We start from the raw sequence: 115,343 nt of genomic DNA, 5'->3' as shown, positions 1-115,343 counted from the left end.
AAAGCTGTCATAAATTCACCAAAAGACATATTTGGGTCAATATGTTCTTTAATAATTGCTTCAACTGCTTCATAGTTTCCTTTTTCATGTTGAATAATTTCCTGGAAAATCGCATTCCCTTTACCAGCTTGTATTTTTAAATACTGAAGGAATAGGAATGAAAGTGAATAATTGGCAAGGGTGTCATTTTTACTATCCCAATTCAATAAAGAACGACCATCATGAATTGCAGTAGTGTAAGGATTGTTGTAATAATTTACTCGATCTTCATTAACCTTTTGATTGTATACCAGTGTTTCTGCTGCCATGGATAAGCCCTCATTTAACCAAGTATCCATTTTCGGATTTACCGAGTTTGTATAAATATTCCCCTCAATTATATCTTGACTAAAATTCACCATATGTTGAAACTCGTGTGCTAGAGTCGAATAAGCTTTAGTGACATCTAGATTATTTTCGTCTTTTCCCATCGTAGGGTAGGTGTCGATATAGAAAATTTCCATGTAGTTATCTGTGTAAGAAGTATTCAACAAATCATTTGGATTAAAGTAGCCACCTATATAACCGCCTGATCCAGCATCAGTATAGCCATCTTGAATATCAAACGTAAGAATAGCAATTTTTCCATCATTGTTTACGTCTGACGGTGCTCCAAAATTATCGACAATTTTTTGGTAAATATTATTATCGAATTCACTACCTAGTTGTGTTGCTTGCGCTTGAGAAATCACACCATCATGAACCCAAATTTGCGCCTTTTCACCATTATATAAAAGGACAGCCGGAATTTCAGAAGTTGTATTATTTCTTCTATCTTTGACTTTAAATAGCCTGCTACTACCTACATAAAGTATCTCACTCTGTATTTCGTTCGTCATGTCAAAAGATAGATCTTGTTCGGGTTCTTTAATAGGCTCAAAAGAAATAAGAGGATTCTCTCGATAATCCGGCAAATCTACACCACCTGACATTGAAAATTGCTGCATAATAGTCGGTAATGTACCCGTAGTTTCAGCTGTTAAAATATCCGTTGACTCATTACTGATGACAACGTAATCTCCGGTATAAATCGCTCCTTGTTGGTCTAAATTTGTGACAATCGACACTTTTTCGGATGCCGGACCTTCCACTACATCCTTCAATGCTGTCACATAATAATAATACGTTTGTGTGACCTCTAAGCCCGGATCTTCATAGGTTAAAGAATCTATATTGGAAACTACTGCAAAAGTGCCATCGACAGTTGTCGATCGATACACGTTGTAGCTTGTTGCACCCTCTACTGCGTTCCAAGATAAACTTGCTTTTCGATCTCCTGATTGAACTACTAAATTTTCTAGTTTCAATAATTCGCTATTTCTAGTTCACACTAGACCTTCACGGTACAGGCGGCTTTCATCGCATACGGCGATCCATCAATGGTAAAAAGTCAGCCACTTATTACTAAGTGGCTGACTAATAAATGAGATCTTACCGATTTACATTACTTTTGGGGAAATAAGTGAAAATCGTAAGAAAAATCCTACTACCACTGACTAGGTCCCTTCGCTCCTGCTAGTTTTACCCTCTTGCCATGACAATACAAACGGCTAGCAATCGACACTACTATGAACCCGCAGCCATCTTGTGTACATCACTGGCTCTATCTGCCTCTTTACACAAGACTTCAAACGTTCCATCATGATGCTCCCTTATTTTAATGACCTTAGGCTCCCACTATACTATCGATCGTTTATCCGTTTAACAGTTCCGAATTGTTCGGATACCAGTTGAATGATCTCACATTCAATGCAAATGTATGAACTCCGAGCTTAGCTTTTTCACATACATTCGTCAGATCGACAGCTTACATGGATTCGTCTGCCTAGCCATAGCCATTTTTTAAAGAACCCCGCATCGGACTCCCACCGATTACGACTTCACCTGACTTCACCCCTTTGTGTGGATAGACACACGCACTGGATGCAGGAGGATTAGGCGGATGAGGGTTGGAACTGTTCCTCACCTGTCGGACCTACCCCGACAAATACATCATGATAGTTAGAAAAACCCCATGACGACACAAACTAATAGATTATTCATTAAGCTTTCTATAATGTCTGTTTCATCATGAGGTAATTTTCTACTTATTTCACTAGTAAATTACTAGCTTATAAAGTAACGTTTCGTTTAATTTTATTAAGGAGTTACTAAAACACCTACTGGATCTGTAGTGACTGTCCACGCAGCTCCATCCCAATTCATTGTAACATCTACTTTTATACTACCAATTGTTAGAGTATAAGTTACTTCAGTAGTATCAGCATCGACAGTAATCGTTAACTCATAACCATCAGTTGTTGCAACTGTACCACCTACTTGATTCGTGATATCTGTTCCATCAGAAGTAGCAACAGCTTTGGAGAATGTTAGAACAATTTCATCTGCACTTACTTCATTACCTACTGTGTAAGTAATTGGTTCAAGTTCTAATAGATCTAACGCATCTTGAATTTTGATTACTTCTGCGTCAAGTGCTGCTTGACCATCCGCTGCTGTTAACGTTAAATTAACCTCTGCGATTGCTGCTTCGAATAATGCCCAGCTTGCTGCTGTGTATTTTCCATCAGTATTGTTTGCTGGTACTTTTGTTACTATTGCATCGTACGCTGTTTTCGTTCCAGCTTCTTGTGCTAATGCGTAAGCATCTATTGCAGCTTGTAAATCTGTTACTGCTTGATCTACCGCACCTTGTGTTGCATTTGTATCAGCTACTACTACTTCTGCTGCTGCAATTGCTCCAGTAAAGGCATCTAATTCTGCTTGTGTTGTCCATTGTTCTGTTGTTAACACATCAGAACCGTCTAAAGATACTGCTACTGGTGTTACTGCTTTCGCATCAGTAACTTTTGTGTCTAACGCTGCTTTAGTTACTGCAACTTTCGTTCCAGCTTCTTGTGCTAATGCGTAAGCATCTATTGCAGCTTGTAAATCTGTTACTGCTTGATCTACCGCACCTTGTGTTGCATTTGTATCAGCTACTACTACTTCTGCTGCTGCAATTGCTCCAGTAAAGGCATCTAATTCTGCTTGTGTTGTCCATTGTTCTGTTGTTAACACATCAGAACCGTCTAAAGATACTGCTACTGGTGTTACTGCTTTCGCATCAGTAACTTTTGTGTCTAACGCTGCTTTAGTTACTGCAACTTTCGTTCCAGCTTCTTGTGCTAATGCGTAAGCATCTATTGCAGCTTGTAAATCTGTTACTGCTTGATCTACCGCACCTTGTGTTGCATTTGTATCAGCTACTACTACTTCTGCTGCTGCAATTGCTCCAGTAAAGGCATCTAATTCTGCTTGTGTTGTCCATTGTTCTGTTGTTAACACATCAGAACCGTCTAAAGATACTGCTACTGGTGTTACTGCTTTCGCATCAGTAACTTTTGTGTTTAACGCTGCTTTAGTTACTGCAACTTTCGTTCCAGCTTCTTGTGCTAATGCGTAAGCATCTATTGCAGCTTGTAAATCTGTTACTGCTTGATCTACCGCACCTTGTGTTGCATTTGTATCAGCTACTACTACTTCTGCTGCTGCAATTGCTCCAGTAAAGGCATCTAATTCTGCTTGTGTTGTCCATTGTTCTGTTGTTAACACATCAGAACCGTCTAAAGATACTGCTACTGGTGTTACTGCTTTCGCATCAGTAACTTTTGTGTCTAACGCTGCTTTAGTTACTGCAACTTTCGTTCCAGCTTCTTGTGCTAATGCGTAAGCATCTATTGCAGCTTGTAAATCTGTTACTGCTTGATCTACCGCACCTTGTGTTGCATTTGTATCAGCTACTACTACTTCTGCTGCTGCAATTGCTCCAGTAAAGGCATCTAATTCTGCTTGTGTTGTCCATTGTTCTGTTGTTAACACATCAGAACCGTCTAAAGATACTGCTACTGGTGTTACTGCTTTCGCATCAGTAACTTTTGTGTTTAACGCTGCTTTAGTTACCGTAGTTTGGTCACCATCCACTTTTTCAGTTGCAGTTACTGTAATCGTTGCGTCTGCTTCACCAGTTGCTTTTAGAGTGACTGTAAATGTATCCGCTGTTGTTGTTTTTGCAACTTCTATTGTTACCGCAATGTTATTTACATTCACTTTAATTTCAGCTGTTAATGCATTTAGAAGTGTAATTCCGTTTACTAATACTAGATTTTTATACTTGTTAGCTGTATTTGCAGTTTCTACTGCTGCTTTAGCTGTTGCTACATGCGTTGTTACTGGTGTTGGTGTTGGTGTTGGTGTTGGTGTTGTTCCTCCACCTGAACCTCCTGATCCTCCAGAACTAGACCCGCCACCTGTACTTGGCGTCTGTCCAGTAGCTGTCTCACCAGTGCCAGTTGTAGAGTCCCCAATCACGACTTTTGTAATTTGAGAAGCAATTGAAGAATAGTTATCAATAATACTTGCAGCTGTTGAACCTTCTGGAACTGTTAATTCATTAACCTTGACTCCCGTACCAACTGTTACAGTTGCTTCTGGGTTTTCAACTACTAATGATTCGATTTGACCAGCAATGTTTAATGCTAGTTCAGCTAAAGTTGTTAAAATTAATTCTTCGATCGTTGCATTACCTGTAATTTCTAATTTAGCAGTTGATTCAACTGTAATTTTCGTAACCGTTCCATCTACATTTACTACTTCAACTGTTGCAGCAATTGTAATTTGTGGAATTGTTGTGTTTGATTCGATTGAGGTATTGTCACGTTTTACGTTTAATGATTGTACAATCGCGTTTACTAATTTTAATTTTGGTCCTTTTAACTCGTCTTGAGCGAATTTGCTATCTATAGAGGCTAATGCGCCAACGATTGAGTTGTCTACAACGACTTCACCAGCGACCGTTACGCCGTCTAATACTACTTCTGAATTTACGTTGGAAGTAATTGTCGCATTTTCAGTTACGTGTGCATTTTTCACTGTTACGTAGTTTGCATTAATTACTAATGAACCAATTGATGCATTTGTTTCAAATACAACAGGTGACTCTTCAGTGCCTGCGTTATTTAATACAAGTCTGTTTACATATTTAATGACCCCATCTTTCACAACGGCAGTTACAGATGCACCAGCTAAAGCAACCTTGTTAGCTTCTGTGAAGATTGATTTTACTGCTGAATCGAATGAATATGTATTTCCATCCACAGTAATTGCTGTATTTGTATAATCATTAACATTGAATGTAATCGTTTGTTCTTGAGTAGCTGCTTTTTCTGCACGTACAATAAATGAAGCCATTTGACCGCGCGTTACGTTTGCAGTTCCATCAAATTTCGTAGCTGTTTTACCAGTTGTGATGTTATTTTCATATAAAGCGGCAATTGCAGATTTATACATTGGATTTACATCAGTAAATGGTAGTGAATTTACATTATTTGCTTTTAGATTTAGCGCAAGTGTTAAAATTTTTGCTACGTGGTTACGTTGGATTGGCTGATCTTGACGGAAAGTTCCATCTTCATAGCCACCAATAATTCCTGCTTGTTTTAATGCAGCAATTGACCCGTAGAATGGATGTGTTTTAGGAATGTCTTTGAAGTTAGGGTTTACAACATTTGTCGTATCTAAATTTAGTACACCTGCAATAATTTTTGCTGCTTGACCACGTGTTAAAATTTCACCTGGTTTAAATGTCCCATCTGGGAACCCACCAATAATCCCACGTGCGTTAAGATTTAATACATCCTCATAGAAATATTGTGAAGAATTAATATCCTTCAGTGTACTTGCCTCTGTAGCGGCTGGTGCAGCTACTACAACTGCAGATGCAGCCACCACTGCAGCTGAGGTTGCTTTAATAAATTTAGCTTTTTGATTATGTTTCTTACTTTTTTTACCCATTCGAACTCCTCCTAAAATGTAGTTATTTGTCATATTTTGAAATATGAATCTAATCAATTGTAATTTATTTGGAACATAATTTCCATATTTTTAGGAAATTAAGTAATAAAAAAGATATACAACGACTAAAATAGACATTTGTATGCACATTCAAATAAGTTCTTTAGAATCATTTTAGATTGAAATAAATCAGTGCCTTAGGATTATATATATATATACAACTTCAATTTTTTCCAGTGATATACAAAAAAACCTTGAATTAGCCAACAAAAAATCGCATACGTCATTAGAACTAACAAAAAATTATCATTTGAACATTTCGACAATATATCGAAAAATAATTCCTAATTATCTGATAAATATTTTTAAACACGTCCTATGGGATTTCCTAAAAAAATATAAAACGAAGCAGCTTCCCTTTATTGGTGAGAGCTGCTTCGTTTTATTTGTATTATTTTATACAAGTTACACGGTATTTAGAGCAGCCACATTCTAGCGGTTGCTCCTTCTTATTGAAAAGAATTAAAAAACTTTCAAAAACATGTCCCCTCGAGTAGTCAAATTTTCTATATGTATTATGAAGGGAGCGATTTATATGGTTTTTGATTATTTAAAGGACTATCAAACATTTAACACGGTTGCAGAAATGGACGAAGTGGTGGCAATTCATCTTGAAAGTCATGACTTAACAGAAGCAGAACGCAATGTTACTTTACGCATCTCACAATCCGCACTTGCCTACCCAGGTGCTGCACATTTAAAGGCTAAAACGATTGCGGATCATGTTGGGGTTAGCACCAAAACGGTATATCGTGCTGTGAAAAAGTTAAATGAATTAGGCATTTTACGCATTGTCGCTAGCACAAAACTAAACGGCATTAAGGGTGCGAATATTTATCAACTTTTACATGTCCCATCGGAAATGTCCGAGCGGGTCCCAACTGAAAATACGCATGACATCAAGGTTTGTGAGGATATTCCTGCCAACCAATCTATTTCTTTTAATCTTTTTAAAACAAGCTCTTTACATGAAATATATATTAATAGACTCTCACAAATTAATAATTGGCAAAATACGCTTTGTGAATTTCTGCAAGATTTTCCGATGAAGGACGAGCTAAAAGAAGGTTTACATAAAGCCATTTTAGCAACACCTATTCAAACTATGCGCGAGTTTACGATTGCAAGAGATGCCATGTTGCGTATTATTCATGATGTACAAGATGGTAAGCTGACGATTCAAACGACATTACGTGCGGTGTATAAAGGGGCTTATGAGCGAGCGGTTGTTAGGCCAAACGTGAAAGAAGTTGAAATGCAGCAAGTAAAAAGCAAGCGACCTGTGCCGTTTTATGATTGGTTGACGGTGAGGGAATGATTGTTATTTGGGCAAAAAGAAAAGCTCTATACAGCCGAAGCTATGTACTGGTCCATTAAAGATACCCATGCTGAATAAACCCCATAACATCCGCACAAATGGCGCATTTCAGCTTTCAAACGCAAAAGACGCATCCAATTACCTCATTTACTTTATTTCCCAATAGTTTATACTAAATTCATATCATAAGAATGGAGTGTACCATATGAGAAAGCCAGTTGTATTTTTCTTTACATTTTTAGCACTATTACTCTTCTCTACTACTAACGCAGAAGCCGAATCAATTAAAGCAACACCTTCTCACACAACAATTTTAGTAAACGAGCATGAGATCCAAGCAGGTGTCTATAATATTAACGGTAATAACTATTTTCAATTACGTGATTTAGCTCAAATTTTAGTTGATGAATCTAGTCGGTTCAACATCGGCTGGGATTCTAAAAGTAAAGTTATCGAAATCCTTCCAAAAGAAGAATATGAATTCGATTATCCTACATACAGTGAATCAAAGTACAAGCCATATAGCATAACTAATCAGCCAACTAAAATTAAAGTTGCAAATAAGTTGCAACGGATGAACGCCTACGTAATTGATGGTTCAACTTATTTTCAACTACGAGAGCTTACTTCTTTATTAAACATAACAATTGGCTATGATGCTAAAACACAGAAAATCACAGTTACAACACCTGGCATTCCCGGAGAATACCCACTTGGTGTAAATGTTAGCACTATCGATAACATCAAAAGTTATAATCATCCTAGATGGGCCTCTACTATTCAAGAATTTGTATTCGACATAGAAGGTCAAACTTCTGTATTAACAGTAGATGACACTATTTCAGTTACAACCTATGACGAAAACTATCAAACGACGTCTAAAAAATCAATTCCTTTCGAATTACCGATTTTCGGGACATTTTATAGCGGTGCGCAATACAACTATATTTCCTTTGGTCAACCCAACCAAGAAGAAACAAACAAGGAAGTCATTCGTATTGTCAAATACGATAAAAATTTCAATCGCATAAGCGCAGCCTCTATTTATGGGAATGCAATCATAACGACCATTCCATTTGATGCTGCTACTGGTCGAATGGCAGAGCATGGCGATTTACTAGCCTATCATACTTCACGTGAGCGTTATACAAGTAATGACGGCTTGAATCATCAATCCCAACTTACACTTATGCTCAATACGAATACAATGGAAGTCATCAATAAACTGGAGCCATTTCAATGGAATCACGTAAGCCATTCATTCGATCAATATGTGGCCTTCGATAATGGCAATACGATCTATTTAGATCATGGTGATGCCTATCCACGTTCACTTGTTCTGCAGAAAGAAAGTCCAACTGGAAATCGTGAAGAACTAAACATTTTTGACATTTCAGGAGCAACTGGAGCAAACGTAACAGGCGTATCAATCGGTGGTATGGAAATTTCAAAAAATCATATTTTAGTGGCCTTTAACTCAATTAATCAAAATAATTCGTATCTGTACACATCATACGAGCTAGAAAATGGCGATATAAATAAACGAAATATCTATGTATATGCAATCAATAAAGATTTCAATTCTTCAAGCACGGTAAGTATGAAAACTGAAATCGCACATTATGAAAACACCGATTTTTACACGACAACACCAACGATTGTAAAAATAAGCGATGAAAAGTTCGTTATACTATGGAATGAATATACAAATGAAGGAAAAATTAAGGACTTAAAATATGTTTCTGTAAACGAGCAGGGTGCAATAATTTCTGCAATCCAAACAAAGCCAGGCTTCTTACTATCAACGGCCCAACCAATCGTGAAAGATAATAAAATTATTTGGTACACAGAAACGATGAAACGCAAAGTCATTTATGAGTTGGAAGTTGAATAGCGGTTACTCCTTTCAAAGCAGTAAAGGGAAATTTAGGTAACCCAAAAGCCCTATGTAAGATTACTCTTGCATAGGGCTCTATTTATTTTATATTATTTACACGCACTGCCTGTCCCATCCTACAAACTAAGAAATCCGATAACATCCGCGCAAATGGCGTACATTTCCTTGGCGACTAAGTGATGGTTTGCTGAATCGATATTTTCAGAAGTGGATTTACTAATGATCCCCGCCTCGATTAAGCTTGTCCAATTACGTTCATCTGCTGGTTGATCTAGGAAAATTCCAGCTACAATAGCACTCGCTTTATTTAAATCAAGCGGCTCATTTTCCTTGTAGAAAATTTCATTATATACGGTTTGCAACTGCTCACTACGCTCGATAGCCTTTTCTGTCTGTATGCGATTAACAGAGCCCATTAGCATATTCATAAAATTATGCGTCGTTACGGGCTTTTCTACCATTAAATCATTGTCATAGCCACCTATCACTAAACCGTAGTTAATGAGTGTTTGTACAGATTGATCAAACCATTCGTCCTCATATGGATAACTAGCTTCTACCTGCTTCACAAATGCGCCTTGATGCTTTAAGTTCGCGCGTAGTTGTTCGATTAAGGCCTCATCCTTACTTAATTCGCGGAATGTGACGCCTTCTTTAATGGCCAATGACGCCGCAGTTCCAGCTGCATCGCCCGTTACCATGCCGGTTGGGACAATTCTTGTACTGCCTGCAGCTAACGATGAATAGCCCGCTGAACGCCCGACGACTAAAAGCCCATCAATTTTTAAAGGAACAAGCGAACGAAATGGAATCGCATATTGACTCGGCGTTGAAATGACATAGCCATAATCGTGTGGTGTTTGCGCCTGCACGTCTACCGGATAGGCACCGTAGCCGATATTATCCCAATGGTCGCTATTTTTCCAAACATCCGACATCGGTAACTGGTACTCCGCTAAAATGTGGCGGGTTTCACGTACATACAGTTCTGTTGGGTAACCTGCAATTTCTGCGTTTTCAAAGCCACCAAATTCCTTTCTTAAATAATCTACAATAGGCTTCGTCTCACGCTTTCCTTTTTCAATCGCCTCTGCCTTCGCTGTTTCACTTAAGCCATCCACATCAAAAATTTGCAACGCGTTAATATAATAGTCGTCGCCCTCTTTTACTAGATTAAGTCCTCGTAAACGGGTATTTTCCTCAACCGGCGTATATAGATCGTGCAGCTTCGTGAATCCCCAGGCGACCGATTTTTTTACCTCCGCTTGGCCAAACTTCTCGGATTTTGCTGTTTCCTTAACCTTTTTCCAATCGACATTTTTTAAATGGAGCATTAAGGTTACCGCCATTTTTTTATCTTCAATGCCAATGTCCTTCCCACCAACAAAGTATGGGACATTCGCCATAACCGCAATATCCGCATCCTGAGTAGCATCAATAAAAGCTTTCCCTTTTACTATGTATGTACCATTTGCATTTTTTACTTTGACACCAGTTAGTGTATTGCCGGTTAATAATATCTCTTCAACGGTTGTACTGACAGACAAAGTTAAGTTTTCCTCGGCAAAAACTAATTGCTTAAACGCAGCCTTTGCATCTTCAATATTAAAGGCATTGTCCTTACCAACTAACGCATGCCATTCTTTATAAATACCGCGACTAATTTGTCTAGTACTTTTACTTTTTGGGATATCTAAAAAGTTCAGCATTCCAAACGTAAAGAGCCCCCCTAGATCCTCGCGCTTTTCAATCAGTAAGGTTTTCGAGCCACTGCGCGCCGCCATGACCGCTGCTGCTACACCCTCAGGTTCTCCCCCAATGACAATGACGTCATATTGCGCTTCCAAATTTCCGATTGCAACGGGCTTTTCATAGGACTGCGCCATTATTTTTGGTTTTGTTATGTAGTTGATTATTAAAGCAATTACTACAAGGCTCGCTAAAGTTCCAATAGTAATAACTATTTTTCTTTTATTCATGCTGCAACTCCTCTCGTTTAAACTATTCTATCTTTTATTATAGGTTTTAATTGAGTTGTTTTAAAGGGTTGATGGACTTTTATGTAAAATATTGGATTTCCAATGCAAAAAGAAGTCCCCTATGAGATTGCACTCACAGAGACTTCCTTCATTGTTACACGCTCAATGCATTTTCATAAATCTCAAGTAAATTATGAGTTTACGTAACACCGACATTTTAATCAAAAAAGCTATTTTTATCTGCACCCGCAAACACTAAATTAACATCTGCAGCGGTTGTTGTGATTTGGAAATGTTGACCATCCACCTTTGTAGCTTGTGCTTGTATATTCGCATCGCGTAAACGATTATTTAATAAAGTAATTAGTTGATCTATCGTTGTGTACTTACTAGTTAAGGAAATGGCTACTGTATTTGCCCCATCAGCTATAGTAAAAGTACGATTTTTAGAAGTATCATCATTTGTGCCTTGTGCGGATGATTGATCAAAGAAGTACGACCAATCTGCACCTTCTAAAGTAAAGGCAGCTGTTGAACCCGTTTGGAATGTGCTTATTTGGAAAGTATCATCAAAGCCAAAAGCTGTTACTGTACGATTCATTATGCCATCGACGCCATTTTTTTGGAAGAAATAATCTTGAATATGACTGTCTACTACACTTCCCATAGATGCACCCTTAGTAAAATCTGTTGATAAAGCCCATGAAATATAAATTGGAATTCGTTCCCCATTAATCACAATGGTAAAGTCCTTTCGATTTCCTGTAAAATCTCCTACCGTTACAGGTTTACTAACCAGTTTAGCTTGAGCTTGTGTTGCATACACCGTTGAGAAGTCTAAACTTTGAATTGTTTTACTACTATAATTAATAGGCTCTTCCACAATGATATCAAAGGTAGCTGTTTTCCCTTCATAAGTAACTGTAATCATTTTTGTTCCTACTGTAGTAAAGTCCACAGGTAATACTTGTAAATCACCAGCATTCACTACCGCTGTTGTACTGTCAGATTTTGTTGCTGTTACAATTAAATCACTTAAATCTAACGATGTATCTGTTGTTAAATACTTTACTTTTGTTGGTGCTGTTGTAACTGTAATAGCTTGTACTGTTGGTGTGCTATTCTCGTCTTATGCATTATAACGAGCCTTCACCATGCAGGCGGCTTTCACCGCACACGGCGATCCGTCAGCTTGTCACTGACTGGGTTTCTTCGCTCCTGCTAGTTTTCTCCTCTTGCCATGTTACCATGACAATACATGTGGCTAGCGATTGACACTACTACAAACCCGCTGTCATCTAATACACCTCATCAGCTCTATCTGCCTCTTTGTATTAGACTTCAAACGTTCCATTAGATTGCTCCCTCTTTTTAATGACCTTAGGCTTCCACTATCCTACGAATGAAGCGTCTGTTTAACAGTTCCGAATTGTTCAGACTCCCTCATTATTATTGAAAATAATCGGCGTATGAATGAACTCCTAGCTTAGCTTTTACACATTCATACGTACCATTCGCAGCTTCCATGGATTCGTCTACCTAGCCATAGTCATTTTTTAAAGAACCCCGCATTGGACTTTCACCAATTACGACTTCACCTGACTTCGCCCCTTTGTGCTGATAGTGCACGCATTGGACGCAGGAGGATTAGGCACATGAGCAGATAGGAACTGTTGCTCATGCATTGGAATTTCACCAATGATTACATCCTAACAGTTAGAAATAGCTTGTGAATTTAAACTTTAATTCACTTGACCATTTTCCACACATTTCACTAGTTCCCTAGCTTATAGCGTAACGTTTCGTTTACTTTTGTTGAGGAGTTATTGTTATTGATATTGTAACATCAGTCGTTCTTGTTGTTCCGTTACCATCTTGATAAGCTACTTCAATTGTTACGGTTTCAGCAGCTGTCACTACAGTTGGTATACCAGTAATGGCCCCAGTAATAGGATTTAACGATAATCCAGCCGGCAATGAACCAGATTTAACTGCATAGCCTGTTGGTTGTGTTGAACCTATAGCTATAGTAGGTTCAACTGCTGAAAGTGTAGTATTGACTTCCTCAACAATCGCTGAATAAGTCACAATTGGCGCTGGTACAAATTCATTTATTGTTACAGTTGTACTAGTACTTGCTAATGACGTTGCAGTTGCTTTCACTCGTACTTCATACGTATCTGCTTCTAGACCCGTTACTGTGGGTCCTGTAATTGCTGTCCAAGTTGGATCACCTTGTTTACGATATTCTTGTCCTGCTAATGTACCTGAAATCATCCCATCATTCCCTGTAGCAGTGACCGCTGTTGCCACTAACCCTGTTGGTGCTGCTGGTACTGTTGGTGCTGGTACATATGAATTTACTGTTACCGTTGTACTAGCACTTGCTAATGACGTTGCTGTTGCTTTTACTCGGACTTCATAAATACCCGCTGTTAGATCTGTTACTGTCGACCCTGTAATTTCTATCCAATTTGTATCACCTTGTTTGCGATATTCTTGCCCCGCCGCTGTGCCAGAAATTATCCCATCATTGCCTGCAGCAGTTACGGCTGTTGTGCCTAACCCTGTTGGTGCTGCTGGTACTGTTGGTGCTGGTACATATGCATCCACTATTACAGCTGTAATAGCACTTTCTAATGACGTTGCTGTTGCTTTTACTCGGACTTCATAAATACCCGCTGTTAGGCCTGTTACTGTCGACCCTGTAATTTCTATCCAATTTGTATCACCTTGTTTGCGATATTCTTGCCCCGCCGCTGTGCCAGAAATTATCCCATCATTGCCTGCAGCAGTCACGGCTGTTGTGCCTAACCCTGTTGGTGCTGCTGGTACTGTTGGTGCTGGTACATATGAATTTACTGTTACCGTTGTACTAGCACTTGCTAATGACGTTGCAGTTGCTTTCACTCGTACTTCATACGTACCTGCTTCTAGACCTGTTACTGTCGGGCCTGTAATTGCTGTCCAGTTTGAATCACCTTGTTTGCGGTATTCTTGCCCTGCTACTGTGCCAGAAATTATCCCATCATTACCTGCAGCAGTGACCGCTGTTGCCACTAATCCTGTTGGTACTGTTGGTACTGCTGGTACTGCTGGTACTGTTGGTGCTGGTGGTGACGGGACATAAGAATTATTTGAATCGTCTCCATAGCTACTATCTTGCACTATTATTATAGTGCCATCCTGGAGCATAAATTTACCGAAGTTTCGCAAAAAGCTCGTTAAATTTTTAAATATTGAGGTTGGATGAATACCATCTGGAATGATAACGAGTGTCATTTTAGTATCTTTACTAATTAAAATTTGAACAAAAGTGTCTAATATTGAAAATTCATTGATTGTTCCATTCCATAGTAGCTCAAATTCCATTTTGGAACGATCCAGATTCGTTGATTGATTCGTTCTTTCAGGGATTTCAAGTCGATTAATCGTTCCTGTTCCAGCCAACTTTACATCTAATAATTGTACAAAACGAAGGATTAATTGATTCATATTGGCGTTAATCACAGTATCTTTCGCATTGTCTTGTAAAACCACCCTTAGTAATATCTGATCTGAATGAACATGTACGTTAGAACGATTGATAGTTAATACTGCAATGGAACTTCCTTTGAAGTCGATAGTTAAAGTAGTTGAAGAATTGGCAACTTTAGCAAGGGATGCCACTGGACTAACGGTAGCATCCTCTACAACGAATTCACCCTTTACCTCTACTTGATTAGTGGCAAAGCCTGTTACTGCACTACTTGTTAACGTAACATTACCTGCAATTACGACATTTTTCAGCTCAACAAAGTCGGCATTAATACTCATATCGCCTTCAAATGTTGTGTTCCCAGCGTCGAATGTTACTCGTGCTTCTTCTGCGCCAGAAGCGTTCAATTCTAATGCTGTAATACTGACAACTTCACCATTTACGACTTTGGCTTGAACCGTCGCGCCTGTTAATGCCTTGGCATTGGCTTCATTTAAGAAAGATTGAACGGTTTTACCAATTTTTAATTGTTGATCAGCTGTTTTCACTAACCCTTTTTCAATATCTTCTACAACGAACGTTACTTCTGTTGCCGTTTCTTCTATTGGTGCTTGCGTTACCAACTTTTCAGCTCTTACAATGAATGACGCAAGCTGACCGCGCGTCACAGCGGTATTACCTCCAAATGTCGTTTCTGTAACCCCTTGTGTAATACCGTATTTGTACATGGCTGCTACTGCACCTTTGTAATCGGCATGTACATCCGTAAATGGTAGCTTCATTGCTTCATCTACTTGTAATTGCAGTGCACGCGTTAAAATAATCGCCATCTCATTGCGAGAAATCGGGGCGTTTGGACGAAAAGTTCCGTCCGTATAACCACCAATAACCCCAAGCTGTTTTAGTGCCATGATTGCACCTGCAAACTCATGATTAGCCGACACATCACTAAAGCCCGTACTCGGCACAGTCCCAACATTCATCCCTAAAATGCCTGCAATCATTTTCGATGCTTGTCCACGCGTTACAGGATTACCAGGCCCAAATGTACCGTCCCCATAGCCGTTAATAATCCCGCGATTGGCCAGTTCCATAATGGCATCATAGTGAGTGTTGTTTTTGGATACGTCTGAAAATGCTGATGCAGCTGAAACCGTTCCACTTGAAGCAACGGCTACCGCTACTGCTAAAGTTGAAATAAATAATTTGTTTTTTCCCATGTTTCGCCTCCAAAAGTAAATTTTATAAATCCGAATAAACTATACTAAAAGGAGGTTAAAATTAGGTTAAAAAAAGAAAAAAACTTTTAAAAAACATAGATTCTTATTATATAAATCAGAATAAATTACAAGAATAGGTAAAAACACTATTTAACTTACAGAAGTCAAAGCAAAAAGAAATATAATAGACTGTTTTCCTAGCAATCGTTGGGCGTAAGCATGAGCATAGACGTATGACAAAAAAGCTCTACATAAACTTAGCTATGTAGAGCTTTTCCTCCATATTGCAATTGTCGTTAATTATCAGAGTTATTTGTGCAAACGGTGCATCTAAAAAGAATGCCCATAATTTCCTTCCAGCCTTTGTCGATATTTGCGCTATCGAATTTGTGGAATGGGTAGGATTGGAATGTTGGTGCAGACAAGTTTTTCTCTTTGTTATTAATGAAAATTTGATACGCTTCGTCCATTCCACTAATGACTGCGATATCTTCTAATTTTTCTTCCTTAATTTGCTCTTTTGTAGAGTCCATTAGCTGAACGGTTTGAACACGGGCCTTTTTCAAATTATCTGTTTCTTTGTCCGCTTTTTCTTCGCTAACTTCTATTACAGGTGGCTTGTCATAGACGATTTTCGCCTTGTCTTTAAAGGCGACTTCGGCGGGCTGTAAAGAAGTTCGCCCATCGTATCCTACAACATACACATACTGCTGATCCTCTATATCTTGTCCCTCATATTGAACAAGCCAATCTTCACGTACCGCAAAGTTATTATCAACTGAGTGTGTTGTAATGCGAGCTTGTGCGAATGTCCCAATTGGAATTTCAGTAAGGGTCTCCATATTTGAAGCGTCGATACTTACTTCATATACCGTTTCTTTTGGTTTTAGCTTTTGATGCTTGTTCATTTCCTCATAAGCAATAGATTCGATTGCTGGAATTTGTTGTTTTTCTAAAACTGTACCATCTAAAGTTTGATCATCTGCAATGGATTTTTCGAAAGTATATTCCACTGGTTGCCCTACTTCAATGTCTTGCCATTCCTTCTGATTGACGTAAACGACTAGCTTTTTATCGTTTGAAAGAATGTGGAATGTGATGGAATCTCCCTCTAAAATGATATCCTTCACAATCCCTTGAATAGGCGAAGTAAGTGTCCCGTTTTCATCGAGCTGATCGATGCGTTTTTGTAAAATTTCAATTTGGCGCTTCGTTTCAGCCATTGAACGCTGAATCATCGCAATGCCCTCTGCAGTTGGTGTACTTGGGTCAATGCCCAACTCCAATGTTAAATCGACTTGCCAGCTTTCATCATCACCAAATACCGTAGAATCACTTGATGTATAAGGCTCCGATTCCTGTGTTTCACTTTCTAGCTGCGATAAAATCATTTCTAATTCATCAAGCTCTTTATTGTATGCAGTTAGCTCGTTTTCTAAATTAGTCAGTTCGCGCTCTGCTTGTTCCGGCTTAAATAAAGCGAGTTCACTTAACTCATCGACACTTTGTCCTTTTGTAACAAGCACCTCACGAATTGCTTGTACAGGAGCTGCAATATAATGCTCATTTAATGCCGAAACAACTGCATCCTTTTCGAGGACCTTTTCGTATTCCTTTTCGGCGGCAGCTTGTGCATCATGTAAAGAATATTTTTTTAAAATCACATCATTACTTTTTAACAATAAATAGCCATTAACGATGACCAGTAATAGAACAATAATTACTGTGATTTTTACCTTTTTTGTTCGTTTCATTAAATATCAAACATCCTTTCAAACCAGATTGACACTGGCAGGATGCTAATACATGCAATTAGTAGAGCAAACACAATTTGAATACCGATCAGTTTTGCTAGCAGTCCCTTTTTTGTGTCCTGCCACTGTGATAAAAATGTATAGTGAATCCAAACCGTCACGATCGTCGCAACCGTTAGCTGGTTAAGAAAATACAACAGAAAATCCGCGTAATATACATACGCCATCATCGGCGCCAATGAGAAAAATGTAAAAGGCGTTGCAATACCAAATAGCATAAATATGATTAGTGTGATAAATTTCTCAATGATAATGACCGGAATTACATAAAGCTGTACTTTTTGAATCCATCGATACTCGATATTGTTCGTAAATACGTATAGGATGTACGGGACAACATAATAGTGAAAGAGGAAAAATACGATTCCCATCATAAGCGAGCCGATTAAATATACTAGTCTCGCATAACTATATTGATCATTTTGCCCACTGGCATATAAATACGTTAAATGACTCGTATTCATGCCCCATATATTACGAATAATATAGTAGAACATCGTAAAGCCAAAAATGACCCATACCCATTTTTTATATCCTGCTATTTTGCCATTTTCGCTATTTTCTAGCTGATACGTTAAGCGAGAAGGCTGCGATAATGGCTGAAAATAATTATATTTGTCCATTTCAACACTCCATTCATTTACAGCAATAATTACTATTATACCTAACTATCCTGTCCGTTTGTTATTAGGTAGAATAAGATACTTTTTGTATTATATACTTAATAAAAAATTTTCCAATAGTAGAAAGTGTGTGAAGTGAATTTTTGGAATTGTTTTTGGGAGTAGGAATTGGTTTGTGTGTTTGGTGCACGGCGCAAAAAGCCCTACACAGCGGTGGCTATGTAGAGCATTTTGCTAATTTTGGAATTGCAATGAATTGCAGGAGTTGATTATGCACTCGGTAGATGTTTATTAATTCAAAAAAACTCCCACTGTATTCTCCAACTCATGCGAATTTTTCTTATATTGATAATAACGGATGCTCTCTCGAATTAAATAATACATTGAAAAAATTAAGTTCTTCATAATTAGTAATACTATTACAAAAAGCACTCCAAAAATTGCACCTACTGTATGCGAGTTGTCATTTCTTCTTGAAAAGATATTTTCGAATAAAGCAGTAAAGGCAACAACTGTAATACCAGCTGAAGCTGCACCTAGCATTGGTTTTACAGAATTATAACGGAAGATTAATAAGGCTAATGCAATAAAAAATAAACTAAAAAATATTTCGTTTAACGGTGAGGTTCTCATAACTATTTCAATATTTAATAAACATATTGACGTAACTATTGTTCCCACAAGTGCCCAACCATAAATAATCGAAGCCCTTAATCGATCCGCTTCTGTCTGGGCTTTAAAAATGTATTTTACTACAAAGTTAAAAATCATATGTAAATTCCTCCTATAAATAAGTCGTTACTAATAGTTTAGACAAACTATCAAAATTTCCTTTCATAATTTTTAAGCAAGTTTATCTGTATCGAAGTAGTAATGTCAGATAATCATTATCCAAAACATACTAGGTTTTCAATTTTTCGTAATTGCCGAATCTATGATTTGGCAATCATATCAAAAAGAAGCCCTCTGCAAGATTGCTCTTACAAAGAACTTCCCAACTGACTACATGTATTTACTTATATATTCTGACTTTATTTAAATAACCTTTATCACCAGAGAATATAACTAATGATTTATCATCTTTACTATTAATCACTTCACCCGTGATTTCAGCATCTTTGTATTCATACCAAATATCACTAGCGATATTATTTAAAAATCTTTCAATCTTTGTATCTTGAAGATTGTACCATTCCTTATTGTAATTAACTACGCCTAAATCGATTTCGATCTCGACATCAATATAATCTTTGTTTCCTCTTAACGTGATGTCAAACGCCAAACTATTCCAATTCTTGTAGTCCTTATTTAACTGCTTCTCTAAATCTTTAAGGGAAATAGTAGATTGGGCTTTTAATTGCTTTTCCAATTCCGCAATTTTGACATCCTTTGATTTAATAGCATTTTCTAGTTCAGTAATTTTAGCATCTTTTGTTTTAGCTGCATTTTCTAATTCCGTAATTTTTGAATCTTTTGATTTAGCCGCATTTTCTAATTCCGTAATTCTTAAATCTTTTATTCTAACAAAGTTTTCCAAATTGGAAATTTCGTTCTTTAAATTAACTTCATTGGGATTTACATTATCTGTGATGTAGATAGATTTCTTTGGCCCGTCCCAAAGCACGTTCTTGTTAAGCGCTCCCGATAAGGAACGAACAGGTAAATAAGTCGTACCATCAATAAGGATAGGAGAAATATTACCAGACACAGGCACATTATTATTAAGAATGTTAATTTTCGGGTCAGTATCAACCTTTTTTGATACGACAGCAGCCTCAGAGACAGTCATTTGTGAAAATAATAAAATACTAGCAAAGATCGTTGTACCAATCCCTTTTCCGAGCCCATTAAATACTTTATTTCCCATTTTATCCACTCCTTCTATATTTCATAAATATTATACACTTAATATATTATTAATAGAAGTAATTTACAGTTAAAAGTTAGCACAAAATTATTGTCTATCGGATGGGTGCATAAACAATTATCGTCATGGCTTATTTCAAGTAATAACTGATTTTGCAGTGTTATTTCGTGTATTAAAATATGTTCACGACTGATTCTCCTTTACACTGACACCAAATTACATCGAATTGTAAAATTTTTCATGCACCCGGTGCACGATTGTGTGGAAACCAGAACAAAAAAGAAACCCTTTGCAAGATTGCTCTCACAAAGGACTTTCTCCTATCCTAACCGACTACATGCATTTACGGTAAGGTAGATTTAGAATTTTAACTAATATTGTATAAAATTACATTTTTTACTTTATGGTGAATCGATATTATACTATATTAGACCAAAACTAAGGAGGAACGATTCATGAACAAGAACAAGAAAAACAAACCCAACGCACGGTTATTCTCAGCCCTTACACTGGCAGTTGTCACACCAGCATTTGTCATTCCAATGGCAGAGCCCACCCTTGCGAATACAAACCTTGACTCTGCGCTAATCCAACCTGTTGCAGCCGTCACCGACTTCCGCGATGTGCCAGTCAATCATTGGGCGTATGAATCCATCGTGAAAGCCAGTCGGCAAGGACTTGTAGAAGGCTATAATGGGTTGTTTCGACCGAATGGAGAAGTGACACGAGCAGAACTTGCTACCTTCCTATCACGCGTATTTGACGGAACAGAACGAGGTAGTCATACCTTTATAGACGTTCCACAAGATCATTGGGCAATCGATGCCATTAACGAAGGGATTGAACTCGGTTTTATCAAACCAAACGATTACAAAAACAACAAATTTGGCCCCGACCAAGCAATGACACGCGATGAAATCGTGAAGTGGTTGGTCAATGGATTGGTGTCAAAAAATTTAGAATACGGCACCATTTTAGAGGAATTGGATTCTGATTTAACCTTGTTGCCAGTGACAGAGTTTTACAAAGGTGGACTCAAGAAAGAGGACATTCCATACTTTGGTGTTGCAATCGGTACAGGCTTAATAACGGGCTATTCCGATTTTTCAATTCGTCCAAGTGGCAAAACATCTCGTTCGGAGGTCGTGGCTATGTTATTCCGTATCCAAGACATCCTATCGAAAGAGCCAAACTTGTTTAGTGACTTGAATGAATTACGCGAAGTCGCAACAACCGGAACGAATATTTTGACACTCACAAATTATGAAAAAGCACGATTTGGTGACGATAATGGTATTTGGGATAGAGTCATGGAAGACGCTGCAAATAAAAAGAATATGAATTTAGACGAATATCTTAAAATGGAATTTGGAGAGGGTTTTAAGTACCCTGTTTCAGGGGAAGAGATAGGTGGTTTCGAGGATGTGCTAGGGAAACCGTATACGTTGAACAACAAACGTGCTGTTAACACAATTGAACGTGCCATTTTTGTGGACACGAGAGGATCACAAGCAAAAGGTGTTTATAAGGATATGTTTTTTAATGCAGATCCAAAACAGAAGGTGTTTGGTGAAAGATTAAATAAAAATTATTATTCGGTATATTACGAATACACAACAACACCAAATCAAAAAACCACTTTAAATAGTATGTATAATGGTTCTACTAAAGGGCAAGTAGGTGATTTCCTTATTAATTCAGTAAATGCAGAACAATTTGGTATCACGACACCTCGAACGATAGATGGATGGTACTATGAGAAAGGTGAAAATGGTATATTTGAAAAAATAACAGATGATTTCTTCACAAAAGGGAAAACCGTCCGCTATTGGGCTGTACAAATTGCTGGAAGTAAAGCAATTGACGATCCTTTTTCATCTGATGATAAAATAAGTGGCACGACAGACGATGGCATTCGATATTCTTATGAAATTTTAAAATAAAAAATGTCTTTGTAATAAAATAGGATCAAATATTAACAACTTTATTTTAACCCCCGTCCAAACCTAGAACGGGGGTTATGTCTGTATGGAGCTTTATTGATATTTTAATAAGATACTATCATAGGTGGCATACACAGCCATGCTATGTAGAACCTTTCGTCAATTTTGAAATTACAGTTAATCATCAGAATTGTTTGCACACTCTGTGTATGATATAGAAAGTGATTTTATTATAGATAAATACCCTTTATCTGTAAATTCTAATCTTATTTAAATAACCTTTATCACCAGAGAATATAACTAATGATTTATCATCTTTACTATTAATTACTTCACCCGTGATTTCAGCATCTTTATATTCATACCAAATATCGCCAGCGATATTATTTAAAAATTTTTCAATCTTTGTATCTTGAAGTTTGTACCATTCTTTATTGTAATTAACTACGCCTAAATCGATTTCGATTTCGACATCAATATAATCTTTGTTTCCTCTTAGTGTGATGTCAAACGCCAAACTATTCCAATTCTTGTAGTTCTTATTTAACTGCTTCTCTAAGTCTTTAAGGGAAATAGTAGATTTGGCTTTTAATTGCTTTTCCAATTCAGCTATTTTGACGTCCTTTGATTTAATAGCATTTTCTAGTTCAGTAATCTTAGCATCTTTTGATTTAGTTACATTTTCTAATTCAGTGATTTTTGCATCTTTTGATTTACCCGCATTTTCTAATTCCGTAATTCTTAGATCTTTTGTTCTAACATAATTTTCCAAATTATAAATTTCATTCTTTAAATTAACTTCATTCGGATTTACATTATCTGTGATATAGATTGATTTAGATGGTCCGTCCCAAAGAACGTTCTTGTTAAGCGCTCCCGATAAGGAACGAACAGGTAAATAAGTAGTACCATCAATAAGGATTGGAGAAACATTACCAGACACTGGCACATTATTATTAAGAATCTTAATTTTAGGGTCGGTCTCAACCTTTTTTGATATGACAGCAGCTTCTGAGACAGTCATTTGTGAAAATAATAAAATACTAGCAAAGATTGTTGTACCAATCCCCTTTCCGAGCTTTTTAAACATTTCATTCTCCATTTTTTCCACCCCTTCTATATTCCGTAAATATTATATGCTTAGTATGTTATTAATAGAAGTAACTTACATATAAAATTTGGCGCAAAATTATTGGATATATCGGGTGCGTTCACAAACAATTGTCGTCAAAACATATTTCAAGTAGTAGCTGATCTTGCAGTGTTTTTCATGTATTGCAATAGGTTCACGACCGATCCTCCTTTACACTGATTGCTTTGCCTAATGAACGATCATTATCATTTGCTTATTCAAGTAATAGCCCACTAAATAAAATTATGATCCGTATTAACCCACGTTATAGTGAGTATTATAAAAAGAAGTATAACTATAACGGGTATATAAATTTATAGTATTAACCATTTCGTACATATTTAAGTTGTAAAATCCAACATTAATCATTGATTTAAAAATAATTGCATTGTTTTTGTTCTACCCGCTTCATCTTTTTGTCTATCTCCTATCCAACTTTGAAGCAATGACTGTTTTAATATTATTAATTGCTTTTCTTGTTGTTTTCGACAAATGACATCACTGTTTTTCTGGTTTAATTTAAAATCAATTTGATATTTTCATTCTCTAAATTTTCACTTGTAAATCCAAAATATGTTCTTTTCCAGTTTATAAGATGATCCGCACATCGACTCAGCACAGTTCTAGATTCCCCCAATATATAAAATCTCTTCCTTCCCTTTGTAATATACTAAAACTTCATATTATACCATCACTAATCGCATTTGAAAAATCCTCATTAAAAAATCAATTTGTAATTTCATTTATTTGCTCCTTGAATACACTTTTTTATGGATATAAGTGATCAAATCTACTTAAGTTAATTCTACAAAAAGCACTAAATTCCTCTAAGGAAATTTAGTGCTTAATTTTTTTTGTGCAATAGGTACACGTTTACATAAAATCGTTCTCTCTTATAGGGATAGAGAGCTATTTGTGTAGTGAATGATAATTAGAAGTTATAATATATAATATCAGATTGTTGGAGTTAGATCGCTACAGCTATGTTTGAAAACAAAAATGAAGTCCTATGCAAGAATTCTCTCGCATAGGACCCTAATGAATTTTGAGCAACTATAAGAAATTATTTTTTATCGGAGAATAAATTTAAATCTGTTTTATCAATATCTTCAGCTAAAGCTTTATTTATATAGTCATTTAATTGCGATTATTGCTCTAATCATAACTTAGGCTGAAAGGCAAAAAGAAAAGCCCTACACAGCCGAAGCCATGTAGAGCCATTCGTCAATTCTGGAATTGTAGTTAATTTTCATAATTGTTTGTGTACCCGGTGCACGGAATTCCTCATACAAGACTTCAATCCTTCTAACGTACTCCATGTATTTTCATAAATTGTATTAAATTGTCGGGATTGTTTGTGCACCCGGTGCACGATATTTTTCCTGAGAACATCTGGCTCCCACTGCGTTCCAACACCACATCCACCAACTGAATTCTTTTTCCTGGTTCCTTCTTTAATTTTTCTTCCATTTGTAACTCCTCCTTCAAAATAGAAAATGCCCTTCACTCCACATTCGGAATGAAAGGCATTCATTAATTACTTCATATCTATATTAAATATTTCAAAGTCGTTGTTACGACTCAGAACATAAGCGCAGGCTGAAGGGCAAATAGAAAAGCCCTACACAGCCGTAGCCATGTAGAGCCTTTTGTCAATTCTGGAATTGTAGTGAATTGTCAGTATTGTTTGTGCACCCGGTGCACAATATTGATTGTCAGAATCATTAGTGTATATAGTACACGAAATTCACTAGGAAAAATTACTTAGTTACTGTTACTGTAACACTAACCGGTACTGTTGGTTGAGTAGTAGGAGCAGTTGGAGTAACTACACCAGTATAAATTACTGTATCACCTGCTGTTGCTGCATCATAGTCAGCTGAAGCTGTCCATGCTACGCTAGCTGTTGCTATAGTACCATCTTCTTTAGTAACTGTTACAGTTGTTCCTAATGCTGCTAATACTGCTGCATTGTCTGCATGAGTACCTGTAGTAGTTGTGATTGATGGAGCTGCTACAGAAGTAATTACATTACCTAAGCGTGTAATTTCTGTTTCTGCAGCTGTTAAAGTTGCAACGTTAGTTACTAGTGCTTTTGCATCAGCTGATAAAGCGTCATATGCTGCACGTGCTGTATCTACTGCTGTTTTATCAGCATAAGTTAAAGTACCTACAACTGGAAGTGACGCAATTTGCCCTTGTACTGCTGCCGCTGCTGCCGCTGCTGCTACATCTAAAATCCCAGCATTACCAACGGCAGTTGTACCAAATTTAACTTTATTAGCATAAGTATATCCACCAGTTAAGTTAAATGCATTGAAATCGAAGATATACATTGCTGCATCATTTGAAGAAACAGTAATTTTTTGTTTTTCAGTTGCAGTTAATGGTGTTAAGAAATCAATTTCAACAACGCTTGTATCAGTATCTTTAATATCAGCTACATAATCTGTACCAGCAATTAGAGTTTTTGATTGGTTTAAACCAACTTTAATTGTGAACATACCAGCTAGAGCTGCTTTATTTGCTGGAGCAGCATCGAATGTTGAAGATAAATTTTCATCAAAATGTAATTCGATTGTGTCAGAATCAATAGCATTGATACCTGTATTAGTAGTTGAAGCAACTAATGAAGGTGCTACTCCATCTTGTACAGTTAAGCCAGATACTGTAGGAATTTTATTTCCTAATAAATCTAATGATCTAACATTTGCTTGTGCAACTGTAGATACAGTAGCTGTTACATTAGCTGATAAGTTAGTAGGTAATGTTAAAGTAACAACTCCTTGACCATCAACAGTTTCATATGAAGCTGAAGTTGGTACAATAGTACCATTCACTAAGAAATCAGAAGCATAAACTACTTGTAATGGACGATCTAATACTACTTTAACCTTATTTTTAGCAGTTGCAATTGTTTTAGCAGGAATGATTTGTGCAGTAGTATTACCCCATAGAGGAGTGTCAGTATCTAAAATTTCTTTTGTTAATCCAGCTAGTTTATTGCCATTCTTATCTGCTACTAATGTAGTTTTGAAACCAGTAATAGCTCCAGCAGTTAATACATTAGTACCGTCATATTTAGCATCTTTTGGAATCGTGATGATTACAGCCTTGCTATCATATGTTGGTTGGAAAGTTGTACCTGCTGGTAATAGGTACCATGAAGTACCAACTTTAATCATATAACGATCTGATTTCAGAACTGAGTATTCTCCATCAAGTGCCATTGAATTGCTGAATACTACTTGAACTTTAGTTCCTTCAGCACCAGCATCTACTACTGCAACATTTGTAACTGTAGGAGCTGTAATTTCAGGTACTGCAATTGTAAATGTTTGAGGAATCATCTTATTATTTAAAGCTGTTCCATCTACAACATTTTTCACTTCTACTGAGTAAGTTTTACCTTCTTCAAGAGCATTAGAAAGTGTAACAGTTAAAGTGTTAGTGTGCTTAGCTTTTGCAACTGCACTTGAAGCAACTGCAACTACTTCACCTTTTGCATTCTTAACTACAAGATTTTCAGAATTCACACCAGTAAATTGAGAAGTGCTGATGGCTTTATTGAATTTAATATCTAATTGAGATGAAGAAGCTGCAGTAAAGTTGCCGTATTCATCTGTATAAATACCTAATGATGAAACTTCAGGACGTGTAACGTCTACTGTAGCAGTTACTTTAGTGCTTAATTTAGAAGCGACATTACCGAATAAATCACTTGCTTTTTCAATAACTAAAGTAGTTTCTCTAGCTGGTAATTTATTATCAGCAAAGATAATTTTATAAGTTGTGAATGTAGAATCAGTAGCTACTGCACTATTTGCACCGTGTTTAACTACACCGTCATTATCAGTCCAGTAGATATTAGATGCTTTAACAGTCTCTGCATCTACCGCTTCATCAAACTTAACAATTGCTGCATCTAATGTAGCAGACACGATTGAGAATGAAGCTGGAGCTGCAGTATCATCCGCTACTGTGAATTCTTTATCTAAGTAGTTGATAATTGTCATGTTTGCATAGTCTTGTACGCCTGCAACTGAAACTTTGTTTACGCCAGCTTTAAGACGGCTATAAAGAGTAATTGTTGCTGTTTTGCCATCTTCAGATAGTTCCACTTCACCATTTACTACAAAACCATTAACTTTATAGTTAATACGAGTTTGTGCACTGTCTTTTTTAACTGGTTCGCTAAAGTGTACATTAATAACTTTATTACCTAGTACTTCAACTGATTTCACTTCAGGTACTGTTACATCAAGAGCCGTAAATGTATATTCTGCTGATGCAAGTTTAGTAATACCGCTAACAGTTAATTTGTGAACTTTTTGGTTTGTTAGAGTTGGACCATCACTAGAGAAGTTAATAACTACTGATTTTTTATCTTCAGATAATGTAGCAGAAGATACAGCATTTAATGTAGCACCATCTAATTTGTAGTTAGTAATTTTTTCTGCTTCTTCAGCAGAAACAGTAGTGTTAAATTGCACAACTACTTCTTTCAGGTTAGTCGCACTTACAGATTCAACTTTAACAGTTGTTAAAGATTCTTCATAAGCAGCAACTAATTTTTCAGCAGCTTCTAATTTTGTTTTCGCAGCAGCGATACCTTCTTCAATAGCTTTAACTTCTTCGTCAGTTACAACTTTAGCTTCTTTAGCAGCTTCTAATGCTTTTTCAGTAACTTCGATTGCAGCTTTTGTATCTGCTACAGCAGTTTTTGCAGCAGTAGCGTTTTCAGCTGTTACTTTGTCAGCTAATTTACCAACAGTTTCTTTTAAGTTTTCTACTGCAGCTTTTAAATCAGCAGCTGGATTTACAGAAGCTTCTTCAGCGCGAGAGAACATTACAGCGAAGTCTTGTTTAGTGATGTTAGCGTTCGGGTTTAATTTACCGTTGTCGCCTTTGATTACGCCATTAGCTACAGCGATTTCTAAAGCTTCTTTAGCCCAAGATTTCACAGATGCAGCATCTGAGAAATCAGCTAGGTTAGCTGAACCTTCTAAACCGAAAGCATTTACAAAGATGATTGCAGCTTCAGAGCGAGTTAAGTTACCTGATGGGTTGAACTTACCAGCGCCTTGACCTTGGAAATAACCGTTGTTTACAGCAGCGTTAATAGCATCGTAATACCAAGCGCCAGCTTTCACGTCAGTGAAGTTGATAGTAGCAGTAGTATCTGCGTCTAAAGCTTTTACTAAGATAGTAGCACCTTCAGCGCGAGTTACTGAGTTTTTAGGGTTGAAGTTACCCTTTGCATCGCCTTCGATTACTCCACGATCTACTAAGTCTTGTACCGCTTCTTGGGCATATGATGAAACTGTATTTAAGTCATTAACTTGTGCAGCTGATGCCACCGGAACGATTGCAGATGCTACTAATGCAGCAGTTGCAGTTGTCGCGAATAATTTACGACCTTTGTTTGTTTTTGCCATTTAATTTTTTCCTCCTAAATTGCCTTTTTATCAAGTTATTGATAGCAAGTCGCAAAATGCTATGTAGCGATGCGTTTTAGCTTCCTCAATCACTTAGATAAAAGGTTTTTTTTCCTAAATGCACATAAATTGGTACCGCAGTATCAATTTAGCACATTTAATTACTTCAATAATATACCATCTATTAATTTAGAACACAAGGATATATTCGAATAATTGTTCATTACCTAGAATGGTAAATTACAAACATACCAATATATCCTCAAAAACCTTTTACTGGGTTTCATGTAACAATTATATAGTATGTCGAAAGGAATTGCAGTATGATTTTTCCCAATAATTAGGTTTACAATCACCTTTTTCATAGATTAAGTAGGCATAAAAACCATTTTAAGTCAAAAATTTGTTACATTTGTAAAATGCGATTTTTTTATTGAAATATGAATTTATCATTATTATTTGGAAAATACTTTAAAATAACAAACGTAAAACCCCTTCAAAACGCCACATATTTACCATTATTAGTAACTAAAGTGTAAATAATGTAACTCAATTGTAATATATTTTTCGAATCATTTTAATTTACCGACAACAGATTTTCAAAACCCTTTCCTAGTTCCATTCTCATCCCCTTCCCCTACATCGTCGAACCTTTCCTTTTTCCATACGTCAAATCGTTAGCCGCAATCGGTTTCTTTCCTATTGGGAGTAACTTCTCTAATACTTTTGTGGTATGATAAATGGCAGTGAAATGCTCTTAAATAGAAAGGTTGTCAAAAAGAATATGAGACATGTAGAGATTATGGGGATTCCCTTCTTACATATAGATCAGAACAATTTTGCGAAGCTACTTGTCGAACGTGCCATTAATAAGGAAAAGACGTTCGTCATTACAGCCAATCCAGAAATTGTGATGCGTGCGAATGAGGACCCAACGTTAATGCAGTATATTAATGAAGCAACGTATATTTGTGCAGATGGAATTGGGGTCGTAAAGGCGGCTTCCATCCTAGGCGAGGACTTACCTGGGCGTGTAACGGGCTATGATACGATGATCGAGCTATTAAAGGTCGGCAACGAAAAGCGCTTTAAAGTGTATTTACTCGGCGCACAAAAAGAAACGATTGAAAAAACAGTAGCCAACATTAAGCGAGATTATCCAAACGTCGAGATCGTCGGCTATCATGACGGATTCTTCGACTGGAATAACAATAACCTTGCAGAAGAGGCCGCTAAACTGCAGCCTGACTTAATCTTCACTGCTCTAGGTGTACCGCGCCAAGAAAAATGGATTTACGAAAATATGGACAAGTTCTCGCACGGAGTATTTATGGGGATTGGTGGTTCGTTCGACGTAATCGCTGGTACTGTCAAACGTGCACCGGTCATTTGGCAAAAGCTGAATTTAGAATGGCTTTACCGCCTACTAAAACAGCCAACTCGTTTTAAACGTATGCTCGTACTCCCACAATTTGCGTTAAAAGTCTTTTCAATGAAACGTAAAGGACAACGATAAGCCTATGATTCAGTCAACATTAGTGAAAAGCACGCTTATTTTGACCCTTGCGACGTTGTTATCGAAAATTTTAGGCAGTATCTTCCGCGTACCCCTGCAAAATATTGCGGGCGACGAGGTGCTCGGGATATTCAGCCTTGTTTACCCAGTCTATATGGTCGCATTGTATTTATCCGTAGCGGGGATTCCACTCGCGATTTCGAAACTCATCGCAGAAGCAAATACCCAAGACAAGCCGCAACGCATTAAGAAAATTTATCTAACAGCGAGTATCTTAGCTATTTGCTTCGGGATCTTCAGCTTTGCCGTTATCTTTGGCTTCTCGCATACGCTCGCAAATGCACTCGGTGGACCAGAAGCGCGCTTTGCGTTAATCATCGTGGCACTGACATTACTCGTTGCACCGTATATGGCGGTGTATCGTGGGTTCTTCCAAGGATTCGGTGATATGCGCCCGACTGCGGTGTCACAAGTTCTGGAGCAGTTAATACGTGCTGTACTCATTATCGCAGCAGCCTACATCCTTGTTAAAATGGAGTTATCTACAGAGATTATCGCAGGTGGTGTGATGATTGGTTCGGTATTAGGAGCATTTGCTTCATTAATATTCTTACGTTTAAAATACCGCCGTTCACCACTCAAGGTTGTATCCGCTGAGCCTTATACGAAAAGTGATTTCTCTAAATGGAGTAGCACGATTTTAAAAATTTCGATTCCAATTGCGATTGGTTCGGTCACGATGGCACTGTTCAACTTTGTCGATTCGTTCACTGCAACCTATTCCCTAAAAGAAGCGGGTGTAACCGCGCAAAAAGAAATCAACTATTTATACGGACTCTACGGACGTGGTGTCACACTCGTACAAATTACGACCGTATTCGCGTCTTCGATTATTTTGCCGCTTGTTCCGCTGATTACATCGAAACTTGCGCAAAAAGACGAAAAAGGTACGCGCTCGGTTATTGAGCAAACGTACCGCATGACGCATTTAATTACATGGCCCGCTGCAATGGGGTTACTTGCACTGACATTACCATTAAACTTAGCACTTTATACAAACTTAGAAGGTAGTATGATGCTAGCGATTATTAATGCGAGTGCTGTGTTCACTTCGTTAACATTAGTAAGTACCGGCGTATTGCAAGGGATGAACTTAGCACGATTAAGCGCGTACATCATTGTTGGTGGTGTACTTCTAAAAATTGTACTGAACATTATCCTTATCCAGCAATACGGATTAGAGGGTGCTGCTTGGTCGACATTGATCGTATATGCGGTTGTCTTTATCGTCAATACGCTCTTCATCTTACGTTCAATTCGCTTCTCAGCATTTAATGCTACAACTGTAAAAATCATAGTTTCTTCTATTATAATGGCGATTTTTGTCGGAGCCCCTACCCTACTGTTTGAAGTAGCAAGCTGGGGTCGACTAGTAGCTCTTGGCTATTCAATTGTGGCCATTGCGATTGGTGCGGTTGTGTACTTCGCGTTACTATGGTTCACACATGCTATTTATCCAGAAGATTTAAAACGTATCCCGGTTATCGGGAAGAAACTACAACTTAAAGAGAGAGAAAGGGAGACGAGACAATCTATGAAAAAGAACCGATCATGGCTATGGGCAGTAATTGTTGTACTACTACTCGCCTCTTCTATTGGCATCATCAATCGATGGAAGGTTGAGCAAGACAACAAAACATACGAGGTCATTATTCCGTATGAAGAAATTTTAACGACTTCACAAGAAAGTGGCTTATCTGTGGATGAGGTACTGACACAATTAGAGGATGCTGGTTTAACAACGGTCAGTCTAAGTCCAGTAACATTGACGGATTTAGAAACTCAAAATATCGTTACGATTTATGAAGAAAGTGATTTAGCCGCACTTCTACACTTTACAGAGTATCGTGATGCTATTGATGTGAAGAAAACAGGTTACTATATTTCTGTTCCTGAGGACGACTATTACCAACGCTTCATCACTGAAGCAATGGATGTTGAGGATGTTATGATTGGTGACGAGCCGTTCTACTTCCTAGCAAGTTCAGATGAATTTTATGATACTTCGACAGCGATTGGCTACGATGAACATGCATTAGCTGCTGTTGAGAGCCATAATTTATCCCATGTGTTCCGCGTGACAAATGCAATGACAGATGAAGTAAACGGGAAATTAGTTGATCAGTTAGTTACTTTAAAATCAGATACGACAGCGGGTCTTTTAGGATCTGGTATGGAAGCGCTTGGCTTTGGTCAAGTATCTCAACCGAAATTTATTCAAGAGCTTGATGATGCTGGCTACTTCTTCTACTTAATTGAAGGCAGCAAGTTAAAAGGCGAACAGGCGATTGCTCGTCAAAACAGCTATAATTTCGTTCGTTTAATAAGTATCGACATTAACAAAAATTCAAAGTATACATCAAAACAAATGATGCTTGATGCTTCCGTTCGTGCTGTAAAAGAACGCAACATCAAATCGATTTTCTATCATATTAAAACAACTGGCGATTCTGCTGAAAACTTAGAGCTAGCCGTTGATTACTTAAATGATGTACCAAATCGTATGCCAGCTTCATTTAATGCAGGTATTCCTACACCATTTGATAACATCGACGTACCTGCATGGGCGAAGTTACTGATTTTAATAGCGGGTGTCCTATTCACTTACATCATGTTCGGTTTACTAAAATGCAAGCCAATTCAATATGTGGCATCAGCAGGTATGCTTGTATTAGCAGCAGCTTACTTCTTACTTGATCGCATTTTATTCATTCAAGCGTTTGCATTAATTATCGCCGTGTTAACACCAATTTATGCGGTCATGTCTTCTGCGAAAGGGACTAAAAATATTGTGCAAATCGCGTTGCAGTACTTGAAGGCTGTAGCAATTAGCTTTATTGGGATTTTCATTGTCATTGGTTTACTAAACGGCAATGGTTTCTTAACAGGTTTTGAAACATTCCGCGGCGTTAAGCTTGTGTATGTTGTGCCGATTGCTGGTGTGATTGTCATGGTCATTATGTCTATTTATCGCATTTTCGATAATGGCTACAAAAATGCCCTGACTCGTACAGTAAAAATTTCGAATAAAGAAGTACGTTACTGGCATTTAATTCTGTTCGTGATTATCGCAGCGATTGGTTTATTTTACATTGGCCGTACTGGTAACTCCGGTACAACGACGGCAACTGAGTTAGCGCTTCGCCAATTGTTAGAGGATACACTGTATATACGCCCACGTACGAAGGAATTTTTAATCGGTTTCCCGATCTTTGTAACGGCTTTATATGCAATGGGTATTAACCGTAAATTAGGTAGCATTTTATTAATCCCTGGGGTTATCGGCTTCCTATCGATGATGAATACATTCACACACTTACACATCCCTGTAGGCGTATCGATTTTACGTTCAGCGTATAGTGTTGTGCTTGGCTTTGTCGTTGGATTAGTGTTTATCGTGATCTTTAAGATTCTTTATAAATACGTGAAGAAATTTATCGCGAGGTGGTCATAATGCATATCGTACTTTCTGGCTATTACGGCTTTGATAATGTGGGTGATGAGGCGATTTTACTGTCGATCATCACCGCGCTTCGCAAACAACAGCCTGCTGTCGAATTAACCGTACTTTCAAACAATCCTGAAAAAACGGCGAAAACGTACGATGTGAAGGCTATTGATCGCTGGCAGCTAAAAGAAATTGCGCGTGCGTTAAAAAAAGCAGATGGACTGATTAGTGGTGGCGGTAGCTTACTGCAAGACCAAACAGGCATGAAAACCATTCCGTACTACTGCATCATTATGCGTATGGCGAAGTTTGTGCATACACCGGTCTTTGTGTACGCACAAGGAATGGGGCCGATTAATCATCCGATGAGTCGTTTCATTACGAAAGGCACATTAAATAAGGTTGCGCATATTACGCTTCGAGATGAGGCATCTAAGCAGCTGCTTGAACAAATCGGCGTGAAAAAACAAATGAGCATTGTACCTGACCCTGTTATCGGGCTAGATGCTTCTTCGTTCCGTAGTGATTGGCTAACGCGTCAAGCGTTTGAAGGTAGCTATATTACAGTCAGTGTACGTGATTGGCCATCTGAAGTGAACTTCAAGCAGAAAATTGTCGATAGCTTAGATTTACTAGCAGCAGAAGGACACCAAATTGTCTTCATCCCCATGCATGATGAGCATGACGAGAAAACGTCGTTTGAGCTTGTGCATATGATGAAAGAAAAAAGCGTCGTTGCTCCTGGGAATTTATCGATTGAGGAAAAGGTAACGATTATTGGACAATCGGATTTACTTATTGGTATGCGATTGCACTCTCTTATTTTCTCAGCGATTCAAGCCACTCCGTTCATCGCGCTTTCTTATGATCCAAAAATCGATGCGTTTGCTGCTATTGCGAACCAGCCGAATATGGGGCATGTTGAAAAAGATGATTGGAACGGCGTGCAGCTATTTGAAAAGGCTGTTGATATGCTACGTGACCACGCTATCATTGAACAAGCACTCCGCGTTCAAGTCGCACAGTTACAAGTAGAAGCTCAAAATACAGCGCTACTTGCATTAGAGACATTTAAAGGACAAAAGCGCTAAAGCGCCTGTTCAGCCCTGACCGAGGGGCTGGCGCTTTAGCCTAGACGTAAAATAAAAAAAATAGCCACAACGAATTTCACTTCGTTGTAGGCTATTTTTTTGTTGTGCTGAACATCCTTCTATAATTCCACCGACTAAGTGTCATATGAGCAACAATCACGATGCGTATCCTCCCGTGAGTTTCGCCTTCGCAATCATTAAGTGTTGGAATAATTCCTCATTGCGGCTAGCTAATGCCTCATCAATGAGATGCGCCAAGTTGGTTTCCTCGAGCTCACGAACAATGCCTTCCACTTCCTCATTGAACTCATACACTTCTTTTTGCACTGCTGGCTTCACATGTGTTGAAACATTTTCGATAAGTGGCATTAAATGTTCATGTACGTTCGATACTAATAGTAATTGGTACAATGGTAAACGCACGAAACGATTGCCGCGTTGGAATACAAACACCTCAGATAAATTTTCGACCTGCATCGTATTTAAATCCACAATCATTTCCTTACCTTCAATCGGAATGAAATGGAAAATTTCTTCATCCTTCGTAATTGAAAAATATTGATACGCAAAGACTAAACGTAATTTCGTCCCTGAAATTTTTGTGTAAAAGGGTTTCATAAATTGAACTTGAATCATGTGAATTCCTCCTTTATAAGCTTTTAATTCTTTCGCTCTATTTTTACTTTATGCCAAAAGTCCCTATTATATAGCTAATCGGAAATCATTTTTCTCCAATCACGCGCGCTATTTGTGCCAATCACATCAAATTAATATTTAATAATAGTTTCCCCATACTTTCAACATTTCAAACTTCCAAATGCATCCTTTATCGATTGGAAATCCATCCTTAAAATGTGTAAGGAAATAAATAGCGTTACATAATACGTTTCATTTAACCGTTTTCATATTATAATGGAGAGAACGACTTTTTTAGGAGGGATCATGGTGAGTTTAACGTTTGCGGAAGTAAGCCGCCCCCATCAGGAATTTATACAAAATACGTTGAATGCATTTGAACAACAACTGCATCCTTCTTCAAAGGAAGATGCCGAGCTTGTAACACGTGCGATGTTTTCGGTACGCAATCAAGCGGTTAGAATGCGAAATTATTCACCGTTCAACCAGATTTTAACTTGCCAAATACAAGACGTTCGCCTTGCGGAAGTGACGATCAACTTCCCGCGCAAACAAATTAGCTGTAGCTGTCCGCAAGCAAAAATGTGCCGTCATCAACTAGCGGTCATCTTTAAGCTTTCACAGTACTTTCTTTCCCTACAGGATTGGGCAACGAAATGGCGTTCGAAAAAAACAATTCCACTTCAATCATTAGCCGCTAATCGCAGTCCCGAAAATTGGCAGCGTATGGTGGATGAAGTGATGAACTATACATTTAAAGATAATCGTCCCATCGAAGGATTTTTAATCGCTTCGTTCATGGACAATTCAAGATTAAAATTACAGCGCCAGCGACCATTTGAGCGTGAATGGCAAGATCTGTTTGATTTATTTATCGAAGTGGCGATGCTCAAGCGTTTATACACGCATTCGATTCAGACGAAAATGCCGCTTGAAGGCAACTACTTCGGCTACTATTTGGACAATACCTTCACCCGTATGTGGCAGGCAATGAATGAGTTAAGCAATACGAAACGATTATTTGCAGCGGAGCCATTTATCGATGCCTTGCAGGAAAATATACGGGCAATTGCACTTATGGAAAAAGGTTCGCCCCATCACCGTCTAACGTTTTACGTGAAATTTTGGATGGAGTTGTTGAATGATCCAAAGCGTGCGACAAAAGAGTTAGCCCTTTTAGAATCGATGAGTGATCTGCAGTCGGATATTGATTTGACGACGGTTAAAATTGTGCATTACCTGTTATTAGATGCAAAAACTGCATTTGAGCAGGCGCTTGAAGAAATGACACTTCTTAATATAGAGGCCTATATTGAAATTGCTCAGTTTGCATTGATACATGGGTACGCACTGTATGCGGAAGACATTTTGAAAAAAGCATTGCCATTACTTCCGCTATTTATACAGGAAAATCTTTCCCCTGTTCGTCGTCAAAAATTTACACGTCTGCTTCATACATTATATGCACAAGTACCGTTATCGGAAACGGACGAAATGACCTTATATGCCGCTTTTGGAAAATACGGCATTGATTCGTTTTCAGATTATTTACTAAGAAACGAACGCTACTATGATTGGGTGGCACTGCACCAGCTCTACCCTTCTTCAATTTCCTACTTAGACCAGTGTGGACTAAAGGATGTCATAGCGAGCGCTCCAGAAGCCGCTTTACCGTTATATCATTTTTATGCGGTTGATGAGATTAAGCAAAAATCTCGTCAAAATTATAAACAAGCGGTGCGCATTTGGCGTTCGATGAAATCTGCTGCAAAAAAATCTGGTAAGCTCGATTATTTCGCAGCGTATATGGAAGCCGTGCAGCAGCAATACAAACGTCTTCGCGCATTACAAGAAGAAATTAATAAAAGTAATTTACTCATATAACTAAAGCTAAAGTGCCCGTTCACGATGAATTTATAATTTCCTTAACCATAAAAAATATGAAAAAACAAAGTAGGAGGTGAATTTGCGTTTTTACGCAAAAGATGATGCAAACATTATTTCAAACGAAATCCCCTTTTCTAAAAGTAATTCGCGTTCAAATTTCAGAGCATCGAGCTGGACTTTACCGTCTAACTGCGTACAATCAGCAAGATTTAATCGTTCCCCCTGCTGCTTGGGCGCCTACGCTGTTCTTTAACTTTGAACCGAATTTTTATGGGCTAATGACCAATCTGGAAGAACGCGATTTAATCATTTCAAGTTCGGATTTACTGGATGTGCTGTCCCCTTCGTTTAAGCATCCATTTTTAGATTTCGAAGCGGTGAATGACGAAACGACACAGCGATTTGATGAGCTTCGTGAGGCATTACCTTTATGGAATGCGCCGACGTTATGGCAACGAGCAACACTTACCGAAGACAGCTTCTCATTAGGTCATCCGCTTTTACAACAAGCCGCAGAACAGAAACTCGCAAATGCAGGGCTCTCTAAAGTAGAGGCACTGTCGCTCATTCCGTTTTTCCAAAATGGCGGCTGGCCGATGCAAACGTCACGTTCCTTTGACGGCGTGAAAATGGCCCTTCGTTTAAGCGAGCCAGAAGAGAAGCAACAAAATTGGATTTTAGAAACGGTCTTAACAGGGGCAGGCTCTGTTAAACACTGGACCCCTGCTGTTGGGAAACGAAAATTCGGGATTGCAGAGGCATTACCGAAAAAATGGTTATCTGCAGCGAGTGAAATCGAGCAAGCACAACTTCAAATTGTCGATTTAATTCAATTAGATGCAAATGGCGCGCAATTTATTCGTGTGGAATTTTCAGATGATGAGGTGCGTTCATTTTTACGTCATGATTTAGTGAAGCTCCAAGCGATGGGCTTTGAAGTCATTTTACCTGCTTGGTTAAAGGAATTAAAGCAATCGAAAATGAAAGTCCGTGTGAGTGCGAATAGCCAATCAGCACGTAGTGTGGCGGGGCTTGATGACATACTGACGTTCAAATGGCAGTTTTCTATGAATGGTGAAAGTATTTCTGCAGAAGCATTTAAAAAACTCGTGGAGGAAAAGCGTGAGTTTGTCCGCATTGGCACAGAATGGTTCCGCATTGATGCTGACTGGTTACATGACATGAAGGAATTAATGGAGCAAGCCGAAGAGGAAAATTGGACGGTGAAGGATCTACTGTTCCGTGAGCTGCCTGAGACATTGACAGCACCTATAGAGGAAGATGACTTTAATGATGCCGAGCGCGACGATCCGTTATTTGCATTTGAAATGCAGCAATCACTTAAAGTATATATCGAACAGTTACAAAACAAAAAAGGCTTACCTGCTGTAACGGTACCGCCTAAATTACATGCCGAGCTTCGTCCGTATCAACAAGAGGGCTTTGAATGGCTCGTCTTTATGCGTGAGCAAAAGTTCGGTGCTTGTTTAGCCGATGATATGGGACTTGGTAAAACGGTACAGCTGATTACGTACTTACTCTATACAGCCTATGCCTTACAGGAAACGAAGCCTTCAATCATCGTTTGTCCGACTTCTGTAGTCGGCAACTGGCAAAAAGAGTTAGAGCGTTTTGCTCCTGATTTAAACGTCTATACACATTACGGTTCACGCCGTTATAAGGGTGAGGAGTTAACAAGCTATTTAGCAAATGAACAGCCTCACATCATTTTGACGACGTACGGCATGGTCACACAGGATGCGGATGAACTCCAGCAAATCAACTGGTCTACCATCGCCCTTGATGAGGCGCAAAATATAAAAAATATGCATACACAGCAATCGCGTTCCATTCGTAAGTTAAAGGGTCTCCATCATATCGCGTTAACAGGGACACCTGTAGAAAACCGTTTATCGGAGCTGTGGGCGATCTTTGATTTTATTCATAAAGGCTATTTAGGTAGCTTTGGGAAGTTCTCAGAGCAGTATATCACTCCAATTGAGCGCGATGAATCGGAGTCCCATAAGCAGGTTTTACGTGCGAAAATTCAGCCGTTCTTGCTACGTCGTTCGAAGCGTGATCCAGAGCTACAACTGAACTTACCTGATAAGCAGGAGTCACATGAGTTTTGTGCCCTTACTACCGAGCAAGCCGCGCTTTATGAAGGCTATATTCAAGATACATTAGCGCAGCTTGAAGAGCTATCAGGCTTTGAGAAAAAAGGACGCATTTTAAAAATGCTCAATAAATTAAAGCAGTTATGTAATCATCCCGCACTGTATTTAAAAGAGCCATTTGAGGATGCCTCTTCCATGGTAAATCGTTCCGTGAAATTAAAACGCATTATTGAAATTTCAAAGGAAATCATTGATAGCAAGGAGCAATGTTTAATCTTCACTCAGTACATTGGGATGGGGAATTTAATTCAGCATTGCTTATCGGAACTTTATGATATTGATGTGCCGTTTTTAACAGGTAGCATGCCTAAGCATCAACGTGACCGATTAGTTGATAGCTTCCAGGCTGGTGAATTCCCTGTATTTTTATTATCGCTTAAAGCAGGTGGTACAGGGTTAAACTTAACAGCGGCCAATCATGTGTTGCATGCCGATCGTTGGTGGAATCCTGCAGTTGAAAACCAAGCAACAGACCGTGCTTACCGTATCGGACAAACGCAATTCGTTCAAGTGCATAAGTTCGTGACCATTGGGACAGTTGAAGAAAAAATCGATAAAATGATTACGATGAAATCGGCATTATCAGAAGAACTAATCCAATCAAGTAAGTGGTTAACAGAGCTTGACGATATGGAATTAATGGACTTAATGCTACTAGATACATCGAATTTAAAATAAGAGGAAAGAGTCTACTTTTACGCCATGAAGTAGACTCTTTTGCTTACTTCACCTTTATTCAATGATTTAGGATTGTTGTTTGCTTCATGTGCTCGATTCATAAAGCAAACGGAAATTATTTTTCCTACTATGCGGTCTGCAGTAGCTAAAAAACGTCGCTCGAGTGGCTGAGAACTTTTTAAGTCATTTGTTCAGGTAATACAAAATCTGCGGGAATGGTTTGCATAGGGTTTTCTAGAGGTTCTGTGCTCGTTGTTTGATTTGGGGATTTTAATGCATAAAATCGGACAGCTTCAACAACGACTTCTGTTGTATACACTTTTTGATTTTCACGATTGATGTAGGAACCAGTTTGAATTCGACCATTTACGCCAATTAATGAGCCTTTCCCGCAATATTTCACGATATGCTCTGCTAACTTTCCATGCATTACACAATAGATAAAGTCTGTATCCACCATACCCTGGCTATTTTTAAATCCTCGGTTAATAGCAATCGTAAAGCTCGTTTGATTTCGCTCCTCAGACAGCTGTCGAAGTGCGGGATCTTTTGTGATTCTACCGACAAGTCCGACTTGATTCATTCTCATGACCTCCCTTCCTTTAAGATGCTTTTATCGTAATAGGAAGCTGGCTTTTAGTGCAAAACTAGAAAAGAGACAATTTGAACCCTTTTAGCGATTGAAAAAATGAATTTTAAGTCCATTATTTTTAAGTATTTGCGGACAGATGATGGACGTAAAGGCTGTGTCTCATGTGAATTTTCTCAGAAAGTTATTCTTACTTACTCACTAAAATCAGCTGCAATATTACCGATTTCGCTATTTTTATATGGTATACTAAAATCACTTACAATTGATGAATTGGGGGCCAAGTTACGTTGAAAACCTTTAAAATGCTTTCTTTTGACTTGTTTTACGAAGGGAAAATACAGAATTTCCCTCTAATCGATGGCATCATCATTAACCAAGAAAATAGCCATAAAATGTGGATTTTAGAACTTTATATATCCGTACAATACCGCGATTTCTTCAATAAACTGATTGTCTCTGGTGAAGTGGTCGATGCCCGGGCCGTTATTTCATTACCAGACAATGAGCCCGCGCCTTTTTCGGTCGTCGCCCATTCGATTACAGACGTCGATGGCAATATTTCGGTGCTATTAAAAGGTCGCTTAATGGCTCAGCGCAAAAAGTATGCTGAGCAATTACTTTCACAGCTACTCGAAAAAGGCTTACGTAACGACGAACTGCTCGAGGCTTTCGAACAAGGGATGCGTGAACGTCCAACGCTCGAGCAACGCAATGAAAAATTAGAAAATCACCAAATAACGAAATAATAAAAACTCAGCTGAGTAGTGCTACTCAGCTGAGTTCTTTTTTAATGATTGTCTACATTATCATTGTCTAACGATCATTGTCGTCAATGATGCCGTCCTGGTTGCTGCTTGGTGTGCCAGGTGAAGTGACGCCGTTTTCACCGTTCTGACCACTTGTACCATTTGGCGTGTTCACCCCATTATCTACAGTCCCGTCATTTACTGTACCGGGCTGACTTGGTATTTCGCCATTATTCATACCATTTGTCCCATTTGTACCATTTGTCCCATTTGTTCCATTTGTTCCATTTGGATCAACGGTATCCACTGTATCGTCAATGGCATCTCGTGTATTGTCCGCGGCATCTTTGACCCCGTTTTCTACGTCTCCCATCGGTGTATTGTCGTTGTTGGCGTTATCATCATCGTTATTACACCCAGCTAAAAACATCAGAGACATACTTGTTACGAAAAGCACTGATTTCCACATAAAAAAATCCCTCCTTTTCTTTTGTGAAATATGTTCAACCACCTAAGTGATCGTACATAGATTGCCCGAGAAAGGAAGGATCTATCCTGATTTAGAAAAACATATTTGCACCAAAAAAGTGCGAAATAATGCCTTTCTTTCATGTGGATTTCATTAAAAACCAATGATTTCTATCCACTAAAAATTTTGCTATTTTAATTTATCTTTTAAAAGCTGCTCTACATAAGCTGCTTCTGCTTTGCAATCAAAGTTGTAGTCTGTGCCAAGTTGTTTTTGTAATTGCGCAATTTCTTTAACCTGTTTTTCTGTTGGTTCTTCATTTAAAATTTTTGCAATTACTTCATCAATTTTTTTTGCAATTTCTTCATGAAATTCTGTGCTCAATAAAATCTCTTGTGGTACTTTATCGATCCAAGCAGCATTATCTTTAAAATAATTTTGCCAGAATGCCATAAAGTCTTCCATTGAAAATTTATCTTCATTCCAACCAATGCTCGCTAAATACGCTTCAAACGATGTTGAGATTGATCGTGTAATACTAATTTTTACGCCTGAAGACAGTTGCTTATACATCTATTTTAAAACCTCCTACGTTTAAAGCCAAACTTCGCTCATTGTTTCTTGATTCTATTCAACCTTTATATTTTATAATCTTTAACACTTAATTGCAAATTCCGTCATTTTGGCTGTTCTGGACCGACCGCAAATAGAATTTCACAACTACATACTAACTCGCCATCCACAGTTGCCGTGCCGCGCCCTTTACCCATTTGACCGCGCAGTTTCAAAAATTCTACTTCTAGCGTCAATTGATCCCCTGGTACAACTTGACGTTTAAATCGGCAATTATCAATGCCCGTTAAAAATACGAGACGCCCTTTATATTCTGGTGCCTTCAGTAAGGCTACCCCACCAACTTGTGCAAGTGCTTCCACAATTAAAACACCTGGCATCACTGGATATCCTGGAAAATGTCCATTGAAAAACGGCTCGTTAATCGAAACATTTTTTAAACCAACCGCTCGCTTTCCTTCATCTAGTTCTAAAATTCGATCGACTAATAGAAATGGATAACGATGTGGTAAAATCCCTTGAATTTGTTCAGCGTTTAACATAAAACTCCCCCTTTGTTACAACTGTTTGATCCGTATGTACTCGTTTAATTTACTATACTAAGTGCGTAAAAAGCGCCTTGAAAAAAGACGCTTTTACTTTTTGCCGTTCATAATATCTAGTAGATGCTGCCAAGTGCCCCATTTTAGTGCGTCTTTAGCTTGTCCATCTCCGAGAGAACTATAGCCTATTGTTAATCCCACTGCTGCGATAACAATCCATAAAATAATAACGAGAATAACACGGAGCCAAATGGGAATGATACGGAGCTGAACCCAGCGAATTGGCTGATCCGTTTTAGGTTCAGAGTCCTTGGGGTCCCTTAATCTACGTCTCGTTTTTTTAGCTGGTGTTTCTGGTACAGCTCGTTCAAACTCATTTGTCATAAACTTTTCTCCCTTATCAAAAAGCCTGTTAGCGAATGCCGTTGATTAATCCAAGCATTTGGTCAGCAATTGTAACCGCGCGTGCGTTAAATTGATAAGAACGCTGTGCTTGAATTAAGTTTGTCATTTCTTGTGATAAATCAACATTTGACATTTCTAGAGCGCCTTTTTGGATACCCACTTGACGATTTGCCCCTTGTAAATTCGTTAAAATTTCTGCCTCTGTGTAGCCTAATTCGTCAAGGTTTTGTGGTAACCCAATATATGTACCACCATTAAGACTTTCCATTACTTGCGGCTTTTGCAATGATGTAATCCCTAATTGGAAGTTTTGTTGTTGACCATTTGGATAATTAGCAACTAATGTACCATCTGAATTCATCGTAAACTCTTTTACATTGTCTGGGAATGTAATGGCTTGACCGTTTGCATCTGCTACTGGATAGCCGTCACTATTCACAAGTGAAACGATCCCTGGCTCTGTTGGCGTTACGTAGAAAGCACCGTTACGCGTATAGGCTGTCTTTGTTTGGCCAGATTCATCCGTCATTAATACATTGAAATACTGATTTTTTGTCGTTAACGCAAAGTCTAAATCACGTTCTGTCATTTGAATAGAGCCTTGTGCTTGATTCGATTGAATTTGACCAATCTGTGCACCCACGCCATAGCGAATACCGACTGGTGTTTGACGGACAGTTTTATCGTATTTATCGTTGTTGAACTGTTGATACAGCATTTCATTAAAATTTGCTTGTTGTGCTTTATACCCGTGAGTATTGCTGTTTGCGATATTCGTACTAATATTGTCTAATTGCTTTTGAACTTCCGACAGCGTATTCGTCGCCGTAATCATTGTACGTAGCATGCGCGTACCTCCTTATTATCTGGTGTAAGAAGATGAAAACTAACTAATTATGCCCCTGCTTAATAGGGAGCAAAATTAATTAGTTAACTCGGCCAATTTCGTTAACTGCTTTGTCCATGCTCTTATCATATGTTTGTAACACTTTTTGATTTGCTTCAAATGCACGGTAAGCTGTTAAAAGTTCTGTCATTGCTTTTGAAGCATCAACGTTAGAGCCTTCTAAGTATTGCTGTTGCATCGAAAATTGAACGCCTGCTTGTCCATAAGCGCTTGGTAATGCAGCGCCATCAATTGTGTTGTAAAGTCCGTTGTCTTGCTTTACAAGTACATCTGGGTTTGTAGAGAACGCAACGCCTAATGAACCAACTTGTACATTATTTTCATCAAAAATCGCACCTTCTGAACTAATGCGAATGTTGTCGTTGTTAAGTTGTAGACGTTCCCCGTTCGCACCTAATACATAGAGACCTTGTGAATTGACTAAGTTGCCTTGTCCATCCATTGTAAAGTTCCCGTTTCGTGTATAGCTTTCTGTACCGTTTTCATTTTGTAAACGGAAGAAAGTCGTGCCTGCATTGCCTGATGTTGCATCTGTTGGCATTGAATTATTAATTAATGCCACGTCTGTTGTTAAGCCTGTTGAGTAAATTGTCCCTTGCGTTTGATCTGGCATCGTTTCTTGTAAATAGACACCTGCATTTAACGCGCCGACTGGTGATAACTTCTTCAGTGCAAAGCCATTTTCAGTTGGGATTGTTGTTGAATTTACCGCTGACATTAACATATCTGGAAATGAACGAATTGTTGTTTGATCTGATTTAAAGCCTGGTGTATTGGCATTTGCCATGTTATTTGTTAAAATTTCAGTTTTACGTTGCTGAGCGACCATTCCTGTAGCAACCGTATAAAATCCTTTAAACATTTGCTTCACCTCGAATTACTTTATATTTATATAATATCGGTAGAAATGACTTAAATGTTAGAAAGTTACTAAAGTGATATTGCGAGATAAACACAAACTACTTCATACTCACAGCGCGATCGATATTATCTAACATAATCCCTGTTCCAATAGCGACACAGTCCATCGGATTTTCTGCGATGAATACCGGTACTTTTAGCTCTTCAATTAATAACTGGTCCATACCGTGTAATAGCGCACCGCCACCTGTAATAATAACCCCGCGATCAATAATGTCCGCTGATAATTCTGGTGGTGTTTTTTCTAATACTGTTTTCGCCGCTTCTACAATCATGCTAACGGATTCTCGTAAAGCCAGTTCAATTTCCTCAGAGTGAATTTCGATTGTGCGTGGCAAGCCAGTCACCATATCACGACCACGAATCTCCATTGATTCTTTACGTCCACCTGGGAATACCGTACCGATTGTTATTTTAATATTTTCAGAAGTACGCTCACCGATTAATAGCTTGTATTCTTTTTTTATGTATTGCAAGATGTCATTGTCGAATACGTCCCCTGCGACTTTAATCGATTCACTTGTTACGATATCACCCATTGATAAAACCGCTACGTCTGTTGTACCGCCACCAATATCTACAACCATGTTGCCGCTCGGTTGGAAAATGTCCATCCCAGCCCCGATTGCCGCTACTTTTGGTTCTTCTTCTAAATACACTTTTTTGCCGCCTGATTTTTCAGCCGCTTCACGAATCGCCTTTTGCTCCACGCTTGTAATATTTGTTGGACAGCAAATTAATATACGTGGCTTTGATAAAAAGCCTTTGACATCTAATTTATTAATGAAATGCTTTAGCATCGCCTCAGTCACTTCAAAGTCGGCAATTACACCATCTTTTAATGGACGAATTGCAACGATATTTCCTGGTGTACGTCCCACCATTTGACGTGCCTCTTCACCTACAGCAAGCACTCTTCCTGACTTTTTATCAATTGCCACAACAGATGGCTCATTTAAAACAATGCCTTTACCCTTTACATGAATGAGCACGTTTGCAGTACCTAAGTCAATTCCAATATCTTTCGAAAACATGTTTATATTCTCCTTCCACCGATTCCAACATGTATACGTATCCTAGTCTATCTTAATCTAATTTATTTTATCATAAAGGATAGTTAATTACATCTATATTTATGGAAAGGATTTTCCTTTATCATCGTTTTCTAATCAGAGCAATTTTTTGTGCATTTAGTCGAAAAAGCATTCAGATGCTAAGATTAGACATCTAAATGCTTTTTTTGAAATTGCTTGGTCATCCATTTTTTACGAGTGGCTTCCCCTCCTCGTAAATGACGAATTGATTTATTGTACGCTAACACTTGCTGAACTTGATTTGCGAGTGGTTCATTTACTTGTTTTAAGCGTTCTGTTAAGTCTTTGTGTACGGTACTTTTTGAAAATCCAGTTCTAACAGCAAGTGCACGCACCGTTTCTCCGGTCTCAATCAACTGTTCTCCCAATCGAACGCAGCGCTGCCGAATATGTTCGTGCACGTTCTCTCCCTCTCTACCCGATATAAAAAGAGCTTCTTGTTATGCTTCACCTTATGATTGAAGCGCTCCTTTTATTCGAATGAAATGAAGAGTCGTTAGAATGATAAATATTTCGCTGGATTCACAAGGACTCCTTGGTCAAGTAATTCAAAGTGTAAATGAACGCCTGCTGATGGATTCGATTCATTTTCCTGTGATGTGGCAATTTGCTCGCCTTGTGATACTTGATCCCCTTCTTTAATAAGGACATCTGCAACAGAGCTGTAACGCGTTTGCATGCCATTCGGGTGGTCAATCGTAATTGTATTCCCCGTGAAAACATCCATTTTCACTTTAGAAACGGTTCCACTCATGGCGGCTACTACTTCAAAGGGCTCGCTATTCATCGCGATGGTAACACCTGTAGACGTCGTAAACACTTGATTGAAAACAAGTAATGAGTTTTCGCGTGTCGCTTCATCCGCACTCACGTCATAGAAATTTTGTAACAGCGTCACTTCGCTTAAATATTCCTCTTTGAATGGATACTTTAACGATTCTTGCTTTGTCGATGTTGATATTAAATTTTGCTCTTGCACAGGTGCTTGTTCTAATACACTTTCTTCTTGCTGGTTCTTGTACAATTCATTGAAACTAAAAATAACAGCTACAATCATGACAACCATACTGCTATAAATGACCGGCCAAAACCATGGTCTTTGCATAAATGGTTTTTGAGAAGGACTTTGTTTATCTTCTCTCATCTTCATCACCTCAAAAGGAAGTCTGTACCCTTTTTAGTGAAAATAAACATCGTTAGTCAGAAATTTCTTGTCGCTCACAAAAATCTACCTCTTCCAGTACGGTTCCTGGATAATAATGCGCTAAAATTTGCTCGGCTGTTTGACCACTTTGCCCCATCGTATTCGCACCGTGCTGACTCATACCTACCCCATGTCCATAGCCATAGGTTGTAATCGTCACACCATTTGCTGACCATTGCCAGTCAAAATTTGTTGAACGCAAACTGAGTAGCTCTCGAAATTCTCTACCAGTCCACGTTTTCCCGTTTAAACGTACCTTAGCAACTCTACCTGTACTATTTCGCAGTAACTCTATTTTTTTATAACTATTTGCTTTGAAAGATTGCTTTAAAAGGTTGTTTAATTGTTGAAATGAAAAGAGTGTGGGTTGCTTTGGCTGCGCTTCTGGTGAGGAGACAGTTTGAAGATAAGGAATGCCATTTCCGCTATAATTTTCAGCAGATTCTGTCATCGTTTGTGAAGCGGAATGAAACATTGCTGTAATAAGTTGATCGTTATACGTTACTACGAGATTTGCAGATTCTTGAACGGCTTGTGCTAATTTACCTTCATTTGTTTTAAAAGCGGTTTGCCATTTTTGTTGACGTTCTTCCGTCGTTTGAAACACTTGATGTGCAGTCGTCGCTTTAATTTCTTTCGTACCATATTCCGTCTGTTTTAACGCATACGTCCTTGCAGCAATCGCCTGTGCTTTTAATGCTTCCTCATGAAAACTTACAGGCATTTCCCCTGCAAGGACCCCTATTAAATAGTCATCTAACTTAATTTGTTGTCCGTTTACCGTTATTAATAATGTACAACTTTCTTTAAGTACCTGTGGTTCTGTTTTCTCTGTTTTCCCTTTTTTCACAAAATAGAGTGGCAGCAAAAATAAGAGGATACAAACAATGCATAATAGAATTTTTTTCATAGCACATTGTATGATAGCAATTCAAAAAAATTCTAGAAAACAAAAAAACATCCGAAAAGATAAACTCTTCTCGGATGCTAGTAGACAAATCTATTAAGCTGTAACAGTACTTTCTTGAACTACTGTTTTTTCTGAATCAATACGTTCAATCGTTGCACCGAGAGAAGCTAATTTTTTATGGAAATCGACATAGCCACGATCTAAGTGATGAAGTTTCGTTACACGCGTTATTCCATTTGATACTAAACCAGTAAGAATAAGTGCTGCTGCTGCGCGTAAGTCCGTTGCAGATACTTCTGCCCCTTGTAACGCTTTACGGCCTTCAATGAAAACAGAACGTCCTTCGATTTTTGCATCGGCATTCATACGACGGAATTCTTCAACATGCATAAAACGATTTTCAAATACTGTTTCTGTGATGATACTTGTGCCTTCTGCTGTTAACATTAACGCCATCATTTGAGATTGCATATCTGTCGGGAAACCAGGGTGTGGCATCGTTTTAATATCCACCGCTTTTAATGGGTCGTTTGCACGCACACGAACGCCTTCGCCTTCTTCAATCACTTCAACGCCCATTTCACGCATTTTAGCGATTAATGCCGTCATATGTTCAGGTACTGCATTTTCGATGAATACATCCCCACGTGTAATTGCTGCAGCTACCATAAATGTACCTGCTTCAATACGGTCTGGAATAATATAATGTTCGCAACCTTTTAACTCTTTTACACCTTCAATACGAATCGTATCTGTACCAGCACCGATTACTCGGCCACCCATTGCATTGATGAAGTTTGCTAAATCCACAATTTCAGGTTCTTTTGCTGCGTTTTCAATAACTGTCGTACCTTTTGCAAGAGCGGCTGCTGTCATAATATTTTCTGTTGCGCCCACACTTGGGAAATCTAAGTAAATTTCAGCGCCTTTAAGCTCTTCTTTTACTTTTGCTTCAACATAACCATGACCAAATGAGATTTCTGCACCCATAGCTTCAAAACCTTTTAAGTGTAATTCAATTGGACGTGAACCAATTGCACAACCACCTGGTAAAGCAACACGAGCAAAACCATTTCGTGCTAACAATGAACCCATAACTAAAATTGACGCACGCATTTTACTTACGAACTCAAATTGAGCTTCACTTGAAAGTTCCATTGACGTATCAATGATCATTTCATTTTTTTCGACATTATATTCAATAATTGCATTTAAGCTTTTCAATACTTCACTAATTGTTTTTACATCTGCTAAATTGGGCACATCTTTAATAATATTTTTATCTTTTGAAGCTAATAGAGATGCAGCTAAAATAGGTAACACAGCATTTTTGGCACCTTCAACACGTACAGTACCTTTAAGCTTTTGGCCCCCAGTAACAATAATTCTCTCCACAATTCGTCCCTCCGAATTCGATTCATCTATCCTAATTAATTAGTTCAATTTATTTTAAATTTCATTTGACTTCGATTTTCACACACAAAGACCATGTTACATCGTCTAGAGCTTTAATACAAGCACCAAAAACATTATTTTAAGCTAAATTTGTTGGAATTGCTATAATTTTATATTACGCAGCACAAGTATTTAATGTGAATAAACAAAAATCCTCAAAAAGTGTCATTCCTAAATAACTACCCACATTAGGAAAAACTGTAAACGTATATAATTTCCTAGGAAATTTTCATTTCTTGTAGCGATAAACAAGACTTTGTTCTCCCCCTACAAAAAATAAATAATTTGTATATTTTCCTATCTAGTTAAAGATGTAGGGAATCGTTTGAGACCAAGTTAGGAAGTTAATAAAGAAATCAGCCACAGCTGAACCAATAACGATACTTATTAAAACAAAGAACAACTGGATTTGAAAGGTTCTCCCCTTTTTAAATAACTGCTCGATCCGAAGACCTTGTAGCGCATAGAATGAAATACCTATAAAAATAATATAAGCTAATACATTTGTAATTGCTTGTTGACCTGCTTGAACAAAAAGATCCATTAAACTTCTTCCTTTCTTTTTCTATTTAAAAAAGCGAGCAGATTGCTCTGCCCGCTTAAGATGAAACTTAGATATTACCCTCTTGAACGTTGATACGATTCAACGCACGTTTTAACGCTAGTTCAGCACGTTGGAAATCGACGTCATCTTGTTTCTTTTGAAGGCGACCTTCAGCACGAACTAAAGCTTCTTTAGCACGTGCAACATCGATTGAAGAAGCAACTTCAGAAGAAGGAGCTAAAATCGAAATTTTATCAGGACGTACTTCAATGAAACCACCGCTAATTGCTGCAACTTCAGTAGTACCATCTGCTTTTTTAAGCTTCACTGCACCAATAGCAAGTGGAGCAACCATAGGAATATGGCCAGCTAAGACACCAATTTCACCTGAAGTTGTTTTAGCGATAACCATCGTTACCTCTGAATCGTATACTGGGCCGTCGGGAGTGACAATATTGACTGTAACTGTCTTCATATGTTTTCCTCCTCGTCAGCTAATTAAACTTGTACGCCCATATCTTTAGCTTTCGCTACTACTTCATCAATAGAACCAACTAAACGGAAAGCATCTTCTGGTAAGTGATCCCATTTGCCTTCAAGGATTTCCTTGAATGAACGAATAGTTTCTTTAACAGGTACATAAGAACCTTTTTGACCAGTGAATTGTTCCGCTACGTGGAAGTTTTGAGATAAGAAGAACTGGATACGACGAGCACGTTCAACTGTTTGTTTATCTTCATCAGATAATTCATCCATACCTAAGATAGCAATGATATCTTGTAATTCACGGTAACGTTGGATTGTACGTTGCACAGTTGTTGCAATTGCATAGTGTTCTTTACCAACGATTTCAGGTGATAATGCACGAGAAGTCGAAGCTAATGGATCTACCGCTGGATAGATACCCATTTCAGAAAGTTTACGCTCAAGGTTAGTTGTTGCATCTAAGTGGGCGAAAGTTGTAGCCGGAGCCGGGTCAGTATAGTCATCGGCTGGTACGTAAATCGCTTGAATAGAAGTTACAGAACCTTTTGTTGTAGATGTAATACGTTCTTGTAAACGACCCATTTCTGTAGCAAGTGTTGGTTGGTAACCTACTGCTGATGGCATACGACCTAAAAGGGCAGAAACCTCAGAACCTGCTTGAGTGAAACGGAAGATGTTGTCGATGAATAATAGTACGTCAGCACCATCTTCATCACGGAAGTATTCTGCCATTGTTAAACCAGTTAAAGCTACACGCATACGTGCGCCTGGTGGTTCGTTCATTTGACCGAATACCATCGCTGTTTGTTTGATTACGCCTGAATCAGTCATTTCGAAGAATAGGTCATTACCCTCACGAGTACGTTCACCTACACCAGCGAATACTGAGATACCAGCGTGTTCTTGTGCGATGTTATTGATTAATTCTTGGATTAATACTGTTTTACCTACACCGGCACCACCGAATAGACCGATTTTACCACCTTTAATGTAAGGAGCTAATAAGTCTACAACTTTGATACCTGTTTCAAGGATTTCTACAGAAGTTGATAATTGATCGAATGTTGGTGCTTCACGGTGAATTGAATTACGAGTAACATCAGCTGGAATTTCTTCACCTAAGTCGATAACTTCACCAAGTACGTTAAATACGCGACCTAGTGTAGCTTTACCAACTGGTACTGAGATTGGTGCTCCTGAGTTTGTTACTTCTGCTCCACGTTGTAAACCATCAGTAGATGACATAGCAATCGTACGAACAGAATCGTCACCTAAATGTAGCGCTACTTCTAAAGCTAAAGTAGTTGGAGCTTCATTTGGACGTTCAATTGTAACTGTTAAAGCGTTATAAATTGCAGGTAATTGACCATTAGCAAACTTAACGTCTACTACTGGACCCATTACTTGAAGAACTTGTCCTTTGTTCATTACTGAGTACCCTCCTATCGTATTCTTATACGACGTCGGACAGAGCTTGCACCTATTCTAAAGCTGCAGCTCCGCCAACGATTTCTGTAATTTCTTGTGTAATCGCCGCTTGACGTGCACGGTTATATTGTAGAGAAAGATCTGCAATAAGGTCGTTCGCATTGTCTGTAGCGTTTTTCATTGCTGTCATACGCGCTGAATGTTCACTTGCTTTTCCGTCTAATATAGCGCCGTAAATTAAGCTTTCCGCATATTGTGGAAGTAATACTTCTAAAATTGCTTCGCCAGATGGCTCGAATTCATAAGAAGCATTGCTTGATGTAGGTGTAATATCAGTTAAAGGAAGAACCTTTTTCACAGTCACTTCGTTTGCGATTGCAGATACGAAGTGATTGTAATACATATGAAGTTCATCATACGTACCATCAATGAACATACCAACAGCATTACGAGCGATTTCTTTAATATCAGCAAATGATGGTTGGTCTGGTAGAGCAACTACATCTGCGATAACATTATGATCACGTTTTACAAAGTAATCACGAACCATACGACCAACAGCTAAAATCACGTATTCGTCTTTTGAGTTATGACGAGCGTTGATTGTTGCTTGAACCTCACGTAGAATGCTTGAGTTATAAGCACCTGCTAAACCACGGTCAGAACCAATTACTAAGTAAGCTGTTTTCTTAACAGGACGAGAAGTTAGCATTGGATGCCCACTGTCTTTTGTACCTGAAGCGATTGAGCCTACTACTTCTTGAATCTTTTCCATGTAAGGAACGTAAGACTTAGCGTTTTGCTCTGCACGACGTAACTTTGAAGAAGAAACCATCTGCATTGCTTTCGTAATTTGTTTTGTTGACTTTGTAGAGTTAATACGACCTTTAATTTCGCGTAAATTTACCACTGGTATTTCACCACCTTTTGATTTTTATCAAGTTCTAAAAAAAAGAGTTGTTCAGCTTTTCACGCGCCGTTTTATAAACGTGCATGAAAAGCCAATCAATTCTTACTCAGATTTAGCGAAAGATTTTTTGAACTCTTTAAGAGCTTCTACATACTCTGCATCTGGAGCAAGTTCTTTTGTTGTACGAACGTGATCTAAAACGTTTGTGTGGTTTGTATCTAACCAACTTAAGAATTCACCTTCAAAACGAACGATATCTTGTACTGGAATATCATCTAAGTGACCTTTAGTTAATGCATAAAGGATTGCTACTTGTTTTTCAACTTTAAGTGGTTTGTTTAAGTCTTGTTTTAAAACTTCAACTGTACGTTTACCACGCTCTAATTTAGCAAGTGTGATTGCGTCTAAGTCAGATCCAAATTGAGCGAATGACTCTAACTCACGGAATGCTGCTAAGTCAAGACGTAATGTACCAGCTACTTTTTTCATTGCTTTGATTTGAGCAGAACCACCTACACGTGATACTGATAAACCAGCGTTGATTGCTGGACGTACACCAGAGTTGAATAAGTCAGATTGTAAGAAGATTTGACCATCTGTAATCGAAATTACGTTTGTTGGAATGTAAGCAGCGATATCGCCAGCTTGAGTTTCAACGAATGGTAAAGCTGTGATAGAACCACAGTTATAAGTTTCATTTAACTTCGCAGCACGCTCAAGTAGACGGCTGTGTAAGTAGAATACATCACCAGGGTATGCTTCACGACCTGGAGGACGTTTTAATAGTAATGAAAGTTCACGGTAAGCTGATGCTTGTTTAGATAAGTCATCATACACGATTAAAACGTGCTTACCTTGTAACATGAATTCTTCTGCCATTGAGATACCTGCAAATGGAGCTAGGTATAATAATGGAGCTGGTTGTGATGCAGATGCAGTCACAACGATTGTGTATTCTAATGCGCCATGTTTACGTAAAGTTTCAACTACACCACGTACAGTTGATTCTTTTTGACCGATAGCAACATAGATACAGATCATGTTTTCGCCTTGTTGGTTTAAAATTGCATCGATAGCTACCGATGTTTTACCAACTTGACGGTCACCGATGATTAACTCACGTTGACCACGACCGATTGGTACTAAAGCGTCAATCGCTTTGATACCAGTTTGTAATGGTTCATGTACTGATTTACGAGCCATTACACCGAAAGCTGGGCTTTCGATTGGACGAGTTTTTGTTGTGTTGATTGGACCTAATCCATCCACTGGCATACCAAGTGGGTTTACAACACGACCAATTAGTTCTTCACCAACTGGTACTTCCATAATACGACCTGTACGACGAACTTCATCGCCTTCTTTGATGCCTAGGTAGTCTCCTAAAATTACGATACCAACGTTACCTGATTCTAGGTTTTGTGCCATACCCATAACACCGTTTGAGAACTCTAAAAGCTCTCCAGCCATGGCGTTGTCGAGGCCATGAGCACGAGCGATACCGTCACCAACAGTGATAACTGTACCTACTTCGCTTACTTGTAATTCCGATTGATAACCTTCAATCTGCTGTTTAATCAGACTGCTGATTTCTTCAGCTTTGATGCCCATGTATGTTCACCTCTCACATTTCTTAAGATTTAGCCAACTAATACTCGTTTTAAGTCCTCTAGCTTAGAAGCTACAGTGCTGTCGAAGATGTAGTTGCCGATTTGAACGCGTACGCCACCAATTAATGACGCATCGATAATGTTTGTAATGTTAAGTTGCTTTTTGCCAACTAATTTACTGAAAGCAGCAGAAATTTCTGCACGCTCTTCAGCAGTTAATTCACGCGTAGAGTATACTTTTGCATCTGCAGAACCTTGAGAAGCTGCTGCTAATGCTTGGAACTGTTCAACTACAGCCGATAATTCGTTTAAACGTTTCTTTTCAATTAAGAATTGAACCGCATTTATTAAAATCGGTTGTGCACCAGTTAAAAGTTGCGCTACAAGCTCTTTCTTACGGTCAGCAGAGATTTTTGGAGCGTTTAGTAATGCCATAAACTCATCGTTTGAAGCTAATACTTTTTTAAGCTCTTGGAAATCTGCACCTACTTCAGTAAGAACATTTTGTTTTAAAGCTAATTCGAAAATTGCTTGTGCATAGCGATTAGCTACAGTCGTTTGACTCATTTCGCTTCGCCTGCCTTCGCAATCGTTTCTTTAATTAATGCGCTATTGTCTGCTTCAGAAATTTCTTTCCCAAGAACTTTAGACGCAGCAAGTACTGATAATGAAACGACTTCTTCACGAACAGCCATAATTGCTTTTTCTTTTTCTGCTTCGATATCACGAACAGCAGACTCTTTTAAGCGGTTTGCTTCAGCGCGGGCAACAGAAACGATTTCCTCGCGAGATGCTTCGCCTTGCTTTTTAGCACCTTCGATAATCGATTGTGCTTCCGTGCGAGCTTCTTTTAGAAGACTTTTTTGTTCTTCTAATAGTGCTTGTGTTTCTTTTTTTGCTTTTTCAGCTGCATCGATACCAGTTGCTACTAATTCTTCACGTTCACGCATGATGCCCATTAATGGACCCCAAGCGAACTTTTTAAGAAGTACCATTAAAACTAAGAAGATAAATAAAGTTGCAATGATATCACCACCGTTAAGCTTTTCAGCACCTGAACCAAGTACAAGATAATCTAAAAACACGATTGTTTCACTCCCTTCAAGAACTTTGAGATCTAATGAATCTATAATGTGTATTACTTTAATTTCAAGTTGAAAAGTCGTAATAAAAGGGAGAAACCCTTGTTAATACAAAAGGAATGGCGAAGGCTTTTATTAAGAAGTCTACTCCGCCACTAAGAATAATCTTTTACAGATTATTTGTTCATTACGATGAATGCTACTACTACTGCGATGATCGGTAATGCTTCTACTAATGCAACCCCGATGAACATTGTAGTTTGTAAAACGCCACGTGCTTCTGGTTGACGAGCGATACCTTCTACTGTTTTAGAAACGATTAAACCGTTACCAATACCTGCACCTAGTGCTGCTAAACCGATTGCGATTGCTGCTGCTAATAAACCTACTGAACCTACCATTTGATAATATCCTCCTTGGATTTGTAATTTTTTTTTGTTTCAAATTGCCTCATTACGATGAATGTGGAATTTTATAATTAATGGTCTGCACTCACTTTGTGAGCCATATAAACCATCGTTAACATAGTGAAAATGAAAGCTTGGATAAACCCGATGAAAATCGAGAACCCTTGCCATGCCATCATTGGAATGATCGCACCTACGAAGCCAAAAATACTTGCTCCGGCTAAACCGCCAAGTAAGCCTAATAAAATCTCACCGGCATAAATGTTACCGTAAAGACGTAGACCAAGAGTTAACGTGTTGGCAAACTCTTCGATAATCTTTAATGGGAACATGAATGACATTGGTTTAAAGAATGTTTTCGTATATCCGCCAGTACCTTGCATTTTCACACCGTAATACTGAGTTAATACTAGAACTAATGTTGCTAATGTCATTGTAACAACTGGATCGGCTGTTGGTGATTTCCACCATAAGTCACCGTTCACAACGATACCACCTAATGGTAACCCAAGTAAGTTCGAAACTGCAATGAACATGATTAATGTGATACCTAAAACGTGGAAGCGTCCACCAGTTTTCCAGTCCATGTTGCTCTTAATAATTCCCTTCACGAAATCCATAATCCATTCCATAAAGTTTTGCATACCAGTCGGCTTTAATGCTAATTTACGCGTAGCAATAAACGCGATTAAAAATACGATGATAGCGGATACAGTAAGAGTTAACAATGTACCTCCGTTGAATGTTAGCACCATAAAGCCTAAATTCAAATCAAACTCTGGAGCTGTATGATCCATTTCTTCATTCACCTCTCTTTCAAATGCACACTAATGGCTTTTAGAATGATGTACGATTCTTTCTACTACTAAAAAGATGTACGGAATCATTAGTCCAATGACCGTGCTTATTAAGTGAAAATATTGTGGCAACGATATTGCGATTGCGACTGCGGCAACACCTGATCCAAAACGTAGTACCGTACCTATAGATGCTACTTTTTTCCCCTCACTTATGGAGCGGTCAAATTTCTCCATACGTCGAACCAATATCCAAAAGTTATACGTACCAAAGAACGCACCCAGGGCAATACCAGCAAATACGGATTCATATGGTGAAAATCCCCAGCCTAACGCACAAACAGCAAGCAAAAAAAATAACGCTTTCTTCTGCATTGCAAAAATGTGATGCAAATCTAGCATTGGCATTTAATCTCCTGAAACATTTTTTCGAGTAAAGAAAGCGTTCATCGACCATTAAGTGAATTTAAATAGTAATAAATGCACTACAAAAAATTAGAGGCCGTTACAAGTACTAAATAATTTTAACTACAATTTTTTCCATAGTTATCATTCATTCCATACCTCTAAATGACTCTAAATTCCCACGGACTTTAATCCAGACGCATAAAACGTTGCAAATTGACGAGCTGAATTTCAACTGCCAATCTAGTAGAAACTTGATATAACAAGTGTTTCAACGTCATTTGACCAGACGAAACCCCTATCATTCTTACCCTTTGTAAGCATACAATAGGGGGTTTTTGATGTCAATTGGTAATGGTGAAAAACTTAACACAGTGTAATTCCTTGTCAAATTGTTGACAAATTTATGTATAGATATACATAATATAAACTCTATTTTTTTCGTATACGTATAAATTAGCTATTTTGCACACCTTTTTCGTTTTCTATATTAATGGAAGCGTTTAGAAAAAAATTTTTATGCATTGATAGCAATTTTAGCTGTAGAAAAGAAAAAAAGAGAATAATTTCTATCAAATTTGATGTCTGAATTTTCTGTTGAAGAAATTTTTATTACTTATTCAAAAATTTTAACAATGATTCAACAATTCGTTGTGAGGCAAACCCATCACCATATGGATTCGATGCATGTGCCATCGCATCATATGCTTCTTTATTTGTTAATAATTCTTTCGCCATTGTATAAATGACTTCTTCATTTGTTCCAGCAAGTTTTAATGTTCCTGCTGCAATTCCTTCAGGACGTTCTGTTGTGTCACGCAGTACTAATACCGGTTTACCAAGTGACGGCGCTTCTTCTTGCACACCACCAGAATCCGTTAAAATCATGAACGAACGTGCTGCAAAGTTATGGAAATCAAATACTTCCAATGGTTCGATTAAATGTACGCGTGGGTTGTCACCTAGTACTTCGTTGGCTACTTCACGTACAGCTGGGTTCATATGCACAGGATACACTACTTGAATGTCATCATGTTCAGCCAGTAAACGCATAATCGCGTGGAACATATTGCGCATTGGATCACCTAAGTTTTCACGACGGTGCGCTGTTAATAGAATCATGCGATCTGTTCCCATTTTTGAAAGTACTGGATGTGAGTAGTGTTCACTAACTGTTGTTTTTAATGCATCGATTGCAGTATTTCCTGTTACAAAAATTGCTTCGTCTACTTTATTTTCTTTCAATAAATTTTGACGTGATTGTTCTGTTGGTGCGAAGTGTAAATCTGCCATCACACCTGTTAATTGACGGTTCATTTCTTCTGGATATGGTGAATATTTTTGGCCTGTACGTAACCCTGCCTCTACATGTCCAATTGCAATTTGATTGTAAAAAGCAGCTAAGCTTCCAACAAAAGTTGTCGCTGTGTCACCGTGTACTAATACGATGTCTGGCTTCGCTTCTTTCATAACACGGTCTAAACCAGTTAAGGCATTCGTTGCTACATCGACTAATGTTTGGCGATCCTTCATAATATTAAGGTCATAATCTGGTGTGATTTTGAATGTTTCTAACACTTGATCAAGCATTTGACGGTGTTGTGCAGTTACAGTCACGATGGATTCAATTTGCTCCGGATGCTTTTGTAGTTCTAATACAAGTGGCGCCATTTTAATCGCTTCAGGGCGTGTACCAAAAATCGTCATTACTTTAAATTTTTTCGTCATGTTAAAGTTCCTTCCATTTAGTCTTTTACTATGAAAAACGCCCGCAACAAACTTGTACGGACGTTTTAAATAATATTATTTTGTTCCGAATAAACGGTCTCCAGCGTCACCTAAGCCAGGTACGATATAGCCGTGGTCATTTAATTTTTCATCTAGAGATGCAATGTAAATATCTACATCTGGGTGTAAGCGTTGAATTTCAGCTACACCTTCTGGAGCTGCAATTAAGCACATGAATTTAATGCTTTTCGCGCCGCGTTTTTTCAGTGAGTTGATCGCTTCAATTGCTGAACCGCCTGTTGCAAGCATTGGGTCAACAATGATGAAGTCACGTTCTTCCACATCAGCAGGAAGTTTTGCATAATATTCTACTGGTTTTAAAGTTTCTGGATCACGGTAAAGACCGATGTGACCTACTTTAGCAGCAGGAATTAATTTTAATACGCCATCTACCATGCCGATACCAGCACGTAAGATTGGAACGATTGCAATTTTCTTACCTGATAAAACTTTTGCCTTTGCTTTTGTTACTGGTGTTTCCACTTCAATTTCTTCTAATGGTAAATCACGAGTAATTTCAAATGCCATTAATGTTGCCACTTCGTCAACTAATTCACGAAATTCTTTTGTACCTGTTTCTTTATCTCGAATATAAGTTAACTTATGTTGAATTAATGGGTGGTCAAATACGTATACTTTGCTCACTGTGACATCTCCTAACTGTTGTGGTGAAGGCTAACAATCAGTATGGGCTTCCACCCTGATTGAAGTTTCACTTTATCTAAATTAGTATAACAGAAAAGAGCGTATGCGAAAACCATCGTTATGATGTTTTCAAAATGTTCGTTTTTTCTAATACCATTAATGGTTAAACTGGATTTTTTTAGAATGTATTTGTTCGTCTAACAACTTTGAAGCATCCTCGATCGATAGTGGTCGTGAATAATAAAAGCCCTGTATGACATCACATTCTAGTTCTTTTAAAATAGTCGACTGCTCTAATGTTTCGACCCCTTCTGCAATAACGGTCATGTCGAGCATATGCGCAATTTGGATAATCGATTTGACGATTGTTTGCGTTGCGAGCTCATCAATTTTCCGCGAAAAACTTTGGTCTATTTTTAATTCGTCAAATGAAAACTTTTGTAAATAGCTAAGCGACGAATAACCGATTCCAAAATCATCTACACTTGTTGATATTCCAAGCAATCGAAGCTTTGTTAAAATGATTTTCGCCCGTTCAAAATCAAACAAACTCATCGATTCGGTAATTTCAATAATTAGAAAGTGAGGGTCCGCATAGTATTGTCCTATTAAGCTTTTTAATTTTGGGATAAACAACGGATGATAAAAATGTTCTGGTGATATATTAATCGCAATCGGAACAATGCGTTTCCCATCATATTGACGCTGCTGTTGCCACTGCAGTACTTGTTCGATAATTTGTAGCTCGATTTCACGGATTAACCCCGAACTTTCAGCCATAGGAATAAACTCCCCCGGTGAAATAAAGCCGAGCTCCGGTGAAATCCAGCGAGCTAAAGCCTCCATACTCGCAATACGCTCTCTTCGCACTTCAAATTTCGGTTGAAAGTGTGCTGTAATTTGTTTTTGTTGTATCGCTTGTTTTAAATGATTCAATAACAATAATTCACGCTTTACGTTTCGATTAGATTGTTCTATATAATAATTTATTTGCGTACCAGGAACCAATTTAGAATCAGTTAAAGCACTTTCGGCAAAGCGTATGGCATCATATTCAGTATGACCTTGTTCAAATGGGGCAATCCCTATTTTTAATGTCGTATAAATTTGTTGCCCGGCAATAATGAAGGGGCTGTTTGCCGCATCCGTAATCGGTGCATTTCTTGTTTTTTCTATCGTATGAAAATCTATTGGAGTAAACATGATGAGCGAAGAACTCGTAAATCGCGCCACTTCACTATTTTCACTAGCTGATAAGTGTTTCAGCCTCTTACCAAGCTCTTTCAACATGACATCCCCCGCTGGACGGCCAAAAAGCTCTACCACTTTTGAAAATTCCCCAGGTTCAACAATTTTAATAACACCTGTTTTATTTTTTGCCTTGTGTTGTTTAATAATTCTCAAAAACTGCTTATAACTTGGTAAATTCGTATGTGCATCAACTAATGTGAGCTGTGCAATTTGAGTTTGATAACGTTGCATCTTATGGATGAGCTGAACAATCTTTGTTATTTTATCAGTAAACTGTGCGATATTCATATGTTCGTCTTTATGTTGGTCATAATAACAAATAAAATAACCAATTGGATTATTTTTCTTTGTATATACCGGTATGTAATAATGCGCGTTAAATCCCTGATTTGTCACATAATAATGTGTATCCCGATGTAGCGCTAAATGTTCTAAATCTTGCCACCCAATTGGGATTGGATCTTGTAACAACAACTTATATAATTGTCTATCTTCTTGTATTTGAAATTCCTCATTAAATCGTAGAGAAGGTAAATGTTGAATTTCTTTTTCGTATACGACCGTAAAAGTTGTATGTGTTTGATGTATCGCATCTAGTTCTATACATAAATTTTTTAATTTACTACTAAAAGACCCTTCGTGAATAATTAACTCATTTGTAAAATCTAATAATCGGATCATTTTCTCTTCTGATATATACGATGTTAATTCTTTCACCTATTTACCTCCCCCACAAATTATTACAATAGTATCTATCATTTACAGTTATAATTATCATAATCTAATTGACAGTAGTAATACAATATGGCACATTTGAATATTTCGTTAATTCGTCCTCATAGAAACAAAAAAAGCCCTTTTATCTACCTTAAATAGATAAAAAGGCTTTAATTCATTGATTATGCATATAAAGGATATTTTGCAGTTAATGCATCTACGCGTTTACGTGCTTCAACTTTTGTTGCTGCATCTTCTGGATTTTTAAGAACTAATGCAATGATTTTACCTACTTCGATTGCATCCTCTTCATTAAATCCGCGAGTCGTAATCGCTGCTGTACCTACACGAACACCTGAAGTGACGAATGGTGATGCTGTATCGTAAGGAATTGTGTTTTTATTTGTTGTAATCGCTACTTCATCTAACACATGCTCAGCCACTTTACCCGTTAACCCTAAAGATTTTACGTTTAATAGTAATAGGTGATTATCTGTACCACCTGAAACGATTTCAACGCCTTCTTTGATTAATGAATCCGCTAATGCTGCTGCGTTTAATTTAATTTGTTTTGCGTAGTCTTTGAATTCTGGTTGTAATGCTTCACCGAACGCCACTGCCTTCGCAGCGATGACATGCATTAATGGACCGCCTTGAATTCCTGGGAATACTGATTTGTTTAATTCTTTTTCCCATTTTGCATCACGAGCTAAAATCATACCACCACGTGGGCCACGTAATGTTTTGTGTGTTGTTGTTGTAACGAAATCAGCGTATGGTACTGGGTTCATATGCTCACCAGCAGCTACTAAACCTGCGATGTGGGCCATGTCTACCATGAAGTAAGCGCCCACTTCATCCGCAATTTCACGGAATTTTTTAAAATCAATTGCACGCGGATAAGCTGAAGCACCCGCAACGATTAATTTTGGTTTAGATTCTAATGCTTTTTGGCGTACATCTTCATAATCGATGACATTTGTGTCTTCTGTTACACCGTACTCTACGAAGTTGTAAAGAATACCAGAGAAGTTAACTGGTGAACCATGTGTTAAGTGACCACCATGAGATAAGTTCATCCCTAAGACAGTGTCACCTGGTTGTAAGATGGTATGGTAAACCGCCATATTTGCTTGTGCACCCGAGTGAGGTTGTACGTTTGCATACGCGGCACCGAATAATTCTTTTGCACGGTCACGAGCGATATCTTCTACTATGTCAACGAATTCACAGCCACCGTAGTAACGTTTACCTGGGTAACCTTCTGCATATTTATTTGTAAGGTAAGAACCTTGAGCTTCCATAACCGCTTCTGATACGAAGTTCTCTGATGCGATCAACTCGATGTTTGTATTTTGACGCTTTTTCTCTAAAAGAATTGCGTCTAAGATTGCTTTGTCTTGTCCTGCTTTTTCAAATGCCATTTTATATTATCCCCCTAAATATTGTTCCGAAAAATTTTCGGAGTTTCCAATTCAAAATGATTAATTAAGTGTGCCTTTAAAGGTTTACTTTATATTGCGCACGTTCGCCACCAATTAGTTTTGGACGTGTTGTAGCTAATGTAATCACTGCGTTTCCTATTTGTTTTACAGATGTTCGAATTGGGACGGCTACAGCTTTTAACTGCATACCGATTAATGTTTGTCCAATATCGATTCCTGCATGTGCTTGAATTGTTTCAACAACTACAGGTGACTTCATCTGTGTATAGGCATACGCGGACATAGAACCTCCAGCTGTACGTACTGGCACAACGGAGACGGGTTCTAAATGGTATAGATTGGCGGCATCCTCTTCAAGCGTTAATGCTCGATTGATATGCTCGCAGCCTTGAAAAACTAAATAAAGCTTATGTTTTTGCGCAAATTTCGAGAATTCCTCATAAAGAGCTTGCGCAACATCGAGTGCTCCAGCAGTTCCAATTCTTTCACCAATGACTTCAGAAGTAGAACAGCCAACTACAAATAACTGATTTTCATTAAACTTCACTTGTTGCTCAAATTCTTGTAAAGCTTTCGCTAAACTCTTTTGCAAATCGTGTAAGTTTGTCATCTGCGTCACCTACAATTGCTCTTGTTCAATTTCAGAAATTTTTTCTACGCGGCGAGTATGACGTCCACCTTCAAATTCTGTATTTAACCAAGTAGTAACGATTTCACGTGCAAGTCCTGGGCCGATAACACGTTCACCCATTGCTAATACGTTTGAGTCGTTGTGACAACGTGTTGCTTTTGCTGAAAATACATCATGCACTAATGCACAACGGATCCCTTTAAATTTGTTCGCAGCAATCGAAATACCAATTCCTGTACCACAAATTAAAATACCGCGGTCAAACTCACCTGCTGCAACTTTCTCAGCAACTGGGCGTGCATAGTCTGGATAATCGACTGAATCATTTGATTGTGGACCAAAATCTTCATAGCTGATTGATAGTTCGTCTAATAGCGACATAATTTCTTTGCGTAAATTATTGCCACCATGATCGGAAGAAATCGCAATTTTCATGTGAAGTTCCCTCTTTCAATTATATTCAACAACAGTGTACCATTTATTGCTTTAGATTAACACGTATTTTAGTGAGAAGTTTTCTGATTTTCGCATAAAATCCGAATATTCTAGCTTACAAATACATAATCGTTAGTTTTTTGCGTATATTTGACGATTTGGTTGTCAGTAACATACGGAAATCGCATTAATTATTTTGTTTCTGGATTTAATAAGGGTGGGGGTGTTTTATGTATAGGGGGATATTAATGAAGTGGTGATTCGGGCATAGTCATTTGGCGGGTTCTTCGCACGCAAGCCGCACAGCCAAGATAATGTCACAATCTGTCTTTTTGTAAAATCGGGGAAATCATAGTGAATTCATCCTTTATTAAAGTGGTTATTCAAGCATAGTCATTTGGCAGGTTCTTCGCACGCAAGCCGCACAGCCATGTTGCACATGTCTGTACAACTCGCCTTTGTGCTTCGTGAAAGACCTGCCAATACATGGTGTTATCCATTTTCCTTTTGCTTATATTCACGTGCTGGCGCTTACAGTGGTAGGCGCCAGTCTTCTAAATTCATCGAATCTTCCTTATAAAGTTGAGAAAGATACAGTTCAGTGAATCTGCCTTTTATTAAAGTGGTTATTCAAGCATAGTCCATTTGGCAGGTTCTTCGCACGCAAGCCGCACAGTCATGTTGCACATGTCTGTACGACTCGCCTTTGTGCTTCGTGAAAGACCTGCCAATACTTGGTGTATCCATTTTCCTTTTGCTTGTATTCACGTGCTGGCGCTTACAGTGGTAGGCGCCAGTCTTCTAAATTTATCGAATCTTCCTTATAAAGTAGAGAAAGTTCAAATGGATCTGCCTTTTATTAAAGTGGTTATTCAAGCATAGTCATTTGGCGGGTTCTTCGCACGCAAGCCGCACAGCCATGTTGCACATGTCTGTACGACTCGCCTTTGTGCTTCGTGAAAGATCCGCCAATATTTAGTGTATCCATTTTCCTTTTGCTCGTATTCACGTGCTGGCGCTTACAGTGGTAGGCGCCAGTCTTTTTATTGGGTGAATCTTTTTATACAGTAGGGTTTATCATAGTGAATTCATCCTTTGTTATAGGGGTGATTCGGGTGTTTCGTTTGGGCGGGCGTAGCACACATTCACAAAGCCTCTTTCGGTCTTCTAATGAAAGGGTTATTCAGGTGTAGTCATTTTTGGCAGGTTCTTCGCACGCAAGCCGCACAGTCATGTTGCACATGTCTGTACGACTCGCCTTTGTGCTTCGTGAAAGACCTGCCAATACTTGGTGTATCCATTTTCCTTTTGCTTATATTCACGTGCTGGCGCTTACAGTGGTAGGCGCCAGTCTTCTAAATTTATCGAATCTTCCTTATAAAGTAGAGAAAGATACAGTTCAGTGAATCTGCCTTTTATTAAAGTGGTATTCGGGTGTTTCGTTTGGGCGGGCGTAGCACATTCACAAAGCCTCTTTCAGTCTTCTAATGAAAAGGTTATTCAGGTGTAGTCATTTTTGGCAGGTTCTTCGCACGCAAGCCGCACAGCCATGTTGCACATGTCTGTACGACTCGCCTTTGTGCTTCGTGAAAGACCTGCCAATATAAGGTGTATCCATTTTCCTTTTACTTATATTCACGTGCTGGCGCTTACAGTGGTAGGCGCCAGTCTTTTTATTGGGTGAATCTTTTTATAAAGTAGGTAAAATCACAATGTATTTATCCTACCATTATAGAATATGAAGGCTTCGACAACTATTGAACCTTATCTATCCATATATTCACCCCCTTACAAAAAGAGAATCTGGGACAGTCCCTTTCACACTTAATTCAAAGGACTCACTTTAAAAGAAAAACGGCGCCTTTGCTCGCCAACAGCGCCGCCCCTGAATACATGTAAAAGTAGAATGGACTATCCTTTGATTTGGCAGGCCTAGCATACCGCAACAGTATCAGTAGTAGGGACACGTACCACGTGACCCTGCTGTTGATATGCGGTCGCCTGCCAAAACCCAATACACTTTTATAACATCTTTATTAGAAAATAATTAGCTCTGACAATCCCTTTGATCTACCAAATTCAAAGGACTCGCTTCAAAGAAAAACGGCGCCTTTGCTCGTCAACAGCGCCGCCCCTGAATACATGCAAAAGTAGAATGGATTAAACTTTGATTTGGCAGGCCTAGCATACCGCAACAGTATCAGTAGTAGGGACACGTACCACGTGACCCTGCTGCTGATATGCGGTAGCCTGCCAAAAAAACGATACACTTTCATAACCTCTCTATTAGAAGATGACTAGCTCTGACAATCCCTTCAACCCACCAAATTCAACGGACTCGCCTTAAAGAAAAACGGCGCCTTTGCTCGCCAACAGCGCCGCCCCTGAATACATGTAAGAGCATAATGGACTACACTTTGATTTGGCAGGCCTAGCACAAGGCGCAAAGAAGAGTCGTACAGATATGTGCAACATATCTTTGCGACTCTGGGCGCCCAGCCTGCCAAAAAAACGATACACTTTCATAACCTCTCTATTAGAAGATGACTAGCTCTGACAATCCCTTCAACCCACCAAATTCAACGGACTCACTTTAAAAGTAAACGGCGCCTTTGCTCGTCAACAGCGCCGCCCGTGAATACATGCAAAAGCAGAATGGATTACACTTTGATTTGGCAGGCCTAGCACAAGGCGCAAAGAAGAGTCGTACAGATATGTGCAACATATCTGTACGACTCTGGGCGCCAGCCTGCCAAAACCCGATACACTTTCATAACCTCTCTATTAGAAGATGACTAGCTCTGACAATCCCTTCAACCCACCAAATTCAACGGACTCGCTTCAAAGAAAAACGGCGCCTTTGCTCGCCAACAGCGCCGCCCCTGAATACATGCAAAAATAGAATGGACAATCCTTTGATTTGGCAGGCCTAGCCCAAGGCGCAAAGAAGAGTCGTACAGATATGTGCAACATATCTTTGCGACTCTGGGCGCCCAGCCTGCCAAAACCCGATACACTTTCATAACATCTCTATTAGAATATGACTAGCTTGACAATCCCTTCAACTCACAAAATTCAACGGACTCACTTTAAAAGTAAACGGCGCCTTTGCTCGTCAACAGCGCCGCCCCTGAATACATGCAAAAGTAGAATGGATTACACTTTGATTTGGCAGGCCTAGCACAAGGCGCAAAGAAGAGTCGTACAGATATGTGCAACATATCTTTGCGACTCTGGGCGCCCAGCCTGCCATACCCGATACACTTTCATAAACTCTTAATTAGAAGAAAACTAGCTAGGACTATCCCCTTTGCCCCGATATTTAATGAATTAAAAAACCAGCACTCACTTTTAGGCGAGTACTGGTTGCGTCTTAATTCGAACGATCGAATTGTTGAATCATTTTATAGAGCTCGGCTGATTGTTGTTGAAGATTGTTAGCCAATGCTTCGACTTGTTTGATTGCATAGGCTTGTTCAGCTGATGCGGCGCTTACTTCTTGAGCACTTGCTGACGTTTCCTGTGCGATTGCCGCAACTTCTTGGGATTGGCGTGACGTACGCTCAATATTTTTCATTTGTTGATCGACTAAGTTTGAAATGTTCATTACGTTGTCTGTCATTTCATGAATTGCAACCGATACACTATCAACAGCTGCTGTCGTTTCTGAAACGCGTGATGACTCATTTACCGCGAACGCTACTTGTTCATTCATTTGTTTCACGACAATGCTCACGTTTTGCTGCATGGTTTGAATAAGTGTTGTAATACCATGTACGGCGTTGGCACTTTCATCGGCAAGGCCCCGCACTTCTTCTGCTACAACGGCAAAACCTTTCCCATGTTCGCCTGCACGTGCAGCTTCGATCGATGCATTTAATGCTAATAAATTCGTTTGTCCTGCAATATCGCCTACTAGACCAATAATACGCTCTATTTGTTCGGCATTTTTTTCGAGCTCGCGAATGCTTACTAATGCATTTTCATTATTCGTAGCGATTTTTTGAATGCTATTTACGACACCATTGATTGCTTCTGTTGTCGTTGTTAAATTTTCTAATAGATGTTTTGAACGCTCGGCTGAATGCATAGCCTTATCATTTACTCCTGATGCTAGCTCACGCACTTCCTCGATAGCCTCTGCTGTTTCTTGAATGGCGATGGCTGAAGATTCAGCACCTGATGAGATTTGTGAAATATTCATCGTAATTTGTTCAGCATTTCTTGTGACCGATGAACTTTGATCCGATAACTCCCGAATTGTTTCATCGGTCGTTTTGTAATTTCCTTCAATTCCATCCACCATTTTGCGTAAATTTTCCACCATTGCTTGAAACGCTTCTCCAACCGAACGAATTTCATCATTTGTTTTGGGCATTTCAACATCTTTGCCAATTTTACCTTCTGCCACTTCATTTGCTGAATGTTCTAATCGTTGTAACGGTCGAACAATGACCAAACTAAAAACAGCTGCTAGCGCACATGACCAAAAAATTCCTAGCACGTATGTAATAATTTGAAATAGGCTACTGCTTGTTGACTCAAAGAACGTAGGACGTAAATATTCAATAAATACGAAACTACATGTATACGTTACTAATGCTAATATCCCAACGAACAGAACCAGTTTTCTGCGTAAACTAAATAATTTTTTTTCTGATTTCATCTAGATTTCCTCCTCCATCTTTAATTTAATTTCTAGTTTGTTAATAGCTTCGTTTAACTGTTCAAATGTTTGCTTGTACACAAAGAAATCTCCGCCAAATGGATCTTGAATATCATGAGCATCCCCAGGCATCGCAAATTCCTTTAGTGTATATGTTTTTCCATGTGCTTCTTCAAATGAATATAAAATTTTTGCTTTATGTGCGGTCGTCATCGTTAATATTAAATCTGCCCACTCAGCATCTTGCTCGTTAAATAACGAAGACTTGTGATTAGTTTTTATATTTTCTTGATTCAGTACAGCATTTGCATGTTCAGATATCGGACTTCCTTCATAGGCATAGATTCCGGCCGAACGCACTTCAACCCCTTTTATAGATTTGCTTTTTAAAATTGCTTCTGCCATTGGACTTCTACAAGTATTTCCCGTGCAAACAAAGTAAATATTCATCGTGACCACTTCCCTTATCTTACCATTTTATTAGCAATATACTCATTACAATTAATATTAATCCTGCAACCCTTTTAAATATATAGCTTTTTAACAACTCAGATCTTTGTGCGATTAATAGTGAAATATAGGATAATATAAATGTAGCTACCCCTGCACTAATAATAAAAACAGATTTTTCTAAATTTAGCATACCAAAAGAAAGGCTAACTGAAAAGGTATCTAAACTTGCGAATATAGCGATTATTGGTAATGGAATTAAGGGTACGTCTACGTTTTTAGATGATAATAATAATTGCAATCCAACAAAAAATAATAATAAAGAAGAAAGTGGCATTGTCCAACTTGCTAAAAAGTTTGATGCCCACTCACCAAATCGGAATCCTAAAAATGGAAAAAGCATGTGAAGAAAGGCTGTCCACAGTGCTAGTAAAAATTTAGCACGTACTTTTGATGAGATTAAATAGAGGGCAACAACATCAAATGACATTAAAATACCTGCGATAATTTCTTGCACGCAGCTCTCCTTTCATTAAAGTTCTGCTGTAATTTATGCATTTACAGTGCCCATTATCCATCTAGAATGAAATAAGGGAGATACCGTCAACTAAACTTACGGTATCTCCCTTATTCATATCTATATTTATTTAAATTCAGTCGTTGTATACCATTTACCACCAGCAGCTTTTTCGAGACGGTTCATAATGGCGGTTCCGACACCTTTTTTAGTCGTTGCTGTTGCCAAAATAATCGTCGCTTCTGTTTTATCGCATGCACGTAAAGCATCATACAATCGTGCACTCATTTGTTGCATATCCTCTTTATCCCCTAAAGAGAAATAGTGATCCGCTTCAAATGTTTCGAAGCTTTGAGGTGCTAATAATGCCACTTGATGATTGGCCTGTTTCAATTGTTGAAGGGCTTGCTGTACGAGTTGTTCATCAGGCTCAATTAAATAAACAGGTGCATTCGGTGCATAATGTGTATATTTCATACCGGGCGCTTTTGGTGTTGATTCGATTTTTTGTTGTTCAAAGTTTGGTTCTAGTACAGGACCAATTACTTGTTCCAACATTTCCTTCGTCACGCCACCTGGACGTAAAATAACAGGTTGCTCTAAAGTGACATCCAAAACGGTCGATTCCACACCGATACCTGTCATACCTCCATCTAGAATACATGGAATTAACCCCGATAAATCTTCAAATACATGACTGGCTTTTGTAGGACTTGGTTTGCCGCTACGGTTCGCACTCGGAGCAGCCAGTGGTTTTTTAATCGTTTGTAATAGCTGTAATGCCACTGGATGATTCGGCATACGAATACCGACTGATTGTAATCCAGCCATCACACTTGGTGCTAAAACATTCGGCTTCGCTTGCAATATGAGCGTTAATGGTCCTGGCCAAAATGCAGCCATACATTTTTTCGCAACATCGGGTATTTGCTCTGTGTAAAGCTCGACTTCTTCAAATGTACCGATATGTACAATAAGTGGGTTATCAGAAGGGCGACCTTTTGCTGCAAAGATTTTCTTCACTGCCACGTCATCCGTCGCAACTGCACCTAACCCATAAACTGTTTCTGTTGGAAATGCGACTACTTCTCGATTATTTAAGAAATTCACAGCTTGTGCATAATTTTCAGAATTATCCACATTCTTATCCACATGTAATTGAATTGTCTCCATGGGATAACCCCCTTTCTAATGCGTTTTTTAAATTTCTATCCACAATTTGTTAATAATTAACAACCGATTGTGCATAAGTTTCCATTAACTGTGATTAACTTTTTGTTTCTTTTTTTGAAACCATTCATAAAAATATGATGGTGGTCTTTCTTTTTCAGATTGTTGTTGTTGTGGTATACAAAGCGTTGGAAACACTGCACAGAACCAGTTTTCTCCCCGCCCACTACCAATTTTATAAACGACTGAATGATACCTGTTTTGTGGATAAAATTGCGCATTTTGAATTTTTGCTGGAATTAAGTTATCCCCAATTAACATTTCCACATGTATATCTGGATAAGTTTTCTGAATTTCTTGATAAATTCGTTCGAAACTGTGGATATGTTCGGGATTAACCTCATTTTCGCGTATAAATGTCTGAATATTATCCACAATTAATTGTTTTTGCTGTTGATCACTTTTTGAAGAGCTATTGGCAATAACCCTTATTTTTAAGCTTTCCGACTCTTTAAGCTGAATTGCTTGCACATCCTCTACAAAGCCCGGTACAAAACTAGCAACCCCATATAATATTAATAAACTAGCAACGAATTGCAGTATTTTTCCTAATAGCGCTGTATTCTTTTTTTGAATCTCGTAATCATTTAACATATCAATTCCTCCCTTGCTAGCAATTGTTAGCAAAGAAGAAAGAATTTATTCATAAATCTCGCAAAAAACCATTCGATCTTTTTTATTAATATCTTTTACGATTGAAACTTGTGCTTGTGGAAAACTATTTTTAAATAATTCTGCTACTGCTTGTCCTTGTGTATAACCAATTTCAAGTCCGATTAATGCTGGCTTATTCATTAATGCAGGTAAATTTTCCGCTAATTTCCGGTATAAGATTAACCCGTCTTCATCTGCAAATAAGGCACTATGTGGTTCATGCTCGACAACAACATCTGACATGTCCTTCATATCATCAAATGCAATATACGGGGGATTTGACAAGACAATATCCCACTTTTCTTCTGAAATCGGGGTTGTAAGGTCGCCTAATTTAAACGTAATAGCTGCACCTAGCTGATTTGCATTTTTTTGAGCGGTAATTAGTGCTGCTTCTGAAAGATCCGTTGCTGTTACATCAAGCGTTGGCTGCTCTTTCTTCATCGTAATCGCAATCGCACCACTACCTGTTCCAATATCAGCTAGCTTGAGGTTTTTAGTTTCCCCAAAAAGCTTTTGCATACGCGCTAACGATCCGACGATTAATTCCTCTGTTTCTGGTCTCGGGATTAATACTGATTCGTCGACTGAAAATGTACGACCGTAAAATTCCTCTACACCCATAATATATTGCACAGGTTGTCCTTTAACATGAAGTTCGATATAGGACTGGAAAAGTGTGGCTTGTTCATCGGTCATCGCATCATGCATTTTCATCATAAGCCCTGAATAATTCGTCTGTAAAATATGCTGCAGTAATAGGCGTGCAGCATTTCCTTCGCGACCATTTTCCTCTAAAAAAGAAGAAGCCCCATTCAGGGCCTCAAAAATTGTTTTATACATTTTCATTTAAGTTCGCTAAGCGTTCTGCTTGTTCATCTAAAATTAGTGCATCGATGATTTCATCCAGTTTTCCTTCAACGATTTGGTCTAATTTTTGAATCGTTAAACCAATACGGTGATCTGTTACACGGTTTTGCGGATAGTTGTAAGTACGGATACGTTCAGAACGGTCGCCTGTTCCGACTGCTGACTTACGAGTAGAATCGATTTCAGCTTGTGCTTCTGCACGGTGTTTTTCTGCTACACGTGCCACTAAAATTTTCATCGCTTTTTCACGGTTCTTAATTTGAGAACGCTCATCTTGCATCGATACAACAACCCCTGTAGGTAAATGGATCATACGTACAGCAGACATCGTTGTATTTACCGACTGACCACCAGCACCAGAAGAGGCGAATGTATCAACACGGATATCTTTATCATGAATTTCAACATCTTCTACATGCATTTCTGGAAGACATGCTACTGTTGCAGTAGATGTGTGAATACGGCCTTGTGATTCAGTTGCTGGGACACGTTGTACACGGTGTGCTCCGTTTTCATATTTGAATTTAGAGTAAGCTCCTTGCCCATTAATCATAAAGATAACTTCTTTATAACCACCAGCTGGGTTTGGTGTAGCTTCCATAATATCAATTTTCCAGTTTTGTGTTTCTGCATAACGTGTATACATACGGAATAAGTCGCCTGCGAAAATATTGGCCTCATCGCCACCTGCTGCACCACGAATTTCCATAATTACGTTTTTCGAATCATTCGGGTCTTTTGGAATTAATAAAACACGTAAACGTTCCTCAAACTCAGGAAGTTGCTTATTTAATTCGTTAAACTCTTCTTTTACCATTTCGAACATTTCTGGATCTTTTTCCATCTCCAACATTTCACGTGCATCGGCAAGTTGTTCTTTAACTAATTTGTATTCACGGTAAACCGCAACCATATCTTGAATGTCTGATTGCTCCTTTGAATATTCACGTAATTTCTTTGTATCACTTACGATATCCGGGTCACTTAATAATTCATTTAGTCTTTCGTAACGGTCTTCAACCGCCTGTAAACGATCAAACATCTATTTCACCTCAAAATTTATTTTCAACGATTTGTTTATTTTGCGCTCAGTTTTCCTTAAAAAATCTACCTACATAAGTATAAAGAAATTATGCTCGTGTTGCTACCTATATGCGTAAAACTTTCGTAAAATAATGCTTATTCGCAAATTTTAAAGTGGTGGGTTGCTGTGACATTTGCGGCAAACGGGGTAATAACTATCATTACCCCCAATTTGAATTTGATCACCTGCACGTACGGGTTTTTTATTTTCATCGACGCGTATATTCATCGTCGCTTTCTTATGACAGAACCAGCAAATTGTTTTCATTTCCTCGATTTTGTCTGCATAAATCAACATGTAGCGGCTACCTTCAAATAATTCGTTTTGAAAGTCATTTTTTAACCCAAAGCCCATAACAGGTATATTCAGTTCATCCACAATTTGCGTTAGTTGAAGAACATGCTCCTTTGTTAAAAATTGCACTTCATCTACTAATACACAATATAATTGTTCATCATGGTTTTTTACGATTTCAAAAAGGTTTGTATCTTTAAAGACTGCCGTTGCATTTCGACGTAATCCAATACGACTTGAAACAACGCCCACTTCATCTCGTGTATCAATACTCGATGTAAAAATTAATACGGGTTTGTTTTGTTCTTCATAGTTATGCGCTACTTTTAAAATTTCAATTGATTTTCCACTATTCATCGCACCATGCTTAAAAAATAATTGCGCCATTCTTTCTACCCCTTTTCCAACGGTTTCTTATCGACAAGAAAAAAACCTTGAGCAATTTCCCCAAGGTTAACTATTTTATTTACTTCTTTTATCTTAGCTAGTTTTTTGTGATTCGTCTATTCTTAGTTGTCGTAAAGTTTTATATAAGAACAAAAGTGCTAAAGCGTCCGTTTAGCCCCGAACAGCTTTGGAGGACCCGACAAGAAAGTACGTTCTATCACGCATCAATAGAGGGAACGAAAAGCTCGAGGGGTTGGCGCTTTAGCCTAGACGTGAGATATGCTTTATTTAAAAGTTATCCACACTACGATGGATTTATAATTTCCTTAAAAAATAAAAAGCCCATTTCCACTAGTGTGGAAATGGGCAACGATATTACTTGATACCGTATTTTTTGTTGAATTTATCAACACGACCGTCAGCAGAAGCGAATTTTTGACGACCTGTGTAGAATGGGTGACATTCGTTACAGAACTCGACAGAAATTTTTTCTTTAACTGAACCAGTTTCGAAAGTGTTACCGCAAGAGCATACTACTGTTGCAGTTTTGTATTCTGGATGGATACCTTGTTTCATATTCGTTTTCTCCTCTCGCCCTGAACCATCTGGAACAGAGTATTTCGAACTGCACCTTACATAGCCCGAATATGGCATTGTTTACACAATGTTTCGAGGTCAGCTATATATGTGCACGTTTCATACTTCAAAAATTATAGCAGTATTTTTTTGGTGATGCAACTATTTTATTTTTATTAAACTTAATTATAATAACCCTTTTGTACCTTTAGTTGCTTTTTTCATATCTGTATCTAGCTTTTCAAAAAACTCTTCATTGGATTTTGTTGTGCGAAGCTTACGTAAAAACTTCTCTGTAAAATCAAACGAATCACTAAATGTTTTACGAATTGCCCATAGTTTATCTAACTGATCTTTTGGAATAAGTAACTCTTCTTTTCGTGTACCTGAACGACGAATGTCGATTGCTGGGAAAATACGACGTTCTGCTAAATTGCGATCTAAGTGCAATTCTAAGTTACCTGTCCCTTTGAATTCCTCGTAAATTACTTCATCCATTCGGCTACCTGTATCAACAAGTGCAGTTGCTAAAATCGTTAAGCTACCGCCATCCTCAATATTACGTGCTGAACCGAAGAAGCGTTTTGGACGGTGGAATGCAGCTGGATCAATACCACCTGAAAGTGTACGACCACTTGGAGGAATTACTAAGTTATATGCACGTGCTAGTCGAGTAATCGAGTCCATTAAAATGATAACATCGCGCTTATGTTCTACTAAACGACGCGCACGCTCTAATACCATTTCTGCCACTTTTACATGGTTTTCTGGTACTTGATCGAATGTAGATGATACAACATCTGCATTTACCGAACGTTCAATATCCGTTACCTCTTCAGGACGTTCATCGATTAATAACACGATTAATTCAGCTTCTGGGTGATTCGTTGTAATGGAATTCGCAATTTCTTTTAATAATGACGTTTTACCCGCTTTTGGTGGTGCAACGATTAAACCACGCTGACCAAAACCAACTGGCGCAACTAAATCCATAATACGTGTTGAAATGCTTGATGAAGTTGTTTCTAGTTTGATGTGACGATCTGGGTAAAGTGGCGTTAATCCAGGGAAATGCACACGTTCTTTTGCGATTTCTGGATCTTCTCCATTTACTGCATCTACTTGTAACAAACCGTAATAACGTTCGTTTTCTTTTGGCGGACGTACTTTCCCTGATACTTTATCCCCATTACGTAAATCGAATCGGCGAATTTGTGATGCCGAAATGTAAATGTCTTCTTTAGACGGAGAATAGTTGATTGGGCGTAAGAAGCCAAATCCATCAGTAGGAATAATTTCAAGTACACCTTCCATAAAGAAGAAGCCTTCTTGTTCTGAACGTGATTTTAAAATAGCAAAAATCAGTTCCTTTTTGTTTAATTTGCTGGCATTTGTTAATTTATATTGCTTCGCTAAAGCATATAGTTCTTTTAATGTCATGCTTTCTAATTGAGCAATGGTTAATGCTGACATATTTGTTCTCCAGTCTACCTTAAATTTTTCCATCGCGCTTTGGATACACGAGGTTTTGAAACTTACTTATTTATATTTTAGGAATTTATTAAATTGAGGTACTTTATTTGAAAGATGCCCGGTAGTAATAACCGGGCATTAGTTATAATGAGTTCTACTGAGGTTAAAGGGATTCCATAGCACAACACGAGCTCTCATTATAAAGAAGAATTTATCTAGCAATAACGGGTAAGTGTCACCCTTATTGATCAAAGATTCACTTTATTTTTGTTTATAGTTTGGTTTTTTTGCAATGCTGTGACGGCCTTCGATGAAACGAACTGTGCCTGTTTTTGCACGCATAACCACTGAGTGTGTTAGTGCATATGAGCCTTTGTATTTAACGCCACGTAATAATCCTGTATCTGTAACGGCTGTTGCTGCAAAAATTGCATCATCACCTTTTACTAAATCATCCATCATTAATACTTTGTCAACATCAATGCCCATTTTTTTGCATCGCTCTAATTGTTCATCATTTTCAGGTACTAATTTAGCTTGGAAATCGCCACCTAAACATTTTAACGCTACAGCTGAAATAACACCTTCAGGAGCACCACCCATACCGAACATAATATCGATACCCGTTTCATCAAATGCTGTGTCAATTGCTGCTCCAACATCACCGTCTTGGATGAATTTAATACATGCACCAGCTTCGCGAATTTCATCTACGATTGCTTGGTGACGTGGGCGGTCTAAAAGAATCGCTACGACATCTGAAATGTCTTTATTTTTTGCTTTTGCAACTTGTAATAAGTTATAAGTTACAGAGGCATTAATGTCTACTTTACCTGCTGCTTCTGGACCTACAGCAATTTTTTCCATGTACATATCTGGAGCATTTAAAAGGTTACCACGGTCTGCAATTGCAAGAACTGTCATTGCCCCATTTGTACCCTTCGCTACGATATTCGTACCTTCTAATGGATCTACAGCAATATCAACTTCTGGTCCGCCGTTACGAAGTCCTAGTTCTTCACCAATATAAAGCATCGGTGCTTCATCCATTTCACCTTCACCAATTACAACTGTTGCATGCATTGGGATTGTATCGAACATAACACGCATTGCTGTTGTTGCTGCGTCATCTGCTTCGATTTTTTGACCGCGTCCCATCCATTTTGCAGATGCAATCGCTGCCGCTTCTGTTACACGTACTACTTCCATTGATAAACTACGTTCCATTTTGTGTTTGCCTCCTGTGATCGGTTAAAGCCAAAACTTACAACATTTCACGAGACCAATGCTGTAATAAACTATATAATCAATCTAATTTATTTTAATGAATTCGTAAATCTGTTTTATTGTATCACATTCATTATGAAAAACACATTTCACTAAAGTAAGTGAAATGATGTTTTTCCTAATAATTTTTCACTAAACTTTGCTCATTATAATTTATGCCTTTTTATTGGCATTAATGACAATCGATTCTTTACGGATATCCGCACCAATTGCACATAATTTATCGATTAAATGGCTATAACCGCGCTCAATATGATAAATATCGTGAATTTCCGTCTCGCCTTTTGCAAGTAAACCTGCTAATACCAGTGCCGCACCAGCTCGTAAATCCGAAGCTGTCACCGTTGAACCTTCCAATGCAGTTGGTCCTTGAATGATGGAAGTACTACCTTCAACACGGGCTTTCGCGGTCATACGACGGAGCTCATCAATATGTTTAAAGCGGGCAGAATAAATTGTGTCCGTTATTTTTGATGTACCTTCTGCCTGTGTCATTAATACAGATAATGGCTGTTGGACATCTGTTGGGAATCCAGGATATACAAGTGTTTTTACATCTACTGCTTTAAATGGAGTCTCTTGTTTTGGAATAAAGATACTTTCTTCTTTTTCTTCTACTTTGACGCCCATTTCACGTAGCTTCGCCGTTACTGCTTCTAAATGGAGTGGAATGACATTGTCGATTTCTACACCATCTCCCATTGCTGCAGCCATAATCATAAATGTGGCTGCTTCAATACGGTCCGGAATAATCGTATGGTTCGTACCTCGTAGTTCGTCAACACCTTCAATACGAATAACATTTGTACCTGCACCTTTAATATTGGCACCCATATTCGTTAAAAGTGTTGCTACGTCAATAATTTCTGGCTCTTTTGCTGCATTTTCGATAACAGTTTTACCTGTTGCACGTACTGCAGCGAGCATAATATTAATCGTCGCTCCTACACTGGCAACGTCTAAATAAATTTTTGCACCGATTAGTTCATCTGCGCGTAAATAAATCGCACCATGCTCATTCGTAACTTTCGCCCCTAATGCTTCGAATCCTTTAATATGTTGATCAATTGGACGTGGCCCTAAAAAACAGCCGCCTGGTAATCCAATAACTGCTTGTTTAAAACGACCTAGCATCGCGCCCATCATATAGTAAGAGGCACGGAGCTTTTTCACGTTACCATTTGGTAAAGGCATGGCTACCATTTTTGTCGGATCAATTGTCATTTGACCATTTTCAAATGACACTTCTCCGCCGATTTCTTCTAGTAAAGCTTTTAATGTCCATGCATCTGAAATTTCAGGAATTCCTCCAATAGTAACGGTAGAACCCGCTAAAATTGATGCAGGAATTAAAGCTACTGCACTATTTTTTGCACCACTGACGGTTACTTGACCTTGTAGTCGGCGTTCGCCTCTAATTTTATATACATCCATTTTGCGTTCTCCTTACGATTGGACAAATTTTTAACGTGTTTATTGGTTTTTTAAAGCTGAAGTTTTATTTCTTCTTATTATTTCCCTTCACGCTTTGCCCAATCCGCTAAAAATCCTTCAATTCCTTTGTCTGTTAATGGATGTTTGAATAATTGTTGTAAAACTTTATATGGTGTTGTCGCAATATGTGCACCTGCTAAGGCTGCTTGCGTAATATGTTGTGGATGACGAATAGATGCAGCAATAATTTCTGATGGGATTTCATGAATCGCAAAGATTTCTGCAATTTCACGAATTAATTCAACGCCGTCTTGACCGATATCATCTAAGCGTCCTAAAAATGGTGATACATATGATGCACCTGCACGAGCAGCCATTAATGCTTGGTTTGCTGAGAAGATTAATGTGATATTTGTTTTAATACCTTTTTCTGAGAAGTGTTTACAAGCTTTTAAGCCTTCTGGAGTCATTGGAAGTTTCACTGTAATGTTTGGGTGAATTGCTGCTAATTCTTCCCCTTCACGAATCATTCCTTCTGCTTCTAAAGAAATTACTTCACCTGAAACTGAACCGTTTACTAGTTCTGCGATTTCACGTAAGCGGTCATGGAAGTTTACGCCTTCTTCTTTTGCTACTAATGATGGATTTGTTGTTACACCTGAAAGAATCCCCCATGAATAGGCTTCTTTAATTTCGTCAAAGTTTGCTGTATCGATAAAAAATTTCATTGTTTTTTTCCTCCGTGGGTTTGGTCAATAAAGTGTATATACTTTATTGATTTTTTTTAATAAGGTCGTTAATTTTTATTACAAATTATTCAATCACTGCTAATATTTCTACACGTATGTAGAAAAACACATCCCGCCCATTTAACGGACGAGATGTTTGGAGCTTTATCTTATTATGCTTTTTGAGAGCTACCAAATTCGCGCATTTTACCGATTACAGTTGCTTTAATCGCTTCACGAGCTGGGCCTAAATATTTACGTGGGTCATATGCTTTTGAATCGCTATTTAAAAATTCACGGATCACTTTTGTTGCCGCGATTTGGTTTTCTGTGTTGACGTTAATTTTCGCAGTACCTAATGAAACTGAACGTTGGATATCTTTTGTTGGGATACCAGTACCACCGTGTAGTACTAATGGTAAATCTGTTAACGTAGAAATTTCTTCCATTTCAGCGAAGCCTAAGTTTGGCTCACCTTTATATGGTCCGTGTACTGAACCTAATGCTGGTGCTAGGCAATCGATACCTGTTGCTTCCACTAATGCTTTACATTCCTGTGGGTTTGCATACATAATACCACCGATTACGCCATCTTCTTCGCCACCAACTGTACCAAGTTCTGCTTCTACTGATATGTTACGTGCATGTGCATAGTCTACAACGTTTTTTGTAATAGCTACGTTCTCTTCGTATGGATAGTGAGAAGCATCAATCATTACAGACGTAAATCCAGCATCGATTGCTTCTTTACATTTTTCAAAGCTTGAACCATGATCTAAATGAATGGCAACTGGCACTGAAACTTTATAGCTTTCCATTAAGCCTTCAACCATTTTTACAACTGCGATAAATCCGCCCATATATTTTCCAGCGCCTTCAGATACGCCTAAAATAACTGGAGATTTTTCTTCTTCAGCTGCTTGTAAAATTGCTTGTGTCCATTCTAAGTTGTTGATGTTAAATTGACCAACTGCATAACCTTCAGCTTTTGCTGTAATTAACATTTCTTTCATTGAAACTAATGCCATTATAAATCCTCCTCGAAGATACATTAATAATTCGCTACTAGAAAAACATAGTTTGTGTTTATGCTTTTGAAATAGTGTTATTTCTATAGTTAATTAAAAGGTTTTGTTCCTTTCAATGAACAATATACATTCAAATTTATCATAACAAAAACAGACAGCATAAGCTACTGCCTGCCAACCTGTTCTGCTATATTTTTTCATGAACAGCTAATATATTTTTCACTTCATCACGAACTTCAAATATATTAAAAGGTTTTGTGAAATACCGCGCGACACCGAGTGCCTTTGCTTCATCCATAATATCTTGTTCAACGTAAGCTGTCATCATACAAACTGGTAAATTTTCATTCTCTTTTTTTAGACGTGTTAAAATCTCAAGCCCATCCATCCCAGGAATTTTCATATCCAATAAAACACAATCAAGGTTGGTAGTTTGAGCTATTTTTAACGCATCAAGTCCATTGGCTGCAAGGTGTGTGATAAAGCCCTCTTTTTGAAATACTTCATTCAATAAGAGTCGTATCCCCTGCTGATCATCAACAATTAAAATTTCCTTTGAATTCAACTTCATCCTCCTTCAAGTTATTATCTAGTAATATACTTCTATTGTGTATTCATTGTTTCCTTCTTTTAATCTCGTAATTTGTGATTTTGCTTTTTCACATACTCCCTCTTATAATTAGCTTGAGGTGGAAATATGTCTAAAATTTTAACGACTCAATTAACAGGATTTCTTCAACGCATTGGACAATCTGAAGAAGAATCAATCGAAGAAACCGCTCGTCTTTTAGCTCAAGCTGCTATCGGTCAAGGCATGGTCTATTTTGCTTGCTTTGGCGAAATGGAAAGCATTGCTCTTAACGCTGAGCTTGGTGCTGATCCATTTATTAAATACGCACGTTACTCAGATAATATTACACTAAGTGATGCTGACCGTGTCATTATTTTTACGCGTAGTTGTGACGATCAAAATGCGCTTACGTTAGCGAAAAAATTATATGATGCGTTTATTCCATTTGCTGCTGTTGCGAGTGAAGTTGCGAGCGATGCAAATGAACTAAGCGAACTTGCCTATACGTATATTTCGTTAAGGATACGTGGCGGTATTTTACCACATCCAACAAAATTAGGCGAACGTATTGTAATGCCTCATTTAATTGGTGGTTTGTATGTATATGAAGCGATTAAAATGGAATTTGATGAGATGCTTGCCGGTGATGATGATGAAGACGAAATCATCGAAGGTCACCCTTCTCCATTTGCATAATTCATTATAAATCACAAAAAGTATGGTTCTGAAGCTAAATCAGAACCATACTTTTTTGTATTGCTATTTGAAGAGTAATTATTTACGGTTATTAAACGCCGCGCCTACAAATTCACGGAATAACGGTTGTGGGCGTTGTGGACGTGAGATTAATTCTGGGTGGAATTGACCAGCTACGAAGAATTTTTTCTCTGGTAACTCGATAATTTCCACTAATTTATTGTCAGGAGATACACCTGAGAATACTAAACCTTCTGCTTCCATTGCTTCACGGAATTCATTGTTGAACTCGTAACGGTGACGGTGACGTTCATATACAAGCTCTTCGCCGTTATAAGCCGCGCGTGCAACTGAGTCTTCTTTTAATTTACATGGATATAAACCAAGACGTAATGTACCACCTAAATCAATGTCTTCTGATTGATCTGGTAAGAAGTCGATAATTGGGTACTTCGTATCTTTGTTTAATTCAGTAGAGTGCGCGCCTTCTAATTTTAATACGTTACGTGCGAATTCAACTGTTGCTAGTTGCATACCTAAGCAAATACCGAAGAATGGTACGTCGTTTTCACGCGCATAACGGATTGCTTCGATTTTACCTTCAATACCACGGTCACCGAAGCCACCAGGTACTAAAATACCGTCCGCTTGTCCAATTAATTCTTCTACGTTATCAGCTGTAACATGCTCAGAGTTTACCCAGTTAATTTCGATATCTGAGTTGTAAACGTAACCAGCATGTTTAAGTGCTTCTGTAACTGAAATATACGCATCTTGAAGATCTACATATTTACCAACTACAGCGATTTTTGTTTTGTACTCTAAGTTTTTCACTTTATTTACAAGCTCTTTCCACTCAGACATATCTGCTTGTGGCGCTTTAATACCGAAGTGATCAAGTACGATTTGGTCAAATCCTTGTGCATGTAAGTTTAAAGGTACTTCATATAGATGTTCTACATCACGAGATTCTACGATGTCATTTGCTTGTACGTCACAGAATAACGCGATTTTTTCTTTCATATCTTGCGGTACAGGTTGCTCTGTACGTAATACGATGATGTTTGGTTGGATACCTAATGAACGTAATTCTTTTACAGAGTGTTGTGTTGGTTTTGTTTTCATTTCACCAGCAGCTGCAATGTATGGCATTAACGTACAGTGAATGTACATTACGTTGTTGTGGCCAAGGTCACGACGCATTTGACGGATGGCTTCTAGGAATGCAAGTGATTCGAAATCCCCTACTGTACCACCGATTTCTGTAATTACCACGTCTGCTGAAGTTTCACGACCCGCGCGTTGTACACGGTCTTTAATTTCATTTGTTACGTGAGGAATTACTTGTACTGTTCCACCGTTGTAATCACCACGACGTTCTTTGTTTAAAACAGATTGATACACTTTACCAGAAGTTACTGTTGAGTGTTTACCAAGGTTGATGTCGATGAAACGTTCGTAGTGACCTAAGTCTAAGTCAGCTTCCGCGCCATCATCTGTTACGAATACTTCACCGTGTTGGTATGGGCTCATTGTACCTGGGTCAATGTTAAGGTATGGGTCAAATTTTTGGATTGTTACTTCTAATCCGCGGTTTTTTAATAAACGCCCTAAAGAAGCGGCTACAATTCCTTTACCAAGTGAAGAAACTACCCCACCTGTTACGAAAATATACTTTGTCATATTAATATCCTCCTCTTTACTAAACAAATTAGAAAAACACCGTTTACTTAAGCCTCGGCCAGTCGATGTTTTTCTAAAAGTCTTGCTATATAAAAACAAAAAACGCTCCTCCTGCATATACTTGCAGGGGGAGCGTATAAGTTATACGGTCAATCTCCTCTTTAAAGGAGCCCAAGTAAAAGATTATACGGAACTGAAATAGAAGTCAAGTACTTTCAATTTTGAAATTGAAAAGTGCTTATTTTTCTAACTCGTCTTCATCTTCGTCTAAGTCTTCGTCCTCATCTTCAATGATGAAAGTTTCATCTTCTTCGATTATTTCTCCATCAAGATCAGGATCGATTACTTCTTCAACAAAATCGATGTCTTCAGTCTCTTCTTCCTCTTCTTCCTCTTCTTCAACGAATTCATCATAATCTTCTTCGAATAAAACATCTTCTTCGTCAAGATCAGTTAATTCTTCTTCATCTTCCACAACTTTAGCCTTTTTCTTACGAGCCTTAATTGTTGGAGCAGTTTCTTCTTCGATTGTCTCGATTTTGTACCACTCACGTAATCCCCAGCCATTTTCTTGGTTTAATAAGAAGCGGCCTTCTACGTTTAAGTCTGTGTAAAATTGCACTAAACGGCTTTTTAATCTTGCATCAGAAATACCATTTAAAGTTTGGATTTCCTTTAATAACTCATTTAAAGGCATTGCTTGTTTTCTATCTTCTAAAATTGCATATGCTAAGTCGATTAACGACTCTTCTGCTAATTGTTCATCTGTCATACCACGAAAGTTCAAATCGTGCACGTCCTTTCTTAATTACATGTCTAATCATAAGCATAATACCCATTATATACAAACATCCTATCACTATGCTAGTTTCATTTCTTGTTTTTTAAATTTGTTGCTTTTTTATACGCCACATAAAATAAAACAATCGATAAAATAAGTAATGGAATCGCGGCTAATTGCTTGTTGTATAAAAAGAAGGTTGCGATAAGGCAAGCTAAAATAAAAATATAATGAATATATTGTTGCATCTCGTCGTACCTTCTTTCGCGTTTTATTGGTAATAATTAGGTTTGTATTAAAGATATCCCTATTGCTAGTATATCGAAATTTTCATGCACCGTGGTATTTTCAGACACAAATTCTTCATTTTTTGCAAAAAACTTATTTTAGAAGAAATTCTTTTTATTGAAGTAGTAAGTTTTGGTATTAGGAATCCAACTCCTGTTACATATTTCGACGATATTGACCGCCTACTTCATAAAGCGCTTGTGTAATTTGGCCAAGGCTCGCAACTTTTACGGTTTCCATTAACGCTTCAAAAATATTACCACCAGTTTTTGCCACTTCTTTTAACTGTTGAATGGCTTGCTCATGACTTGTTTCATGGACTTGTTTAAATTTCTCTAAATTCTCAATTTGCAAATCCTTTTCTAATTTGGATGCACGTGCAATTTGCATATTGTCGATGGCATCATCTGATGTAGGATTTGGATTTAAGTACGTATTCACTCCGATAATTGGTAGCTCCCCAGAATGTTTTAAATGTTCATAGTACATGGATTCCTCTTGAATTTTACCGCGCTGATACTGTGTTTCCATCGCACCAAGCACCCCACCGCGATCATTAATGCGATCAAATTCCTCTAACACGGCTCGTTCGACTAATTGTGTTAACTCTTCCACGATGAATGCCCCTTGCAGTGGGTTTTCATTTTTTGATAGCCCGTGCTCTTTTGTAATAATCATTTGAATGGCCATCGCTCGGCGTACCGATTCCTCTGTTGGTGTTGTAATGGCTTCATCGTAAGCATTTGTGTGGAGCGAATTACAGTTATCTTGCAATGCCATTAATGCTTGCAATGTCGTGCGAATATCATTGAAATCGATTTCTTGTGCATGCAAGCTGCGTCCTGATGTTTGAATGTGATATTTCAGCTTTTGCGAGCGTTCATTTGCACCGTATTTGTCACGCATCGTCACTGCCCAAATGCGACGTGCCACGCGACCAATCACTGTATATTCTGGGTCTAAACCATTTGAGAAGAAGAAGCTTAAATTTGGAGCAAAATCATCAATCTGCATGCCGCGGCTCAAATAATATTCCACATATGTAAAGCCATTTGCTAATGTAAACGCTAGCTGTGAAATCGGATTGGCGCCTGCTTCTGCAATATGATAGCCAGAAATCGATACCGAATAGTAATTGCGTACTTGATGGTCGATGAAATATTGCTGAATATCCCCCATCATTCGCAGCGCAAATTCTGTAGAGAAAATACATGTATTTTGCCCTTGGTCTTCTTTTAAAATATCCGCTTGTACTGTTCCACGCACGACTTGGAGCGTCATTTCTCGCGTTTCTGTAAATTCTTCCATTGTTAACGTGCGACCTAGTTCCTGTTCACGCTTTTTCACCTGCTGATCAATCGCTGTATTCATAAACATGGCTAAAATGATCGGTGCTGGTCCGTTAATGGTCATTGACACAGATGTTGATGGTGCGCAAAGGTCAAAGCCCGCATAAAGTTTTTTCATATCCTCTAACGTACAAATACTTACCCCTGATTCACCGACCTTACCGTAAATATCTGGACGAATATGCGGGTCTTCTCCGTAAAGTGTTACCGAATCAAATGCCGTTGAAAGTCGCTTCGCATTGTCATCCTTCGATAAGTAGTGGAAGCGTTTATTCGTGCGTTCTGGTGTGCCTTCTCCAGCAAATTGACGTTTTGGATCTTCACCTTCACGTTTGAACGGGAATACGCCTGCTGTATATGGGAATTCTCCTGGTACGTTTTCAGAATAGACAAAGCGCAAAATCTCACCATAATCTTTAAAATTCGGCAAGGCCACTTTTGGAATTTTTAATCCTGACAGTGACGTTGTTTTTAAAATGGTTTTAATTTCTTTGTCGCGCACTTTCGTAATAAGTTCATCCCCTGAGTATGCTTCCTTTAACTGTATCCAATTTTTAAGTATTTGCTTAGATTGTGCAGATAATTCATTTTGAACACCTTCGATTAATGAATCAATCGATGCGATTAGCGCTTGTTCAGAAGTAGGTAGTTGCGCTTTCGTACCTTCTAATTGATAAAGCTTTGTTGCAAGTGTTGCTTGTTGTTCTGCTTGTTTATGATAATTGCGTACCGATTCCGAGATTTCTCGTAAATAATAGCGACGATCGTTTGGAATAATGACATTTTGCTTTTGTGTTTTAATAAATTGCTCATAAGAAGATTCCCAATTAAGGTCAAATTTCTCGTTAATTTTCGCAACGAGTGCCGCAAATAAAGAGTTCGTTCCTAAATCGTTAAACTGTGAAGCAATCGTTCCATATACCGGCATTGCATCAATTGGCTGATCCCATAGTTCACGTGAACGTTGGTACTGCTTTTGTACTTGGCGTAATGCATCCTCCGAACCTTTTCGTTCGAATTTATTGATGGCGATTAAATCGGCGTAATCAATCATATCGATTTTTTCAAGCTGTGTTGGCGCACCAAATTCACTTGTCATCACATACATGGAAAGATCCGTGTAATTCGTAATTTCAGCATCCCCTTGCCCGATACCACTTGTTTCCAAAAGAATTAAATCAAAGCCCACAGCGCGCACAACATCTAGCACATCACCAATTGAACTTGATAGCTCTGTTCGAGAGCCACGCGTTGCTAAACTACGCATATACACGCGATTATTAAAGATGGCATTCATGCGAATTCGGTCGCCAAGTAGCGCGCCGCCCGTTTTTTGCTTTGTCGGGTCAACCGATAAAATGGCTAGCTTTTTGTCTGGGAACTCCTGTAAGAAGCGACGAATCAGTTCATCCGTTAACGAAGACTTCCCAGCACCACCTGTACCCGTTATTCCAATTGTCGGCGTATTTTTATTTTTTTTACGTGCTTGCTCTAGCATTGCTTTAATTTGCGAGTCATCACCATTTTCAGCTGCCGTAATTAAATTCGCCAAAATTTCAGGTGTATTTGTTGTGCATTTCTCTAATAGCTCCGTATAATTCCCTTTTAATGTCGAGAAATCGGCCCCTTCTAGCTTTTTGTTCACCATGCCTTGTAAGCCTAACTGGCGACCATCCTCTGGTGAGAAAATGCCTGCAATGCCGTATTCATGCAGTTCTTTAATTTCTCGCGGTAATATAACACCTCCACCGCCTCCGAAAATTTTGATATGCGGTGCTCCTTTTTCACGAAGTAGGTCATACATATATTTAAAGTATTCCATATGTCCACCTTGATAAGACGACAACGCCACCCCTTGCGCATCCTCTTGAATCGCCGCATTGACCACTTCTTCAACCGAGCGATTATGTCCTAAATGAATGACTTCCGCGCCACTTGATTGTAAAATACGTCTCATAATATTAACCGATGCGTCATGTCCGTCAAAAAGACTTGATGCTGTAACGAAACGTACATGATTTTTCGAGCGATATGCCTCTATTTTTTCCATTTTTAAAAACCCCTTTGTTATATTGAGATAATAAAAAACACCCTGACGAGCAAGCTTTTACAGTTGCTCTCTACAGGATGTTTTCCGTTCTTATTGTTCAAACTGCAGTATGCCTTGTAAAAACATCGTTGTTTGCAATTCAATATATTGTTCTATTGTGTAACGCTTTTGCAATGCCCATTTACGAAATGCCCAGCTTTGCCCTTGAATAACGATGTGATTGGCTGCTAGGAAAATTGCCTCTTCAGATAGCGACAAATTGCCTGCTTCTATACAATCCCGTAGCATACGTTCAAAAATAGCCACCATTTCTAATTCTTTATCAAGAATATAATGCATCGCTTCTTTTGGAAGGGACTTCGTTTCTTGATACATAATCGTAAATTCCTCTGGCATCGTATCGATTAATAAGAAATAGCGACGAATCGCATCTTTTAAGCCCTCAATCGTACCTGTTCCAGTTGTAAATTCCGATAGACATATTGTTACTTCATTGAAAATATTGTCACAGACTAAAAATAAGACGTCTTCTTTCGTACGAATATATTCATATAATGTGCCAATACTAAAGCCTGCTTCTTTTGCTAATTCACGTGTCGTTGCGCGGTGAAAGCCTTTCTTTTTGAAAAGCTTCACACCCGCATCGACAATTTGCTGTCGGCGCTCTAGTATTTTATTTTCATCTTTTATGGACGATGCTACATGCAGCTTATCGACATTTGTCATACATTACTTCGTGATCATTCGCGAAATTACGAGGCGTTGAATTTCTTGAGTGCCTTCGTAAATTTGCGTAATTTTCGCATCACGCATATAGCGCTCTACTGGATAGTCTTTCGTGTAGCCATAGCCACCGAATACTTGTACAGCTTCTGTTGTTACTTTCATCGCTGTATCACCAGCCATTAATTTTGCCATTGCAGATGCTTTTCCGTATGGTAAATCATTTGATTCTAACCAAGCTGCTTGATACGTCAATAAACGAGATGCTTCAATTTCTGTTGCCATATCGGCTAATTTAAATGATACACCTTGGTTGGCTGTAATTGGTTTGCCGAATTGTACACGTTCTTTTGCATAATCTACCGCAGCATCTAATGCGCCTTGTGCGATTCCTACTGCTTGCGCGGCAATCCCGTTACGTCCACCGTCTAATGTTTTCATCGCAATAACGAAGCCTTGTCCCTCTTCACCCAGTACGTTTTCTTTTGGAACACGGCAGTTATCGAAAATGATTTCTGTCGTTGGTGATGAACGGATTCCTAGTTTTCTTTCTTTCTTTCCTACAGAGAAGCCTGGTGTACTTGCTTCCACGATGAAAGCAGTCGTGCCATTTTTTGATTCTGGATCTGTTACGGCGAATACGACATAAATATCCGCAACGCCCCCATTTGTAATAAAGATTTTTGACCCATTTAAAATGTAATCATCGCCATCTTTTACAGCGTATGTTTTCATTCCGCCTGCATCAGATCCTGAATTCGGTTCAGTTAACCCATAAGCGCCGATTTTTTTACCTTCTGCCATTGGACGTAGGTATTTTTGCTTTTGCTCTTCGTTACCAAATTTAAAAATTGGCCAACCTGCAAGCGATGTATGCGCTGATAATGTTACCCCTGTTGATGCACATACGCGTGATAATTCTTCTACTGCGATGCAATAAGCTAGGTAGTCAAAGCCTGCACCACCGTATTCTTCCGGCCATGGAATTCCTGTTAAGCCTAGTTCGGCCATTTTATCAAAAATACCGCGGTCAAATTCTTCATGCTCATCACGGTGTTCGGCTGTTGGTGCCACTTCGTTAATCGCGAAATCACGAATCATTTCACGTAATTGTTGATGTTCTTCTGATAATTGAAAGTTCATTTTCCCATATCCCCTTTTGTGTATGTTTTAGACGTTATCCAAGTACATGCTTACTAATAACGATGCGCTGGATTTCACTTGTGCCCTCATAAATTTGCGTTACCTTCGCATCGCGGAAATAGCGTTCCACTGGATAATCCTCGGTATAGCCATAGCCTCCGAAAACTTGGACAGCTTCAATTGCCGTATCCATTGCGGTTTGTGAGGCGAATAATTTCGCCATCGATGCTTCTTTTCCACATGGTATGTTTTGAGTACGCAAGTCAGCAGCACGGTAAACAAGTAGTTTTGCTGCTTCAACAGCTGTTGCCATATCTGCTAACTTAAAACCGATTGCTTGCTGCTGGGCAATCGGTTTTCCAAACTGCACGCGCTCTTTTGCGTAATTCGTTGCGGCTTCCAGTGCGGCCTCGGCAATACCTAAGCCTTGCGCGGCAATTCCTATGCGCCCTACATCTAAATTGGCCAGGGCGATTTTAAAACCTTCCCCTTCGTCACCTAGTCGATTTGTTACGGGTACGCGCATTTTTTCAAATGTTAACTGTAATGTTCTAGAACCATGCAAGCCCATTTTGCGTTCATCTTTTCCGATAATCAGACCCTGTGTATCCTTTTCAACGATAAAAGCTGAAATCCCGCGCGAACCTGCTTCTGGATTTGTTGAAGCAAAGACGATGTAGACATCTGCTTCACCACCGTTTGTAATGAAAACTTTTGCCCCATCAATAATATATTCATCACCTTCACGAATAGCACGCGTTTTTAGTGAACCTGCATCGCTTCCTGCACCTGGCTCTGTTAAACAAAAAGCACCTAAATACTCGCCGCTTGCTAGCTTTGGCACATACTTTTGCTTTTGCTCATCATTTCCAAAATATAAAATTGGGTTCGTACCGACCGAAGTATGTACCGATAAAATAACCCCCATGACTGCACTTACTTTCGACAGCTCATGAATCGCAATAATGTACGATGTAAAATCCATTTCCGAGCCACCATATTCTGCTGGTGTGGTAATGCCCATTAATCCAAGTTCGCCCATCTTTTTTAAAATATGTCTTGGGAATTGACCCTGTTCCATTTTTTCAATGAATGGTTCAATTTCTGTATTGGCGAAATCACGGACCATATTGCGCATCATCAATTGTTCATCCGTAAAGTGTAAATGCATTTTGATCCCCTCAGCTTTCGTAAATATAGAAGCCTCGACCTGATTTTTTACCTAACCAACCCGCTGCAACATATTTTCGTAGTAATGGGCAAGGACGATACTTACTATCTCCAAGTCCTTCATGTAAAATTTCCATAATCGATAAGCATGTATCTAAACCGATAAAATCAGCCAGTGTTAATGGACCCATCGGATGATTCATGCCCATCTTCATAACATCATCAATTGCTTCTTTCGTTGCTACCCCTTCATAAAGCGCATAAATGGCTTCATTAATCATCGGAAGTAAAATGCGATTTGATATAAAACCTGGGAAATCATTTACTTCAACACCTGTTTTACCTAAACACTTTGTCATCGCTGCTACCGATTCATATACTTCATCTGATGTAGCAAGCCCTCGAATAATTTCGACAAGTTTCATAACGGGCACTGGATTCATAAAATGCATCCCAATTACTTTTTCTGGACGGTTCGTTACCGCCGCAATTTCAGTAATCGGTAAGCTTGATGTATTCGTTGCTAAAATCGTATGCTCTGGTGCGATAGTGTCTAGTTGTTTGAAAATAGACTGTTTCACTTCCATATTTTCAACTGCTGCTTCTATGACAATATCTACATTTTTGGCATCTTCTAATGTTAAAGACTTTGTAATACGGGCTAAAACTTCTCCTTTTTCTTGCTCCGTTTTACGTCCCTTTTCCACATCACGTGTTAAGTTTTTCGTAATTATATTGATTCCACGTTCGAAAAACTCGTCCTTCATATCATTTAAAATGACTTGAAATCCTGCTTGTGCGCATACTTGTGCGATACCAGAACCCATTTGTCCAGCACCAATAACCATTACTGTTTTGATTGTCATTTTTGTTCATCCCCTTGGTTCGATACTTCGATTAATACTGCGTCTCCTTGACCGCCGCCCGAACAAATGGCAGCGATGCCTAATCCACCACCGCGACGCTTTAATTCATAGGCTAACGTTAAAATAATGCGTGCACCACTTGCTCCAATTGGATGCCCTAATGCAACTGCACCACCGTTAACATTTACTTTTTCTGCATCCAATCCGCTAATTTGGTTGCTTACTAAGGCAACTGCTGCGAATGCTTCGTTAATTTCGATTACATCAATCTCTGCTAATGTTTTTCCTGATTTTTCGAGTAATTTATCAATGACAAGGCCTGGTGTTTGTGGAAAATCCTCTGGTGCAACGCCTACTTCAGCATGTGCTAAAATCGTTGCGAGCACTGGTCGGTTTTCCTGCTGTGCTTTTTCCTCGCTCATTAATACGAGTGCACATGCGCCGTCATTTACTCCTGGAGCATTCCCCGCTGTAATCGTGCCATCACTACTAAATGCAGACTTTAGCTTTGCAAGCGTTTCCAAAGTAGTGCCTGCTCGTGGTGCTTCGTCCTGTTCAACGTGAAGAGATTCCCCTTTACGCTGTGGGATTTCCACTGCTACGATTTCTTCTGCAAATTTTCCTGATTTGATTGCGGCAATTGCTTTTTCATGACTACGCACAGCCCAAGCATCTTGGTCATCACGCGAAATTGAAAATTTTTGTGCTGTTTCGTTGCCATAAATGCCCATATGTACTTGCTTTGGATGAAATGCACAAGACAGGCCGTCGTAAATCATGCCATCTACTAAACTCGCATCGCCCATGCGAAGGCCAAAACGACCTTTAGGCATGTAATACGGTGCATTTGACATCGATTCCATCCCGCCTGCAATGATCACTTCTTCGTCCCCTAAACGAATCAATTGATCTGCTAGCGTCACACTTCGCATGCCAGATGCGCATACTTTATTAATCGTTTCTGTTTTTACTTCCCAAGGAATACCTGCTTTTGTTGCCGCTTGTCTTGAAGGGATTTGTCCTTGGCCAGCTTGTAAAACTGTCCCAATAATAACCTCTCCCACTTCACTTGCGTCCACATTGGCTTTTTGTAATGCCCCTTTAATGGCAATGCTTCCTAAATCACTTGCTGTTAATGAACTTAATGCGCCACCAAATTTGCCAAATGGTGTTCTTGCGCCATCTAAAATGACTGTTCTCGACAATCCATACACCCCTTTGTTTGAAGTATCGACTAACTATTTGACCCCATCTTTTGTGAAATATCACTTTCGACTGAACGCTCGCTCAATCTGATTGTAGAAAAGTGGGCGTCCGAAAATTTTTTTGGACGCCCTCTCTTAATTAATTTCATTGTACAAAAACGACTATTATTACGCAATACAATTATTCGAATATACTGAAATTAATTTATTTTCTCTATTAAACTCATTTTTCATTAGAATTAACAGAATCATCTTTTATTGCGATTTCTTCTATTAGTTCAGTAGCAGCCTGTTCTTCGATTGCTGGTTCAAGTTCATCTTGTGTAACGATTGTTTCTTCTACTTGTTCAACAACCTCTGCCTGAGCAGGTTCTGGAACTTCTTCCTGCTTTACTTCTTCCACAGCGACTTCTTGAACTGATTCTACAACTGACGCCTCTACTACTTCTGGGATTACTACAACAACGGGTTCTACTACTTCTTCCGTCTCTTCCACAACTTCCACTTTTTCAACTGGAGCCGCTACTGGTGAACCGAATACCGCACGCTCTAATAGCTCTGCGATATCATATGTGCCAACTGTATCTTCTACTTCTTTTGCCTTCGTACCATCTGAAAGCATCGTTAAGCAGTAAGGACAGCCAGAAGAAATAACTGAAGCTTCTGTTGCTAATGCTTGTTCTGTACGTGCTACGTTAATACGGTTACCAACATGCTCTTCCATCCACATTAAACCACCACCAGCACCACAGCACATACCTTCTTCGCGGTTACGCTCCATTTCCACCAGTTTCACACCTGGAATGCCTCGTAGGATTTCACGTGGTGGATCGTATACATCGTTGTAACGGCCTAAGTAACATGAATCGTGGAATACGATCGTTTCATCAACACGGTAATCCATTGTTAATCGGCCTTGCTGAATTAAATCGTATAATAATTCCGTATGGTGTAATACTTCACCTTTCCATCCGAAATCTTGGTATTCATTTTTGAAAATATTGTAGGCATGTGGGTCAATCGTTACGATTTTTGTTACGCCATTTTTCTCGAACTCATCGATATTCGCCGTTGCTAGCTCTTGGAATAAGAATTCATTCCCTAAGCGGCGTGGTGTATCTCCAGAGTTCTTTTCTTTGTTACCTAAAATAGCGAATTTCACGCCTGCTTTATTCATTAATTTCGCGAAAGCTAGTGCAATTTTTTGTGAGCGGTTGTCGAATGACCCCATTGAACCAACCCAGAATAAATATTCCATTTCTTCGCCTGATTTTTTCAGTTCTTTAACTGTTGGAACGTAAACTGTTTCGTCTAGCTCTCTCCAGTTTTCTTTTTCTTTACGGTTTAAGCCCCATGGATTTCCTTGACGCTCGATATTTGTCATCGCGCGTTGTGCATCTGGGTTTACTTTACCTTCTGTCATCGTTAAATAACGACGTAAATCGATAATTTTATCCACGTGCTCGTTCATAACTGGACATTGATCTTCACAGTTACGGCAAGTTGTACATGCCCAAATTTCTTCTTCAGTAATTACATCACCAATTAATGATGGGCTGTAAATATTTTCGATCACAGCACCTTCAGCACCAGCAGCCATTGCTAGTTGGTTTCCTTGTGTATTGTTGAAGAATGAGAATGGTACCCAAGGCTTTTTCTTCAATTCTACTGCCCCTGTAAAGGTTAAATGATCACGTAATTTTACGATTAAGTCCATCGGTGACAGCATTTTACCTGTACCGGTTGCTGGACACATATTCGTACAACGTCCACATTCTACGCAAGAATATAAATCGAGCATTTGTTTTTGTGTGAAGTCGTGAATTTTCCCAACACCAAGTGGCGGCATTGACTCTTCATCTTCTGCTTCTTCAAGTGCTGTGAAGTCGATTGGACGTAATGTCCCCATACGATCTTGACGGTTGAAGTAAACATTTAAAATCGATGTGATTAAGTGGAAGTGCTTGCCTTGTGGAATGTATACAAGGAATGCTAAAAGCGCTAGTAAATGCGCCCACCACATAACAAAGAACAATATAGCAGCAACAGTTGGGCTCATCCATTGGAATACCCAAGCAAGCCCAGATGCTACTGGCTCAGCGCCTGATAAACCATGTTCTTGCCAAATCATATAAAAGCCATTTCCGAACAGTGTCGCAAACATTAAAACACCTAAGAACATATAAACTAAACCGTTTTTAAAGCCACGTTTTAAGCGCGTAAGCTTCTCCATATAGCGGCGATAAAATGCTACAGCTACCGCAATTAAAATGACTAATACGACAATTTCCTGTGTCATTGTAAACATTGGATACAAGCCACCAAGTGGAATATGCGATCCTGGTGCAAGACCTTTCCAAATTAAATCAATCGCACCTAACTGAACCATTAAGAAACCATAGAAGAAGAATACGTGAACAAGTCCCATTTTCTTATCTTTTAATAGTTTCGATTGTCCGAATACTTTTTCGACAAGATCGCCAATTCGGTCTGTCATTTTTTGATTGAATTCTTCTTTTCTACCTAACTGAATGAATTCATAACGTGTTTTTAATAGATATGCGAATAAACCTATCCCATAAAGTAACACTAAAATAAATGCAATCCAGTTAATAATTAAAAATGTATTCATCCTTTTCCCCCCTAGAAAACTATGTTTCTAAACCCCTTTGTCATAAAAACTAATAAGACAAACTATATTTCCATATTATTGTATACGTTCATTTTAAATATGAATGAGCATTCAGTCAATACAATTCGTCATTAATTCTGAAAATTTAATCAAAAATAAAAAAATGCTAGCTAGACGTATTTTATGTCGTAGGCTAGCATTTTTCTATTATTTGAAAACATTGGCACTGCGTTCGTACTCGACATCTTGAATGTCTAGGCGGTGATTCACAACACGTGCTGCTGCAAATAAGTAATCCGATAAACGGTTTAAATACTTTTGAACAACTGGTGATACGTCTTCAATTTCCTTCATTAACGAAACGGTCTGACGTTCCGCTCTGCGTGCTATTGTTCGTGCAATATGAAGGGTCGCTGCTGCTGGTGAACCTCCTGGTAAGATGAATCGCTGAAGAGGGGGTGCTTCTTCTGACAAATGATCAATTCTTTTTTCTAAAATAGTAATTGGCTCTTCCGTTAATTTGTAATGACGCTCTTTCATAACATTGGCTAAATCGCCGCCACCATCAAATAGCTCATGTTGAATCGCTGTTAAATCTTGAAGCAAATCTTTAAATTTTTCAACGTCTAACTCTGTAACCGCTTTTCCGATAAAGGAATTTAATTCATCAATCGTTCCATACGCTTCCACTCGTAAATGGTCTTTATCGACACGGCCTCCAATAATACTTGTTTTGCCTGTGTCCCCTTGCTTTGTATATAATTTCATATTCGTCATCCTTCCTTTGTTGATTCCGTTAAAAATTTTCACAAAGCTTCTCGTAATGCTTTATATTTTTTTATTGCCTGAATTGTGACTTCAAAAACACCCCGACCAATTAACTTTCCAACTTCGGTAATTGGACCTGCATAAGGCATTTCTTTGCCTTGCTGCGTTGCGGCGATTAATAAACTATCTGTTGCCGTGCTTGTTGCAATCGTCCCTGTTAAAGCATCGATTACTTGCTGATCGGCTAAAGCTTTCGTTTTTGCTTCTGTTGCCGTAATCATCGCTTGAATAAACGCTTCATCGGTTAGCCTACCATTGATAAATACCCATGTATTAATCGTTCCAATATGTGGCTTATCTTCTCGCAAATACGTTTTCGTCACGTCAACACCATTACCAATTCCGGCTGTCACCATAATGATGATTTCTAATTCATTGGTTGAAAATTTTTGAATTTCTACACAGTTCGTCTCAACCGCGGTCATCATGACAACCGAATTAGTAGGAGAAAAACCTCGTGCCATTAAAAATTCAATCGTTTCTTCTTCAACACGTTCAATCTCATAATCTTGGGCAATCGAACGATTTAAAAAGGTCTCGTACCAGCCTATACCTGCATTATGAACCGCTGACGAAACAACTTTTAAAGGCGCTTTCGCACGGTATTCAATATAGTCTTTTGTAATATGAAAATCTTCCACGCAAACTTTCGCTACCGCTCGCTCCATCTCTTTTGTTGGAAGCATAGTAATTTGTGGCTTTGGCAATTCTGGATGCGGATACGTTGCGACACGCGCTTGATACACATCTGCAATTTGCTCTTGCAACACAACCTCGTGCGGTAAGCCAAATGCGCGTACCTCCCCATTTTCAAGGAGTAGAAGCTCATCACAATAAAGGGACGCTAAATTAATATCATGAAAAATTGAAACGACCGTTAACTCATTTTGCTCCACTTGCAAACGAATCATGTCGAGAATTTGTTTTTGATGTGCAATATCTAAATGATTGGTCGGTTCATCTAATAGTAACAACTCTGCATTTTGTGCAAGCGCTTGTGCAATAAAAACGCGTTGTTGTTCCCCACCTGATAAAAACTCTAAATATTGATCTTTGTAACGTGTAACACCTGTACTATCCATTGCTCGGTGCACAATTTCCTCGTCTTCTTTCGACCAAGTAGAGAAAAACCCACTTTGATGAGGATATCGTCCAAGCGATACGGCATCATATACCGCATTTGAAAACGTACTTGCATGAAGCTGTGGTAATACCGCCATTTTCTTCGCTAACTGCTTGACCTCATAGCTTTCAATAGGCTTTTCATCAATTATTACTTGACCACTAGTAGGTCGAATGACACCACTAATCATTTTTAATAATGTCGACTTTCCACTGCCATTCGGACCAAGAATACCGAGAATTTTACCTTTTTCCACGTGAAACGTCACATTTTTGATAATTTCGACATTAGCATATCCGCCTGCTAAATTGTTTACTTTTAACATTACGCGCCACCCTTTCTTCGTTGCTTAAAGAAAATATAAGCAAAAACTGGCGCACCGATGAATGAAGTGATGACACCAATTGGCAGCTCCACTGGCGAAATAATCGTACGAGAAACTAAGTCACAAATCACGAGTAAGCTTGCACCGTTTAATAACGATAAACTTAATAAATGCCGATGATCTGCCCCAATTAAAATACGTATCATATGCGGTACGACAAGCCCAACAAAGCCAATCGTACCCGATGCAGCCACAGCTGAACCTGTTAAAATCGAGCCTCCTGCTAAAATCATATATTTACTGCGCTTTACATTAACACCTAAATATTTTGCCCGTTCTTCTCCATAAACCATCGCATTCAGTTCTCGGCGGTTTAACCAAATCATGAGCACACCAATAATCGTAAACGGAATAATCATTTTGACATAGGGCCAGCCGCGCATGGATACACTTCCAAGTAACCAGCCAATAATCTCACGAAGCTGCTCGCCTGTTAATGCCACCATTAACGAAATACAGGACCCTAAAAATGAACTAAAAATAATGCCGGTTAATATTAGTGTTTCCATTTTCATTGTGCGGTCGACAAGTCTGGCAAAGCTTAATACAGCGAACATTGTCATTGCTGCGCCTGCCATACTAAATACAGGTAATGTAAATACACCTAATACGGGAATTGAAATACCGAAGAAAATTGTCGTAACAGCCCCGACAGAAGCACCTGAAGAAATTCCAAGTGTATACGGGTCTGCTAACGGATTTTTTAGTAGCCCCTGGAAAGCTGCTCCTGCAATTGCAAGGGACGCTCCAATGATTGTCGCTAAAAGCACGCGAGGCATCCGAATTTTCCACAAAATATTATAGGCTACAGGGTCTGTCGTTTTATCCCAAAGCGTTGAAAGTGGAATGTCAACCGAACCAAAAGAAATACCAGTCCATACACTGCTTAGAAGTATCGCAATGGATACAACATAAGCAAGTGTGTATTTCTTACTCATTAAATGCCTCTGGATAAATTGCTTCTGCAATCGATTCAATACCTTCAACAATTCGAGGACCTTGGCGACTTGTTGTGTCCCCATCTATTAGTTTCACATTTCCTGATTTTACAGCATTCATTTCAGAATATGCTGTGTTATTGGAAACGGCTTGTAAGTCGCTTTCATATGTTACTAAAATAACATCTGCATTACTTTTTACAAATTGCTCTGCGCTATATTGTGGCCACCCAAGTTCTGGTACAACATTTTCTATATGTAATAGATCAAGCATCTCATCGATAAATGTTTCTTGACCGGCTGCATAAAGATCTGGTTCAGCTCCGACTAAAACGAAAACGGATTTTTCCTCAAGCTCCGTTACCTTCGTTTCAATGTCTGCAATCCCTTCTTTAATAGAAGTAATCATGTCCGCTGCTTCTGATGTTTTTCCTGTTAACTGGCCGATTTGTTCAATCGTTGTATAGGTTTCCTCAAATGTTAGTGCATTTTTTACAACAAATACTGGAATTCCAACGGACTCAAGTTGGGCAATTGCCTCTTCACCGAAACTATATAGGCCCGATTCATGTGCTACTACTAAATCTGGCTGTAATGCGATAATCTGCTCTAAATTGAATTCTTGACCACCAATTTTTTCTTTTTCGGCTGCTTCTGCTGGATAGTTATCGTTATCATTAACCCCAATAATTTGTTCGTCTAGGCCTAAGCCAAATAAAATTTCTGTATTCGATGGAATCAATGAAATAATACGTTCTGGTGCTTTTTCTACTGTTACTTCTTTATCAAGTGCATCTTTTAACGTCATCGGGAATTGTGTCTCGGTTTGTTCAGTTGCTACCTTTGTACTTTCAGATTGCTCGTTCTTAGGTGTTGCTTCCTCTTCACCACATGCTGCGAGTACTAGCATAGATGCTAATCCGATTGAAGAGATTTGTTGCCACTTTTTCATTTTTCTTTTCCTCCTAATAGCTTAGAAAAGCATAGTTCATGCCAAATAGCTTGAAACGATGTCTTTTCTTATGTGGATTTCCTTGAAAATTTATACTTTCTTATCCACAAAAAAAGCCTCCTATAACCTAGGAGACTTGAACAGTAAATAATTCGATTAAAAATTATTCACCCCATCCTATCCTCGTAGGTTTTTACTTGGGCATTGTAAAGGCAGGTCTCCTGGCTTATGCAAGTAACACATATCTTTACCTTCCCGATGTGCATCAGTGGTCTAAAAAGATATGCTCGCATTTACAGTGGCGGGACCGCATCGGATTTGAACCGATTTCCCTTTTACTTCTTATTTCCTAAAATAAGAACCTTTACACTACATTATTAACTTGTTAATACACCTATTATAACGAAAGACTGTTCATTTGTATAAGGATATTCTAATTATCTGATAATTAGATAATATTAAATATGATACGTATAATCGTCTGGCAATACGCGGCGTAGGAATTGTCTTGTGCGGTCTTGCTTTGGTTGTACGAAAATTTCGTGTGGCGAGCCTTCTTCGATAACATTGCCTCCATCCATAAAGATGACGCGGTTTGCAACATCACGGGCAAAGGACATTTCGTGTGTCACAACGAGCATTGTTGTCCCTTCTTTTGCGATATCCTTCATCACCCCTAACACTTCACCAACAAGTTCTGGATCAAGTGCGGATGTTGGTTCATCGAATAAAATAATATCTGGATTTAGTGCAACTGCTCTAGCAATACCGACACGTTGCTGCTGGCCACCTGACAATTGGCTCGGATACGAATCATATTTTGCAGATAAACCAACCTTATCTAATGCCTCGCGCGCGATTTGGTAGGCTTCCTCTTTTTTCAAACCGCGCCCAATCCATAATCCTTCTGCGACATTTTCGAGTGCAGTTTTGTTGTTGAACAAGCTATAGTTTTGGAATACAAAAGCTGTTTTTTTACGAATTGCCAAAATGTCCTTTTTCGATGCGTGATGTAAATCGACTTCAATGGAATCAAAATTTGCCGTTCCCACATCGGCACGCTCTAAAAAGTTAATGCAGCGCAAAAGTGTCGTTTTCCCAGAACCACTCGGGCCTAAAATCACGACGACATCGCCCTTATCAATCGTTAAATCGACCCCTTTTAAAATTTCGTTTTTGCCGAATGTTTTATGCACATTTTTAATTTCTAACATGACAATCTCCCCTATGCGACCGCGACTTTATAGCGGCTTAAATGTTTTTCATACCATTTAAATAATTTTTCAACGATGATACAAACGATTAAATACACGACAAAAATATCAATATAAGCCTCTAAATAGTTGTAGCCAAAGTTCGCTTCAACCTTTGCCTTTAGCGTAATTTCCTGCAAAGAAATTGCATAGCCGAGCGACGTTGCTTTAATTAAGTTGATCGTTGCGGTACAAAGGTTCGGCATTGCAGAAACGAGCATTTGTGGAATGATGATTCTGCGATATGCTTGCGCAGTCGTTAAGCCAACAGAATGCGCCGCCTCCAATTGCCCTTTTGAAACAGTTTGCAACGCTGAACGAAATACTTCGATTAAAACTGCTGCTGTATTAAACGAGAAAATAATAAACGCATACCATATGGGGTTAATATCATAAATCGGATAATCAATATGATATTTTTCAAACAGTCCGTTTAGTAAAAGTGGAATCGTTGCATACAATACGAAGATTTGAATGATCACGGGTGTCCCACGCACGAATGAAATATAAATTTTCGCAATAACGTTAATAACAGGTAGTTCATAAACGCGAGCAAGGGCTAGTAAAAACCCAAGCGGAACGGCTACAAAAAGCGAAACAACGGTTACTAAAAGAGCAATTGGAACACCGCTTAACGCTACAAAAAATGTATCTACTAAAAATGACCAATTAATGAATTCCATATTTGCTCCCCCTACGTTGTTTTGATTGGTCGGTTCCCTTTATTAAAGTTTTTCTCGAGTACCGAAAAGATTTTTTCGATGGAAATCGAAAGCACCCAGTAAATCACAGCCAGGGCAATATAGATTTCAAGTGTATGAGTGCCGTAATTGCCTGCAATAATTAAATTGGCTTTCCCTACAACATCAATAAAGCCAATTGTGTAAGCAAGGGCTCCTTCTTGTAGCACGGAAATCAACCCATTTCCGAAGTTCGGTAATGCAACAACGAGCGCTTGTGGGAAAATAATTCTGCGATACGCTTGAAAGGGTGTCAAACCAACACTTACCGCTGCTTCATATTGTCCGTTATCGATCGCTAAATACGCGGAACGAACAACTTCCGACATCATCGCCGCAAATTGTAAGCTGAATGTGATGACAACAAAAACACCTGTAGAAATATTTTGCAAGTTTAGTCCAAATAGCGCCTCCGCAAATGCTGGAATGCCATAATACACTAAAAATAAGAGAACGATGGAAGGTGTACAGCGCATGATTGTTGTATAGCCATTCGCTAAAAATTGTAGAATTTTATTCGAGCTTAACTTTGCTGCAGCTAATAAAATTCCTAATAAGGTACCGCCCATAACTGAAAAGGCTACTATGTAAAGCGTGACCCATAGGAAGGGCAATAAAGCTGGTAATGCAGACCAAATATAGGATAGATCAAAATATTTCTCCAAAATCGCTCACATCCTTCTTCATAAATTCTCTTTTTACGAAAAAACTGCTTAAGCTCTTTACTTAAGCAGTTCAAAAAATTAACGGTTCACTGACTCTAATACTTCAAACAAATCTTTACCGTAAAATTCAACACTTAAATCACGTAAGGCATCTGTCTTTTTAATTTCTGCGATAGCCGAATCATAGGCATCTGCAAATTCCTGTTGTTTCTTATTAAATAATGGCCATGTCTTAATAACAGCAAATTCGTTGTAAACCACGTCATCTTTTAAATTGTAATAAGGGCCACCTTCTGTTAACACTTGCCCTGTAAATGCACCTTCAATTTGAACACCACCATCTACACGCCCTTCATTTACCCACTGCACGACGTCTACTGTAAAGTCTTCCCCTGCTTTTAATTTCACTGGGTTATTAGGATTTGCTTCGTTGTATTCAGCAATAATCGTATATTGCGCGTTATTCGCAGCGATTGGTGCTAGCGTAAAGCCTGCTGATGCAAAATCACTTAAGTTTTTAATATGAGCATTTTCTTTTTTCAGTACAAGACCTGCACTACTTAATCCTAAAAACTCTTGCGGGAAAACATATTTTTGAGTGCGCTCTTCTGTCCAAAAGGCATTTTTTACACCTGCATCATATTTTCCTTGTTCCACCCCGATTAATAAATCGTCACTTGTTGTCCCGACATACTCAAATTCATATTCTGGTAATGCCTCATCAACAAGCTTCATCACTTCTACGTCATAGCCTGTTGCATTGCCATTTTCATCTATATAAGTCATCGGTTTACTTGCTTGATCGTAAGCAACTTTAACAACTGTTACCCCATCTTTTGATGAAGCCGAACTTGAATCAGGGTCATTGCCGCAAGCAGCGAGTAAAGCGAGTGATGCAATACCAACCGTAGCTAATTTGGAAAATGTTTTGAATTTCATATAAGAACCTCTTTCTGTTTTAAATTATCTTGAATAGCTGTTTCTGCTAAACGTTTAATCGTTAAATCGTCCATTGGGGGATTATGCAATCCTGCACGCACGTCTCGGTAATAGCGCTGCAACGGATTTGAACGCTGTAAGCTTTTTGCCCCAACTAATCGCATCGCTTTATCTACTACTTCAATTGCCATATTGGTTACGACATGCTTCGCGATATTCACTTCATTAATGATTGCTGCTTTTTTCGATGGTTCATTGTATAGCTGTGCCACCCCGTAAATAGTAAATCGTGCATTTGTTAACGCTAAATCCATCTCACCAATGAGACTTTGCACATTAGGCAGCTGAGCAATGGTGCCTTCGATACTGTTCGGTGAATGGGTTGTGGCAAACTCTACTGCATAGTCACGAGCAGCTTGTGCAATACCTAAATACGTTGCTGGAATTAATAGCAGCCAACCATTCAACTTAAAACCTGTAGAATAACTCGGAATTTCAACCAAATTAGAAAGCTCCACACGCACATTATCGAGTACAAGGTCATCGCTCCCTGTCCCGCGCATTGAAGCCACATCCCATGTGTTCTCAACCGATACGCCCGCAGCTGTTTTTGGTACGAGGAAAAATCCTAAGTGATCGTCTTGTTCAATCCAAGCTGATACTAAAAAATAATCTAAGTCTGGTGCGCCACTTGTATAATTTTTGCGCCCATTAATAATGTATTGGTCTCCATCACGCTTGGCCGATGTCGCAGGCTTTCCTCCACGAACGGGACTTCCCATCGCAAATTCACTTACCGCACGATTGACTGTAGCTCCGTTACCCACTTCCTTACCAAACCAATCTAGCTTATCGTGGTCCCAATAACGGTTTTCAAAAATTTCACCGACATTTTGAATCGTCCATGACGCGGCTAACCCCGTGCTGCCACAATAACTTGATAATGTCTCGTGCAAAAGTACGGCATCATAGACAGTGAAACCTGCACCACCGTATTGTTTGGGTAATGTCATTTTGGTGTAGCCAATTTCTCGTAGCTTTTTAAAATTTTCAAATGGAAAAACCGATTGTTCATCGATTTGCTGGGCATTTTTTGTGAAGCTTTCTTTCAATGTCTCTAGTTTTTCTAACCATTGTCGTTGCTCATCTGTTTGTATAAATAACTGTTTACTCAAATAAAACGCCACCTATTTTTGTAAATTCAGTTCGTCATTCAACTGTTGAAATTAATATTACTTTCAGAATATTATGAAGTCAATACTTTATTCCGAGTTTTTTTATATGATTAATCATTTTTATTATAAATCATATGTATAATGGCGGTTTTGGGTGAAAAAATTTCATAATTTTCTTTATGCATTTTGAACATCTGTCAATATAAATTGGGTACGCTTTCTCCTCGTAATCCCCTGATTTAGCCAATAAAAAAAACGATTTCGACCTTTTACAGTCAAAATCGCTTTTTGATTTAGTTTAGTTTGAATTACATTTTTTCTGGTGCGGATACACCGATTAATTTTAATGCGTTCGCCATTGTTGTTTTTACAGCTGTAATTAGTGCAAGACGTGCTTCTGTAAGCTCTTTGTTGTCTGCGTTGATTACTTTTTCTGCATTGTAGAAGCTGTGGAATGCAGCTGCTAATTCTTGAATGTAGTTGGCGATACGGTGCGGTGTGCGGTGTTTCGCTGCATCTGCCACGATTTGTGGGAATGCGCCTACTTTTTTCAGTACATCTACTTCTTTTTCGGCCGTTAATAGACCCAGGTTTTCTAGTGAAGCTGTGAAGCCTTGTTCGCCAGCCGCACGTAAAATTGAAGCGATACGTGCGTGTGCGTATTGTGCATAATACACTGGGTTTTCGTTTGATTGTGATACAGCTAAATCTAAGTCGAAGTCCATATGAGAATCGCCCGCTGTTTTTACGAAGAAGTAACGTACAGCATCTAAGCCTACTTCTTCTACTAATTCACGCATTGTTACAGCATTACCTGTACGTTTCGACATTTTGAATTTCTCGCCGTCTTTGTACAGTTGTACCATTTGAATAATTTCCACTTCTAATGTGTCACGGTCATAGCCAAGTGCTTCGATTGCCGCTTTCATACGTGGAATATATCCGTGGTGATCTGCACCCCAAATGTTAATTAATTTATTAAAGCCACGTACGATTTTATCTTCGTGGTAAGAAATATCTGGAGTAAGGTATGTGAATGAACCGTCGTTTTTGATTAATACACGGTCTTTATCGTCACCGAATGTTGTCGAACGGAACCAAGTTGCACCGTCTTGTTCAAATACATGACCATTTGCTTTTAATTTGTCTAATGCTACTTCTACTTTACCGTTTTCGTATAAAGAAGTTTCTGAATACCAAACGTCAAATTCTACGCGGAAATTTTTAAGGTCGGTTTGTAATTTTCCTAATTCTAATTTTAAACCGTGCTGACGGAAGAATTTAAAGCGTTCTTCTTCTGTTTTTTCTAAAATTGTCGCACCGAATTCTTCAGCTAATTTATTTGCAATGCCGATAATATCTGGACCGTGGTAGCCACCTTCTGGCATTTCAGCTTCCATGCCTAAAGCTTGTTTGTAACGTGCTTCTAATGAATACGCTAAATTGCTAATTTGGTTACCTGCATCGTTAATATAGTATTCACGTGATACATCATACCCAGCGAAGTCCATTACGTTACATAATGAATCCCCTACCGAAGCACCACGTGCGTGACCTAAATGTAAGTCACCTGTTGGGTTTGCTGATACGAATTCAACTTGAACTTTTTCAGCTACACCTGTATTTGAGCGACCATAGTTTTCACCTTGTTCAAAAGTTGCTTTAACAACGCCTGCTAAGAAATCTTTGCGCACTGTAATATTCATGAAACCAGGACCTGCGATGTCGATTTTTTCGATATCTGTACCTTCTGTTTCAATTGCTTCTAAAATAGCTTCTGCAATCGCACGTGGTGGCTTTTTCGCTAATTTTGTTAATTGCATCGCTACGTTTGTTGCGAAATCACCGTTCGCTTTATCTTTTGGTGTTTCTAAATGGATGTTCACTTCTGTGCCTGCTTCTACTAAGCCTGCTTTTTCGATTGCTGCTGCAAAAGCTGCTTTAATCGATTGCTGTAATTGTTCTACTGCATTCATATTTGTACCTCCGTAAATTGTATTTCTAAAGTGTATTTGCCGACAGAATTGCCGCCTATTATTAGATCATATTGCGTTAGAAAACGCCCTGATACTTTATCGCCTTCCGTTACTTCAATGGCAAGCTGATGTGTATCTGTAATGATTGGAAGTGAGCCAAATGGACTTTCATAATGCCCATTTTCACGCTTACCAGGATTTAATGGCAAGCGCATGTTCACGCCACCGTTACGCATAATAAACGAACGCTCTTTATTTAATTTTATCGTCGTTTGAATTTGTAAGTCTGCCTGCACTTCTTCATAGCGTAAATAAAGACTGCCGCCTTTTTCAACACAGCTACCCTCTAGCCACATTTCGTATTTTTCAAGCTCGCCCTCGGTTGGAATGATTGAGGAAACTAGCTTAATTTTGACTGTTTTCCCGTTCTCGTTCGCCACAGCAGTCAGCTCCTATACTTGTTTTTCTATAACCTTTTTATTATAGGATGAATATACGCTTTTAAGCAAGGACGAAACTCAAACTTTGCGCTTACTCATTCAATAAAGTTGTTTACAACGATTTTCACTTGATTCAGCGAATTCAATAGTTTTTTTTACCCAAAAGCGTGATGATTGTTTTTGGATTAAAGGAGATTGTCATGATTATTGAAATTTTTTATCACTTTTGTATGTTACTAACATTTACATTATTAATTTATTGGCCTTTTGTTAACCATTTTAAGCAGAATGCATTTATTGAACGTTCGAAGCCGTATGTAACAGGGGTAAAGTTTGGTGTGGCTGGTTTTATATTGACGCTATCTACAATTGATCCTGTTTATGGTTTTATGATTAGTTCTCGACTTATTTTATTGCTCTTTAGTGGACTATTAGGTGGACCCATTGCGATACTCATTAGCGGATTGATCATGGGTTTAGGTCAATTGATTATATCTGATTTAACTGTCGGCCCATTTATAGTCAATTTAAACTTTCTGATACTGACCATCCTTTTGTTTTTTCTAACACGAAAGTTTAAACTAACGGACAAGACTTCTTTTAAGTATTTTTGGATTTGCTTTATCGAAATAACGATTGTTTTAACGATCGGCCTTCACATTAAAAATCAAAGTATTTTTTATTCGGTTATTTATGCTATCTTTACGGTATTTTCGTTTTACTTTATTTATAATTTAATTCAGAGAGTAAAGCGGACTAGTGATACCGTTCAAGAAACGATTTATTTACAACGAATTGACTATCCAACACAATTACCAAATAACCATGCCATAGAAATATATATTCAAAGTCTCATAAAGAAAAAAGCGCCTTTCAATTTACTTCTATTAGATATCTATCACTTTAAAACGATAAATGCGGAGTACGGCTATCAAGTGGGAGATGAAATCATTAAGCAAGTGGCTGGATTCCTTCAAGAATACGCTAAAAAAAATGATGCTTTCGTTGGTCGATTAGCTGGTGAGGAATTTATCGTTGTATTAAAGGATATTGCTCCCGCCTATGCCATTATCGAGGCGAGTAATTTAATGGCAGCTATTGAGAAGTTTTCTTTTAGAGGGCCAGAAAATGAGGACGTTCCTATTTCGATTGCTGTCGGTTTAAGCTCTTACCCTGATAACGGAACAGATGCTCAAAATCTATTTAAAAGTTTAATAGCAGCACAACAGCACGCAAAAGAACATACTCATATTCCCTATTTCCATGCGAATAGTTTGAAATAATTAAAAGGACATTTCCTCACCCACTTATTAGAGGAGGAAATGTCTTTTATTTTATCTTTTTCAAGCAAACTTGCTGTCATCAATTTTACTATTATGATATAAATGTAGAGCATTTACGATGGGAATTGTAATTCTTTTTCATCAATCTTATTTTAAGTGAGGAAACCTAATGTTTTTTGAGTTTATTATTAACTTTTCAATCCTATTTTGTTTTTCTATTCTAATCTTTTGGCCATTTATACAGTATTCTAATAAACCTTTTATAATGAACTATAAATCACTCATTGCAGGCCTTACTTTTGGATTTGCAGCGCTTATTTTATCGGTATTAACTGCCCCATTTGCGAATGGTGTACTCATTAATAGCCGCACAATTTTCTTGTTATTCGGAGGATTACTTGGCGGTCCTACTACGATTCTAATTGCGGGCTTTCTTATTGTAATCGGGCGGAAAGTTTTATTTTTCACTTCAACCTTAGCAATCATCATGATGTACAATATGTTGTTTGTAACATGTGGTACAGCCTACGCTGCTTATAAATGGCCCATTACTTATCAAAATTTACCGATTTACTTTTATGCCCTGACGTTTGAGCACATTGTCGTATTAATCGTTTATTATCGTTGCTCTGTAGAAGGTATTCAGTATTTAATTATCTATCTTCTATTTTCTACGTTCACATTTTATGCAATCCGAAAAATTTTATCGCAGCTTGAACATAAAAATAAGCAAATCAAGCAAATTTACGCCCTTAGAAAGATGGACTTTCTAACGCAATTACCTAACAATATTGCTGTAGAAAAAAAGCTTACTTCCTATATAAGTGCTAAAGTGCCATTTGAGTTACTGCACATCGATATTAGGCATTTTCAAGACATCAATTTTACCTATCACTTCGAAACGGGTGATGAAGTATTAATTGAAGCGACGCAAGTCATTCAACAGCAATTACCGAGCAATGCATTTATAGGACGAATAGGGAGCGATGAGTTTTATGTCATTTTACCAAGCTTAGCACCTGCTCAATCGATTACAATTGCCTCTGAAATTGATCATTCGGTTCGTCAGTTAACCTTTAAAAAGCATCCCGAAATTCAGCTTTCTTTAGCAATTGGCATTAGCTCTTATCCATCTAACACATTAAAATTAGATCAACTCTATCAAAATTGTTATCATGCTTTACTACAGGCGAAACTGCAAAAAAGTATTCATATTTTTCATTATAATCAACTTCAGCAACTTCAATAAATTTAAGTGTAATAAAAATACCATTTCGCTATTTTTAGCAAAATGGTATTTTTGTTATTTTTATTTCACCCAACCCAGTATCATTTCACGAATTAACTTCGCGGCTGTATTTACAGTAATTTCTGAATGGTCATAAACAGGCGCCACTTCTACTAGATCAAAACCAACAACATTCACTTCTGAACGTGCGATTTCATGGATGGAAGCTAGCAGCTCTTTTGGTGTAATTCCTCCTGCATCGACTGTCCCTGTGCCAGGCGCATGAGCGGGATCTAACACGTCGATATCAATTGTCACGTACACATTGCGTCCTTTTAAAGTTGGTAATACGTCTTTTAATGGCGCTAGCACTTCAAATAATGAAATATGCATGCCATTTTCTTTTGCCCATTGTAACTCTTCTTTCAAGCCAGAACGAATGCCGAATGAATACACATTTTCTGGGCCGATTGTATCTGCAATTTTACGGATTGGTGTCGCGTGAGAATAAGGTTCTCCTTCATAATCCGTACGTAAATCGGTATGTGCATCAAAATGGATGATGGCTAAATCTGAATACTTTTCATATACCGCTTCCATAACAGGTAAAGAAACTAAATGTTCCCCACCCATGCCGACTGGAATTTTTCCGTCTGCTACTACTTTGCGAACGAAGCTTTTAATTTCTGCTAATGATTTCTCAGGATTTCCAAATGGTAATGGAATATCTCCTGCATCAAAAAATGATACATCACCAAGTTCACGGTCTAAATAAAAGCTGTATTCCTCTAAACCAACGGATACTTCACGAATACGTGCTGGTCCAAATCGCTGGCCAGGTCGATAACTTACCGTCCAGTCCATTGGCATTCCATAAAGAACAGCTTTACTTTCTTCATAGTTTTGGTGGCTTTTAATAAATAGATTGCCTGCATAAGTCTCATCAAATCGCATCAATGGTCACCTTTATCCTTCTTGTATTTAGTTTGCTCTTTTATTTCTTTTTCATTCGAAACTTGCCGTTACATGCATATGTATCCACGAAATTGCTCATACTAAAATCACGAAACGAAACTTTTGATCGCTATTTTCGTATAATAAGAGCAACTGACTTAATTCGACATAAAATCAATTATGTCTCGACAAAAGTATAGTTGTTTTTATTAAAAGTGCAAGATGATTTTCTAGACTTTTCTAAATTCATAAAAAATTATTTTACACACCATTATAATTCCTTTAGAAAATGAGGTGAAACGAGTTGAAAAGACAGCAATATATTAAACAAAAAAACCGTAAAAAATTCAGTCGAAAACTGGGTTTACTTATGATTGGTTTCATTTGTGCCATCGCTGTCACCCTCCTTTCATTACGTATATACGCACAAGTTGCTGGGGCTCCACCGCTTACAGTACCGAAAGCATCTATCTTTTTAGATAGTGATAATAATCAAATTGGGGATTATTTCACAGAGGAGCGCCGTTATTGGACGGACTTAGAAGATATTTCTCCTTATTTAGTTGATGCAACGGTCGCTGTTGAGGATAAAGATTTTTATAATCACGGGGGCTTTGACTATTCTCGAATTGCTGGAGCCGTACTTGCTGATATTAAAGCAGGCAGTAAAGTTCAAGGAGCAAGTACATTAACACAGCAATATGCCCGAAACCTTTATTTAACACATGAAAAAACATGGTTAAGAAAAGTAAATGAAGCTTTATTTTCCTACCGTTTAGAGTTGTTTTATTCAAAGGATGAAATTTTAGAAGGCTATTTAAATACCGTCTACTATGGGCACGGCATGTATGGTGTGGAAGCGGCTAGTCGCTATTTTTACGGGAAATCTGCCAAGGATTTAACTTTATCAGAAGCGGCGATGTTAGCTGGGGTTCCAAAAGGACCAAGCTACTATTCCCCACTAAATAACTTGGAAAAAGCGACAAACCGTCAGCAAGTTATTTTACGTTTAATGGATGAGCAAGACAAAATTACAACAGAAGAAAAGACACGTGCGACTTCTGAACAAGTTGTGTTAAAAAGCGATGAGTGGATTGCAACAAAATCTATTGCTCCTTACTTTTTAGACGTTGTTTGGGATGAAGCAAGTGATATTTTGGCAGATAAGAACTTAAGCATTAGTGAAGGTGGTTGGACAATTCAGACGACGTTAAACCAAGCCCATCAACGAGCTGCTGAAAGCGCCATTACTAAAAATATGCCGAACAATGACCTACAAGTGGGCTTTGTTAGTATGGATGCTGATAGGGGATTTGTTACAGCACTTGTCGGTGGTCGTGAATATAGTACAAGTTCTTATAATCGTGTTGTACTCGGTAATCGTCAGCCAGGCTCCGCGATTAAACCGATTTTATATGCAGCTGCACTGGAAAATGACTTTACGCCAATGACATTCTTAGATGTGAGTCAAACGACTTTTACGTATGATCGTGGTCGTGCAACGTATACACCGCAAAATATTAATAAGAAATATGCCGATCATGAAATTTCAATGGCTCAGGCACTTGCGATTTCGGATAATGTCTTTGCAGTAAAAACACTTGATGAAATTGGTTATCGCGCATTCCGCGATACACAAAAGCGTTTTGGGTTAAATTATTCTGATAATGACAATCCTTCCATCGCACTTGGGACAACAGAAAATTCATTGTATGACTTAACAAACGCTTATAATACAATTGCCGCTGGTGGTGAAAAACGCCAAGCAACAACGATTTTATCTATTAAAGATGCGAAAGGAAATACTGTTTACAAATACGAAGAACCTAAGGAAAAAGAGCAGGTAATTTCAAAAGAGGATGCTTCAGTTTTAACACAAATGATGACAGGTATGTTTGACCCTGTTTATAGCGATTACTCGCCTGCAACTGGACTTTCATTGCGCCCTCGTATGTCACATACGTATGCCGCAAAATCTGGGACAACGAATAGTGATCAGTGGATGATCGGCTTTACTCCAGGATTAACAGCAGGTGTTTGGAATGGTTATGACCAAGGAAAAACGTTATCGGTTCAAGCCGATATGGCTGCTTCTAAGCAAGTGTGGATCGATTTTATGGAAACGGCTCTTGATGGTAAAGCGAATGAATCGTTCCCTATTCCAAAAGGCGTTGAAGCGGTAACAGTTGACATTAACAGTGGGAAACTTGCAAATAAATCATGTACCAATCAACGCGTCATCTACTTAAAAACAAAGGATGTTCCAACTGAATCTTGTTCTACATTTGATTTCTTTGATACGGATTCATGGAGCAGTGTTTGGGAAAAGGTTCCCTTTGAGGCACTTCGATCTTTTTGGGACTAACTAAGCAATAAACCTTTATTTAGTTTATCACCGTTACATGGGATTGATTTTTATTTGTATTCGTTTTGTCTAGCTATTGGCAGGCTACGGCACAAATGATAAAAAAGCTCTTTCGTCTCCGGATCTAGTCCGTAAAACGAAAGAGCTTTTTTATTGTGGTTAACGAAAGGATGAGAACCATGGGGCATTCGGCTTGGGAATGTTCAAATGCCGCTTAATCCTCATCACGTTTCATTTCCCACGTGTCCTAGCCTACTATTCGCAAGCTTTAAATTCAGTTTACTTTCTTTTGGAAACAGTTTCAACCACAGTTTCAGCAACTTCCATAAATGTCACATATTGTTCACTGAATTGATTCACTTTTCTAAAAAAACAATTGACTGTAAAACAATTTATCGTTTTTATACTTTATAGGAAATTTGTGGATTTTAAACTAATTGTGCGCGAAGTTGTTCACTATTATTCCACATGTCTTCATTGTGATTTTTTAAGAAGTCAGCTAATACTTTTTTTGATCGTTCATCCATATGGTCCACGATAATTTTTCGTTTCATCGATTTATCCATTTTGTTTACATGATCGGCTAAAATTTTATAACCACGACGTTTTTCACGGTTAACGACCATTTCACATGCTGTAACCCCTGCAAAATAAGCGCCTGATTCGCTATGATCGATTGTTACCCAGACAAGCCAGTAATCTTTTCCACCTTCTGAATCTTCACGGTTCAATGTAAATTTAATGCCGCGCTCGATTGTGCTTTTCGCATGCATGGCACCGATATCAACAACTGCTGTTTCCTCTGCCACATCAATAATAACCGGTGAAACATTTTCTAATGATAGGGAACCAATGCCAAACCCTTTATGTCCATCAGTTGGATCGTTTTTTATAATAGTAAAACCCATTTTTGGTTTTGATTTTTCTTCATTTGCCATTGTAAATACCTCCAATTACGCTATTATAATTACTATACACTATATTTTACGCAGGAGGCGACTATATGCCAATCGTTACGATTAAAATGATTGAGGGCCGCTCAGATGAACAAAAACGCGCGCTCGTAGAAGAAGTAACACAAGCTGTTTCAAAAACAGTGAACGCACCAGTAGAAAATGTATCCATCATTATTGAAGAAATGTCGAAAAACCACTACGCTACAGGTGGCGTACGTGTTAGTGACAAGTAATAGAAATTTCGGGTAAAGAACAAGAGAATCTTAAAGATTTTCTTGTTCTTTTATTTGTCTGTATAAGTTGTTTTTAGTAAACAAACTTACATCCCATATAAAAAAGACGTCCACTAACTGACGTCTTGTATCTTTCGGTTATAACTTTTCAATTATTCGACGAGTTTCATCGCGTAACACTTCAGATATGTGTTCATCCTCGAAAAATTCTTCTGGATAATACACTTTATGATCGACTTTAATTCGCCCTGCAATTGCTTCAACAATGAGACTTTGCTCGGAAAGTTCGCGCTGTGTGCCATCTTGCATGAGTAAGAAGATCGGCTTTTTAGTTCCTTCATTTCCTGGACGGTAAAAATCGTATGGTAAATCCGACGTGGAGTCATGTACGACGTAATAATTAGGATCATAACCAGCTTCTTTAAATAATCGGCATAATTCTCCATATACTTTTGCGTTCTCGGTTGGATTTAAGTTTACGTATTGGAACAGTTTGCGATTGACGAAGCGGCGACATAGATCACTTAAAATCGAATCATCTTC

Annotated in this window: 94 protein-coding genes and 1 riboswitch (2 of these 95 running past the window's edge); of the genes, 14 read left to right on the top strand and 80 right to left on the bottom strand. The window is 38.5% G+C overall.

Annotation, left to right across the window (positions count from 1 at the left end; all coding sequences use genetic code 11):
• Positions 1-1,346: the 5' portion of a hypothetical protein gene (locus DCE79_RS02595; protein ID WP_108711569.1), read on the bottom strand. Its footprint begins 214 nt before the window's first position; the window shows 1,346 of its 1,560 coding nt (coding positions 1-1,346); its start codon is at positions 1,344-1,346; its stop codon lies beyond the left edge, outside the window.
• Between the two features lie 832 nt (positions 1,347-2,178).
• Positions 2,179-5,871, bottom strand: coding sequence for an S-layer homology domain-containing protein (locus tag DCE79_RS02590; RefSeq protein WP_159083038.1), 3,693 nt, complete (start codon positions 5,869-5,871; stop codon positions 2,179-2,181).
• 595 nt (positions 5,872-6,466) lie between these two features.
• Here DCE79_RS02590 and DCE79_RS02585 point away from each other — a divergent pair.
• Positions 6,467-7,249 (top strand): helix-turn-helix domain-containing protein, encoded by a 783-nt coding sequence (locus DCE79_RS02585; protein WP_159083037.1) that lies wholly within the window; start codon positions 6,467-6,469, stop codon positions 7,247-7,249.
• A 205-nt stretch (positions 7,250-7,454) separates the two neighbouring features.
• Positions 7,455-9,143, top strand: a complete 1,689-nt coding sequence (locus DCE79_RS02580; protein ID WP_108711566.1) for a hypothetical protein — start codon at positions 7,455-7,457, stop codon at positions 9,141-9,143.
• Between the two features lie 119 nt (positions 9,144-9,262).
• Here DCE79_RS02580 and DCE79_RS02575 read toward each other — a convergent pair whose 3' ends face one another.
• From DCE79_RS02575 to DCE79_RS02545, 7 genes are all read right to left on the bottom strand, one after another.
• Complete coding sequence (locus tag DCE79_RS02575) at positions 9,263-11,125, bottom strand: FAD-dependent oxidoreductase (protein WP_108711565.1); 1,863 nt, start codon at positions 11,123-11,125, stop codon at positions 9,263-9,265.
• A 217-nt stretch (positions 11,126-11,342) separates the two neighbouring features.
• The gene (locus DCE79_RS02570; protein WP_108711564.1) at positions 11,343-12,224 is read right to left on the bottom strand and encodes a bacterial Ig-like domain-containing protein; all 882 of its coding nucleotides are present in this window, start codon (positions 12,222-12,224) and stop codon (positions 11,343-11,345) included.
• A gap of 707 nt (positions 12,225-12,931) precedes the next feature.
• Positions 12,932-15,823: an S-layer homology domain-containing protein gene (locus DCE79_RS02565; protein ID WP_108711563.1), complete on the bottom strand. Its 2,892-nt coding sequence runs from the start codon at positions 15,821-15,823 to the stop codon at positions 12,932-12,934.
• A 296-nt stretch (positions 15,824-16,119) separates the two neighbouring features.
• On the bottom strand, positions 16,120-17,577 hold the full coding sequence (locus tag DCE79_RS02560; RefSeq protein ID WP_108711562.1) for an efflux RND transporter periplasmic adaptor subunit: 1,458 nt from the start codon (positions 17,575-17,577) through the stop codon (positions 16,120-16,122).
• On the bottom strand, positions 17,577-18,260 hold the full coding sequence (locus tag DCE79_RS02555; protein WP_108711561.1) for an amino acid transporter: 684 nt from the start codon (positions 18,258-18,260) through the stop codon (positions 17,577-17,579). Before DCE79_RS02555 ends, DCE79_RS02560 begins: the two co-directional genes overlap by 1 nt.
• 291 nt (positions 18,261-18,551) lie before the next feature.
• Positions 18,552-19,031 carry a hypothetical protein gene (locus DCE79_RS02550; protein ID WP_108711560.1) on the bottom strand — a complete coding sequence of 160 codons (480 nt, stop codon included), beginning with the start codon at positions 19,029-19,031 and terminating at the stop codon, positions 18,552-18,554.
• A gap of 241 nt (positions 19,032-19,272) precedes the next feature.
• On the bottom strand, positions 19,273-20,127 hold the full coding sequence (locus tag DCE79_RS02545; RefSeq protein WP_108711559.1) for a stalk domain-containing protein: 855 nt from the start codon (positions 20,125-20,127) through the stop codon (positions 19,273-19,275).
• 455 nt (positions 20,128-20,582) lie between these two features.
• Here DCE79_RS02545 and DCE79_RS02540 point away from each other — a divergent pair, with 455 nt between their 5' ends.
• The gene (locus DCE79_RS02540; RefSeq protein ID WP_108711558.1) at positions 20,583-22,070 is read left to right on the top strand and encodes an S-layer homology domain-containing protein; all 1,488 of its coding nucleotides are present in this window, start codon (positions 20,583-20,585) and stop codon (positions 22,068-22,070) included.
• Between the two features lie 247 nt (positions 22,071-22,317).
• On the opposite strand, the gene DCE79_RS02535 is transcribed toward DCE79_RS02540, so the two are convergent.
• The 3 genes from DCE79_RS02535 to DCE79_RS02525 form a co-directional block, all read right to left on the bottom strand.
• Positions 22,318-23,172 (bottom strand): stalk domain-containing protein, encoded by an 855-nt coding sequence (locus DCE79_RS02535; RefSeq protein WP_108711557.1) that lies wholly within the window; start codon positions 23,170-23,172, stop codon positions 22,318-22,320.
• A 1,335-nt stretch (positions 23,173-24,507) separates the two neighbouring features.
• The gene (locus tag DCE79_RS18705) at positions 24,508-24,672 is read right to left on the bottom strand and encodes a hypothetical protein (RefSeq protein WP_234417317.1); all 165 of its coding nucleotides are present in this window, start codon (positions 24,670-24,672) and stop codon (positions 24,508-24,510) included.
• A 290-nt stretch (positions 24,673-24,962) separates the two neighbouring features.
• Positions 24,963-28,640, bottom strand: coding sequence for an S-layer homology domain-containing protein (locus tag DCE79_RS02525; RefSeq protein WP_108711556.1), 3,678 nt, complete (start codon positions 28,638-28,640; stop codon positions 24,963-24,965).
• Between the two features lie 784 nt (positions 28,641-29,424).
• On the opposite strand from DCE79_RS02525, the gene DCE79_RS02520 reads away from it, so the two are divergent.
• Genes DCE79_RS02520 through csaB form a run of 3 tightly spaced genes read left to right on the top strand, consistent with a single transcriptional unit; the run spans position 29,425 to position 34,755 of the window.
• Positions 29,425-30,156, top strand: a complete 732-nt coding sequence (locus tag DCE79_RS02520) for a WecB/TagA/CpsF family glycosyltransferase (protein WP_234417316.1) — start codon at positions 29,425-29,427, stop codon at positions 30,154-30,156.
• A gap of 4 nt (positions 30,157-30,160) precedes the next feature.
• Positions 30,161-33,670 (top strand): DUF5693 family protein, encoded by a 3,510-nt coding sequence (locus DCE79_RS18700; RefSeq protein ID WP_234417315.1) that lies wholly within the window; start codon positions 30,161-30,163, stop codon positions 33,668-33,670.
• Complete coding sequence (gene csaB, locus DCE79_RS02505) at positions 33,670-34,755, top strand: polysaccharide pyruvyl transferase CsaB (protein WP_108711554.1); 1,086 nt, start codon at positions 33,670-33,672, stop codon at positions 34,753-34,755. The genes DCE79_RS18700 and csaB overlap by 1 nt, the downstream gene beginning before the upstream one ends.
• A 156-nt stretch (positions 34,756-34,911) precedes the next feature.
• Here csaB and DCE79_RS02500 read toward each other — a convergent pair whose 3' ends face one another.
• Complete coding sequence (locus DCE79_RS02500) at positions 34,912-35,391, bottom strand: IDEAL domain-containing protein (protein WP_108711553.1); 480 nt, start codon at positions 35,389-35,391, stop codon at positions 34,912-34,914.
• Between the two features lie 309 nt (positions 35,392-35,700).
• Between DCE79_RS02500 and DCE79_RS02495 the strand changes: the two genes are divergently transcribed.
• A complete protein-coding gene (locus DCE79_RS02495) occupies positions 35,701-37,275 on the top strand; it encodes an SWIM zinc finger family protein (protein ID WP_108711552.1) in 1,575 nt (524 codons plus the stop codon).
• Positions 37,276-37,376: 101 nt separating this feature from the next.
• Positions 37,377-40,133 (top strand): DEAD/DEAH box helicase, encoded by a 2,757-nt coding sequence (locus DCE79_RS02490; protein WP_369916794.1) that lies wholly within the window; start codon positions 37,377-37,379, stop codon positions 40,131-40,133.
• A 178-nt stretch (positions 40,134-40,311) separates the two neighbouring features.
• Here the strand turns inward: DCE79_RS02490 and DCE79_RS02485 are convergent, their stop codons facing one another.
• The gene (locus DCE79_RS02485) at positions 40,312-40,716 is read right to left on the bottom strand and encodes a single-stranded DNA-binding protein (protein WP_108711551.1); all 405 of its coding nucleotides are present in this window, start codon (positions 40,714-40,716) and stop codon (positions 40,312-40,314) included.
• Between the two features lie 296 nt (positions 40,717-41,012).
• Here DCE79_RS02485 and DCE79_RS02480 point away from each other — a divergent pair, with 296 nt between their 5' ends.
• Complete coding sequence (locus DCE79_RS02480) at positions 41,013-41,471, top strand: YwpF family protein (protein ID WP_108711550.1); 459 nt, start codon at positions 41,013-41,015, stop codon at positions 41,469-41,471.
• Positions 41,472-41,538: 67 nt separating this feature from the next.
• Here the strand turns inward: DCE79_RS02480 and DCE79_RS02475 are convergent, their stop codons facing one another.
• From DCE79_RS02475 to DCE79_RS02270, 42 genes are all read right to left on the bottom strand, one after another.
• Positions 41,539-41,940 carry a hypothetical protein gene (locus DCE79_RS02475; protein ID WP_234417314.1) on the bottom strand — a complete coding sequence of 134 codons (402 nt, stop codon included), beginning with the start codon at positions 41,938-41,940 and terminating at the stop codon, positions 41,539-41,541.
• Positions 41,941-42,129: 189 nt separating this feature from the next.
• The gene (locus tag DCE79_RS02470; protein WP_108711549.1) at positions 42,130-42,513 is read right to left on the bottom strand and encodes a hypothetical protein; all 384 of its coding nucleotides are present in this window, start codon (positions 42,511-42,513) and stop codon (positions 42,130-42,132) included.
• 104 nt (positions 42,514-42,617) lie between these two features.
• Entirely contained in the window at positions 42,618-43,055 is a 438-nt protein-coding gene (fabZ, locus tag DCE79_RS02465; protein WP_108711548.1) for a 3-hydroxyacyl-ACP dehydratase FabZ, read from the bottom strand.
• 93 nt (positions 43,056-43,148) lie between these two features.
• Positions 43,149-43,439, bottom strand: coding sequence for a DNA-directed RNA polymerase subunit beta (locus DCE79_RS02460; RefSeq protein WP_108711547.1), 291 nt, complete (start codon positions 43,437-43,439; stop codon positions 43,149-43,151).
• Between the two features lie 28 nt (positions 43,440-43,467).
• Positions 43,468-44,307, bottom strand: a complete 840-nt coding sequence (locus DCE79_RS02455) for a flagellar hook-basal body protein (RefSeq protein ID WP_108711546.1) — start codon at positions 44,305-44,307, stop codon at positions 43,468-43,470.
• Between the two features lie 79 nt (positions 44,308-44,386).
• Positions 44,387-45,229 (bottom strand): flagellar hook-basal body protein, encoded by an 843-nt coding sequence (locus DCE79_RS02450; RefSeq protein ID WP_108711545.1) that lies wholly within the window; start codon positions 45,227-45,229, stop codon positions 44,387-44,389.
• Positions 45,230-45,326: 97 nt separating this feature from the next.
• On the bottom strand, positions 45,327-46,322 hold the full coding sequence (locus DCE79_RS02445; RefSeq protein ID WP_108711544.1) for a rod shape-determining protein: 996 nt from the start codon (positions 46,320-46,322) through the stop codon (positions 45,327-45,329).
• A 185-nt stretch (positions 46,323-46,507) separates the two neighbouring features.
• A complete protein-coding gene (locus DCE79_RS02440; protein WP_108711543.1) occupies positions 46,508-46,783 on the bottom strand; it encodes a sporulation transcriptional regulator SpoIIID in 276 nt (91 codons plus the stop codon).
• A gap of 95 nt (positions 46,784-46,878) precedes the next feature.
• Positions 46,879-47,526, bottom strand: a complete 648-nt coding sequence (locus DCE79_RS02435) for a M23 family metallopeptidase (protein ID WP_108711542.1) — start codon at positions 47,524-47,526, stop codon at positions 46,879-46,881.
• A gap of 52 nt (positions 47,527-47,578) precedes the next feature.
• Entirely contained in the window at positions 47,579-48,436 is an 858-nt protein-coding gene (gene spoIID / locus DCE79_RS02430) for a stage II sporulation protein D (RefSeq protein ID WP_159083036.1), read from the bottom strand.
• Between the two features lie 153 nt (positions 48,437-48,589).
• On the bottom strand, positions 48,590-49,891 hold the full coding sequence (gene murA, locus DCE79_RS02425; protein WP_108711540.1) for a UDP-N-acetylglucosamine 1-carboxyvinyltransferase: 1,302 nt from the start codon (positions 49,889-49,891) through the stop codon (positions 48,590-48,592).
• A 361-nt stretch (positions 49,892-50,252) separates the two neighbouring features.
• Positions 50,253-50,495, bottom strand: a complete 243-nt coding sequence (locus DCE79_RS02420; protein ID WP_108711539.1) for a DUF1146 family protein — start codon at positions 50,493-50,495, stop codon at positions 50,253-50,255.
• A gap of 67 nt (positions 50,496-50,562) precedes the next feature.
• A complete protein-coding gene (locus DCE79_RS02415) occupies positions 50,563-50,970 on the bottom strand; it encodes a F0F1 ATP synthase subunit epsilon (protein ID WP_108711538.1) in 408 nt (135 codons plus the stop codon).
• A 23-nt stretch (positions 50,971-50,993) separates the two neighbouring features.
• A complete protein-coding gene (gene atpD / locus DCE79_RS02410; protein ID WP_108711537.1) occupies positions 50,994-52,409 on the bottom strand; it encodes a F0F1 ATP synthase subunit beta in 1,416 nt (471 codons plus the stop codon).
• Between the two features lie 52 nt (positions 52,410-52,461).
• Complete coding sequence (atpG, locus tag DCE79_RS02405; RefSeq protein WP_108711536.1) at positions 52,462-53,319, bottom strand: ATP synthase F1 subunit gamma; 858 nt, start codon at positions 53,317-53,319, stop codon at positions 52,462-52,464.
• 102 nt (positions 53,320-53,421) lie between these two features.
• Positions 53,422-54,930 (bottom strand): F0F1 ATP synthase subunit alpha, encoded by a 1,509-nt coding sequence (gene atpA / locus DCE79_RS02400; protein ID WP_108711535.1) that lies wholly within the window; start codon positions 54,928-54,930, stop codon positions 53,422-53,424.
• A gap of 29 nt (positions 54,931-54,959) precedes the next feature.
• The gene (locus tag DCE79_RS02395) at positions 54,960-55,496 is read right to left on the bottom strand and encodes a F0F1 ATP synthase subunit delta (RefSeq protein WP_108711534.1); all 537 of its coding nucleotides are present in this window, start codon (positions 55,494-55,496) and stop codon (positions 54,960-54,962) included.
• Positions 55,493-56,014 carry a F0F1 ATP synthase subunit B gene (atpF, locus tag DCE79_RS02390; RefSeq protein ID WP_108711533.1) on the bottom strand — a complete coding sequence of 174 codons (522 nt, stop codon included), beginning with the start codon at positions 56,012-56,014 and terminating at the stop codon, positions 55,493-55,495. The genes DCE79_RS02395 and atpF overlap by 4 nt, the downstream gene beginning before the upstream one ends.
• A gap of 173 nt (positions 56,015-56,187) precedes the next feature.
• A complete protein-coding gene (gene atpE, locus DCE79_RS02385) occupies positions 56,188-56,412 on the bottom strand; it encodes a F0F1 ATP synthase subunit C (protein WP_108711532.1) in 225 nt (74 codons plus the stop codon).
• Positions 56,413-56,489: 77 nt separating this feature from the next.
• On the bottom strand, positions 56,490-57,215 hold the full coding sequence (gene atpB / locus DCE79_RS02380) for a F0F1 ATP synthase subunit A (protein ID WP_108711531.1): 726 nt from the start codon (positions 57,213-57,215) through the stop codon (positions 56,490-56,492).
• 30 nt (positions 57,216-57,245) lie between these two features.
• Positions 57,246-57,617 carry an ATP synthase subunit I gene (locus DCE79_RS02375; RefSeq protein ID WP_108711530.1) on the bottom strand — a complete coding sequence of 124 codons (372 nt, stop codon included), beginning with the start codon at positions 57,615-57,617 and terminating at the stop codon, positions 57,246-57,248.
• A 615-nt stretch (positions 57,618-58,232) separates the two neighbouring features.
• Positions 58,233-59,348, bottom strand: coding sequence for a non-hydrolyzing UDP-N-acetylglucosamine 2-epimerase (gene wecB, locus DCE79_RS02370; RefSeq protein WP_108711529.1), 1,116 nt, complete (start codon positions 59,346-59,348; stop codon positions 58,233-58,235).
• 75 nt (positions 59,349-59,423) lie between these two features.
• On the bottom strand, positions 59,424-60,053 hold the full coding sequence (gene upp / locus DCE79_RS02365) for a uracil phosphoribosyltransferase (RefSeq protein ID WP_108711528.1): 630 nt from the start codon (positions 60,051-60,053) through the stop codon (positions 59,424-59,426).
• Between the two features lie 156 nt (positions 60,054-60,209).
• The gene (locus DCE79_RS02360) at positions 60,210-62,021 is read right to left on the bottom strand and encodes a putative bifunctional diguanylate cyclase/phosphodiesterase (protein WP_108711527.1); all 1,812 of its coding nucleotides are present in this window, start codon (positions 62,019-62,021) and stop codon (positions 60,210-60,212) included.
• Between the two features lie 182 nt (positions 62,022-62,203).
• On the bottom strand, positions 62,204-63,445 hold the full coding sequence (gene glyA / locus DCE79_RS02355; RefSeq protein ID WP_108711526.1) for a serine hydroxymethyltransferase: 1,242 nt from the start codon (positions 63,443-63,445) through the stop codon (positions 62,204-62,206).
• Between the two features lie 76 nt (positions 63,446-63,521).
• Positions 63,522-64,076 (bottom strand): TIGR01440 family protein, encoded by a 555-nt coding sequence (locus tag DCE79_RS02350; RefSeq protein ID WP_108714403.1) that lies wholly within the window; start codon positions 64,074-64,076, stop codon positions 63,522-63,524.
• A 9-nt stretch (positions 64,077-64,085) separates the two neighbouring features.
• Positions 64,086-64,532: a ribose 5-phosphate isomerase B gene (gene rpiB, locus DCE79_RS02345; protein ID WP_108711525.1), complete on the bottom strand. Its 447-nt coding sequence runs from the start codon at positions 64,530-64,532 to the stop codon at positions 64,086-64,088.
• 3,373 nt (positions 64,533-67,905) lie between these two features.
• A complete protein-coding gene (locus DCE79_RS02340) occupies positions 67,906-69,198 on the bottom strand; it encodes a methyl-accepting chemotaxis protein (protein ID WP_108711524.1) in 1,293 nt (430 codons plus the stop codon).
• Positions 69,199-69,603 (bottom strand): low molecular weight protein arginine phosphatase, encoded by a 405-nt coding sequence (locus tag DCE79_RS02335; protein WP_234417313.1) that lies wholly within the window; start codon positions 69,601-69,603, stop codon positions 69,199-69,201.
• 64 nt (positions 69,604-69,667) lie between these two features.
• Positions 69,668-70,165, bottom strand: coding sequence for a manganese efflux pump (locus DCE79_RS02330; RefSeq protein ID WP_108711522.1), 498 nt, complete (start codon positions 70,163-70,165; stop codon positions 69,668-69,670).
• Between the two features lie 126 nt (positions 70,166-70,291).
• On the bottom strand, positions 70,292-71,338 hold the full coding sequence (locus DCE79_RS02325) for an L-threonylcarbamoyladenylate synthase (protein ID WP_108711521.1): 1,047 nt from the start codon (positions 71,336-71,338) through the stop codon (positions 70,292-70,294).
• 84 nt (positions 71,339-71,422) lie between these two features.
• Entirely contained in the window at positions 71,423-71,989 is a 567-nt protein-coding gene (locus DCE79_RS02320) for a stage II sporulation protein R (protein WP_108711520.1), read from the bottom strand.
• 45 nt (positions 71,990-72,034) lie between these two features.
• A complete protein-coding gene (gene prmC / locus DCE79_RS02315) occupies positions 72,035-72,898 on the bottom strand; it encodes a peptide chain release factor N(5)-glutamine methyltransferase (protein ID WP_108711519.1) in 864 nt (287 codons plus the stop codon).
• Complete coding sequence (gene prfA, locus DCE79_RS02310; RefSeq protein ID WP_108711518.1) at positions 72,885-73,961, bottom strand: peptide chain release factor 1; 1,077 nt, start codon at positions 73,959-73,961, stop codon at positions 72,885-72,887. Before prfA ends, prmC begins: the two co-directional genes overlap by 14 nt.
• A 150-nt stretch (positions 73,962-74,111) precedes the next feature.
• The gene (locus tag DCE79_RS02305; RefSeq protein ID WP_108711517.1) at positions 74,112-74,684 is read right to left on the bottom strand and encodes a thymidine kinase; all 573 of its coding nucleotides are present in this window, start codon (positions 74,682-74,684) and stop codon (positions 74,112-74,114) included.
• Between the two features lie 375 nt (positions 74,685-75,059).
• Positions 75,060-75,260: a 50S ribosomal protein L31 gene (gene rpmE / locus DCE79_RS02300; RefSeq protein WP_108711516.1), complete on the bottom strand. Its 201-nt coding sequence runs from the start codon at positions 75,258-75,260 to the stop codon at positions 75,060-75,062.
• A gap of 186 nt (positions 75,261-75,446) precedes the next feature.
• Positions 75,447-76,733, bottom strand: coding sequence for a transcription termination factor Rho (gene rho, locus DCE79_RS02295; protein WP_108711515.1), 1,287 nt, complete (start codon positions 76,731-76,733; stop codon positions 75,447-75,449).
• 261 nt (positions 76,734-76,994) lie between these two features.
• Complete coding sequence (glpX, locus tag DCE79_RS02290) at positions 76,995-77,960, bottom strand: class II fructose-bisphosphatase (protein WP_108711514.1); 966 nt, start codon at positions 77,958-77,960, stop codon at positions 76,995-76,997.
• A gap of 213 nt (positions 77,961-78,173) precedes the next feature.
• Positions 78,174-79,454, bottom strand: coding sequence for a UDP-N-acetylglucosamine 1-carboxyvinyltransferase (locus DCE79_RS02285; protein ID WP_108711513.1), 1,281 nt, complete (start codon positions 79,452-79,454; stop codon positions 78,174-78,176).
• Between the two features lie 77 nt (positions 79,455-79,531).
• Entirely contained in the window at positions 79,532-80,182 is a 651-nt protein-coding gene (fsa, locus tag DCE79_RS02280) for a fructose-6-phosphate aldolase (protein ID WP_108711512.1), read from the bottom strand.
• Positions 80,183-80,355: 173 nt separating this feature from the next.
• Positions 80,356-81,210 (bottom strand): class II fructose-bisphosphate aldolase, encoded by an 855-nt coding sequence (locus tag DCE79_RS02275; protein ID WP_108711511.1) that lies wholly within the window; start codon positions 81,208-81,210, stop codon positions 80,356-80,358.
• Between the two features lie 187 nt (positions 81,211-81,397).
• Positions 81,398-81,781, bottom strand: a complete 384-nt coding sequence (locus tag DCE79_RS02270; protein WP_108711510.1) for a response regulator — start codon at positions 81,779-81,781, stop codon at positions 81,398-81,400.
• A 126-nt stretch (positions 81,782-81,907) separates the two neighbouring features.
• On the opposite strand from DCE79_RS02270, the gene DCE79_RS02265 reads away from it, so the two are divergent.
• On the top strand, positions 81,908-82,477 hold the full coding sequence (locus DCE79_RS02265) for a DUF2529 family protein (protein WP_108711509.1): 570 nt from the start codon (positions 81,908-81,910) through the stop codon (positions 82,475-82,477).
• A gap of 78 nt (positions 82,478-82,555) precedes the next feature.
• On the opposite strand, the gene DCE79_RS02260 is transcribed toward DCE79_RS02265, so the two are convergent.
• The 21 genes from DCE79_RS02260 to DCE79_RS02165 all read right to left on the bottom strand — a co-directional run bounded on the left by DCE79_RS02260 (position 82,556) and on the right by DCE79_RS02165 (position 107,781).
• The gene (locus DCE79_RS02260) at positions 82,556-84,160 is read right to left on the bottom strand and encodes a CTP synthase (RefSeq protein WP_108711508.1); all 1,605 of its coding nucleotides are present in this window, start codon (positions 84,158-84,160) and stop codon (positions 82,556-82,558) included.
• Between the two features lie 238 nt (positions 84,161-84,398).
• Entirely contained in the window at positions 84,399-84,956 is a 558-nt protein-coding gene (gene rpoE, locus DCE79_RS02255; protein ID WP_108711507.1) for a DNA-directed RNA polymerase subunit delta, read from the bottom strand.
• 74 nt (positions 84,957-85,030) lie between these two features.
• A complete protein-coding gene (locus DCE79_RS18585) occupies positions 85,031-85,189 on the bottom strand; it encodes a hypothetical protein (RefSeq protein ID WP_168214703.1) in 159 nt (52 codons plus the stop codon).
• Between the two features lie 196 nt (positions 85,190-85,385).
• Positions 85,386-88,628 (bottom strand): fused isobutyryl-CoA mutase/GTPase IcmF, encoded by a 3,243-nt coding sequence (gene icmF / locus DCE79_RS02250; RefSeq protein WP_108711506.1) that lies wholly within the window; start codon positions 88,626-88,628, stop codon positions 85,386-85,388.
• 90 nt (positions 88,629-88,718) lie between these two features.
• The gene (locus DCE79_RS02245; RefSeq protein ID WP_108711505.1) at positions 88,719-89,354 is read right to left on the bottom strand and encodes a TetR/AcrR family transcriptional regulator; all 636 of its coding nucleotides are present in this window, start codon (positions 89,352-89,354) and stop codon (positions 88,719-88,721) included.
• A 3-nt stretch (positions 89,355-89,357) separates the two neighbouring features.
• Positions 89,358-90,494, bottom strand: a complete 1,137-nt coding sequence (locus DCE79_RS02240; protein ID WP_108711504.1) for an acyl-CoA dehydrogenase — start codon at positions 90,492-90,494, stop codon at positions 89,358-89,360.
• Positions 90,495-90,528: 34 nt separating this feature from the next.
• Complete coding sequence (locus tag DCE79_RS02235) at positions 90,529-91,665, bottom strand: acyl-CoA dehydrogenase (protein ID WP_108711503.1); 1,137 nt, start codon at positions 91,663-91,665, stop codon at positions 90,529-90,531.
• Between the two features lie 10 nt (positions 91,666-91,675).
• Complete coding sequence (locus tag DCE79_RS02230) at positions 91,676-92,530, bottom strand: 3-hydroxybutyryl-CoA dehydrogenase (protein WP_108711502.1); 855 nt, start codon at positions 92,528-92,530, stop codon at positions 91,676-91,678.
• On the bottom strand, positions 92,527-93,735 hold the full coding sequence (locus DCE79_RS02225) for an acetyl-CoA C-acetyltransferase (protein ID WP_108711501.1): 1,209 nt from the start codon (positions 93,733-93,735) through the stop codon (positions 92,527-92,529). The genes DCE79_RS02230 and DCE79_RS02225 overlap by 4 nt, the downstream gene beginning before the upstream one ends.
• 223 nt (positions 93,736-93,958) lie before the next feature.
• Positions 93,959-96,367, bottom strand: a complete 2,409-nt coding sequence (locus DCE79_RS02220; protein WP_234417312.1) for a (Fe-S)-binding protein — start codon at positions 96,365-96,367, stop codon at positions 93,959-93,961.
• A gap of 207 nt (positions 96,368-96,574) precedes the next feature.
• Positions 96,575-97,135: a cob(I)yrinic acid a,c-diamide adenosyltransferase gene (locus tag DCE79_RS02215; RefSeq protein WP_108711500.1), complete on the bottom strand. Its 561-nt coding sequence runs from the start codon at positions 97,133-97,135 to the stop codon at positions 96,575-96,577.
• Between the two features lie 38 nt (positions 97,136-97,173).
• On the bottom strand, positions 97,174-98,643 hold the full coding sequence (locus tag DCE79_RS02210; RefSeq protein ID WP_108711499.1) for an adenosylcobinamide amidohydrolase: 1,470 nt from the start codon (positions 98,641-98,643) through the stop codon (positions 97,174-97,176).
• Positions 98,643-99,641, bottom strand: a complete 999-nt coding sequence (locus tag DCE79_RS02205) for a FecCD family ABC transporter permease (RefSeq protein ID WP_108711498.1) — start codon at positions 99,639-99,641, stop codon at positions 98,643-98,645. Before DCE79_RS02205 ends, DCE79_RS02210 begins: the two co-directional genes overlap by 1 nt.
• The gene (locus DCE79_RS02200) at positions 99,634-100,593 is read right to left on the bottom strand and encodes an ABC transporter substrate-binding protein (protein ID WP_108711497.1); all 960 of its coding nucleotides are present in this window, start codon (positions 100,591-100,593) and stop codon (positions 99,634-99,636) included. The genes DCE79_RS02205 and DCE79_RS02200 overlap by 8 nt, the downstream gene beginning before the upstream one ends.
• Before the next feature lie 193 nt (positions 100,594-100,786).
• A riboswitch (cobalamin riboswitch) is annotated at positions 100,787-100,974 on the bottom strand.
• A 77-nt stretch (positions 100,975-101,051) separates the two neighbouring features.
• Positions 101,052-101,807, bottom strand: a complete 756-nt coding sequence (locus DCE79_RS02195) for an amino acid ABC transporter ATP-binding protein (protein ID WP_108711496.1) — start codon at positions 101,805-101,807, stop codon at positions 101,052-101,054.
• A gap of 11 nt (positions 101,808-101,818) precedes the next feature.
• Positions 101,819-102,529: an amino acid ABC transporter permease gene (locus DCE79_RS02190; RefSeq protein ID WP_234417311.1), complete on the bottom strand. Its 711-nt coding sequence runs from the start codon at positions 102,527-102,529 to the stop codon at positions 101,819-101,821.
• Positions 102,530-102,540: 11 nt separating this feature from the next.
• Positions 102,541-103,251: an amino acid ABC transporter permease gene (locus DCE79_RS02185; protein ID WP_108711495.1), complete on the bottom strand. Its 711-nt coding sequence runs from the start codon at positions 103,249-103,251 to the stop codon at positions 102,541-102,543.
• A 78-nt stretch (positions 103,252-103,329) separates the two neighbouring features.
• Positions 103,330-104,190 (bottom strand): transporter substrate-binding domain-containing protein, encoded by an 861-nt coding sequence (locus tag DCE79_RS02180; protein WP_108711494.1) that lies wholly within the window; start codon positions 104,188-104,190, stop codon positions 103,330-103,332.
• The gene (locus DCE79_RS02175; protein WP_108711493.1) at positions 104,187-105,365 is read right to left on the bottom strand and encodes an acyl-CoA dehydrogenase family protein; all 1,179 of its coding nucleotides are present in this window, start codon (positions 105,363-105,365) and stop codon (positions 104,187-104,189) included. The genes DCE79_RS02180 and DCE79_RS02175 overlap by 4 nt, the downstream gene beginning before the upstream one ends.
• A 308-nt stretch (positions 105,366-105,673) precedes the next feature.
• Complete coding sequence (gene argS, locus DCE79_RS02170; RefSeq protein ID WP_108711492.1) at positions 105,674-107,341, bottom strand: arginine--tRNA ligase; 1,668 nt, start codon at positions 107,339-107,341, stop codon at positions 105,674-105,676.
• Entirely contained in the window at positions 107,338-107,781 is a 444-nt protein-coding gene (locus DCE79_RS02165) for a YwiB family protein (protein WP_108711491.1), read from the bottom strand. The genes argS and DCE79_RS02165 overlap by 4 nt, the downstream gene beginning before the upstream one ends.
• 170 nt (positions 107,782-107,951) lie before the next feature.
• On the opposite strand from DCE79_RS02165, the gene DCE79_RS02160 reads away from it, so the two are divergent.
• A complete protein-coding gene (locus DCE79_RS02160) occupies positions 107,952-109,064 on the top strand; it encodes a GGDEF domain-containing protein (protein WP_234417383.1) in 1,113 nt (370 codons plus the stop codon).
• A gap of 265 nt (positions 109,065-109,329) precedes the next feature.
• Positions 109,330-110,313: a GGDEF domain-containing protein gene (locus tag DCE79_RS02155; RefSeq protein ID WP_234417310.1), complete on the top strand. Its 984-nt coding sequence runs from the start codon at positions 109,330-109,332 to the stop codon at positions 110,311-110,313.
• A 60-nt stretch (positions 110,314-110,373) separates the two neighbouring features.
• Here DCE79_RS02155 and speB read toward each other — a convergent pair whose 3' ends face one another.
• Positions 110,374-111,246 carry an agmatinase gene (speB, locus tag DCE79_RS02150; protein ID WP_108711488.1) on the bottom strand — a complete coding sequence of 291 codons (873 nt, stop codon included), beginning with the start codon at positions 111,244-111,246 and terminating at the stop codon, positions 110,374-110,376.
• A gap of 304 nt (positions 111,247-111,550) precedes the next feature.
• On the opposite strand from speB, the gene DCE79_RS02145 reads away from it, so the two are divergent.
• Entirely contained in the window at positions 111,551-113,611 is a 2,061-nt protein-coding gene (locus DCE79_RS02145) for a transglycosylase domain-containing protein (protein ID WP_108711487.1), read from the top strand.
• A gap of 428 nt (positions 113,612-114,039) precedes the next feature.
• Here the strand turns inward: DCE79_RS02145 and DCE79_RS02140 are convergent, their stop codons facing one another.
• Complete coding sequence (locus tag DCE79_RS02140) at positions 114,040-114,549, bottom strand: YwhD family protein (RefSeq protein WP_108711486.1); 510 nt, start codon at positions 114,547-114,549, stop codon at positions 114,040-114,042.
• 65 nt (positions 114,550-114,614) lie between these two features.
• Between DCE79_RS02140 and DCE79_RS02135 the strand changes: the two genes are divergently transcribed.
• Positions 114,615-114,800, top strand: a complete 186-nt coding sequence (locus DCE79_RS02135; protein ID WP_108711485.1) for a 2-hydroxymuconate tautomerase — start codon at positions 114,615-114,617, stop codon at positions 114,798-114,800.
• Between the two features lie 138 nt (positions 114,801-114,938).
• Here the strand turns inward: DCE79_RS02135 and DCE79_RS02130 are convergent, their stop codons facing one another.
• Positions 114,939-115,343 carry the 3' end of an HD domain-containing protein gene (locus tag DCE79_RS02130; RefSeq protein WP_108711484.1) on the bottom strand. Its footprint extends 900 nt past the window's final position, so 405 of the gene's 1,305 nt are visible here — the last part of the coding sequence; its start codon lies off the right edge, out of view — the gene reads right to left on this strand; the stop codon is at positions 114,939-114,941.

The organism is Lysinibacillus sp. 2017, from assembly GCF_003073375.1.
Lineage (GTDB): Bacteria > Bacillota > Bacilli > Bacillales_A > Planococcaceae > Solibacillus.
The sequence above is the reverse complement of the archived record's forward strand: the minus strand, read 5'-3'. Positions and strand labels throughout refer to the sequence as shown.

Coding starts and splice junctions, on each gene's coding strand:
- DCE79_RS02445 (WP_108711544.1), bottom strand. CDS start 46,322: ATGTTTTCGAAAGATATTGGAATTGACTTAGGTACTGCAAACGTGCTC.
- DCE79_RS02265 (WP_108711509.1), top strand. CDS start 81,908: ATGTCTAAAATTTTAACGACTCAATTAACAGGATTTCTTCAACGCATT.
- DCE79_RS02580 (WP_108711566.1), top strand. CDS start 7,455: ATGAGAAAGCCAGTTGTATTTTTCTTTACATTTTTAGCACTATTACTC.
- DCE79_RS02555 (WP_108711561.1), bottom strand. CDS start 18,260: ATGGACAAATATAATTATTTTCAGCCATTATCGCAGCCTTCTCGCTTA.
- DCE79_RS02320 (WP_108711520.1), bottom strand. CDS start 71,989: ATGTTAAATGATTACGAGATTCAAAAAAAGAATACAGCGCTATTAGGA.
- DCE79_RS02260 (WP_108711508.1), bottom strand. CDS start 84,160: ATGACAAAGTATATTTTCGTAACAGGTGGGGTAGTTTCTTCACTTGGT.
- DCE79_RS02550 (WP_108711560.1), bottom strand. CDS start 19,031: ATGATTTTTAACTTTGTAGTAAAATACATTTTTAAAGCCCAGACAGAA.
- DCE79_RS02305 (WP_108711517.1), bottom strand. CDS start 74,684: ATGGCGCAATTATTTTTTAAGCATGGTGCGATGAATAGTGGAAAATCA.
- DCE79_RS02435 (WP_108711542.1), bottom strand. CDS start 47,526: ATGAGAGAAGATAAACAAAGTCCTTCTCAAAAACCATTTATGCAAAGA.
- DCE79_RS02135 (WP_108711485.1), top strand. CDS start 114,615: ATGCCAATCGTTACGATTAAAATGATTGAGGGCCGCTCAGATGAACAA.
- DCE79_RS02490 (WP_369916794.1), top strand. CDS start 37,377: ATGATGCAAACATTATTTCAAACGAAATCCCCTTTTCTAAAAGTAATT.
- DCE79_RS02195 (WP_108711496.1), bottom strand. CDS start 101,807: ATGTTAGAAATTAAAAATGTGCATAAAACATTCGGCAAAAACGAAATT.
- DCE79_RS02325 (WP_108711521.1), bottom strand. CDS start 71,338: ATGGAGACAATTCAATTACATGTGGATAAGAATGTGGATAATTCTGAA.
- DCE79_RS02275 (WP_108711511.1), bottom strand. CDS start 81,210: ATGGCATTAGTTTCAATGAAAGAAATGTTAATTACAGCAAAAGCTGAA.
- DCE79_RS02285 (WP_108711513.1), bottom strand. CDS start 79,454: ATGGATGTATATAAAATTAGAGGCGAACGCCGACTACAAGGTCAAGTA.
- DCE79_RS02350 (WP_108714403.1), bottom strand. CDS start 64,076: ATGACAAACTTACACGATTTGCAAAAGAGTTTAGCGAAAGCTTTACAA.
- DCE79_RS02590 (WP_159083038.1), bottom strand. CDS start 5,871: ATGGGTAAAAAAAGTAAGAAACATAATCAAAAAGCTAAATTTATTAAA.
- DCE79_RS02475 (WP_234417314.1), bottom strand. CDS start 41,940: ATGTGGAAATCAGTGCTTTTCGTAACAAGTATGTCTCTGATGTTTTTA.
- DCE79_RS02270 (WP_108711510.1), bottom strand. CDS start 81,781: ATGAAGTTGAATTCAAAGGAAATTTTAATTGTTGATGATCAGCAGGGG.
- rho (WP_108711515.1), bottom strand. CDS start 76,733: ATGTCAGCATTAACCATTGCTCAATTAGAAAGCATGACATTAAAAGAA.
- glyA (WP_108711526.1), bottom strand. CDS start 63,445: ATGGCATTTGAAAAAGCAGGACAAGACAAAGCAATCTTAGACGCAATT.
- DCE79_RS02215 (WP_108711500.1), bottom strand. CDS start 97,135: ATGAAATTATATACAAAGCAAGGGGACACAGGCAAAACAAGTATTATT.
- DCE79_RS02375 (WP_108711530.1), bottom strand. CDS start 57,617: ATGCTAGATTTGCATCACATTTTTGCAATGCAGAAGAAAGCGTTATTT.
- DCE79_RS02545 (WP_108711559.1), bottom strand. CDS start 20,127: ATGGGAAATAAAGTATTTAATGGGCTCGGAAAAGGGATTGGTACAACG.
- wecB (WP_108711529.1), bottom strand. CDS start 59,348: ATGACGAAAAAATTTAAAGTAATGACGATTTTTGGTACACGCCCTGAA.
- DCE79_RS02240 (WP_108711504.1), bottom strand. CDS start 90,494: ATGAACTTTCAATTATCAGAAGAACATCAACAATTACGTGAAATGATT.
- DCE79_RS02210 (WP_108711499.1), bottom strand. CDS start 98,643: ATGTTAAAAGTAAACAATTTAGCAGGCGGATATGCTAATGTCGAAATT.
- DCE79_RS02525 (WP_108711556.1), bottom strand. CDS start 28,640: ATGGCAAAAACAAACAAAGGTCGTAAATTATTCGCGACAACTGCAACT.
- glpX (WP_108711514.1), bottom strand. CDS start 77,960: ATGGAACGTAGTTTATCAATGGAAGTAGTACGTGTAACAGAAGCGGCA.
- DCE79_RS02160 (WP_234417383.1), top strand. CDS start 107,952: ATGATTGTTTTTGGATTAAAGGAGATTGTCATGATTATTGAAATTTTT.
- DCE79_RS18585 (WP_168214703.1), bottom strand. CDS start 85,189: ATGCAACAATATATTCATTATATTTTTATTTTAGCTTGCCTTATCGCA.
- DCE79_RS02415 (WP_108711538.1), bottom strand. CDS start 50,970: ATGAAGACAGTTACAGTCAATATTGTCACTCCCGACGGCCCAGTATAC.
- DCE79_RS02460 (WP_108711547.1), bottom strand. CDS start 43,439: ATGACAAATGAGTTTGAACGAGCTGTACCAGAAACACCAGCTAAAAAA.
- DCE79_RS02575 (WP_108711565.1), bottom strand. CDS start 11,125: ATGAATAAAAGAAAAATAGTTATTACTATTGGAACTTTAGCGAGCCTT.
- fsa (WP_108711512.1), bottom strand. CDS start 80,182: ATGAAATTTTTTATCGATACAGCAAACTTTGACGAAATTAAAGAAGCC.
- atpB (WP_108711531.1), bottom strand. CDS start 57,215: ATGGATCATACAGCTCCAGAGTTTGATTTGAATTTAGGCTTTATGGTG.
- icmF (WP_108711506.1), bottom strand. CDS start 88,628: ATGGAAAAAATAGAGGCATATCGCTCGAAAAATCATGTACGTTTCGTT.
- DCE79_RS02500 (WP_108711553.1), bottom strand. CDS start 35,391: ATGATTCAAGTTCAATTTATGAAACCCTTTTACACAAAAATTTCAGGG.
- DCE79_RS02220 (WP_234417312.1), bottom strand. CDS start 96,367: ATGAATACATTTTTAATTATTAACTGGATTGCATTTATTTTAGTGTTA.
- atpD (WP_108711537.1), bottom strand. CDS start 52,409: ATGAACAAAGGACAAGTTCTTCAAGTAATGGGTCCAGTAGTAGACGTT.
- DCE79_RS02155 (WP_234417310.1), top strand. CDS start 109,330: ATGAACTATAAATCACTCATTGCAGGCCTTACTTTTGGATTTGCAGCG.
- DCE79_RS02245 (WP_108711505.1), bottom strand. CDS start 89,354: ATGACAAATGTCGATAAGCTGCATGTAGCATCGTCCATAAAAGATGAA.
- DCE79_RS02520 (WP_234417316.1), top strand. CDS start 29,425: ATGAGACATGTAGAGATTATGGGGATTCCCTTCTTACATATAGATCAG.
- argS (WP_108711492.1), bottom strand. CDS start 107,341: ATGAATGCAGTAGAACAATTACAGCAATCGATTAAAGCAGCTTTTGCA.
- DCE79_RS02565 (WP_108711563.1), bottom strand. CDS start 15,823: ATGGGAAAAAACAAATTATTTATTTCAACTTTAGCAGTAGCGGTAGCC.
- DCE79_RS02455 (WP_108711546.1), bottom strand. CDS start 44,307: ATGCTACGTACAATGATTACGGCGACGAATACGCTGTCGGAAGTTCAA.
- DCE79_RS02560 (WP_108711562.1), bottom strand. CDS start 17,577: ATGAAACGAACAAAAAAGGTAAAAATCACAGTAATTATTGTTCTATTA.
- DCE79_RS18700 (WP_234417315.1), top strand. CDS start 30,161: ATGATTCAGTCAACATTAGTGAAAAGCACGCTTATTTTGACCCTTGCG.
- DCE79_RS02335 (WP_234417313.1), bottom strand. CDS start 69,603: ATGGCAGAAGCAATTTTAAAAAGCAAATCTATAAAAGGGGTTGAAGTG.
- csaB (WP_108711554.1), top strand. CDS start 33,670: ATGCATATCGTACTTTCTGGCTATTACGGCTTTGATAATGTGGGTGAT.
- DCE79_RS18705 (WP_234417317.1), bottom strand. CDS start 24,672: ATGGAAGAAAAATTAAAGAAGGAACCAGGAAAAAGAATTCAGTTGGTG.
- atpA (WP_108711535.1), bottom strand. CDS start 54,930: ATGGGCATCAAAGCTGAAGAAATCAGCAGTCTGATTAAACAGCAGATT.
- DCE79_RS02205 (WP_108711498.1), bottom strand. CDS start 99,641: ATGAGTAAGAAATACACACTTGCTTATGTTGTATCCATTGCGATACTT.
- DCE79_RS02230 (WP_108711502.1), bottom strand. CDS start 92,530: ATGACAATCAAAACAGTAATGGTTATTGGTGCTGGACAAATGGGTTCT.
- fabZ (WP_108711548.1), bottom strand. CDS start 43,055: ATGTTAAACGCTGAACAAATTCAAGGGATTTTACCACATCGTTATCCA.
- DCE79_RS02485 (WP_108711551.1), bottom strand. CDS start 40,716: ATGAATCAAGTCGGACTTGTCGGTAGAATCACAAAAGATCCCGCACTT.
- speB (WP_108711488.1), bottom strand. CDS start 111,246: ATGCGATTTGATGAGACTTATGCAGGCAATCTATTTATTAAAAGCCAC.
- DCE79_RS02140 (WP_108711486.1), bottom strand. CDS start 114,549: ATGGCAAATGAAGAAAAATCAAAACCAAAAATGGGTTTTACTATTATA.
- DCE79_RS02450 (WP_108711545.1), bottom strand. CDS start 45,229: ATGTTTAAAGGATTTTATACGGTTGCTACAGGAATGGTCGCTCAGCAA.
- DCE79_RS02585 (WP_159083037.1), top strand. CDS start 6,467: ATGGTTTTTGATTATTTAAAGGACTATCAAACATTTAACACGGTTGCA.
- DCE79_RS02540 (WP_108711558.1), top strand. CDS start 20,583: ATGAACAAGAACAAGAAAAACAAACCCAACGCACGGTTATTCTCAGCC.
- DCE79_RS02235 (WP_108711503.1), bottom strand. CDS start 91,665: ATGCATTTACACTTTACGGATGAACAATTGATGATGCGCAATATGGTC.
- DCE79_RS02200 (WP_108711497.1), bottom strand. CDS start 100,593: ATGAAAAAGTGGCAACAAATCTCTTCAATCGGATTAGCATCTATGCTA.
- DCE79_RS02340 (WP_108711524.1), bottom strand. CDS start 69,198: ATGAAATCAGAAAAAAAATTATTTAGTTTACGCAGAAAACTGGTTCTG.
- DCE79_RS02420 (WP_108711539.1), bottom strand. CDS start 50,495: ATGGATCTTTTTGTTCAAGCAGGTCAACAAGCAATTACAAATGTATTA.
- DCE79_RS02190 (WP_234417311.1), bottom strand. CDS start 102,529: ATGGAATTCATTAATTGGTCATTTTTAGTAGATACATTTTTTGTAGCG.
- DCE79_RS02395 (WP_108711534.1), bottom strand. CDS start 55,496: ATGAGTCAAACGACTGTAGCTAATCGCTATGCACAAGCAATTTTCGAA.
- rpiB (WP_108711525.1), bottom strand. CDS start 64,532: ATGAAAATTGCGATTTCTTCCGATCATGGTGGCAATAATTTACGCAAA.
- DCE79_RS02180 (WP_108711494.1), bottom strand. CDS start 104,190: ATGAAATTCAAAACATTTTCCAAATTAGCTACGGTTGGTATTGCATCA.
- prfA (WP_108711518.1), bottom strand. CDS start 73,961: ATGTTTGATCGTTTACAGGCGGTTGAAGACCGTTACGAAAGACTAAAT.
- atpE (WP_108711532.1), bottom strand. CDS start 56,412: ATGGTAGGTTCAGTAGGTTTATTAGCAGCAGCAATCGCAATCGGTTTA.
- DCE79_RS02470 (WP_108711549.1), bottom strand. CDS start 42,513: ATGTATAAGCAACTGTCTTCAGGCGTAAAAATTAGTATTACACGATCA.
- DCE79_RS02535 (WP_108711557.1), bottom strand. CDS start 23,172: ATGGAGAATGAAATGTTTAAAAAGCTCGGAAAGGGGATTGGTACAACA.
- rpmE (WP_108711516.1), bottom strand. CDS start 75,260: ATGAAACAAGGTATCCATCCAGAATACAAAACTGCAACAGTAGTATGC.
- prmC (WP_108711519.1), bottom strand. CDS start 72,898: ATGAAAATGTATAAAACAATTTTTGAGGCCCTGAATGGGGCTTCTTCT.